This is a genomic window from Acinetobacter sp. Ac_5812 (assembly GCF_013072695.1).
Classification (GTDB): Bacteria; Pseudomonadota; Gammaproteobacteria; order Pseudomonadales; family Moraxellaceae; genus Acinetobacter.
Map to the genome: position 1 here is coordinate 56,783 of NZ_LXUK01000001.1, position 115,343 is coordinate 172,125.

A 115,343-nucleotide genomic window follows, 5' to 3' on the forward strand; every position below is an offset into this window, starting at 1 on the left:
ATGTTTTACTTCCGTTGGAAAAAATGGATCTAAACAGGAAAGGATTATTGCTATTTTTGAGTATAATCCTTTCAATCTCAACAGCTTTTGCATGTGCACCTCACTCCCCCAAAGATGTGTTTATCGCACGTGTTCAATCTATACAAAAGCAGTCTTCCGACTCCCAAAATCAATTTGAATTTCAGCATGTTCGCTTTGTATTTCAGCATTTTCTCACCAAGTTGTTTACGCCCAAACCTACCCGATGGCACAGTGATTTTCCAGCCAAAACGATAAAAACAAATGATTTAGTGATTGGTCTTGCCTACCCCGTAGATTCTGCTGCTCCCAATCATTATCGGATCAGCACTCTGGCATTATTAGGTTGTGAGAAAAATATCATAACGATCGATCATCCCATTGCCCCCTTTACCGCATGGGATAGGCAAGTTAAAAGCTGCAGTAAGGCTTCATCCAGCATCAAATTACTAGATGGTTTTTTAGAATATGATCAACGTTATTATTTAGCAAAGTTACATCAAAAATATCCAAGCTGTGAGGCGCTATTTTCTGCTTTTCCCAAAAGCTAGGCATAAAAAAGAGAGCTAAAAATAGCTCTCTTTTTCCACTTTGTCAGATCAATCAAATCAATTTCAAATCGTCTTGCAAATGGCAAGCTTGGATGATTTTCAACATCTTCTCAGACACATTTTTAATGTGCAGGCCTTTATTTTCAGGTGTTTGACGCAACCATTGCACCAACACCGCCAAAGATAAAGTATTGCCGTGTTCAAGCTGGGCTAAATCAACAACCAAAGGAAAATTCTGATGTTGCTGAATATGCTTTAAACCAGCCTGATAGATCTGTTCTGCATTTTCAAAATTAATTGTCTTCGACACAATTAATTGCTGATCAATATATTGAATCACCCGTCACCTACTTATTTTTTGCTAACAGCTGCATCTGCATCTGGTTTAAAGGTCGCAATCGCTTTATTGATGTCACCACCATTACGTTGAACCGTTGCCGCAAACTGATTACGGAATTGCAAACCAAGATCAATACCAGACACATTGATGTTACGTACTCTCCACTGGTCACCTTTGTCTGTTAACTGGAACGACACAGGGATTTTCTCGCCATTATGTAAGAAGTCTAAAGTGACCACAGGGTTTTTGCTGTTGGTCGATTTAAACGGACGCATGGTGTAGCTTTCGTTGGTATATTTCGCGAAAGCGCCGCCATAATTCTCAATAATGACCGCACGGAAATTCTGTTCAAACTGAGCACGCTGTGCAGCCGTGGTGTACTGATTATTTGCATAAGTACCCAACACAATACGGGTAAACGCTTGTGAGTCTACATATGGGTCAAGGTTTTGACGAATAATCGTTCTGACTAGAGCTGGATTATTCTGTAATTTTGCATTATCTGCTTTTAAACGAGTAATCAAGCCATCAGCTACGCGCTTAACAAAATCAGGTGGGGTCTCTGTTGGTGCCGCAAATGCTGCACTTGCAAGCATTGTTGATAATACGCTTGCTGTTAGAGTTTGTTTCAATAATGTGTTCACTTCAATCTCCTAACCTGAATTACTCAACGAAAGAGGGTTCTGCTTCAGTCGCCGCTGGCTTTGAAGCTGGACTTTCTGTTGCTGTTGAGCTCGATGTGGCTTTACCAGCACCACCAGTAATAAATTTACTGATTAAATCTTCTAAATCCATTGTACCTTGGGTATTTGAAACGACATCACCACGTTTTAAGTAGTTCACACCACCACCTGGGACAACTTTCAAATATTTCTCACCCAATAGACCATTGGTTGCAACCATAATATAAGCATCTTCATCAAGGCTGGTGATGGAGGTCATGTTAGCAATAAGTTGCTGTTCCATTTCTTTTTGTTTCGCAGCATCAGCTTGTTGATAATCAGCGCTATAGTGCAACTCTTCAAGTGCATTCTTTTGCACTTCTTTCAGTTGCTCTGGGCTAAAGCTGGTCAACTTACCATCAAGATCAAATTTTACAGTTGCCAAACGTGTCACTGGATCAAGTGTAATCGATTCAACACGGCCAATGGTTACACCACTCATGGTGACTTTCGCGCGTGCTTTTAAACCGTTTACGTTATCAAACTGCGCTGTCATGCTGTAGCTATCACGTAAATTAGTACCGACTAAACCACTGACTTTCATCGCAAGAAAAAATAGAGCGATACCGAAGATAATGACAAAAATACCTACGGCCAGCTCACTAGTACGTGATTTCATTAAATCCCTCCGAACATGACCGCAGTCAACACGAAATCAAAACCTAATACACAAAGTGAAGAATATACGACCGTTCTGGTCATTGCAGTCGCGATACCTTCTGGCGTCGGATCACAAGCATAACCTTGATATACCGCTACCCATGTACAAATTAAAGCAAATACAATGCTTTTGATGATAGTGCCGTTAAAAACGTCATGCCAGAATTGTACGCTGCTTTGCATACCGCCCCAGAATGAGCCTTCATCCGCACCCAAGAAATCAACACCCACCATTTTGCCGCCAATAATCCCAATGGTTGCAAAAATCACCGTGAGCATCGGCAAGCTGACAATCCCCGCCCATAAACGTGGTGAGACGATTTGTCTAAGTGGATCAACCCCGATCATTTCCATGCTGGCAAGTTGTTCACTTTGTTTCATGGAACCAATTTCAGCAGTTAATGCTGAACCAGCACGACCTGCGAACAGCAATGCGGCAACCACAGAAGCCAATTCACGTAACAGTGTCAATGAAATCGCAGTACCTAACATTGCCTCACTACCAAAGGTGACCAGAATGCTATACATCTGCAAACCCAGAACAGCACCAATAAACAAGCCAGAAACAGCGATAATCAGTAGGGACATGACCCCGACACGATACATTTGGTAAATAAAGCGCTGAAACCCACCTTTCGATGGCATGGAAAATAAAACTTGCAGAAGCATCAGTGCCGCAGCACCAATCCCCTTTATCCGCTCAATAACGAGTCTACCTAACCAGGCAATCGCATTCATGGACGAACCTCGTTATCTAAATATGCTTGGTGAGTAAATTGATATTCGACAGGCCCTTCAATCGAACCCGTTAAAAACTGGCGTACAAATGGCGATGCATGATTTTTTAATTGTTCAGGTGAACCTTCACCCTGAATTTTGCCTTCAGCAACCACATAAATATAATCAGCAATCGATAAGGTCTCTGCAACATCATGCGAGACGATAATCGTGGTTAAATCTAAAGCATCACGCAAAGAACGGATTAAACGGGTTAAAACGCCCATCACGATCGGATCTTGGCCTGCAAATGGCTCATCGTACATAATCAATTCAGGGTCTAACGCAATCGCACGTGCCAAAGCAACACGACGGTTCATTCCGCCTGAAAGCTCTGATGGCATTAACTGCTCAGCTCCACGCAAGCCCACTGATTCAAGTTTTAACGCAACTAACTCTGCAATAATATGTTCAGGTAATTTGGTATGTGCGCGGATGGGAAAAGCGACATTTTCATAAGTCGACATATCGGTAAACAATGCACCACTCTGGAATAGCATTCCCATACGTGCACGCGCAGCGAATAATTCTTGACGCGACATGGTCGCAATATCTTTACCGTCGAGCAGCACTTCACCATGATCAGGAAGTAATTGGCCACCAATCAAACGTAATAAAGTCGTCTTACCCGTACCAGACGGTCCCATAATTGCAGTAATTTGACCACGTCGAATTTTAAGACTGATATCGTCATAAATGACGCGTTCTCCTCGATTAAAGCTCAAGTTTTTAACTTCAATTAAGGCTTCGGTATCGAGAGGAGATTTGTTATTCATAATGGCATTCATTCCTGCACTTTTTATGCACGCATACTATACACTGAAACATTAAACGCTTGTTTTTATTTTGATAACCGATGGTACGAAGATTATTTAATTTATGTAGTTATTCTTCGAATCAGTTTGGCTGGTGGTATGTTGAGAATTGACATTAAAAGAATCAGAGTGACTGGTATCAAAAAGTGCATAGGCAAAGAACAAGCCATTACAAAGCATCAGAATGACGAATAGACACGGCAGTCCTTCACTACACATGAAAGACCACATTTGACTCAAAAGACTTTTATTTTGCTTAACCCTATTCATTTCTTATATAAAATTTGAATTAGTACACATTTTTAAGATTTTACATGACTAACACAAAATAAAAAAGCCAGTTTTTCAACTGGCTTCTTGTTTTCATCGGTTTTTAACGATTAAAAATCGTTTTTGCGACGACGGTCACCACCGAAAGTTTCTTCACGTGTACCGCGTGCTGGGCTATCTTCACCAAACTTACGTTTTGGACGATCTTCACCACCGAAGCTGCGCTTTGGACGATCTTCACCGCCGAAGCTACGTTTTGGACGGTCTTCACCACCGAAGCTACGCTTACGGTCACCAAAACCACCTTCACGTTGAGCAGGACGATCACCAAAATCACGTTTTGGACGGTCGCCGAAGCTACCTTCACGACGTGGTTTATAATCTACACGGTTGCCACGGTTGTCATCATTCGAATCAAAACGCGGTTTATCATTGAAACCACCTTCACGACGTGGGCGATCAGAGTTGAACTCGCGACGTGGACGGTCTTCACCACCAAAACTACGCTTTGGACGGTCTTCAAAACCACCTTCACGACGTGGACGATCAGAGTTGAACTCGCGACGTGGACGGTCTTCGAAACCACCTTCACGGCGTGGACGATCAGAGTTGAACTCGCGACGTGGACGGTCTTCGAAACCACCTTCACGACGTGGACGATCTGAATTGAATTCGCGACGTGGACGATCTTCACCACCAAATGATGGACGTTCACCACGAGGCTTGTCATCGAAGCTACGACGTGGACGATCATCACCACCTTCACGACGTTTGAAATTGCTTTCGCCTTCAAAACGACGACCACCGCCGAAACCGCCACGACCGCCATCACGGCCGCCACGACCACGACCACCGCCATCACGGCCACGACCACCACCATCACGACCTGAACGCGCAGGAGGTGGAGATGGCTCAAGACCTTCAATTTCAGATACATTTAAACGTGCATCTAAGTAATCTTCTAACGCACGGATTTTACCACGCTCACGGTAAGTCGCTAAAGTAACGGCTTGACCTGTACGGCCCGCACGACCTGTACGACCAATACGGTGTACATAGTCTTCGTTTTTCATCGGTAAACCGAAGTTAATTACGTGTGAAATTGTTGGTACGTCTAAACCACGCGCTGCAACGTCAGTCGCAACTAAGATTTTTGCACGACCTTCACGAATGCTACGTAAACGACGGTTACGAACGGTTTGTGGCATTGCTCCGTGCAACGCAACAACTGAGTGACCAGCTTCAGCTAATTCTTCAGCAAGCATATCTGTATCTTCTTGCGTGCTTGCGAATACAACAGCTTGATCTACTGATTCATCAGATAACCAATGCGTAAGTAATTTTTTCTTGTGTTCGAAACCATCAGTCCAATGCAATGTTTGCGTTACATCAGTATTGGTACTGTGACCCGTTTCAATTGCAATACGTTGTGGATCATTCATCATGCGTTCAGCAAGACGGATAATACGATCCGCAAATGTTGCAGAGAACATTAATGTTTGTTTACGGTTTGCAGCTAATTCACCAATTGCTTCTAGATCTTCAGAGAAACCTAGATCAAGCATACGGTCTGCTTCATCAACAATTAATGATTCAACTTTATCAAGTTTAATTTGACGACGGTTTACAAGATCAAGTAAACGACCAGGAGTCGCTACGACAACTTGTGCACCTTTAAGCTGTTGAATTTGCTTACCAAAAGGCATACCACCCATGATCGCAGCAATACGAACACCTTTCATGTGACGTACAAATGCAATTGCGTCTTGGCTAACTTGTTGAGCCAATTCACGCGTAGGAGAAATAACTAAAATTGTAGGCTGAGTGACTGCTTTCATACGGTCTTTAAAAGAAACAAATGCTTCTTCGCCCGCTAACGCATTTAACGTAGGTAATAAAAATGCGGCAGTTTTACCTGAACCAGTTTGGCTCGAAACTAATAAATCTTTCCCTTCTAATGCAGCGGGAATCGCTTGTTCTTGCACAGGAGTTGGCGTAGTAAAACCTAAACCTTCAAGCGCTTGTTGTAAGGTTTCGTGTAAAGAAAATTCGGCAAAAGTTTTGCTCATAGAGAGTTTCACCCTAATGGGTGCTCCATTTTAATAAATGCTAAAAAATAGACATCGGCAACAAGCGGCAAAGCGACTCAAGCTGAAAAATAGATGAAGTTCAGCGGCGATCCGAATAACGACGATGTGGACTTAACGCACGCTTGATTACTGCTTCAACCTGAAGAATCGCTAAGCGATTTGGGCGCAAGATGTGGTCCTCTCTACGGACAGCGTGCGCTAATAATGAATAGAACTGAATGTTCAGGTAATGAACTGGAATTTAAGTGCGTGGGCGGATTATAGCAGAATAATTTTAAAAGTCACCCTTTTTAATAGGTTTTTCTATTTCATCCCCTTTATTATTTGTATCTAGACGATAATGACGACCTCAAAACAACGCATTTAAAACAACTTTCACTTAAATATAAAGATAATTATCAGCAAGTTAAAACTTTATTATGTCTCCCCTTTTTTAATACTCTTATTGTATAGATAAACTGAGATTTATTAGATCATTGCTATACTTCATTAAAGGTATCCAGAATTTGTTTCACATTTGCAGCAACTTGATCAGGAATCTGATCCGTCAAGATCACTCGACACTTCAGACTCGAATAAAGCAGGAATCTCTGCCTAATCTTTAATTCTTCATTTGCTCGAACAGGATTCAAGTAAGCTCGATTGAGCTGCCTTGCTACGATTTCTTGAACACATGTTTCCAATACGAGTGAAGGTAGCATTAAAAAAGTAAAAACATGGCTCTCTACTTCATCTTTGATTTTTATATAGTCTTGGTGAGTATCATTGGGATAGGTCATAAATCCAGAGGAACATACAATGATCATTATTTTATTCAAATCGTATTTTATTTGAAGCTGCATAAAAAGCTGAATGTTACGCGCTGCATATTTTTTATAACCATATCGAATAATGTACTGTGTAATATCTCCTTCACTCTGCATAAAATATTCATCTAAATCATAATAATCAAAACCAAACTGCGCCGAGAGCAACTTGGCTGCAGTCGTTTTACCAGCACCCCCTGGACCAATAAAATAGATGAGCAATTGATTTTACCTTATTTCGAATAATGCATAAAAAAGCCCTCAATATTTGAGGGCTTTTCAAAATCTACAAATTATTTTGCAGCATCGCCCCAAGCAGGAACAACTGTTTGCATCAATGGTTTTAACATTTTAAGTGAACAAGCAATAACTTGCCCATTATCCAATGAATCATTACCACCACGAGCATCAACAATAACACCGCCCGCTTCTTTCACAATCAACTCACCTGCAGCGATATCCCATGGTTTTAAACCAAGTTCAAAGAAACCATCAAAACGGCCTGCAGCAACATAAGCCAAATCAAGTGCAGCTGAACCACCACGACGGATTTGTGCGCCAGATTTAGTCACTGCCAATAATGAAGCAAAATGCTGTTCTGCATAAGAAACGATTTCGCCATTACGTTTTGCACGGTATGGATGACCAACAGCAAGGAAAGTGTTTTCTAAGCTTTCTTTTACATTGACACGGATACGGCGCTGGTTCATCACTGCACCGCGACCGCGGCTTGCAGAGAATAATTCATCACGCACAGGATCATAGATCACACCGTGTTGAGTAACACCTTTATGTTGTACAGCAATAGAAATACAAAAATGTGGGAAACCATTAATAAAGTTTTGTGTGCCATCTAAAGGATCAATCACCCAGCACCAATCTGCATCGTGACCTTTACCTTCTTGCATACCAAACTCTTCGCCAAGGAAGCTGTGGTTTTTATAGCTTTTACGGAGGGTATCAATTGTAAGTTGTTCCAAGTAACGATCAACACGCGTTACTGGACCATCGATGCCTTTTTCTTCAACTTGCAAATCGAGTTTATGACGATTTTGATGTGCCTTTAAAAGCTCTTGACCAACTGTTTGAGCCGCACGCGCAGCCATAACCACCATAGGTTCCATTGAACACCCACTACAAATTTGAAGATTTTGACAAAGAATAATGCATAAAAGCCCCTATATTCTATCAAATATAAGCGCTTTTAGGGGAAAAATGTTGCTAAAAATTATTCTAACTTTTACATCAACTTAGTGATGAGAAAACCAAGCTTGCTCAATTGAAGCCAAGATTCCTTGAGTATCTAAACCACAATCATGCAGCATCTGTTGATGCGTAGCTTGATGTAAGAACGTATCTGGCAAGCCCAGATTCAAAATCGGCTTGAGAATACGCGCTTGGGCCAAAAATTCATTGACGGCACTGCCCGCGCCTGCCATCACCGCATGTTCTTCAACAGTCACAAAAAGTTCAGTCCGTGGTGCTAAATCACGCAGTATTTGTTCATCCAATGGCTTCACAAAGCGCATATTTACCACACGCACAGCAACCGCATGTTTTTGTGCAAACTGTTCAGCAGCATCGATAGAGGCTGCAACACGACTACCAAAGGCAAGGACACTAATCTGCTGTTCAGCATCCAAATTAAATTCAGCCACGATTTCAGCTTTACCAATTTCCATCGCTGTCATCTGCTGTTGAATCTCAACACCTGTACCCACCCCACGTGGATAACGCACTGCTGTTGGCCCTTTATAGAGATAAGCGGTATGTAGCATTTGACGACATTCATTTTCGTCTTTTGGTGCCATGATCACCATATTTGGTACGGTACGCATATAGGCATAATCATAGGCACCGGCATGAGTTGGGCCATCTTCACCCACCAAACCAGCTCGATCAATACCAAAGGTGACATCTAGATTTTGCAAGGCAACATCATGGATCAGCTGATCATAACCACGCTGCAAGAAAGTTGAATAAATCGCAACAACGGGTTTAAGACCTTCACATGCCATACCCGCAGCCAAAGTCACCGCATGCTGTTCTGCAATGGCCACATCAAAGAAACGCTCAGGATATTGCTGTGCAAATTGCACCATCCCAGAACCTTCACACATTGCTGGTGTAATTGCGAGTAAACGATCATCTTGAGCAGCTTCATCACATAACCATTGCCCAAATACATCTGAATATTTAGGTGGTGATTTTTTTACTGGCGCAGATGCTGTCGGTGCAATCTTGGTAATCGCATGATAGGTAATCGGATCTGCTTCCGCAGGCGCAAATCCTTTACCTTTTTTCGTATAAATATGAACCAGACGCGGGCCTTTACGCTTTTTCAGCGCATGGAAAACTTGTGCAAGCTGTTCTACATCATGACCATCAAATGGCCCAAAATAATCAAAACCAATCGCTTTAAATAAGTTATCAGCAGCATCTGTCGCAGATTGGTGTAAACGAGAGTTATAGGTCCACTTCGGGTGCGGTTGAACATAGGCTTCGCCTTGATCATTTACATTGACCAGTTGACCTGTTTCCCAGATTGCCGCCAAGTGTTTTGCAAAACCACCTGTACTGCACGAGATCGACATATCATTGTCATTTAAGATCACGATCAAATCGGCATCATGCGCAACCGCATCATTCATTGCTTCAAAAGCCATGCCCGCAGTCATTGCGCCATCGCCAACAATTGCAACAACATCGCACGGATCTTTCTGATAACGACGCGCCAAAGCCATGCCCAAACCAGCAGAAATTGCAGTAGATGAATGTCCAACCCCAAAGGTATCAAACTCAGATTCATCACGCGCTGGAAATGCAGCTAAACCATCTTTACTACGAATCGTGGTAATTCGATCACGACGACCAGTAAGTACTTTATGTGGATAAGCTTGATGGCCCACATCCCACACTAAACGGTCGTCTGGTGTGTTAAAACAATAATGCAGCGCAACGGTCAGTTCGACTACACCTAAATTTGCGCCAAAGTGTCCACCACTTTGCCCTGCCGCATACAAAATATATTGACGCAACTCATCCGCCACTTGTGCGAGTTGGCTTTGCTCGAGCTGACGTAATTGTTGCGGATGATCAATATCATCTAACAATGGCGTAACAGGGCGCTGAGTTGGAATTTCGGTATACAACATAATGTGGCAAAGCCTTTTTAAGCCTGGCAAGTCCGAAGCTGGGTTTTAAATGGGGGCAATCATACAATTAAATATGATCTACCTTCAATCAGCCACACGTGCGAATGATGTAGTGCTGAACATTCTCATGCAAATTTTAAAGAATGACCCGTAGATTATCCTGAATTATGTCACTGTTTATCAACCATTATTGTGTGCTTTGTATGAAAAAGAAAAAGTTATGTGAAAAATCAGGAATTCCAGTTCACGCAATCTTCATACATTAGGCTATACTCGAACTGTTTTTATTATCATAGTGAGCTCTCTGTGCCGATTGAATTTATTGCAACATCAAAGCTACCCACCGCTTTTGGTGACTTCAATATTTCCGTGTTTCAAGACCCTGCGACAGGTGAAGAACATGTGGCGCTATCTAAAGGTTTAGAAACGGCTCCAGATCAGCCTGTACTTGTCCGCATCCACTCTGAATGCTTAACAGGCGATGCTTTCGCTTCACTCAAATGTGATTGTGGACCGCAGCTACAAGCCACACAAAGCTTGATCAATGAAGCTGGTCAAGGCGTGATTCTTTATCTTCGTCAAGAAGGCCGTGGTATCGGTTTAACCAATAAAATTCGTGCTTATGCCTTGCAAGATCAAGGTCATGATACGGTTGATGCGAATCTGTTATTAAACTTGCCTGCCGATGCGCGTCGTTATGATATGTGTAGCATTATGTTGGATCACCTTCAGATTAAAGAGGTGAAACTACTGACCAATAACCCGCTTAAATTAAAAGCCTTGACTGATCTCGGCATCAATGTGGTTGAGCGTGTTCCATTAACGGTAGGTCGCAATCCTTTCAATGAACAATATTTAAAAACCAAACGTGAGCGTATGGATCATCTGTATAAAAAAGATGACTTCTAATTCATTTTTCAAAACGTTTAAAAATAAATCAGTTAAGGGATTTTTAGTGTAAAAAACAAAAATCCCTTACTTTTTTTATGGGTTTTATGTTTTGATATAGCTATCCCTAGATCACTTTACGAGGATCATCATGCAGCACCCAACTTCAGCTGATATTCAACGTGTTCGTGAGTTTTTACTCGATCTACAGGCACGAATTTGTGCAGGACTAGAGCAACAGGAACGTGCAGGCGGTGGTACCGCTGAGTTTATCATTGATGATTGGCAACGCGCCGAAGGTGGCGGTGGTCGCTCTCGTGTTTTGCAAAATGGTGAAGTGATTGAAAAAGGTGGGGTCATGTTCTCCCACATCAATATCAGCAAACTTCCTGCCTCTGCAACGGAACGTCATCCTCAAATCGCTGGGGCGAAAGCACAAGCACTAGGTGTATCACTGGTGATTCACCCGAAAAACCCAAATATTCCAACCTCCCATGCCAATGTTCGCTTGTTTGTCGCAGAGCCAGAAGGTCAAGATCCAGTGTGGTGGTTTGGGGGTGGCTTTGACTTAACTCCGTTTTATCCTGACGAGCAAGATGTTCTCAACTGGCATCAAACCGCTTATGACCTGTGCCAGCCTTTCGGCGATACGGTTTATGCCGAGCACAAACAATGGTGTGATGATTATTTCTACCTCAAACATCGTGATGAGCAGCGTGGTATCGGTGGTTTGTTCTTTGATGATTTAAATCAATGGGATTTCGAAACCTGCTTTAAATACATCCAAGCGGTAGGTAATGGCTATTTAGCAGCGATCTTGCCGATTTTTGAAAAGCATCGTGAGCAGCCGTATACCGAAGCGCAGCGTGAGTTCCAACTGTATCGTCGTGGTCGTTATGTCGAATATAATTTGGTCTATGACCGTGGTACCTTGTTTGGCTTACAAACTGGTGGGCGTATTGAATCGATCTTGGTGAGTCTGCCGAATCTTGCAGGTTGGTCATATCGTCCTGAATGGGATGCTGACTCGGCTGAAAAACGTCTCACCGATTATTATCTAAAACCAAGAGATTGGTTGGGTTTGCAGAAGTAAATTATATTACTCATCCCTAGCTCAGATGTTAGGGATGAGGTTTTTCAAGAGCCTTAAAATAAAAAAATTGCTGTATTTTGAATTGGCCGATGAATTAAATCTGATCTAAAGCTTTGCATTAGCTCTCGACTCAAAGGTTGTGGTCTATCCATTAAAGTCAAAAGTAATTGTAAAAATTGCCCATGCGTGAAAATCACTAAATTCTTTTCTGCATACTCTCGTTCTAATTGCCTTAATTTTTTATGAAATAGTTGCACCCGAGAATGCAAGTCAGCAAAAGACTCTGCATCATCAGCCTCACGATAATCATGATCCATCCTTTCCCAATAAGCATTTACCCATAACTTACGATCATCTAGATTCGTGTTGAAACACTTGCTTTCTGAGAGATAGCTAAATTCATGCAAATTCTCATCAATCTCTGCACTCAACTTGTATTTCTGCAAAATCGGTTCTGCAGTCTGGTACGTTCGCAGGTACTTAGAAACAATGACATGATCAATTTTTGGTAATAGCTCGCATAATTGTCTGGCTTGTTCTTTTCCATGATCGCTCAAACTAATCGATGCATGGGATAAAGCTCGCCCATTAATATTCGCTTCACTTTGTGCATGTCGAATTAAGAAAATACTCATAATGAGATTAATGTTTAGATAATGGTTTGGAAATATCAGAACATGTTCTGATGATCAAATCACGGTATTACCATGCCATAGATGTAAATCCATATTGCAGCATCTCCTTCAACTTTATAAACTTCAAACAACCTCACCATGTTGATCACTCATGACCAAACAATTTGCTGTTATTGGAAATCCGATTGAACAATCCCGCTCACCTGAGCTCCACCATGCATTCGCAGCAAAAACTGGGGTCGATCTACACTATAAAAAAATCCTTGCACCCTTAGATGGTTTTGAAAGTGTTGCCAAAGATTTCTTTGCACACAATGGCGTCGGTATGAATGTCACTGTACCGTTTAAAGAACAAGCCTTTGTTCTTTGCGACCAACTGACTGAACGCGCCAAGATCGCCAAAGCAGTGAATACGTTGTGGATGCAGGACGGCAAACTGTATGGCGATAATACCGATGGTCAAGGCCTAGTTGCAGCAATTCAGGCATTGGGCTGGGAACTAAAAGAGAGCCGTATTTTAATTTTAGGGGCCGGCGGTGCAACCCGTGGTGTGATCTACCCTTTGGTACAGGCAGGCGCAAAACAAATTGTTATTGCCAACCGCACCCTCGCACGAGCTGAGCAACTCGTTGATGATTTAAAAGATGCAGTCCCACAAGCAGAGCTGAAAAGCATTGGTTTAGATCAATTGACAGGTGAATTTGATCTTGTGATTAATGCAACCTCTGCAAGTTTAACTGGGGATACACTACAGCTGCCTGAAAGCTTAGTGTTCCATCATGCTTATGAAATGGCTTATGGCAAACCATCCAGCTTTCTAGATCAGGCCAAACAACGCCAAATCCCCTCTACTGATGGTTTCGGTATGTTAGTCGGTCAAGCGATTGAGGCATTTTCGATCTGGAACGGGGTAAAACCAGAACTCAAAGACTTTTTATAATCTTCAAAGCACAAAATAAAAAACCTGCACTTTGCAGGTTTTTTATTGGGGGATAAAGAAATTATTTAACGGTCAGCATCTTCTGATAAACCTCTTTGAAAATCTCATAATCAATAAATTCGTTATGCTCGATTTTTAAAGACTGAATCGACTTTTCAGATAATTTATTCTTACGGGCATCCACATACACTTGCCCTAAGATATTAGCAGTTTGTCCAAGTAAGACTTTTTCCTCACTTGAAGCACCATTCTCTTGTTCGAACTGGATTTGATATTGTTTGGCAAATAACTGCTGTGGCTGCTTATATTGCGCTTTTAGCTTTTTCCACGCTTGACGATCTGTATCACCACGCATCGCATCCAATACAATACGATTCACTGCTTGACCCAATTTGTCATCAAACTGATCTTCATTTTCAAGATGATGCTTCTTCTGTAAAGCTTCAATGCTTTGTAGCGCTTTCCCTTTTGGATTATAAACCTCTTCATTGGCATACCAGTATGCATATACAGTGGCAATTTCTTGCAGCTCTTGGCTTGAAGAACGCTGTACAATTTGTGGTGCGCTTTCGGTCAATTTCGCAATGAATACTGCTTTATAGGTTTGATCATAGGCATGCGTTGCATCATAGCGTTGTTCCGCAATTACTTTCAGTTGATCTTCCAAAGTCATAGTATATGGTTCTGCTGAACGTTCTTGAACCCCTGCTTGACCTAATTTCTCAGAGAAGCTATTCACTGCTTGTTCCAACATCGAGCCTTTACTTGCTTCTGACCAACTCTTCGCGCGTTTTAATTGTGCCTGATCAATTGGGGTGGCTTTGCCATAATTTGAAATCAACATATCGGCTTTGACACTAAAACGTGACTTCAATTCAGATAAACCATAGTTCAAATCATAGTCTAATTTAACCGCACGACCTTGGGCATCCAAACCGACATCCATAACAAATGGATTTCGTTTTTCAACTGGTGGCAAAGCTTTTTCAATATCCGCTTGGTGCTTGATCCAAAGTGCCTTAAATGCCTGATCATCAATAAATTGATTTTGATCATATGCCGTAAACTGCTTTTCGACCGATTGTAATTTAGTGATATAACTCAAGAAACCAGGTTCTGCTTTCTGCTCACCAAAGACATCAATGTCATACATACTTTGGCAATACTGTGCATCGCCATATGTGGTTTTTTGCGTATTTTGCAGGGCTGTACATTGCTCCTCAGTTAAACTGGCCTGTTCATCTTCAGCGACAGTGGCATCGACCGTACTATCCGCAGCAGCCTCAGCATAGGCTCTCTGCGCTGCTTGTGTTGCATCTTCCGCTGCATCTGCGCTCTCATCAGCATAATCTTCTTCGGCATCTTCAACACCAAAATGCTGATTCACCAACCGATACAGTTCTTGGCTGACCACAGTGGCATCATCAGCCGAATCTTTCTTATCCAACAATGAAGCGGCTTTTCCTGATTTACTTGCAGCATCAACTTCATTGGCAATCAGTTTCTCAAGATTCTCTTCTTTAATGTTGAGAACGCTTTGCATGAAATATTTTTCATTGACTTTGCTATACAAATTGGCTTGTAAAATCAGTTCTTCAATTGAGCTTTTTAACCGAATTTTCTCGACTACGCCTGCAGCTTGATCAGCCGAAGAGACGGACAAAGATTGGATATTTTTCTGATCTGCAAGGCGATAATAAACTGCACCAGAAGCTTTCACATATTCAGCAAATTTCTTGTAATCCACTTGCTTGAACATATCCTGATATTTAGAAAAGTCTAAATAGGCCAGATTGTTCTGACTGTCTTTATTGACCAAATACGGCATCAAAGCAAAATAGTTGATATAAAACTTATAATTATTCAGATCAACGACCATCGGTATTTTAGCTTGTACCAGCAAAGTTGGCTTTTCATAACGTGCCGTCAGGTTAAATGAACCCATTTTCTGACGATAATGCACCGAGCCATCATATTCAAACTGCATGTCATTTAAGACATTGGCCATGATTTGGGTAAACTTATCAACTTTGGTTTGTACTGAGCTTTTTTGCTCTTGTGCCAAGGCCACATACAACGCTTGTTTTTGTTTGGAGTTTAAATTGACCTTCTGATCACGTAAATATTGATCTACTTTTTGTTTCAATGCCGTATCTAGAACCGCATTTTCTGCTGTTGCATTGCTATGCTGTTGACTCGGTTCAACATGAATATTAAATTTTCCGCGGTAATCATAGCTCGGATATTCATACATCGCGTTGATACTATTGATGGCTTTCTGTTCCAGATTGGTCGAAGCCGTATTGGTTTTAATGACATGTTGTGAACATGCAGAAAGACTCAAACCCATTAAGCATAAAGTTAAATATTTTAGACGCATAGCTTTACCAAACACCTTTATATCATTATATTTTCAATTCTAAAATTGAGTAATTTTCACATTTCATATCCGTTTTGACACCAACAGAAATGTGGTTTTTCTAAGAACTAATCTTCAAGGAAATTCGCTTTTCTGACATTCTTTTCCCTAGTGATTATCAATGTATTTTTATCACCATTGTGAATAATCAAAGTATCGAAACAGATAATCCAAAATGATTCAAATACAGGATTAAGATTATGCCAGCTTATAAAGCCCCGCTCCGTGATATTCGTTTCTTAATGAACGAAATGTTAGATTATCCAGCACATTACCAAACTTTGACAAGTGGTCAAAATGCGGATGCTGAAACAGTTGATATGATTCTTGAAGGTGCAGCAGATTATTGCGAAAACGTACTTTCTCCGCTCAATCAATCAGGTGATGAAGAAGGTTGTACCTTTAACAACGGCGAAGTCACTACACCAAAAGGTTTTAAAGAAGCTTATGACCAATTCGTCATGGGTGGTTGGCAAGGTCTTTCTTATCCAGAAGAATTTGGTGGTCAAGGCTTACCAATGTCTTTAAATCTAATCAAATCTGAGATGATGGGGACGGCTAACTGGTCATTCACCATGTATCCAGGTTTAAGTACTGGCTGTATGAACACAATCATGCAGTTTGGTACAGATGAGCAAAAAAATACCTATATGCCTAAACTAGTTGAAGGGACTTGGTCAGGCACGATGTGTTTAACTGAACCACAATGTGGTACAGACTTAGGTCAAGTTAAGACTAAAGCAGAACCTGCTGCTGATGGCACATACAAAATCTCTGGTACTAAAATCTTCATCTCTGCAGGTGAGCACGATTTAACAGATAACATTATTCACATCGTACTTGCGCGTCTTCCTGATGCACCAGCAGGTACACGTGGTATTTCGCTATTCATCGTACCTAAGTTCATCCCGACTGAGGATGGTGGTGTAGGTGAACGTAATACTGTTTCTTGTGGTTCAATCGAACACAAGATGGGGATCAAAGCCTCTGCAACTGCAGTGCTTAACTTTGACAATGCCACTGGTTACCTCATCGGTGAAATCAACAAAGGTTTACATGCAATGTTTACCTTTATGAACACTGCCCGTATCGGTACAGCAGTTCAAGGTATTGCGCACGCTGAACTTTCATTCCAAGGTGCTTTACCATATGCAAAAGACCGTATGTCTATGCGTGCCCTTTCTGGTAAGAAAGAGCCTGAGCGTGTAGGTGATGCGATCATTCACCACGCTGACGTTCGCCGTATGTTATTGACGCAAAAAGCGATTGCTGAAGGCGGTCGTTCGATGATCTATCATGCTGCAAAACTTGCAGACAAAATGACAGATGCATTGGTCAATGGCGATCAAGCAGCGTATGAAGCTTATGATGACAAACTCGGTTTCTATACCCCAATTCTGAAAGGTTTCTTGACTGAACTTGGCTTAGAAGCTGCCAACCACGGTATGCAAGTATACGGCGGTCATGGCTATATCCGTGAATGGGGTATGGAACAAATCGCACGTGATGCGCGTATCTCAACCTTGTACGAAGGTACCACAGGTATTCAAGCACTTGACTTAATTGGCCGTAAAGTTTTATTAAGTTCAAAAGGTAAAGTGGTTCGTGACTATACTGCTGAAATCTTGAAGTTCTGTGCTGCACATGCACGTAACAAGTACCTTCGTCGTTTCGCTTGGGACTTAACTAAGCTTTGCGCACAATGGAATACCCTAACTGTCCGTATCATGCTTGCTGCACGCAAAGACCGTGACATCGTTTCTTCAGCTTCGGTTGATTTCTTGATGTTCTCTGGCTATGTGATGATGGCTTATTTCTGGGCACAACAAGCCGTGATTGCATCTGAGAAATTAGAAGCGGGTGACGGAATCGAAACACCTGAATTCTATAAAGCAAAAATCAAAGTTGCAGATTTCTACTTCGACCGTCTATTGCCACGTGCACAAGGTCATGCAGAATCTATGGTATCAACCTCTCGTACTTTGACTTCACTTGCACCTGAACACTTCAGCTTCGATTACTAATCGGAACTGCAATAAAAAAGAGCGCTAAATGCGCTCTTTTTTATTTTGAATACGGATTATTTAATCAACTTTCTTAAATACATAGGCGTGTTCTGGGAATGGATACTCTTTAAAGAACTTACGATTCCGCCCATTATCGCCATTCCAAATCTTATCCAGATCCATCACCAAGTCTTGATTCTGACTCACTTGATAATACAAGTTAACATCGGCAGCATCACAGCGAATCATAATTTCATTCAGCTCTTTATGCACATGCCATTGGACTTGCTTACAGGTCTGCTCAATCTTGGCAATATTACGTGACGGATCTGAGCCAAGGCGGCTAAAACTGGTATTGGTCCAGAACACAGAGCCATCATCCATTAAATTCAGAATATATTCCGCTTCTTTTTCATTATTGACACAGCCCGCAAATGCATCGCTACAAGGGATACGTGCATGATAACGACCCGCATACACCAAATCGGCTTCGGAAGGCTTACTCAAATTATGTTTACGGTCCGCAGAATACGGCAATGTTGCTTGACCAGCCACTTGGGTCAGCGATAGCCCTTGCGCGTCAGATGCAAGCTGTTCTTCTTGTTCATCTGCAAACACTTCGCTCGTTTCACCACTCGGTTGCGTCTGGGCTTGTTGCTTTACTGGTTCTGGATGATGGCTATCACAAGCACTCAAACCCAAAATCAATAGAAGTCCTACACTAACATGCTGTAAGAATAACCTGAACTGCATATCCTAAATCTCTAACATCAACATCGTTATCGCGTGCTTTTCATGAACGGGTCCTAAACTTCGGAAAATATAGGGATCATTTCAATGTTCGTCTATTCCCCAAAAGGGTAATAGCCAATGCGATAGGACTGAAATAGTAAATTGACAAAGCAGGATGCTTTAATTCGGTGCATTTTAGGCGATGCTGTCGGTTTTTCCATCAATGATTTACACAACTTAACTAATCTCCCATCTGTTTAAACTTTAAAAAGAGCAGTTCGCCCCTATTTCTTAATTAACAGCAGCTCAAACTGACACTATTTATTATTTTCACTGTTGTTTCATGAATTTAAGGAGACAAACTCGATGGCCAACTCTGGTTTATATCGCTCAAACCAACAAAGCATGATCGCTGGTGTAATGGGCGGTATTGCGGAACGATTTGGTTGGAACGCAAATTTATTACGTCTGATCTTTGTTGTGATCTCACTCATGAGTGCAGCCTTCCCAGGTATTTTGGTGTATCTGATTTTATGGCTGGTCATTCCGAAACAGCAGCAAGCGCGTGTTGATCACGTACAAAGTTATTCACAGCCTGTAAAAACAGTGTATGAAGACCAAGGCATAAAACGTTAATTTTCGGTTACCTTTTTGGTCGCTACGGTTGAAATTACCCCTAATCCAACCGTAGCTTTTTTTTAACTAAATTTAGATCTGTCGATTCAGCTGTTGTTGCAGAGCTGCAATCATATCTGCACGGCTGATAATCCCAATCAAGCGCTGTTCTTCAACCACGGGGATATAGTTAAACGACTTTTCTACAAAGTAAGGTACCAAATCCTGAATCGGCTGTGTGGGACTCACCGTCACGACTTTATGACTCATGATTTGTCGCACATAGTGCTGCCACGAATTACGCGGATCTGCTGCGCCCTTGAACCACTCTACCACTTCATATAAGGCCAAAGTCCCGACCAAATGCTCTTCCGCATTCACGACTGGCAAACTCATTAAATTCACCGCTTTAAACTTATCTAAGGCCTGATGAATATCATCATGCTCATGCAGTTTAATCACATCTCGGCTCATAATATCCTGACAAACGAATGAGTTAATCAAGCGCTCGTTGGCATGCGATTGTGCTTCTAAAATAATTTTTTCTAAATCGTACTGACTAATATCTAATAGCTCAGTGTGATGCTCTAAAGCATATTCAATATCTTTCGGTTGAATTGAGACTTTCTGAGTCGGTGTCGGGTCTTTAGAACGCTCATTTACATGTGCCGTAATCGGATAATGACGGCCAATCAGACGATTAAAAAACACTGCAAACACAAGCAATAAAATCGAATTCAGCAGGACTGGATACAAGATGAAATGAAAACCTAAGCGGTGTACAGCTTCACCTCCTAGAACTGCGGTAATCGCGACTGCTCCACTCGGTGGATGCAAGGAGTCTGTGGTCATCATCACAAAAATTGCCAATCCAACAGCAACACTAAAAGCACTGGTCAGATCAGGCAGATATTGTGTACAGGCGACGCCAATACATCCTGCCAGCGTATTACCCACAATCACATTCCAAGGTTGCGCCAACGGACTGTTGGGTACTGCAAATAGCAGCACCGAAGATGCCCCCATCGGCGCGATATACCACGCATTCATGCCACCTAGGACATACCAGCTAATCAAGGAGGAAATCGCCAAACCACATAAAGCCCCGAGACCAGAGAGCATCCTCTCTTTTAAAGGTAGGACTTTATAATTCGGTTTTAGAAAATTTAGCCAGTCTGATTGGGTCAAGCTCACAATGCACCTTGCTGGATTCGCGTGGTTTTACTCGATGCAGCAGTATACGCCTACTCCGACTTAAGGTGTATTTAAATTACAGTTTTAAATCATAACGAAAGTAGCTCAACCTAAATCTCATTAATTTAAATATTCTTTTAGCTGTTCCAATCGCTCTGCATATTTTTGCATCGGACAAAATTCATACATCGGTGAACCGATATAAGCACCTGCATTACGGCACTCTTGATCCACAAAATTTTTCCAGAGTTGCTGCGATTTCATAATGTCGTTATATCGTTCTGGTTGCTTATATTCCTTGCTCTGAATTTTAATTTGATCCAGTAATTGTACGATTTGCTTGGTGTAGCGTGCTTTTGTTCTGGTACTACAGATTTCCACCACTGCATTGTTGATGTTACCCAATTTTAGCTCTTGAATGGTTTCGTCAACACATTGGCTATAAGGATCTATGGTTTTATCCTGTGCTTTGGCAAAAGCATGAGCACTCAAACACGTCATTGCAAGCAATACAACTGTGAACATTAATTTAGTCATTGATCTGCTCTTTTGTTGTTCTCATATTTTTTAATCATAATCAAAAAATCACGCCCATACTGATTTTTATGCTCCTATCTTCTACGAATATTGGTCACAATGGCCTCCATTTTTCAAAAAACAGAAACAGCCTCAAACATATTTTTCATTCAGATAACGCCAATAGCGTTTCGGCAAATATTGCACATGTAATTTGATATTTTGACGTGCTTTAATATTGATACTATTAAAATAATCTTTCCAAAGCTGATCGTATAAAACTTCCTGCCCATCAAGCTGCAACTGGAAGCTTTGGCTGCCGCCATTTTGAATATTGCGATCGATTTCATTTGCATCCATACCCACCTCATGAACATCATGCAAATCATAGTAGAGTCCATATTTGCGTTGTTCATCATAAATCAGCCAGCGCTGATCCTGATAACGGCGTCTAAAATGCGGCTGAATCAAAGGCAGAACATTAAAATCGGGTCGGACCAAACTTAAAAACAGTCCATCTGTAGTCTTCTTAAAACGCACAAAAGCTTCCATCCGATGCTTTTCACGCCCTACTTTTTTGGTCCATTGCGAAATGGCCAGCACACTCGGATGTAAATAATCTTTTTCTATAGAATGCTGCTGTTGAAACACATAAATACAGTAATTAAAGAGATGCTGGTAGGCATCAAGTGACTCAGATAGAGAAGCAAAATAAATCTGCTTTAATGCTGCTTTAGACAGTTTTTGTTGTAAAGCAGACCATACCCGTTGGGCATGTGGCTCATGATTTGGCACATCAATCACATCTGAGAATAGTCCATGCTGTGTCTGATCTATTAAACTTAGCTGAACCTGAAACTCTTTAAACTGAAAGGCACGAAATACGCAGCTCAACAAGCCTGCCATTGAACCATCAAAATAATAGCTCAGTTGCTCGTTTGACATCACTAAAAACCTAAACTCAACTGAGGTGAAAGCGGCTTGATATATTTGGATGAGCCTTGGGTTAAAATCTGCTGACGGATAAAACCAGCAGAAAGTTCTTTCTGAAAGCGAGGACTGTCTTCACAACGAATAAAATATTGTGCACGTGAATAGGCCACACCCAACTGCTTTAATAAATCGACATGAATTTTGCCAAAACGACGCGACTGTACAATTTTCTTAGCTGATTTCACCCCGATACCCGGCACGCGTAAAATCATAAGGTAATCAGCTCGATTTAAATCCACCGGAAACTGTTCAGGATGCCGCAATGCCCAACTGAGTTTTGGGTCAACGTCCAAATCCAAATGTGGGAATCGTTCATTCACGATTTCATTAACCTGAAAGCCATAAAAACGCATCAACCAATCGCTCTGATACAGTCGATTTTCGCGTAGCAAAGGCGGTGCAGAACCCACCGCAGGTAGGTAATTATTCTCGGTATTAATCGGGATATAGCCTGAGAAATAGACTCGCTTTAATTTAAACTCTTTGTAATGCCGATCTGCCATAAACAGCACATCCTGATCGGTTTCCTGATGTGCGCCCACCACCATCTGTGTGGTCTGCCCTGCGGGGACATATTTCGGCACATGCTTGATAATTTGGCGTTCATCTTTAAGTTGAATCAAGCGATCACGAACCAGCCCCAAATCTTTTTGTACTTCTTGATGTGATTTTTCAGGTGCAAAGGCTTTTAAACCGACCTCGGTTGGCATTTCCAGATTAATACTCATCCGATCGGCATACAGACCCGCTTCATGAATCAATTCAGGGGAAGCACCTGGAATGGTTTTAAGATGAATATAGCCATTAAAGTTTTCTTCTAGGCGGAGTTTCTTCACCACTTGCAGCATACGTTCCATGGTATGGTCGGCTGACTTGAAAATACCAGAACTGAGAAATAGCCCTTCGATATAGTTACGGCGATAGAAATTAATGGTCAGGTCAACCACTTCCTGTACCGTAAATGCCGCCCGTTTGACATCATTGGAACGACGTGACACACAATAGGCACAATCAAAAATGCAGACATTGCTGAACAGGATTTTCAGCAAAGAAACACAGCGTCCATCTTCGGTATAGCTATGACAAATCCCTGCCCGACTGGCATCACCTAGACCTTTGTCTTTATTTTTACGGTCACTGCCACTAGAGGAACAGGACACATCATATTTGGCAGCGTCCGCTAAAATTTGCAGCTTTTCACGAATGCGATCAGACATTTCAAACGACCTGAAGAAAACAGAGAATATCGTTTAAAAATTAACATTTCAAAGTTGTGAAATTAAGCGCATGCGAGATGCAATACGTCATGAGCTGACGTATAGTTGTGGGCCGAGGATTTGTTATGATCAAAAATTAAGATAATTCAATGCAATAGCTTGATTAACCCTACAGCTTAAATATAAGCAATTGAAATAAATAAAGATTAAAATACCATGAACACCATACTTCAAAAACTTGCGCAACCATTCACTCAGAAACTGATTGTCAGTAAAGTACAAATTTGGCGCTGTTTGATCCAAACACCCTTCTATGCCTGTATTCCCATCTATCTTATATTGGTGGCTTTTTTTGCACCTGATCATTACTTTTCCATAGAAATATTCAAAGTATGCTATGAGATGTTCTTGCTTGTCCTGTACATTGCTTTGATCTATTTCATTCTGGTTTTTCTTCCAAGCTATTTTGTACAGCTGTTGCTACGAAAATACCAAGTGCTGTATTTCTTTTCGATTATAGCTTATGCCCTTTTATTTACTGTTATTGTCCCGAGCTTGATCATTATTTTAAACACAGCTCAAATCAATATCATCTCATTTAGATTTTTTCTGATTTTCTGTTGCTTCTCTCTCACCTTTGCCATCACCAACTGGATTTTATTACTGAGAAGCACCCATAAAGCTCAGACATTTTCAAAGCTGAAATTCCCCAACTAGCCTTTGCCACTCCTCTACAAAATCCTTATACTTAAGCACAATTTTTGTTTGATTCCAGTGGATGCACCATGAGTCGTGCTATATCGCATATTGATACCTTTCAGGGCTTAATTCTTGCCCTACAAAACTATTGGGCGGAGCAAGGCTGCGTCGTATTACAACCATATGATATGGAAATGGGCGCAGGTACTTTCCACACCGCAACCTTCTTACGTGCATTGGGGCCAGAAACTTGGAACGCGGCTTATGTTCAACCATCACGTCGTCCAAAAGACGGTCGTTATGGGGAGAATCCGAACCGTTTACAACACTACTATCAGTTCCAAGTGGTACTTAAACCAAACCCAGACAATATCCAGCAGCTTTATCTCGATTCATTAAAAGCAATCGGTATTGATACGCTCACACACGACATCCGTTTCGTCGAAGACAACTGGGAATCTCCAACACTTGGCGCATGGGGCTTAGGTTGGGAAGTTTGGTTGAATGGTATGGAAGTGACTCAGTTCACTTACTTCCAGCAAGTTGGTGGTATTGAATGCTATCCAGTCACAGGTGAAATCACTTACGGCCTAGAACGTCTGGCGATGTACCTGCAAGGTGTAGACTCGGTTTACGATCTGGTTTGGACCAAAGGTCAATTCGGTACCGTAACCTATGGTGATGTATTCCATCAAAACGAAGTTGAGCAATCAACCTATAACTTCGAATACGCACCAGTCGATAAAATGTTTGAATTGTTTGACTTCTATGAAGCAGAAGCCTCACGTTTAATCGAAGCTGAACTACCACTTCCTGCTTATGAGCAAGTCATCAAAGCCTCTCATTGCTTTAACTTGTTGGATGCACGTGGTGCGATTTCGGTGACTGAACGTCAACGTTATATTTTACGTGTTCGTACTTTGGCGCGTTCAATTGCACAAAGTTATGTGGCTGCCCGTGCCAAACTTGGTTTCCCGATGGCGGAACCACATTTGCGTGATGAAGTATTGGCTCAACTGAAAGCACAAGTTGAAGCAGAAGCAGCCCAAGCTGAAAAAGCGAAGGAGAATAAATAATGACTCAACATACAGTTTTATTCGAACTTGGCTGTGAAGAACTTCCACCCAAAAGCTTAAAGACTTTGCGTGATGCACTCAAAGTAGAAACTGAAAAAGGCTTAAAAGATGCAGGCTTAAACTTCGCTGCGATCGAAGCCTATGCTGCACCACGTCGTTTAGCATTGAAAATTGTTGATATTGATGCTGCTCAAGCAGATACGCAAAAACGTTTTGATGGTCCTGCTGTACAAGCGGCTTATGATGCTGAAGGTAATGCAACTAAAGCACTTGAAGGTTTTATGCGCGGTCAAGGCATTACGGTTGACCAGCTTTCAACTTTCCAAGCCGGTAAAGTTGAGAAAGTATGCTTCCTAAAAGATGTCAAAGGTCAAAGCCTTGATGTTTTATTACCGCAAATTTTACAGACAGCATTGGATAACTTACCTATCGCAAAACGTATGCGTTCAGCGGCAAGCCGTACTGAATTCGTACGTCCAGTAAAATGGGTGGTATTGCTGAAAGATGATCAAGTGGTTGAAGCAACCATTCAAGATCACAAAGCAAGTAATGTGACTTATGGTCATCGTTTCCATGCACCTGAAGCCGTGACTTTGGCACATGCAAATGACTACTTGGCAACGTTAGAACAAGCCTATGTGGTTGCGAACTTCGAAAAGCGTCAAGCGACGATTCAAGCACAAGTCAAAACTTTGGCAGATGAAGTCAATGCGACTGCCATTGTGCCAGCAGACTTGCTTGATGAAGTGACAAGTCTGGTTGAATGGCCTGTTGCTCTACGTGCAACTTTCGAAGAGCGTTATTTAGCCGTTCCTCAAGAAGCCTTGATTACCACTATGCAGGATAACCAAAAGTATTTCTGCTTAATCAATGCCGAAGGTAAATTACAGCCTTACTTCATTACCATTTCAAATATTGAGTCGAAAGATCCGATTCAAATTATTGAAGGGAATGAGAAAGTTGTACGTCCTCGTTTGTCTGATGCGGAATTCTTCTTCTTACAAGACCAAAAGCAACCGCTTGCATCTCGTAAAGAAAAATTAGCCAACATGGTATTCCAAGCACAATTGGGTACGCTGTGGGATAAATCAGAACGTATTGCGAAATTGGCTGTGGCCTTGTCTCCAATTACCGGTGCCAATGTTGCTGATGCTGAGAAAGCTGCGTTACTTGCGAAATGTGACTTAACCTCTGAACTGGTGGGTGAATTCCCAGAACTTCAAGGGATTGCAGGGACTTACTATGCACGCCTTGAAGGTGAAAATAATGAAGTTGCCGAAGCTTTAGGTGAGCAGTATTTACCGAAATTTGCTGGTGATGTATTACCGCAAACCAAGACAGGTACAACCATTGCACTTGCGGACCGTTTAGACACATTGGTCGGTATCTTCGGTATTGGTCAAGCACCAACAGGTTCTAAAGACCCATTTGCATTACGTCGTTCTGCAATCGGTATCTTGCGTTTAATCATCGAAAATGAACTTGATGTGACCATCGAAGAATTAGTGAATTTTGCCTTACAAGGTTATGGCGACATCATTAAAGATCACGATAAAACCCGTACGGATGCAGTTGCATTCCTTGAAGGTCGTTACCGTGCCAAATATGAAGACCAAGGCGTTGCGGTTGATGTGATTCAAGCAGTTCAAGCACTTGCTCCAAAATCTCCACTTGATTTTGACAAGCGTGTCACTGCGGTCAACCATTTCCGTACCTTACCAGAAGCAGCTGCCTTGGCCGCAGCCAATAAACGTGTTGCCAATATTCTTGCTAAAGAAGCGACTCCTGAAGGTGCTGTGGTTGAAGCCAATCTGGTAGAAGCTGCTGAAAAAGCACTTTATGCAGAATTGTCTGCCCTCACGCCTGTGGTTCAGCCTTTGCTTGCTGCGCGTAATTATACCGAAGCATTGTCTAAGCTTGCTGCGCTTCGTGCACCAATCGATGCCTTCTTTGAAGGTGTAATGGTGATGGCAGATGATGCTGAATTAAAAGCCAACCGTTTACGTTTACTCGCTCAATTACGTGATTTATTCACAGCAATTGCAGATGTAAGTGTATTGCAGGGTTAAAGCTGAAATTTGAAGCCATTCAAAAAACCTGCTAGTAATAGCAGGTTTTTTTATGAACATTGCTGATTAATAAAAATGACTCAATCTAAAAATTATTATCGTATCGATATCATCCTTGCAGCTATACATGTCGCTTTAGTCTTGATCGGTTGGGCAAGCTATACACGATTTCCATTCATTCGAACCAAACCCGATATGAGTGGCCTATTTTTTATGATCATTTCGATTTTGGGTGGAATGATTGCACTGATTATTTTGGCAGTTGTCTTACCTCGTTTAGATCAATCTATCAGTCAATTAGCACTCAAGAAATTTCTATTTGCCTTACTCTACTGGATCAGTAGCAGCATCATTTTTATTTTATTTGGCAATACGCTATTGCTCTTTAATCAGCCACTCCCTTGCATCTTAATTTTCTCATCTATCTTTTTAGGCTCAATCTATTTATCCGTCATACGATTCGCAAATATACGCAGACAAGATTACTTCATTCTTTTAGGCATTTTTGGCTTTTTATTTCTCTTCTTTTTCTGCATAAGTTTTAATTAAAGGTTACGTACCGTATCAATTTCATATCATCCCCACTCTTTTCTTCTACCTAGCGATAAGATATAAAATCTCGATTGCGACACTATCGCGGAAAGGACAGACAAGATGATGAATAAAGTACAACTATTATGTGTTACGACTGCACTGATTGCATCGTCTTCGCTCTGGGCAGCAGACACAACTAGCACCACAAGCAATGCTTCTAATGCTGTGCCTGAAAAAGCCATGCCCTATGGTGACAATCCAAGTCTAGGACGTATCCTGCTATATAAAACAGGTAAAGGCATGCAGAATTTAGGTGATTCAATCCAAGGTGCATCTGATAACACCTCACAAAAGATCAGTGAAAGATGGCAAGACACCAAGAAATATACGGAAGAACAATCTGAAGTTGTTCAAGCGCAAACTGAAAAAGCCAAGCAATACACAGCCAAGAAATGGCAAGACACTAAAGATGCAGTGGTTGGCACCAATGAAGGCAATGTCCCAATCGAACGAGCTGAACTCAGCCAGCCCTCAAAAAACTAAATCCCAAAGCCTCTACAACCTAGAGGCTTTTTTTATAATGGGTAATTGAATGAAATAATGCCTTATTTGTATCTGACGCAAAACAATTTACTTATATTGCTTCTGTTATAGTGATTTGAAAAATAGGCTTTAAATTTACAGTGTACGCTCAAAAGATTCATTGAACTTCACGGATTTTGCCGACAGACTCAATCGCATAAATTCATCGGACTGGAATTTTGCACATGACGCAACGCACTTTCAAAATAATTCTTCTTTCCTGCATCAGTGCAATCAGTTTTACTGCTTGCTCAGCACTTTCTACACAGAACAATGGCATACAAACATTACAGCAAGTGAAGAATATTGGTGCCACACCATCCACTGAAGGCAATATGGCCAAACTAAGCAAACAAGACCAACACTGCAACATCGAATTTACGGGATATTTTGATGGTGGTCAGGCGGTTGAACATTGGCGCTTCGACCAAAATGGTTTAATTTCAGCAAGCTCTACCACTCAACACTATCAAGATAAAACGCTTGCTCAGCCCACAACAGCAACCGCCTTTGATGTGCAAGATGCGACTGTTCAAGCCAATTTTCACAAACTACAAAGTAACTTTAGTACGGACAAGCTAGCACAGTGTCATTAAGTCGATAAAAAACGCGTTGCATCTATCTCTAGTTGCAACGCGTCATGGCTTTTTTAAACTATTTTTGGATCGATCTTTAAACTATAAAATCATCTTAATTCGAACTGAGTCCGCTGGTTGCAGACAGTAAATCAATACGTGGGAACACCAAACCAGTTCGCGTATCGGTAATTGGTTTACCTGTAACTCTTAAACGATTTACGGTTTGATCGATCGTCTCTGATGGGGTCACGCCATTGGCACGTAATAATGCAATTGCCCCAGCAACATGAGGCGCTGCCTGTGAAGTTCCACCTTGAGTTTCCCCACCCGCGGTAATCATTGCACCCGGTGCCAATAAAGTCACCAAAGAACCACCATTACTAAAGCATGTGATTTTATCCGCAGCTGTGGTCGGATCAGAGCATTTCAACGGATTACCCCAAGATACACCACCAATATTACTGTCATACACCGCACCTACTCGTACTGCACCTTTTACACAGGCTGGTGAAGAAATTCCATCTGCAAAGGCATCATTACCCGAAGCCACCACAGGTACAACCCCTGCTGCACGCGCATTGGCAAAGGCCGTACTATAGCTACTATTGCTACATTCAGAAGTATATTTCACCCCAGGTACACCCAAGCTTAAATTAATCGCCTTAATGTTATAGGTTTGCGCATTATTTACGGCCCAGTTAATGCCTGCCAGAATGTCGCTGTCATAGGCGGTACTTGCCCATTGCCCTTGTGATCTGACTTTTCTAAACACATCTATCCCAATAATTTTGGTTTTAGATGCGACTTTGGCAACAATCCCAGACACATTACTGCCATGCCCATCATCATCCAAACTATTGTCATCAGGTGCACTATCAAAGGCATAGACCACACGACAAGTTGAAGCTGGGGTATTGACTGCAGTACAGCCAAAGTCAGCATGTTTATAATTCACCCCAGTATCAATCACCACCACACTCGAACCCTCCCCAGTAAAGCCGTTTGTAACCGCTTGAGGTTGGTTAATTAGAGGTAGACTTTCCATTGTGGTCGGAACATTTTTACGGTTTGGATAAACACCTTTGACATTTGGATCATTCAAGACCTGTGCCAGCGTCTCCCGATTCTGAATACGATAGAGACCTAAAGGTAGGCCATTAAACTCACGCAAGGTTTGAAAACCTGCTGCGTTGCTAAATTTATTTTTGAATTGACTTTTACCCTCCGCAATCAGGCTACGTTTTTCTCGCCCTAAATTGGTGCTCGTTGCACTGCTATCATATTCAATCAGTAGATCATTTGAGTCATTGTCGACTAAGGCATCAATATTAATTTTGCCATTCAAGACTTTATTTAATGCTGCGGTACTGAGTCGTTGTTTGAGTTGGACAGCATCGAGTGCTGCGGCAGAGGTTGTAGTCGTATAAAAAGCACACAAGCTTAAAAGTAGTAAGGTTTTATTGTTCACTATTGATCTCCATCGTTCTTGGATAAAGAACGGTTCTTAATATCTGTTTTTCTTGGATAAAAGAAGCCCAGACGATTTAAAGTTTTTTAATTTCATTGGCTGGATCAGTGTCAGGATCAATCGGTTGTATCGAAGGATCGCTTTTCGTATCGTAAAATTGGGTATCTTTTTGAGTTGTCTCCAATTTTTTCAACATATGTGATGTGGTATGTTCAGTTGTGTTCACCTCCTGTTTAGTTAAAACGGTTGAAATATTCCCTGAATGATCAGGGCTGATCTGATAAATTGCGGTATCATCCGTTGAACTGGTTGGTTCGTCAGGTTCAAAGTAGAAAACCACCACACCCAGTGCAATCAATACAATTAAAAATGCTGCAATCTGTTTCATTTATATTCTCCAGCGCTTTATTTACTGGCCATTACTTGGTTTTCAATTCTTTTTCTATAAATAATGCGAATACAATTTAAGATTCACTTTATATTTCACATATATATTTAAATAAAATACGATCTGAATCGTGGGTTTATCAAAAAATATAGCGGCATCATGGTGTTTAATCTTGTGCTTCCTGGTGCAAAATTTCTACGCGCAGCAAACACGATGAAAAAAATGAAATGACTAAAAAAGTGCAATCACAATTTCACATAGTTATACCAAGCAATAAAAATGCCATTTTTTAATCTTTTTTAAAAGCGGTTTAAATCAATTTATATATTCTTAATTTTCATATTCATTTAGATAAAATATAACCAGAAGAGTAGCTATATTATTACCATTACTTTTCTCAAAATTGATTTACTACAATAATTTATATTAATTAAAAAACTATACTTTTCACGTGCTTGTCAGCATAAATAATCTCCACAATTTCTCTCCAGATTGTTTTTAAGCTGTAATCTGGTTGTAACGTTTTGATGAAATCCATAGATTTCTACTTTTTGCTGGCTATGATGCAATTGCGTTGATGAAGTACCCCAATACGGTACATCGCTTAAGGAAATCGCAATGAAAAAAATGATCAAAACAGCTATCGTGACAACCTCTATCCTTGCTTCTGCTTCAGTTTTTGCACAGAACGTAGGCGCAAATGCCAGTGGCTCAGCTCAAGTCAATGTACAATCAGGTGGCCTACTTAAAGGTGTCACAGGTGCAGTGAAAGGCACAGCACAAGGCGTCGGTCAAGTGGCTCAAGGTGTTGGTCATACTGCGCATAATGTCGGCCATGCTGCAGTAAATACTGGCGTTGCAGCAACTCAAAAAACTGTGAGCACAGCAACACAGGTGGGTTCACAAGTCGCAAATAAAACTGGTGAAGCTGTAAAAACTACAACCCATTATGCCGTAGACAAAGCTGTTGATGGTAAAGAACTGGCTGCGGACACCACAGCCAGTGTGAAACAACGAATTGCAGACAAGAAAGCAGCAACTCAATCTAAGTCTTTAAATTTAGGGGCTGAAACCAATGCTCAAGCACAAGTGAATGGCAAAACAACTGGTGTAAATGCAAAAACCGGCTTAAATGCCGATAAAAAGAGCCTGCAAACAGGTGCAAATGTTGGCGTTAAAGTATTAGGTGTAAATGCCAACGTGAATACCAATGCAAAAATTGGTGCCAACTAATTTAAATCTGATCTAAAAAAAGCCCTTTGAATATTCAAAGGGCTTTTTTATTGAAGTGCTGTCATTCAACATAATTGCAGTCTGGTTTGTTCATCTGCATTATTTTCGATGAAATGCGTCAAACCTTGAGCATCACAACATAGGCTCAGTTGTTTATAGCTCAGGCTATAAAAATCGGCATATTGTTTAAACACCAACGGCGATTGATCCAACGCAAAGGGTTCACCCTCTTTGACCAATTTGTGAATTCCACGATCATTCATGCTCAACAGATAATATTCATCATTCAATCTGAGCTTCACTAAACTATTGGCCGTCAAGTTTAATGGCAATAGATAGGTTGAATTAGCCGCAATGATCTCAGCGCTATAGCACTCTAATTTCAAGCTTGCCAAATTAAAGACCAAAAACTGATTCTGTACATTCACCACATTGGCAGCTTGGGTCTCAGTATGTTGCGCAAAATGCGGATGTACACCTAACTTATGCAAATTCTGTTCAGTGCCTTGTTTTAGATTAAACAGCTGCTGTACCAGTTTTTGTTTAAGTACCGCATCAAAATAACGCTCATCTAAAGCAATATCGTTCTGTTGCAGTATTTTTAATAAAGCTTGATGATGGCGTGGCAACAAAGCATCCAACACATGTCGATAATAGAACTTGCTTTGCTTTTTAACCTCTCGAACCCGCTGATAGAAATAAGTGATTTCAAATGGTTTAACCACAAAATCATTCAGCAACTGAGAACTTGCCAACACCGAAAGTGCTTCATGGCCTGTAAATGGCAAATGAATCACATGCATTTTAGGCAATAAAGGTTGGATCTTTAAGAAATGCTCTTTATCTTCTGCATAGTACGGATCGTAGACAATGATGTACTCACGCGATGAATCGACTTCATCTGCCTGAATTTGCATGTCTTGATGGATAGACGCATCAAAGAACTCAGCATAACGGCGATCTTGTACCACATCAGGGTCAATTGAATACTGCGGTACAAATGCCACAATCTTTTGCATATTCAATAAATTTGAATACTTGATTGCTGCATAGCCGCCCATTGAGCCGCCATAGCCGACAATGCCTTTAAATTGCTGCAAAATTGGTTGAATCTGCTGCTGCATCTGCAACATGCTACTTTTCGGAAACCATGATTTTTGCTTCGGCATAATGCCGATCACATTGTATTGATATTTTATTAAGGATTTTTCAGCATTAATAGACATGCCTTTAGCGCGACTAATCAAATCGCCAAACGAAATCACTAAAGTGTCACTTGAACCTTTTAAAAAAATAACGCGAATATGCTCATCTTCAAATATTATTTGCTTATCCATGCTCACACTGAAAAGTTGATCCTAGGTCTGTAGCAAAAAGTCACCAAATGATGGCTTTGCCAAACCATAATTGCGGAGTATCTTATTTTATAGAGATAAGACAGATTAAAAAGCGCAAAAAATGACACAATCCTTACATCCTGCTGCTCAAAAAGGCTTTAGTTTAGGGGCTGAACTGTACCAGCAAGTTCGCCCCAGTTACCCGCAAGAAATAGCGGTTTGGCTGCAAGATCGCCTCCAAATAGGTGAAAATTCCACTGTTGTTGACCTCGGTGCAGGGACTGGCAAATTCTTACCCTACCTGATTCAGACACAGGCAAAAGTGATTGCGGTTGAACCTGTCACGGAAATGTTACAGCAGCTTCAACAAGCTTATCCAACTGTCGATTGCCGACAGGCATTCAGTAGCGAATTACCATTCGCCGATGCATCAATTGATGCCATTCTCTGTGCTCAATCGTTCCATTGGTTTGCCAATATCGAAACCTTAACAGAAATACATCGTGTGCTCAGCCCAACAGGGCATCTTGGTTTGATCTGGAATCAGCGCGATACTGCTGTCGATTGGGTCAAAGCCTTGGCTGATGAAATTGCACCGTTGGAAGGTGATACTCCCCGTTATCATAGTGAATTATGGAAACAGGTCTTTGAAGGACAATCTTTATTTAAACTGGATGGATTAACAACCTTTCAACAGGCGCATCAGGGCACTGTCGAACAGGTGGTGAGTAAACGCTTGCTGTCTACTAGTTTTATTGCCGCAATGCCCTCAGCAGAGCAACAACAACTCAAAGCAAAGTTTGAACAAATTGTATTTGATTTTACAGGCTTAACTGCGCAAGATCAGATGAGTTTCCCCTATACGACTTTTGCCTACCATTTTCAGAAAATATCCAACTAATTCTTGAACGAGCTCTGCTATGCCTAATCTAAAAACCACATTTGCCCTTACTTGTGTACTCAGTTCAGCGCTGGTGCTCAGTGCGTGTAATAAGGACAAAGAGCCAACTGCAAAGCAACAACAGCAAAGCAGCGCAAGTAATGACGCGATTGGTCAACTCAATCAAACACCGATCAAGCAATTCCCTGCCACAGCAGATGATGGCCACGATATTGCGGTATTAGAAGACTATGATCATCGTTTTACCGACATGAGCGATAGTATGGAAATGGAATTGGCCAAGATGAAAGAAGCCAATAGCCTCACACCTGAATTCGAGCAGCAACGTCAAAAAGATAATGTGAACTCAGCGTTGAAGATGCTCAAAGAGCTAGAACTCAAAACTGAACAGGGCCGCTATATTCAAGGTTTGCTTTATGATTATTGGGAGCATCAAGCCCAAGTCTTGGAACAAGCCAATACCGCTCAAACGACAGATGCGAATCAGCAGGTCAATCAGCTGAATGAATATCTACACGCGCAAAGCCAGTTGCATCACTGGAGAAATGCGCAAACAGCTGAAAGCAAAATGCAAGCTGAGTAACTGCAATAAATAAAAAAAGGGGCTGATGCCCCTTTTTTTATTTCACATTCATTGTTAGATATTCTGCTTCTCAATCCAATGAATGGAACTCACACGAAATAACTCACATGCGCCATCACCCACTCCACCTGGGGTTAAAGAAGATTTCCACACCAAGTCCTTATCTCGAACTTCGACCAGCTCACCTTTGAGTTGGACCAAGTCACCGCGTTTTACTTGCTTGATTTGTTTAGCAATCTCTGGATTGGCAGGAATAATATGCATATTGGACACCAGTTTGATCGCTTGATCGGGTGGCACAGGCAGTGTATTCATTTTCCAATTCAAATAACGATCATATTGACGTACATCAATCGTTCTGGCGATTGCAGGATCAGTAAACGCACCCAAACTCACCGCATAGTCAATCGGAGAAAATTTGGCTTGCTCATCATCATGATAAACTTTTGAACCAAGAATACGGAAATTACCATCAAAAGGTTTTAATACCGAAATCGATTGATATTCCACAACAGGCGCTAAGCCATTGGCAATATTATATTCTGCCTGACCCGTTGATGCATGTGTTTGCCCAATTGCAGCCACCATGCATAAACTCATCCATAGACGTTTTTTCATGGCTCGATTATCCTCGAAAATATTAGAAAAGCCTTTCTCTTGATAGTATGCTGAGATGGTGAAAAAAAGTGCTTTTTTTGGTAACAATCAAACTCACTTTAGTCATATTTTTGTGCTGTTAGTGAAGTATCCTCTTTATTAAAACCAACGAATGGATCTCTATGATTTACCAATTTTACCAACGTCATATCTTTCCTCATTTGCTCAATCAGGTCATGCAAACCGCCAGCTTGATGGATCGACGTCGTGAATTACTGCTGCCGATTGAAGGTGAAGTACTCGAAATTGGTTTTGGTACAGGGCTCAATATTCCGTTTTATGGCAATGTTGATTCAGTGTACGCCTTAGAGCCCAATCCTGATATTTATCAATTGGCCATTGAACGGGTACAACATGCACCTTTCTTTATTAAGCATGTGCAATCCAGTGCAGAAAAACTCCCCTTTGCAGATGCCTCTTTAGATCATATTGTGTCGACGTGGACACTGTGTAGCATTGCTGATCTTGAACAGGCCTTAGCCGAAATACATCGGGTACTCAAACCAACAGGAACCTTCCATTTGGTTGAGCATGTCAAACATCCAAACTCGACAAAAATCCAATCTTTGCAAACGCTGCTGACGCCAATTCAAAAACGTATTGCCGATGGTTGTCATCTAAACCGAGACATTGAACGCCAGCTCTTACAAGCCAAATTTAAATTCATCGAAAAACAGTATTTTGATGCAGAAGGTATTCCTGCTGTCGCACAAACAATGCTGTTGGCGCGTGTACAAAAATTAGAAATACCTCATTGACCTTCAAAATCGATTCGTAAGGTTTCAAAACGAATACGCCCTTCTGTGACCGCTTGAGCAATCGCCTGCTGCCCTTTGCTTAAGCGTGCGCCACCACTTTTAATATCCAGTAAAATCACTTCAATATCTTCGGCTGTGCCATCGCCATCTCGAAAGTCGGTATAACCATCAAAAACCACGTAATCGACAGGATCACCTAAAAATTTAGCATCACTGGGTAAATAACGAAACTCAGGCAGAATCGGTGCAAACTGCTCCGCCATTTTACCTTTCAATACCGCACGGCTGGTATTGACACTACGCTTCTGCGCATCGAGTAAAGCTTGCTTATGTTCCAGCTCCAATTCAGCAATATATTTCTCATACTCCGCCTGAATCCGCCCATTACGAGTGCTGGATAAAATAATCGTGGTGATCACGACACCAATACAACCACCAATCAGCATCGCTAACCAAACCGACATAGTCACTTTCCTTTGCTTGAATGCAGCTATTTAACTGCAACATGAAACTTTTGTCATGTGTAACACACTTGACCGAAAAAGATGCTAAGGTATAAACGAATACGAGAGCCTAGTTAATAAATCTAATTTCATGAAAACCATATTAATCGCAAATCAAAAAGGTGGCTGTGGCAAGACCATGACAGCTATTACACTGGCTGCAGCACTATCTCAAAAAGGATATAAGGTTGCGCTGGCTGACGCTGACAACCAAAAATCGTCTTTGCAATGGCTCAAGCAACGTCCTGAAACCGTCACAGGCATTCAGAGTCTGGATTGGCGACATGAAAAATCGATTGGTGAAGCGCCAAAGAATTTAGATTATTTAATTATTGATGCGCCTGGTGCTCTTTCAGGGGAACATGCAGAGCAACTGGTCAGCGAAGCGCATGCGATTGTGACACCATTGCAACCATCGTTCTTTGATATCGACAGTACCCGTCGCTTCTTAAAACATTTACAAGACATTAAACGTATTCGTAAAGGTAAAGTACAAATCCTGTTGATTGCCAATCGCGTCAAACCGAACAGTGCCAGTTCCAAAGATATTCAAGACTTCTTTAGCAAGATTGAGCAAGATCCTGTGGCATGGATTTCTGAGCGTAGTGCCTACGGTACATTGGCAATGCAAGGGCTGAGTGTGTTCGATAAAACCCAGAAAAATTTTGTCAGTATCCAAAGCCAATGGCAGCCTGTTTTAAACCAGTTAGTCGATGATCCAAGCGAGTGGTTCTAAAGCTTTGCAAAGAAACGTAATCTTTTGATATCAAATCTTAAAATGGGGAAATGAAAATTTCCCTTGTCTGCTTTTTCAGTTAAGATGGTTTTATTCAATTTCTAGCACTAGAGAAATACTATCGTGCAACAATACGCTCCCATCTTACAACGCGTTTTGCTGTTTGGACTATTCTTTGTCCTGCTCTTTTTGGGATTTAGTATTCTCAAATACTTTATTGTCCCTGTCCTTTGGGCCGCAATTATTGCCTATATGACTTGGCCCGTATATCTATGGGTACAGCGTCGTTTCTTTGGTGAAAACCGACCTACACTGAATGCCACCCTGATGATTAGCTTGGTCATTATCGTGATTGGTGTGCCATTTATCTGTGCGATCTTTATGCTGCAACTTGAAGGTCGTAATTTATATTTTAATTTACAGCGACAACTGTTTTCAGGCCATGTTCAAGTCCCTGAATTTATCAAAAATCTACCGATTATAGGCAAAGACATCAGTCGTACTGTCAATGAACTGAGTAGTGATCCGAACAGCATTACCAAAAATATTGCCGAATGGATTCAAAGCCATCTGAGTTATGGCCGTTTTGTGTTGAGCGAGATTAGCCGTAACTTGGTCAAACTCACATTTGCACTGATGACTCTGTTCTTCTTCTACCGTGACGGACAAATGATTTTGGCACAAGTGAGTCGTGCCTTGGAAATGGTGATTGGTCCACGCGTGCATCATTATTTAGATACCATTTCAGAAACAACCCGTGCTGTCGTATACGGCGTTGGTTTAACTGCAGTTGCACAAGCTCTATTGGCCGGCCTTAGCTATTTTGTCGCTGGTGTTCCAAATCCAATGCTGTTGACTATGGTCACCTTTATCTTGGCGCTGATTCCTTTTGGAACACCTGTTTCATATCTTGGGGTAGGCCTGTGGTTATTTGCTCAAGGGCAAACCATGGAAGCCATTGGGGTTGTGGTTTGGGGTGTGGTGATTGTGAGTAGCTCGGATAACGTCATTCGTCCACTGGTGATCTCAGGCGCGACCCAGATTCCATTTATCTTGATCATGTTTGGGGTATTAGGCGGTATTGCCAGCTTTGGTCTGGTCGGCCTATTCATTGGCCCAGTGATTTTAGCCATCCTGTTAGCGATTTGGCGTGAATGGCTGCATGAAAATGTCGAAGAGCCTGTTGCAGCGTTAGAAGCTCCTCCCGAAACTAAATAGGTATATTTCGTTTAATTTTTTGTCATCAATTGATTAATGTGGCTTGCGAGATATCCCTGACTTTGTTTGAATCGTCAAATAAAGATAATTTATAAGGATATCTTCGCAATGACGTCAATGCTTCAAAAAATTTCTCTGCTCGGCTGTTTGAGTTTAAGTATCGCAGCCTGTTCTTCGGTTTCTCTAGATAACAATGCAGCTAAGATTCAAACCAAAGCCAGTAAAAGCGATCAAAAGCAATTGATCCAAGTCTATCAAGTCGATGCCAATGGCGTTGGTGCTTCCATCGGAACCGTTGCTTTCCAACAAACACCAAAAGGTTTATTAATCACCCCTGCACTTTGGAAACTTTCTCCTGGCGAACATGGTTTCCACATCCATGAGAACCCATCCTGTGAAGCTGCATTAAAAGATGGAAAAATGGGCGCAGCTTTGGCAGCAGGCAGTCATTTAAATCCTGAAAAAGTCGCGCATCATGGTACGCCTGAAACGGGCCACTTAGGTGATTTACCCGTATTGGTAGTGAATGAAAAAGGCTTTGCAACCACACCTGTGATTGCACCACGTTTAAAACTGTCAGATATTCAAAATCGTGCGATCATGATCCATGTCGGTGGAGACAATTATTCGGATACACCAAAACCATTAGGCGGTGGTGGTGACCGTATTGCCTGCGGTGTGATTAAGTAATTTCAATACTGTGGGTATCTTCCGAGTTATCCACAGTTGTTTTGCTTTTAGTCATTTTTTATGTGTTCTTTAATCGCATCATAACAAAATACAATTGAGCATGAATTTTGCATCTTATCTCTTATATGAAAAATCAAGTATTTGAAAGATCATGCAAATATTCATGTTCAAAAATAGTGCTGCTTGTTGGTTAACAATGCTTTCCTTTGGGAAATTTATTTGTATGATGAATCCAGAACATATTAAAGAATAAGAATCGTGAAAAATTTATCCCTCCTGTTCAATCGCTTTCGCTCCAACTCGATTCTGCTTTATTGCCTACAAATCATGATTGTGCTTTGCGGTACAACACTCGGTTTACATCATTTCGGATTTGGACAGTTAATTGTGCCTGTGACCTTAGGTGCGATTGCGACCGCACTGACCGACTTTGATGATCGTCTCAGTATCCGTTTACGTAACCTGATTTATGTCTGCGTGCTGTTCTTTACAGTCAGTACCATTTTAGAGTTTCTTGCCCCCTTTAAATTTTGGTTCATTGTCTATCTCAGCCTCTCCAGTGCTGCGCTGGTCATGATGGGTGCGCTTGGGCAACGCTATGCCACCATTTCCTTTGGCACAATTCTACTGTCGATCTATACCATGTTCGGTCTAGGTGAGTATCCAGCTTGGTATCAGCAACCGAGTTATTTTGTATTGGGTGCCTTGTGGTATGGACTGACTTCGATCTTATTTTTTGTGATTCGCCCAACCTTGCCTTTACAAGAAAAGATCTCAACTATTTTTCAGGAGCTTGCGGAATTACTTCAGGCCAAATCACGTTTATTCGACCCAGATAATATTGATAATGTCGAAACACTTCTATTCGAACTTTCTCAAAAAAATAGCCAAGTGGTCAGTAGCCTGAATCAAGCCAAAAACTCCTTACTAACACGCTTAAAAGCATCTCGGGTGAACAACACCAGTATTTATTGGCTGAACTTATATTATTTTGCCCAAGATATGCATGAACAAGTCACGTCCAGTTATCTGCATTATGAAAAAATTTATCAAAATTTTAGCCGCAGTGATTTAATTTTCCGTATTCAAAAAAATATGCAGCTACAAGCCTTGGCGTGTCATGATTTAAGCCAAGCAATCTTACATCATCAAAGCTATCAGCCCCGTGAATCTGCCCATAAGGCATTGGACAATCTAGAATCGTCGATGCGTGATTGGGTACAACAACATCCCCATAATCTTGAAGTTAAAAATCTAGAATTGATCCTCAATAATTTAAAAAGTGTGCATGAGCAGTTTGCTCAACTGCAACTCAATCAAAATATTGAACAGCCTTCACCGCAGCAACATCAGGATCATTTGAACTTACTCGATGATGATATTCAGGGGGTTCAGGATTTAATTTTAAAGATCAAACAGCAACTCAGTCCACAATCGGCGCTGTTCCGTCATGCGGTGCGTTTGGCTGTGATCTTTGCAGTGGGTTATGCCATTTCCTTATTGCCTTTTGCCCAAAATGGCTACTGGATTTTACTTACCAGTTTATTCGTTTGCCAAATCACCTACTTTGCCACCAAAAGTCGTCTCAAACTCAGAACCATCGGCACTTTACTCGGGGTGTTATTGGGGATTCCTATTCTTTATTTTGTACCCAGTATTGAGGGACAACTGGTCCTCACTGTGATTTGTGGGGTGTTATTTTTCTATTTAAGACAAAAAAAATATGCGCTTGCCACGGTCATGGCCACTTTGATGGTGTTATTGATTTTTAATTTAAAAGGTGCGGGTTTTAGTATTATTCTGCCACGCATTATTGACACTTTTATTGGTTGTGCCATTGCATGGCTTGCGGTCAATTTCATTTGGCCCGATTGGAATTTTCGCAATATCTCCAGCAATATCAAGAAAAATAATCAAACCACCTTTGATTATTTTCATGCGGTGGTACAGCAATATCATCAAGGGCGTGAACTCGATCTGGAATACCGAACCACTCGACGTGCCGCACATAATGCCCAGATCGAGCTGTCGAATATGATCTCAAGTCTGAGTACCGAACCTCAGCCCAATCAAGAACTCATTCAATATGCGTTTCGCTATTTGGTCTATAGCCATAGCCAACTCAGCTATGTCTCAGCCTTGGGACATCAACGTGAGAAAATCGAAGATCAGGCGTTATTGGAGTTACTAGATAAAATTGAGCATGTGCTCAAGCAAAGTCTGATCGAACAAGCTGCTATTCCGCAACAGCAAGTAGAATGCCTGCTCGAAGAGATTGAGATCCTCAATCAACAGCATCAGATCTCTGCAAAGCACCCGTTGCTGTTAAAACAAATGAGTCTGTTACTCGAGACCTTACCTGAGTTAGTCCTATTAAAAAATAAACTGCTCGCCTTAGAAATCAAGTGAGCAGTCGATGGGGATAATTAATTCAACCCGTCTTGCTGACGTGCCAGCATATGCTGTTTCAAGGCATGGCGTGGTGAACTAAACCAGAATAAAATCAAGACCAGACTGGCTAAAGCAAAGGCCCAAATATGGAAATGGGTATACAGTACCCGAACCAATTCAATCACGACAAAATAACTCACCATCATCAACATCGAGACTGCCGCTGCGACTGTTCCTTTAGACACTTCAGATGACATCAATGCAAAGCGGTACATCACCGAGAAGCTAATCCCCTCACCCAAGCTCACTAAAGTCATGCCAATCAAGAGACAAGGCACCAGATAAGTCTGCCAAATCACACCCAACACCAAGAAGACCGTTCCCAATAACATAATCGGCAAACCAAACAGAATGGTTTGACCGAGAGGGAAACGATCAATGATCTTGATCAGAATGATATTGCCGGCAATCAAGCCAAAAAACACAGGGAACTGTGCCAAGCCATATTGCACACTGCTCAATTTCAGCTCATCCACCAAAATGATTGGTGATAAGGCAATCCATAACATCAAAGGCATTCCCACCATTGGTAAAGCAATGCTTAAGCCCAAGAAACGGCGGTTGCTCAATACTTTTTTAAAGTCATCAAAGATATAGCTAAAAGGCTGCTTCGGTTGTTTACGGCTTTCTTGGGTCGCAGGCATAAATTTCTTTAAACCAAACCAACTCAAGAAAGATACCGCAGCAATGGCGACAAAGCCCCAATGCCATGACACATAATCAATCAGAAATGCACCCAATACAGGGCCCAGTAAAGGTGCCAATAAGGAGATATTCGCCATCAGTGCCATGACTTTGATCGCGTCGCGCTCTTCAAAGGTTTCTTGAATCGCAGCATAACCCACCGCAGAAATGACGCTCAGCCCCATACCCTGCAAGAAACGCAGTGTCAGGAACTGTTCAATATTATGGGTCAATAATATCAGCAAACAGCACAGCGTAAAAAATGCCACACCAGCCAAGAGCACTTTTTTACGCCCGAGACGGTCTGAAAGCGGTCCCAACAGCCAGGCAACACTGGCACCACCCAATAGATAGAATGACATTGACGAGGGTGCCCATGTCGCACTGACTGCAAATTGTTCTGTGATTGACAACATCGCAGGCTGAATCAAGTCATTACCGATGTAAACTGAAAATTCGAATAGCACTAAAGCTAAAGGAAACATGAGCGTTATACGGTTTAACGTCATGTTCTGATTATTCGTCATCATGTTTTATTCACAAAAATAACCAACTCGTGTGCGTCCCATTTTTCAGCAAGAAAAATAGGCCCATCACCACAAGATTTTATGGTCTAGATTTAAATTAAATTTTGATTCCATGCTGTGAGCCAGCATGTGATAAATGTGAAAACACCGTATTCACTAGGTGTATATAAGAAAAACAATTTATTTACGTGAGATTGGTAAACGTTTTACCATTTGGCTAAATTGCCACGCGCAACTGTAGCACTTTTTCAAAATGACCGCAATTTAAACAATCCATCACACCAATTCAGCAATGTGCATAACCGAAAAGTTATCCACAATTTTGCTGAACTTTTATCCACTGTTTAATAATGCACAAAATTATGGGCATAACTCAAATTGGAAAGTTTCGGTATTCTCTCCTCTAGCACATTGATAACTTTGCTTCTTATTGACGACTTTCCAAGTATTCTGGTCGCGTTTTAATTGATACTCAGTACGCACCGCAATCACAGAGTCATCCAACTGTGCTTGCTCCACTGTCACTTGTGCATCGGTTGGGTTTTCCGCACGATTGAATTGCTGATCTATTTTTAAATTACTGTCTTCATGAAACAGATTGGGTTGATCCGATAAAATCACATGCATCACTGTACTCTTTTGCACTTCTGCTTGCTGTTGCGAGGGTGCAATCGGCTGATTACATGCAGTGAGGAATAAAGCAGAACCTAACATCAGTGCCATTTTATGCATTTTGTACCTATCCAATCCATTTAGCTCATTTATGCTACTATGCAAAACTGAATGGCCACGCAACAAAATGTATGTGGCGTGCATTAAATTTGTTGTCATCATTCAAGATGATGATCATAACAAATGATTAAAAAAACACAGTTTATAACATCAAAATCACCTTAGTTTGGACATGCCGATATGTCAGATTTAGCAAAGAAATTAACGATTATTTTAATCCTTGGGAGCACCGCCTTAGGTTGCTCGAAAAAACAGGAAGACCCTGCCAGTGAAGCTGCAATGGCAACTGAAACTGCCGCTGCAGACAGTCAAGCAGTGCAAGACAATGCCGTTCAAAATCCAGAGCAATTAGTCAGCAATCAACAAAGTGCTTTGGAACAGAATCGTCAATTGGTCAAAAGCGCACAATTGCAATTTGAAGTGAAGGATGTGCTAAAAACCACATCAGCACTAGAGCAGCAGTTATTGCAATACAATGGTTATATCGAAGAGAAGCAGATTAATTATCAAGTCAGTGACCGCTCTGAACGTGATCGAATTGATGGCAGTGTCGACATCTATGAAAAGATTACCCCCACAGTGCAACTCACGGTTCGTATTCCCAATGCACAAGTCACCAACTTCTTAAATAATTTACTGCCACTCATGCTGAACTTTAATACCCAAAGCTATGAAGCCAAGCGTTATGAGTTAAAATTGCTCGAAGAAAAACTCAATACCGCCAATCAAAGTAACAGCGGATCCAATGCGGTGAACAATCAGCTACAGCAACTGACCAATTTAGAAGTCAAAGACCGTTTGGCTTATAGCACCATTCGACTGGAATTCTTCCAGCAATCACAAGTGCGTAAATCCCATGATCTGAATATCAATCGTATTGCCACCTTAGACAGTGATCCGCTCTTCAGTCGAATTTGGGAAGCGATTAAAGTGGGCTTATATGGCTTTAGAGAAACCATCATTTGGCTTGTGATGCTGTGGCCGCTGTATTTGGCAATTGCCATTTTATGGGGAGCCCGCCGTTGGTACAAGGCTAAAAAATCGAAAATCGAATAGTTTAATTATTGACTTTTGATCAAGAGTCTTTTGCTCATCAATAGATTTGTCTAATATAGCCTTATAACTCATTGAAGTCTGTCATATTATCTGTCGTGAGATTTTTTTTATGATACGATTCCAATGAGTTATCTATTATTGTTATGTGCAGAGGACTTTTAATATAAAAGTTGCACATTAATTGCATTGAGGCGATCTGTACTCATGTAGATTGCTAAATCACATTGGCCGATAGAGTTACCTCTTGATGCTCCCATTGAATGTATTCCAACTGCAACAGTACTTATAAACCATGGGCCTCCGCTATCCCCCCAGCACAGGCTAATCCAGGGCTACTACTTGGCGGTACTAAGGCAATCCAAGTATTTGAACATTGTATATTATTATTAGGGCCACATAATGGGTCTCCATTACTTTGAACTGGTTTATAAGCAACTGATGTTACGTCACCACAACTGAAACCAGTCGTGATGCCATAATGGCAATAGTTCTGTCCTACAGCGGTACTTGCTTGTGATCTTCTGCCTGTTAATGTGCGAGGGGTTGTAGATGATTCAGCATAGAATTTAGCTTCATTAGTACCATTTGTCGTATACCACTTTACATCCGTAGTACTTGTTAAGGATGAAGACTGTGGCGTTAAAGTATGTGATGCTCCATCAACACCTGTATAAGGTGCTGTTGTATTATTTTGGCCACAATGGCCAGCCGTTGCCACACCAGTAGTTGAACCTGATGTTTGTTTGACTACAAACCCAGTTGTACAGCCTTCTCCTGTAGTACTATTAATTATTGTACCGCTTCCTCGTACAGCTTCTCTTGACAAAGGGGCTCCAATATACATAAGCCGAATAGGTATATTTAATAGACTTTTTACTTGATTTAATTTTGTTAGATCATCGTTGCTTTTCAAAATTGTAAGAACAATTTCTCCTGTTTTCTCATCTACATAACTGCCTTGGAGATTTGGATAAATTTGCTTTATTTCATTTATATGATTATCTAATAAGTCATTGAGTTGTTGGTTTGTATATTGAGCGTTTTCTTCAAATTCAACTTTTAACTCAAGTGGAATATTTGACTGTTTTAGTTTAGAAAATTGTGGTTGAGGAATCGTAAGTGCTTTATTTCTCTCTTTAGAGTTGCCAACTAATTTTACCACTATTTTAGAGTATGGTTCGTGCTCGATATAAATTCCAGCCAACCTATCTTTATATTTTGCGCGCAACTCTTCTACTATTTTGGCTGAATAGTCTTCTGTTAAAAACCTTCTATAAGCTTTTTCTGGATCTATTTTAGTAAGCTGTGCATATTTAGCAGAATCTGATTTTAATGCGTATTCAAACTCTGAAGTTTTAGTTTTATCAGCCGCTATAGTACTAACTGAAGTAAAGGCTGTTAAAATACTTAAAATATAACACAAACTTTTCATCAACTTAATTCCTGATATTTAGATTTTAATTTTTTAAACAATTAATTTTAAGAACCTCTCTGACATATTAAAGAATAGAAAAACGTAATCACCTCGAATCAGGGCTAAGATATTTATTTAAGACAATGAAATAATTGTAATTTTTATGACTATTTAAATCCAATTTTAGTTCTATCAGATCTAATCATAAATTTTTTCATAAACAAGATATCGAATCGCTCACAAGTTGTGATGATCTTATCTCCTTAAGTAGGATTCAGGTTAATTAAGATCAATTTACTCTATGCCAAATTTTTAAATATTTAAATATTTAAATATTATTTTTCCTTTTTTATGGTAACTTTTTAATTTTTAAAAATTAATATTTTTGAAAAATTAATTTATGGCCTAATATATCAATATAATTAGATATATTTGTTAATTATAATAATCTGAGCCTATCAAAGCTATTTTATAAGATTACTTCTTTGGAGCCACTTATGTGAATAAAATTTAAATTCAAACATAAGGTGCGACAGATTTAATGATTGCGATTTTATGGGGCATTCGTCGTTGGTATAAAGCTAAAAAATCTAAAATCGAATAGTTCAATTATTGACTTTTGATCAATAGTCTTTTGCTCATTTATGCATTTTTACTCATGAATAGATTTTCTAAAATGCGTTCCAGTTTTTAGAGATTTATTTTTGAGTAATCGCATGAGCAATATTTTAATTATTAATGGTGCCAAACAATTTGCACATTCGAATGGTGAGTTGAACGACACCCTGACCGAGTTTTCTCAAGCACATCTAAGCACCTTAGGTCATCAGGTACAAGTGACTCGTACCGACAGTGACTATGATATTCAAGCCGAAATTGCCAAATATCTATGGGCAGATGTGGTGATTTACCAAATGCCAGGTTGGTGGATGGGCGCACCATGGACCATGAAAAAATACATCGATGATATCTTCACGATTGGCCATGGTTCACTGTATGCCAGCGATGGCCGTAGCCGTTCAGATGCATCGAAAAAGTATGGTTCAGGTGGCCTAATCCAAGGTAAAAAATATATGTTGTCTTTAACTTGGAATGCACCAATGGAAGCCTTTACCGATCCAGACCAGTTCTTCCACGGCGTTGGTGTGGATGGCGTTTATTTACCTTTCCATAAAGCCAATCAATTCTTGGGTATGGACTCACTGCCGACCTTTATTGTGAATGATGTCATTAAGGCGCCAAACGTACCAAGTTATATCGAAGCGTATAAAACCCATTTAGATCAGTTGTTTGCCACAAGCCATTAAGTGAGAAAATATCATGCTAACCATTATTGCTGAAATTTATACGCATGCAGGTGCGGAACATCGCCAAGCAGTTTTAGATGCTTTTCAAAAAATCATTCCAACGGTACTGGCAGAAGATGGTTGTCATGGCTATGAACCCTTGATTGATCATCTTCCTGCGATTGAGATGCAAGCAACTGATGAAAATATGATTGTCATCTTAGAGAAATGGCAAAGTACTGCTCATTTAGCAGCCCATATGCAAACTGCCCATATGCAGCAGCATTTTGAAGCTACTAAAGAGCATGTTGCGGATGTAAAAATCCGTATTCTAAACAGCAGCATCTAAACCCAAGACGATCAGTAAAGGAATGCTTACTGATCGTACTTTATTCATAATATCATTGGCATAGAGAAATCTCTTAAACAATAGTTCATAGTAGAATTTGCTCAAATGTCCAATATATTAAAAAGCTATCCTCCAGATGCAAGAGACAATTAGAAATAGAGTAACCCCAACCTAAACAAGATTGAGAAATGAGTTTTGGGATGTAGCCCCAAAGTTAAGAAAAATTGGGGGAAATAGAGAATTTACTTTAAAGTTGAGCAAGGAACATCAAATATTCTTTTATCTTGATGGGATAATAAACTTTCCCATTTTTGTTGTTTTTTACTAAGCCAACCATAGAATTCTGTATAAACATCCCCTTTTAAGTTCAATGCATCTTTATATTTATCTGAAAGTAAGAATTTTCCCATTACACATAGGGAATTAATTTGAGTGATCTCCATATCTTTTTCGAAGTCATCATTTTTACCAGAATCACGTAAAAGCCTTTCAAAAAACATTGCTTTTGATATTGAGGAATCATAAATACTTTTTGTTAAGTCAGACGGTTGTTGTTGTAATGCTTTTGCATAAACAATACTATCAAAACCAATTAAAATAGGAGGTAATGGTATTTGCAATACAAGTTGTTCTTTTGGAGGTGTTTTATTACTACAACCACTAGAAAGTAATAAAAGACATATGAGTATAATTTTTTTAGCAGCTAACATATTACCAGTTCCTTGAACCTGTATTAGTATCTGGATATCGACGATCACTAGCTAATAGTTTTAATGCTTGAGGATCATAATCTTGATTAAAAATTTGCTTAAATAACTGTCTATTAATCACTGTTCCATTGTAATTATTTCGAGCTAATTCAGTTGCATTTTTTACAAGTTCGGTAGGATTGAGTGTATCTATAGTTCCTTTCAAAGATACCAGATCTAAGACTGAAAATGATGTTTTAAATCTGATGGAGAAATTTTTTGATTCAAATTCAGCCATAAGAACTGCAATTTCTTTTAATGCATGCTTTTTTAGATAATATTGAAATTCCACATATTTTACTGTGTGAAATGATGGTCTATGCAATAAAGCGTTATTTATTTGGTTTAAATCGAATTCCATACCATATCGAACAGCTAATAAAAACTCTAATTTATTTCTTTTTTCGACTAATTCCCATGCCCATTGAGGCATCATAAAGTTATAAGGTTGAACAATTTTTCGATTAAATTGAAAAGTACAGAAAGGTTGAGGGACATTACATTATTCAACTTTTTGAGGCCAAGCTCCCATAGCTTCTGATGATGGATCTATTTGTTGAGCCATAATATTTACTCCCATTTATCCATTGGTTTAGAAAGGTCAAAAGTCTCAACTTTTACATCTGTAGCTGTGATTCCAGTGGTTGTAAGAGCTGTTTTCCCTTCTTCGTCAGTGTGACCATCTATTTGTTCGCCGGTGGAGAGGGTGATAGTGTAAAAAAATCAGCAATTGGCTCTTGGGTAACTTCATTCTTGAAATAAAAAGTGACGCTATTTTCTGTTTGTTCTGCCTTATTGGCGAAGCTATCAGTCATAACAGTTTTATTATTTATATTTGAACTTAAGCTACTTCCTTTACTATCCCCCACAACATGAGATTGTTTCGGCAAAATTTTAGCACCACAAGTAAGCTGATCACCGACATAAGCAACAGCTTTGCCATCAAGAATAATATGATCATGACTTTTAATAATCTTTGACCAACATTTACATTTAGGGCAAAAATGGCCATCACCTGCTACCAAAAATAAGTTACCCATTTGAGAGGTTCTCATTTGGGTTGCAGGAATGATACCACCATGATTTGTCATCGAGTTATGAATTGCAAAGCCTACAGCCATGATTGTCTCCTAAGAAATTTAGTCATGACAGAGAAAACCTTGAGGGATTTCTTGATCAGCATACAAACGATACTCAAATACAGATTGTAGACTTTCAATGATTTCATCACCATTTTCTAAACGGCTACCAACAAGTGCAATGTCATATCCTTCAATTGACCCTGCGTCGCCAGCACCCGAAATAATTTTAGAGGTTGTTCCATCCTCATAAATGGCTTCATCACCAACAACAGCAATAAGATGACCTTGTGCCTTAATTTTTTGGTTAATCGTCGCTCTGATTAATCCACCATTTTTTGTTTTAGAACCATCTGTCGCAGCAAAGAACTTTTTATGCTTCTTTTTATTCATAAACTCTTGTTCAGCAGCAATACGTTTGTGAATTTCCTCTACAGATAAATTGGACACTTCATCTTGGGATAATTTTTTTTTAGGATTCACTTCTACACCCTCATTCTTATTTAATTGAATAGTTAATATCAAATACATTATTTTTATTTATTTAGCTAACAAAAACTTATATAGACCTTTAATTGGCATATAATGTCAACAAATAGTGATAAATAAGTTTATATATTTATATTTCGTATTATAAAAATAAATTTTCATTATTAACTTTGATTTATGAACAATAAAAAAGCGCATCTTACGATACGCTTTTAACAGAACTTCTTTTATTTAATCAAGCATTAGAGATCAAATAATTTACCTGGGTTCATAATCCCATTCGGGTCAAACGCCAATTTCAATGCTTTCATATATTCAATTTCTTCAGGCGAACGCGAATATTCCAAATATGGCTTCTTAGTCATACCGACACCGTGCTCGGCAGAGATCGAACCATCATACTTTTTCACGGTCTCAAACACGTATTTATTCACCACCTGACACTTGGCAAAGAATTCATCTTTGGTCAGGTTTTCAGGTTTTAAAATATTGAGGTGCAAGTTACCGTCACCAATATGACCAAACCAGCAAATTTCAAAGTCTGGATAATTATCCGCAACAATCGCATCAATTTCTGCAATAAACGCAGGTACATGGGTAATTAATACAGAAATGTCATTTTTGTATGGAATAAACGGCGCAATCGACTCTGAAATATCTTCGCGTAAACGCCATAAGCTTTGCGCCTGTTCAAGGCTTTGGCTCATCACGCCATCAATCACCCAACCTTGTTCCATACAATGCTCAAAAATCTGCATTGCCTTGTCCATGATTGGTTCATACGGTGCTTCAAATTCCAATAACACATAGAACGGACATTGTGTTTCAAATGGACGTTGTACATGACCGCGATCCAATACTTTCTGCATTGCCAATTCACCAAAGAATTCAAAAGCAGTCAGGTCGATTGCATTTTGGAAAGCATGCAATACAGGCATGACTGCTTCAAAGTCAGGCGCACCCAATACCATCACTTGTAAGTTCTGTGGCTGACGCTCAAGCTTGATTTCAGCTTCTGTCACTAAACCTAACGTACCTTCACCACCGATAAATAAATGCTGTAACGAATAACCAGTCGCATTCTTAATCATGCCTTTGTTTAAACGCAGTACATCACCTTTACCTGTCACTACAGTTAAACCGAGTACCCAGTTACGGGTCATGCCGTATTTGATCACTTTAATGCCGCCGGCATTGGTACCGATGTTACCGCCAATCTGGCTTGAGCCTGCAGAAGCAAAATCGACTGGATAATACATACCCTGTTCTTCGGCATAATTCTGTAATTGCTCAGTCACCACGCCTGCTTGAACACGGACCATACGATCTGCGGGGAAGAATTCAAGAATCTGGTTCATCTTGTCAAAGCTAATTACGATCTCACCATTGGCAGCCACTGCACCCGCTGAAAGGCCAGTACGACCACCCGATGGGGTAATCGCCACATTAAACTGGTTGGCAAGTTTGACAATGGCCTGAACTTGTTCAGTGCTTGAAGGGAAAACGATGACTGATGGGTTCGGATCAAAATGTTTGGTATGATCTCGTCCCCAATTTTCCAAACTGTCGGCATCGGTTTTAATTCGGTTTTCACCCACAATTGCCGTTAATTGGGTCAATAACTCAGGTGTTAAAGCGACTGAAGCATTCATCGTTTACAGGCCTAGCAAGAAGTAAAGATAGAGCATTTGAATAACAACACAATATTTTTCAATATCTTAAAATGGTGTATTCAACATATAGAAACTCGGCAGAACAGCGCAAACCTGATGTTTTCAGATTTGACTATCAGATCTCTGCATTTTACATAGAAGCAGGCATGGGATAAAGCTTAGGATAAAGATACTGTAATAACAAAATGTGTATAACCAATAAAATTCAGCTTCAACTGAAAAATTATCAATAATTCTGCCGTGCTAATTTTAAACCAAATATTTATATCTCAAAGCTCTATGCTATAGTACTGCAACTAAATTTTGGCCTTTGTAGCGGAGCCGTAATGAGCCAACATCTATCACTACCTAAAGACAAAATCCGTTTCCTTCTGTTAGAAGGTGTGCATCAAAATGCCATCGATACCTTAAATGCAGCGGGTTATACCAACATCGATTATCACAAAACTGCGCTTGAAGGCGATGCTTTAAAAGAAGCAGTTAAAGATGCTCACTTCATTGGTATTCGTTCCCGTACGCAATTAACTGAAGAAATCTTTGAAGCTGCGAACAAACTGATCGCAGTCGGTTGCTTCTGTATTGGTACCAACCAAGTCGATTTAAAAGCGGCGATGTCTCGTGGTATCCCTGTATTCAACGCACCGTATTCAAATACACGTTCGGTTGCAGAATTGGTTCTTGCTGAAACAATTCTGTTGCTTCGTCGTGTACCTGAAAAATCGAAAGATACACATGCGGGCGGTTGGAATAAAGCTGCGGTGGGTTCATTTGAAACTCGTGGTAAGACGCTAGGTATCGTCGGTTACGGCTCGATCGGTTCACAACTTTCTGTATTGGCAGAAAGCTTAGGTATGAAAGTCATCTATTTTGATGCTGTGACTAAATTACCATTGGGTAATGCACGTCAAGTTGGCTCTTTAGATGAACTTTTAGCAACTGCGGATGTGGTAACGCTACACGTTCCAGATGTTCCATCTACGCGTAATTTCTTCAAGAAAGAACAATTCGCGAAAATGAAAAAAGGCTCAATCTTCTTGAACGCAGCACGTGGTACCTGTGTGGTGATCGAAGATTTAGCAGATGCGATCAAATCAGGTCACATCGCGGGTGCAGCGGTTGACGTATTCCCGAAAGAACCAAAAGCCAATGGTGAAGAGTTCCTATCTCCACTTCGCGGTTTAGACAACGTGATCTTAACCCCTCACGTGGGTGGTTCGACCATGGAAGCGCAAGCAAACATTGGTTTAGAAGTGGCTGAAAAATTCGTTGCTTATTCAGACAAAGGGATGACCCTTTCTGCGGTGAACTTCCCAGAAATCGCATTACCACTTTCTGATGGTCAGCACCGTTTGCTTCACATCCACAAAAACGTGCCAGGTGTGTTATCGAAAATCAACACCTTGTTCGCTGAACAAGGCATCAACATCTCTGGTCAGTCTTTAATGACCAAAGGTGATATCGGTTACTTGGTAATGGATGTTGACGCATCTGCATCTCAAGAAGCGCTTGATACCTTGAACCATGTTGAAGGTACCATCCGCGTTCGCGTATTGTTCTAAGTAATATTTAGAATAATGTCGAAAAAGCCACAGTTGATGCTGTGGCTTTTTTATGGGCGTTTGACTTATTATGTGAATATTATACCAACTGTTAAATAATAAAATGTCTAGCCCTGTACTGAAAACACCACTCCATGCTTTATTGCTATTAATGATTGCCATGTTGTGTGTACAAGGCAGTGGTTCTTTGGCCAAAATTCTGTTTCAAAGCTTTCCCGTATTAACCGTTTCCGCTATGCGCCTATTTTTTGGTGCGATCATATTGGCGGTGATTTTTAAGATCTGGACCATCAACTTCAAAGTAGTGCGCTGGAAAGCGATTCTCACTTATGGGGTGGCACTTGCAGGGATGAATGCGCTGTTCTATTTATCACTAGAACGCTTACCGCTAGGCCTTGCCGTTGCCTTTGAATTTATTGGGCCTTTAAGCGTCGCGCTGTATCATGCTCGGCAGAAATATGACTTCATCTGGGTTGGCTGTGCCATTCTGGGCTTAATGTTGCTGTTTCCTTTGCAACAGGCACAACAAGGTCTCGACATGCTTGGCGTATTCTTTGCCATCAGTGCAGGTGCGTGTTGGGCACTGTATATTATTGCAGGGCAAAAGCCTTCGGGCATCTCGGGCAACCATACCGTTTGCTTAGGCATGTCGATTGGTATGCTCTGTCTGCTGCCTTTCGCTCTCTTTTCAGGAGCAATCGACCGGGTGTTTGAACTGCCTAATTTATATTATTTTATCGGGCTAGCGATTTTAGCCAGTGCTCTACCATTTACCCTAGAAATGATTGCGCTACGCAGTTTAACCCCACTCAGTTTTGGAACCTTGATGAGCTTGGAACCCGCAGTTGCCGCTCTCTCAGGCTTTATTTTCCTTGGTGAAATGTTGCTTTGGAATCAATGGCTGGCACTGGGCACGATTATTATTGCCTCAATTGGCTGCACCTTTACCACGCAACAAGCGCGACAGCAAAAAGAGGCCAAATAAATGCTCTTGCCTCTGCATCAGAAAAACGCTCTCGCTTATCGTGGAGATCTTAGATGAAAAATCTCCAATTGGTTGCCGTGCTGTACATGGTGTTGTCCATGCTGTCTTATCAGATCAGCGCATCCTTTGCCAAGCAATTAATCGCCACGCTTGATCCACTCACCGTGACCATTTTAAGACTGTGTTTTGCGACCATTCTGGTGGCGATCATGTTCCGTTCATGGAAAATCATTGCCAAATTGAAGGAGCTAAAATGGCGAGATTTACTCTGTTATAGCGCAGCCTTGTGTTGTATGAATATTCTGTTCTACACCTCTTTGGGTAAGTTACCTCAAGGGATTGCGGTGGGCTTAGAGTTTATCGGTCCATTGGGTTTGGCCTTACTCTCGATTAAACAGCGCAGTGATTATATTTGGGTGGCATTTGCGATTTTAGGCATTGCTTTGATGGTACCGTGGCACGATGCTCAAGCACAGCATTTTTCCTATATCGGTGCGGCATGTGCGCTGGGCGCAGGATTCTTCTGGGCCTTGTATATATATTATGGACATCGTGTAGTACAGCAAAATATTGGCATGCATGCGCTAACTATTGCTATTGGTTTATCCGCACTGACGCTCCTACCCTTCGGGCTATGGAATAATGCGCCTGTACTGCTAGACACTCAATATTGGGGCAAAGCACTGGTGATTGCCCTAATGGCAACTGCGATTCCTTATGCTCTGGATTTAATGGCACTCAAACGTCTGACCAAGCTCAGCTATGGGACGCTTTCCAGCCTTGCACCTGCATTAGCGGCATTAGCAGGTTTGGTGCTGCTCCATGAGCGCATTAGCTTAATTCAATGGGTGGCTTTGGCCTGTATTATGGTGGCTTCGATTGGCGTTACCTTACGCGGTGGAAAAGCTTAGTTAGATCTAAGCCTCTATCCCGTAATAATTTGATAGCCCAAACGACAGATCAAAATACTCACCAGTATCAAGAATAAAATGCGGATAAAACCACTGCCATATTTTAAAGCCAAACGCACACCCAATAATGAACCCGCAATATTGGCAACGGCCATCATCAAGCCTAATGCAAATAGCACATGCCCTGTCGGAATAAAGAAACTGAGTGCTGCCAAATTGGTCATGAAATTGCCAATCTTTGACAATGCCGAAGCATGTAAAAAATCGACTTGCAAAAAGCGAATAAAAAAGAAAATAAAGAAACTGCCCGTACCTGGGCCAAAAATACCATCATAAAAACCAATCGCTAAGCTACCCATCGCAGCCAGTAGCAGTAACTTTGGCGTGATTTTTTGATCAACATGGACTTGCCCAAACTGCTTTTTAGCGAAGGTATAAATCGCAATCACAATCAGCATAATCAAGACAATCGGTCTTAAGATATGCGTCGGCACCAATGACACACAGGCCGCCCCAATAAAAGAGCTAATAAAGGCAAATAATGCAATCACACCGAGTAATGACCATTGCAATTTGACACGACGCACAAATGAAAATGCTGCCGAACCTGTGCCACAAATCGAGGCCAGTTTATTGGTTCCAAACAAGGTGGCAGGTGCAGTTTGTGGTAAAGCCCCCATCAGGGCAGGAATCTGAATCAAACCACCGCCACCGACAGCTGCGTCAATGGTTCCCGCACAAAAAGCAAAGAACACTAAAGTTAGAATCAGTTCCCATTCCATTGACGATACTCTTATAAATTTAACAAGCGTTTTGGTACTAAACGTTTTTTATCGGTGATCTCGGCCAAACCTAAGCAACGTTCCCCATCAAAAACCAGCACTTCAGCTGCAGCTTCATGATCGATATTACTTTCCTGACCGTTACCAAAATACTTTTCACGACCTTCAGGCAATTGCACCCGAGGAAAATGCTCAACAGGTGCATAGACTGACAGTAATAATGCATCCCGCTCCTCCAAAGAAAGGCTTTCGAGATATTCAATGGTATAACTTGGATTAATCTCAAAGTGACCTGTTTGAGTACGATGCAATTTGGTTAGATGCCCACCACAACCTAAAGCTTCGCCAATATCTTCGCCTAATACGCGAATATAAGTGCCTTTCGAACAAGTCACATCGAGTGTCAGACTATCTTCAGTAAAATCAACCAATGTTAAGTCATAGATGGTGACTGGGCGCGCTTCGCGCTCAATTTCGATCCCTTTACGCGCCAATTCATATAGTGGACGACCATCACGTTTCAAAGCTGAATACATCGGTGGCACTTGTTGAATATCACCACGGAATTGTGCCAGAACCTGTTCAATATGCTCTGCGGTTAATGTCGGTACTTCTCTCTGTTGGAGAATTTCACCTTCAACATCACCTGTCGCTGTGGTTTGCCCTAACTTGACTGTGGTTTGATAACGCTTGGTTGAATCCAATAAATAATGCGAAAACTTAGTCGCCTCACCTAAACAGATCGGCAATAAACCGGTTGCCAATGGATCGAGCGCACCTGTGTGGCCTGCTTTTTGCGCATTAAAAAGTCGACGTACTTTTTGCAGCGCAGAATTAGAACTTAAACCTAAAGGCTTATTTAATAGGAAAACACCGCTTAAATGGCGGTAAGAACTTTTTTTCATAAAAGAAAAATCAAAGCATAAAGGTCTATTTTAGCAAAACTCGGCCTAGGATTTAAAAAAGGATTGGCTTTTAGCCGCAAACAGACATAAAAAAATGCGCCAAAGGCGCATTTTTTTGCTTTACAACAAAGTTAAAATTAACCTTGTTTACGAGCTGGTAACTTTTCACGAATACGTGCAGCTTTACCAGACAACTCGCGTAGGTAGTAAAGTTTAGCACGACGAACGTCACCACGACGTTTCACTTCGATTTTAGCAACGATTGGAGAGTGAGTTTGGAAAACACGCTCAACACCAACACCGCTAGAGATTTTACGAACTGTGAAAGCAGAGTTCAAACCACGATTTTTCTTCGCGATTACAACACCTTCAAATGCTTGAAGACGTTCACGTTCACCCTCTTTTACTTTAACTTGAACGATAACTGTATCGCCCGGTGCAAAAGCAGGGATGTCTGATTTTAACTGTGCATTTTCAACAGCTTGAACTAAAGGATGTTTACCACTCATGTGGAATCTCCAATATGTGCGGGAGAGAAGAGGTCTCTGACACCGCTGGGAATAGAGGCTAAAGCGCATATCTCCCGTTTAACTTTCCCTTTAGGGCAAAATTGCCTTAAAGAGCCTATTTTTAACTTAAACCAAGTTTAAGTAAAACTCGAAGCAACGCTTCTCGTTGGGTACGAAGACAAACTGATACCAGTTTAATCTTTCGAATTTTTTAACCATTTAATTTGCTGTTTGCTCAACTCTACTTTTTCCACCAATTCTGGTCGACGGTCTAAAGTACGTTGATAACGCTGCAAAAAACGCCATTTCTCAATATTGGCATGATGTCCTGATTTAAGTACCTCAGGCACATCCAACCCTTCGAAACAGTCAGGCTTGGTATATTGTGGACAATCCAATAGACCATCCACAAAAGAATCTTGTATCGCAGATTGCTCGTCAGACATGACATTGGGCAATCGACGAATAATACTGTCGAGCAATACCATCGCAGGAAGTTCACCACCCGATAAGACATAATCCCCAATTGACCATTCTTGATCAACATAATGCTGGATTAAACGCTCATCGACCCCTTCATAACGACCACACAATACAATCAAACCATCATAGTCAACGAATTGCTGTACTGCCTGTTCATTTAAGGTTTTGCCTTGCGGTGACATATACACCACTGGCGCATGAACACAGCCCGCTTGCATTGCAAGTTGTTTAGCATGGGTAATTGCTTGTGCCAACGGCTCAGCCATCATCACCATACCCGGACCACCACCGAACGGACGTTCATCCACTCGTTTATAGTTGCCCTCAGCAAAATCTCGTGGGTTAATGCAAGTCACTTGCACGATGTCACGCTTTGCTGCACGCCCGCTAATCCCGTGCGCTGTAATCGCTTCAAACATTTCAGGAAACAATGTGATGACTGCAAAAAACACCGCAGACTCCTCTATTTTCCTGCTGCGCGACCGTCCCCGAAAGGATTAGTAGTCTACGCCCCAATTGACGTAAATACGACCAGCTTCAAGATCAACGCGTTGTACCACATCTTTATGCCAAGGAATCATTCGCTCTTCAGCGTCAATGCTATCAGGCGTCGCTTTGACAACCATGACATCATTAGCACCTGTTTCAAACAGTTCGTAGATTTGACCGAGATTGACTTCTTGTTCTTCATCATCAAGACCTAACACCGTTAGACCTTTCAGATCAGACCAGTAGTACTCGTCTACATCTGCTTTTGGAAGCTGAGATTTGGCAATCCAGATATTCGCACCAACCAGATTTTCTGCACCAGTACGATCATTCACGTCCTTTAATGCAACAACCAAGCCTTTGCCGTGTGGTTTCCAACGTTTTACATCAATAGTTTGCCAACCTGCCTTGGTTTCAATGTACCAAGGAAGGTAGTCAAACATATTGCTCATAGGTTCTGTATTAGAGTAAACCCAGAGCCACCCATTCAATCCATAAGCTGAACGTAACTGTCCAATCTGAATACGATCTTCTGGCACATTCTGTGTCGATGTCATGGGCTACCTACTACAATTATGCAGTAGTTGCAGCTTTTTTAGCTTGAGCAGCTAAAGAAGCAACGCGATCTGAAGGTTGAGCACCTTGTGCAACCCAGTGAGCAAAACGGTCAGCATCTAAACGAACTTTTTCAGCTTTACCTTGTGCAGTTGGGTTAAAGAAACCAATACGCTCGATGAAACGACCATCACGTGCATTGCGGCTATCAGTTACAATGATTTGATAGAATGGACGTTTTTTCGCACCACCGCGCGCTAAACGAATAACAACCATGAGAACAACCTTATAATTTTTACGGATTATCCCTGCGCCGACCATCGGCAACACTTCAAACCCCTTTCATAGAGGGCGATATTCTACGTTATATTTGCTTTGAAAGAAAGATTAAATTTGGGGTTATCCACAGCTCTGAATTTAATTTATAAAATCTACTGAGTTACCAGTCTTCTGTCTCATTACCACAGCTTGATGTCGTGATATTTGCAGCCGTTTTGGTTTTACATTTAAGGCCTGTACTTGTGAATAACAAGGAATAATTCCTCGGACTTTGACTCACGGCTTTTAATGACCACGCCTGAGTATTGACCGTTAATGTTAAGGTAAATTTTTGGTTAGCACTCGTTGCTGTCAAAGGTAGAAGCAACGTGGTGTTGGTTGCGCTAGGTACGGTGTAGTAAGCACCTTGATTCGTCGCGGTTCCTTTCAGCACAAAACCATCATAACTAAAATTGCGTGACCGATGTTTTTCCAAAAGCTCAGCAACTTTAAGCATTTCTTGTTGTGCTGTAGATAAGTCTGCACGGCGAATATAAGTGTCATAACTTGGAATTGCAATCGCAGCAATAATTGCCACGATTGCAACCGTAATCATCAATTCAATTAGGGTAAAACCTGTACAAGGTTTCCGCGTTGCACAAGAACGAGTACTCGATCGGAAGTCGTAAGAAACACTCGGTCTTACCACTTCCGAAGCGACACATCGACATAACTGCATTTTATTCATTACGTTCATACCAAGTGAGTGGCACCAATTGACGGCGCATTTGATTGACAGGCAAACCACTCAACGTATTGCTACTATTCCCCGAAATCAGTCCACGTGATTGCAAATTGTTTTTACTTGTCGAACCTGCCCCAACACTCAGTGCCACAATTCCATCGCCAGATTTACCCACCAATCCAACGCTTTCAGAAAGCTGCGCTTGTTCACATACCCCAAAAGGTAAACAATAACGGTACACCTCTGTTTTCCCACGCACCTGAACTGGACAGGTAGGCCTTACGCCGCGGTCATACACACTGGCATACAAATTCTTGTTCATTACAACCATTTCATCTGTAACTTTCTTCGCATTGGCAAAAGAAACGGCCCAGCCATTTGGCATCAATGCTTTTACTTCTGCAATATTCTTATCTTTAGCTTCGTCTTTACCTAATATGCCGCGTAGCGCTTTGTCTGTTGTTGTTAAATCAATATCTTTTGTTTCTAATTTATCTACTGCCAAGGAATATAAATTGGTTTTAATTACATCGCGATCAAACAGATTATAAATAGCCCCTGAGCTAGAATCACTGGCTGGTAAACTACGATTGCCTGAGGCAATGCTAATGACAGCTAATGGTTGTTCATAGCCATAGACAGTAAAGTTTGGTGCATCAAAGAATCGTGGGCTAAGACCAGCTGTTGCATGTAAATTTAGGATACGTGTCGCGCGTTGTGCAAAATCACCTGTTGTTGTATTGGCATTGATATCCACTCGCCAAACCTGCCCCCCTAAATCACCAAAATACAAATGATCAACTAAGCCATTGCCGTCACGATCAGCGACACTAATACGACTAACAACACTATAATCCATATTCGTTACCTTTAAGGCATTCTCTTTTGCAGTATCGTTTTTAGTTATTGCACTCGCACTTGCCCACCACAATAGATCACCATTATCAGCATCAAACATATAAACCCCCGCACCTTTTTTATTGGTTTGGTTATATGTTGGGCACTCATACCCCTTGTTACTATAAGCAGATAAACTCACACCTGTTTCCAAATCAGCACAAGTAACTGCCCCTGATGCATCATAGCCACCTCCTACAAACATCACTTGTTTACGTTGCCCTTTCCAATTGACATAAGCAATTGTAGGTTTAGACCAGCTTTGCCCCATATTCTCGATTGCGGAGAATGCTTGCCCTGCCGGATTTGCTGCAGAATAAACTTTGCCTGTATTTGGATCGATATGGAATTTAATTTCTGGCTTGTCTAGATCTGCAAGGTTAAGTGCATAATAACTACGCCCTCCCATACGCAAACCACCATATAAAGTTTGTTTTCCTGTTGCGATGACAATATCTTTATTCTTTGCTTGCTGAACAGTTGCATAAACTTTGCCATCACTGCCCATACCATAGGCATATTCAGTATAAGCAGTCCACGCACCGTCTATACCATACGGCATATCAGGCCAGAAACCTTTACGGTCTTTTACAAACGCTTTTCTTTGCTCAGCATTTTCCAGCATTTCATTTGGCACAAAAGCAAATTTCTCTTTCCCATCATCGGCATCCACGACATGTAACAACCCTTGAGTTGAACCAAAAGCAATGTAATCATCCCGATCAATTTTGTTCGTATCAAACTTAGCATATTGAGTCAGTTTTAATGGCGTAGAATGCAGTGACATCCCCATCTGCCAAAGTGGTTCACTTTGAGTAAGGCTATTTCCTGTTGCACTTTCAGGATTATCTAACTGATAGCCCAAGAGACTCATTAAATACCCCCCATAGCTATCTTTGGCAGAAGCATTTATTGCACAGCGTGCCGCACTCGAATCAGCCAAATAATCAGCTGTTACTTTTTTCAAGCTTGAACTTTCAGCAAAGGAACCATCCGTTTGACAATTTCGGTTAATCCATAACTTACGTGCTGACGTATCCGTCTTTGTTGCACGCAAAGTATTCAGTTGACCTAATGCCCCACCAGTAAATAATTTAGTGTTTTTATCTTGATCTTCTAATTCATTACTATTCCATTGATCTTTCCAATCCACCATACGGATAACATTATTTCCACTGGTCATATCTGTAACGGAATATTTTTTAAGATTTCCAAACCAATTTTGTTGATCCGCGGGTGCAAACATACTGTTATAAACATCATTGCTTAATTGATAGGGTGTTAATGGATCAGCAGGAATGGTTTGTAAGCCCATAAATGGCGCTGATTCCACATCAGCAATATGCTGATTAAAATTGACAATACTTTGTGCAATGCCTCCTGTACTTGCTTCTGTATACCAACCACCCTTGCCTTCTTTACCCCAATATGCAAGATTCCTCACATCTCCAAGTTCTGCATCGGTTGTAGGCTGAGTCGGCAAAATGATATCAACCACATTTAAAAGTGGTCTTAGATCAGCAATAATACTCAAGAGACTCAATGCAGCATTTAATAAACTTTTTACACTACTCAACAAGGTATTGACAATACTGCCACCTGTACCGACACCAATGACCGTGTCGCCACTGAGCCGTACATAATTAAACTCTTTACCTATCCCTGCTACACCTGTTTTGATCTCAACCTGTGTTCGATAAGCAGCATTGCTATCCAATAATGCTTTGGAATAATTCGCCAAGCATGCCCAGGTCGCTGTAGAGCTACCCAACTCCCAACCACTTGGCGGACTTGCCTTACAAAAATCATTAATATTGGTTGTTGCAGTTTTTCCAAGTGATTTTTGCATAATGCGCTGTACTCCCAACGCATCAGCTGGCACAAGTTTTGGTGCATTGCCTGTTAAAACAAAAATCCCTTGTGCTTGGCATTGTGAAGTTGTCACTCCACTTATTTTTTGTTTGATCGAAGTTGGATTATCATAATCACTACTATTTACCTTCATTGGAATAGTAGTAGCACGATAGTTATAGCCAGAATAACTCGCATCCGCAGCATAGTAATAACGAACCACGCTCTTATTGGTATTACCAGACAACCATCCAAGCAGTGCTCCCAGCAAATCACCTAGCAGCCCATTGCTTGGTGTTACTTGTTCAGTACGAATGTAACCCGTTGGAATGGGATATTCTATTAATATGTCATTTGGCCAACTAGTCTTTTTATCATATAAAGTACAATCATTATTTGTTTGTCGAGTTAAACATTTATATGCAACACTTGGCTTAGCAACGGGCACTTCAAACTCAGACAGAATCTCGCCTGTTGCTCTAGTATTATGTCCAAGTAAATAAGCCCCAGTTTCGGCATAGGCTGTGACCAACGGTGATTCTGGGTTATTTAATAAAGCAACAAGTGTTGCGGGAAGACTACCAATAAGCCCAAGTACATCTGTAACTAAACCAAGAATATTAAGCCCATCAAGTACATTTCCAAGAATGCCCACAACTTTATCCAACGTATTTCCCAATGGATCCGAACTTGGTGCCAAACCATCTATTGCAGCTTTAAGAGCTTTTCGCTGGTTACTATCATCGGCTACGACTGTACCACTTTCATCTTTATCTCCCTTTTTATAGCCTAGCTCTAGCGCAGGCACGACAATCATTCCTGCTTTTGGGTTTACCCCACTACTGTTTTTAGCAGGAGCAACCGTAAGTCCTATTGCTGTTTTAGGAGATAATGCCGTAACCCCATTCTTAGCATTACCATTTAAAACATCACGCACAGCCATTTTGATTCGGGATAAACGACTATAACAGCGATAACCTTCACCCAAATTAATATTCACGGAAAGGATTTTATTACTCCGAACAGGTTCACTTGCGTCAAGCTTAGAAAATGGCGTACAACTGGCACGCATATAATCTAATGAACTTTGCAAACCCAATAAGCTATTTTTTTGGGTTCCTGTGATGGTGTCGACCGTACCTAATAAGTCTAAAACTGCTTTTGGAAAAACCACATCACAATAGACTTCTGTTCCAGCTGGTGGCGTCAACTTAACATCCACAACAGGCAATGCCCCAACAACTGCAAATACCTTACTGCTGATACATAATGGATAGTCTTTTAATAAGTCCAATGCAGGAGATCCCATACTTTGGGAGGTATCTACCATTAACATAATGGTGCTATTTCCCCCACTACTCCCTTGTCGGTAGATCTCAACATCACTTGCATGAACCGAGGGTGAAACAATAAAGAAACATGACAATGCAGAACCGATCAATACAATCCATTTCATGTTGTTATTACTTACATTGATTGGTTTTTGTTGTTTCATCTTATTATTTTTCATGATCATTTCTCCCTTATGAACCTGACGGCTCAAAGTCAGATAAGAAGCGATATTCTGCAACTTGTGTGCTATATAAAATATTTTTCTCTTGTAGGCACTGAACCAATCCTGTTTCTTTTTTTTCAATCGCTTCTGGCGTTAGCTCAATACTTTTATTCAAACACCCTGTTTTCGTATCAAATAAATCACTATTAGGGTTTGAAAGTAGCCCTTCCATTACTGAGGTCACCTGTACACGCAAACGAATACTATTCTCTGTTTTTGCACCAATGACATCTGTGCCACGCGCTAAATCCGAGAAAGGTTGAGCCGTAGAGGCTGCTTTTTTAATATGAACCTGTGTCACCACTTGTGAGCGTCCGCCAGAAAACTTGGTTACATCACGTTTATCTTCGCTACTAAGTGCCTGACATGCTCCACCACCTGTTGCCATCAACTGACTATGTTTCGTCGCACCATCCCAATACAACCAACTTGCATTTGACAAGTTAAAAGGTTGGGTTCCCTTAAAACAGAAAACCAGTTCTTTATTCCAGTTATCCTCATTCTTAAAGAAACCGACAATCCCATTCGTAGAGGCCATATTCTGCTGAATATCCGGATTTTGAAAATACATCAATGCTGCATCAGCATTTTGTGCTAATAACGTTTGTATTTGATTATTACTCACTAATTTTAATGAGCTCACACTTTGTCGAATAGCTAGAGTCCCTATGATCGTGATCATCAATACAATCATCAGTACAACAATCAGTGTCGAGCCACGATGAACATATCTCATGTTCCAGCCCCCCCATTTGTACAGGTTGTGGTTTTACTGCTATCGCAACCCTCTGAGACCCACCCCATCGCATTTCTTAAAGAAATTGTTTGATCCACAGCCTGGCGTAAATAATTATCCTGAGAAGCAGGCGTGAGACTAACTTTGGTACCAAGGACTTGAAATGGCTCTTTATTTCTTTGGTTAATCACCGCTTGATTGCCTGTTTTATTATCCGAACGAACCAAGACACCAATTTGAATGGCATGCACATGCGGACGAACAGTCAAGGTGACACCATCAATATTTTTTTTAGCTGGCGTCAATGCCATATAGTTCTTTACATCTGTATAAGCTAGGGTACTATTGGTACTATTAAGGTCGCCATCCATATACCCCAAACGAATCTGGAAAAAATCCACATTAGGTAAAATGACCTGACTTGTACCCCAAGCCAGTTTTAAGCGGTCTGTTGTTGTTTTGGTGTCAAGCGTCGCTTGTGTATATTGTGCCGCTTGACACCGTAAAGATTGCCGCGGGTCCGTTGACGTTGAACCAACATAATAACGCTGTACCACGAAAGTCCCATTCGCAACATCCGCACCAGAACAATCAAGACCGCCTTGAGGTGCTTGATAACGAATCAGCAATTGATCATTGGTTAAACCCGTTACATTGGCATTCCCAAAACTAGTGACTTGGTTATTGGCAAAACAGTCTGCACAATTTAGATCAACTGCCCCGCCCACATTATTTGAAGTCAGTAAAATACCTGCATACGCAGTTTGGTCATTAATCGCTGGGACTGGGGAGCTTAAATTTGCTTTACGAATATCATCAACAATAAAGTTCAGCCCCAAACTGGCATTGTCTTGAATATGCGCCATTGCTTTTTGCAATTTATAACTGGTAATCCCTGTAATAAAAAGCTGAATAGCAGCTGCCACAATTAATAAACCCAAAGTGAGTGAGATCATTAATTCAATCAAAGTAAAGCCTGACTGGGCTTTAACATGTTTGGCGTAGAGAAGGCCTGTTTCCATTTTAATATGCCTCCAAGAACAAGCAGTGTGATCCAGAAACATAGACACCATCTTTAACACATACTGCAATGCCCTGATCACCTGCGAGATTGGTTTCATCCCAAGCCACATAGATACATTGTCGATTACTTCCTGTTGGACACTGATCGACAGCGAGGTTCATGCCATTATTTTTGGCATCAAGTGCCGCATTTTGTAAGTCTTGTAAAGCAATCTTTTCAGGTATATCCGCTACAATTGCAACCTCAGTTTTAGGGACTTCAACCGCTTTCACTTTATATTTCCCAGCACGGGCCGCTTGTGGATTCGCCCGCATACGTTCTGCAAGATCACGTGCAATCGTGAGTGCCAAGACCTGTTTATTCGCTTCAAAACTGGCATCAATTGCCCGCAACTGCAAAGCAGCAAAGCCCAATACACTGATTGCCAATAAAACCAGAGCAACTAATACTTCAACAAGCCCAACACCTTTCTGCTTTTGAATATTCATGTGCAAGCTCCTTCTTTAACTGTTGTATCTCCAATCACCCCGACCTGAATACAATAAGAAAGATTTTGTCGCTCTAAAATAAAATTCTTTTGTACAGCAAGGCTGCCATTTCGTCTAAAGCTAAGATTGGTCGAGGAGCTATTGGCACTGGTCACACCATGATCTAAACGTGCAATAAAGATTCGTTGTGTTTCTGCTTTTGGAATGGCAATGGCTGTAGCACAATCGTCGTTGGATAAAGAGGCTAAACAGACTCCTGTACTCTGTCGTAACAAAACAGCTTGACTACGAGCTTCTGAAATTTTCATCACCAGTTCACGGGCAGAAGACTCTAATTTTTGTCGGCTATACATGGTTGCAAATGAAGGAGCTGCCATGAGCGCAATGATTGCTAGAATAGCGATTGTGATAATGAGCTCAACCAACGTAAATCCTGAGATAGGAAACAGTCGAGTATTACTAGATTCTATCGCAAGACGAGAAGCTAGGCTTCGAGTACGAAGATGAACAAAGCTCTGCTTTGTCTGAGCGCAAGATGAAGAGCTACGCTCGAAGTTGCACGGATGAAGTTGGACAACACTCAACCCTATCCCAAGACGAGAAGCTATGCTTCGAGTAGAAGGGTCGGTAAAGCTATGCTCTGTCTGAGCGCGAGACTGTAAGTCATCATGTGCTTGTTGCATACAGTCCTCCATATGCACAAATCTTTTTGTTTTAACGGACATTTTTATTAATTTTTTATTAAGCATTGATTTTAAAAATTATTTTTATAAAACCCTTACAGGTCTTTAATTTTAAATCAGTAAAATCAAATCGTTATATTAATAAGATGAACGTTATTTTCGTGATTGTTTTCATGTTTAATATTAATTTCTATCGAAAATGCACCAAAATCTACCTTTAAGAGATAAAAGGTAGGTAATCACAGACAAATGATAAGTAGGTCACATTCATTAATTATTGTTGTTAAAAATATTAAATAGTTCACAAAATCAACTGCTATAAAAAAAGCAAACACTGAGGTTTGCTTTTTTTAGTGAGTTAGCAGCTAGGGTGTTAACGGCCATCCCAATTTGTTGTTGCTGATGGGGTACATGCAGAACCACTATTCTTATCACTTCCTTTGTTCCAGCACCTATGTCCTTGATTATTCAGAACCACATGGCCATCTCCAGTTTGCCCATTTACAGGTGTCGCTGTAAGCGTCCAACTTCCAGCTGTAACATTCGACAATGCTAAATTGTATAAAGTTGATCCCGATTGTGGGCTTAAACCATTGTGGTGTATAGTATCAAGTGTGATTGCCTTGTTTTCTAGCGTTATAAAAGTAGAATTTATTGCTTTATATCGCTGTAAACTAGCAGCAATCTCTAACATTTCACTTTCTACTGCTACTCGTTTCGCCTTAGAAACATATTGATGGTATGATGGATAAACAATGGCAACCAAAATACCAATAACGGCAATCACAATCATAACTTCAACAAGTGTGAATCCTATTTCTTTACCATGTTTCACTATTTACTCCACACGGATTTGCTGACTTCAAGTTCGTACTGGTTAATACTTTAGATTCTAATAATTTGTCTTTCGTTCTACAACGAGTACCGCCGCTTATGAACAAATAACTATAATTTTGATCTTGTAAAGCATTACATGTCGCACAATCCGCCCCATAATTTACTGAAGAATTAGCTTCTGCTAATATCACCCACCCTTGTCCTAATGCACTTATATCATCTAATGCAACCGTAGGTACGGTAGCGTCTCTCACAAAAATTGTATATTTTTTTTGTGAACCCGTAGTATTAATAGGTACAGTTGTTGATGCCACAGCAAAACCCCTATAATTTAAATTCCGAGCTTTGTGTTGTTCTAACAAAGTTACTAAACGCTGTATCTCATGCTCTGCTTGAGATGCAGCTCCACGGCGTGCGAATTGCTGATAGCTAGGTATAACTAAGGCAGCAAATATAGCAATAATGACCAATACCACTAATAACTCAATCAAGGTAAAACCTTTATTCTTCATAAAAGCCTCCTTAATTAACGCTCATACCAACGCTGAGAAACGAATTTGGTCTTACCTGTATATTTTTTCAAATTCTCATTCGTTGGTAAGTTTAATACGATACCTCGATCCCGATTAATACCACCAAAACTAATACCGACATTTCCTTTCCCTAAAAAAATATCATTTGGGCGGTTATCAGATCCTGTTGAACCATCAGGATTTTTCTTTTTACATTCACCATACGGCAAACAAAACTGTGTGGCGTTACTCTCACCTCGTACCCCACCATAACAATCTACATTTGTAATATCTTTAGAAGAATCAAAAATGCTCACATATAGATCACTATCAATGGCAACAGATTCATTTAAAATACGCTTTTTAGTTCCAACAGGATAATACCAACCACCATTGCTTAATGCTGTTTCCGTATTACCATTGGTATTTTTTACCAAGTTTTTACCAGCCTCGCCACTTGGTTTAACATCTTGGGTATATAATTCTTTTGTAGCCAAAACAGGTAAGTTGCGACGGGTCACATCTTTATCATAGATTACATATACGGCATCATCAGCATTATTTCCCGCAGACATTGGATAACTAAGATTTCCTGAGCCAATAGTAACAGCTGCAAACAAACCATTCGTTGAGTTATGGATAGTAAACGTAGGTGCATTATAAAAACGAGGTACTTTTGTTGCTCCTGACATATCCAATATACGGACAGCTCGGGTTGCAAATTTTTCACCACTGTCATCAGTAGCCACACCAGCTTTCGCAGATGCATTTAAATCAATACGCCAAACTTGCCCACCTAAATCACCAAAATACAGATGATCGACAAGCCCATCACTATTACGATCAACTGTTTTAATGTTCCCCACTACACTACGCTTCATGTCAGCCGCATACGTTCTTTCAGTATCTGTATTTGTTGAACCGGCATTGGCACTTGCCCACCATAACAAACTACCATCATTCGCATCAAACATATAAACCCCAGCGCCTTGATCAATATAGCTTGATGAAGGTGTATAGTCAGCTGAGCTCTCATAAATTGAGTCATAACCACCACCAACAAACATCACTAATTTCCGCTTACCTTGCCAATTTACCCATGCAATACTTGGTTTAGACCAGCTTTGTCCCATACAACCTAGGCCATTGGTGGCACTACATATACCTGTAGGATTTATACGAAATTTAAGCTTAGGTGTTCCGCTCGTTGATGTAACATTTGAAAGATCTAAAGAATAATAACTCTTACCTCCCATACGCAAACCACCATAAAGCCATTGTTTACCACCATTCGCACTGGCAACGCTGACAATGGGCTCATTAGTTTTTTCACCAGATTTTGTGGCATATTCTGTATAGGCGGTCCATTGCCCATCTATTCCATAACGTAGAGTTGCACTTGGGTCATCTTGTTGGCCAATAAAACTCTCTGCTTGTCTATCTATCATTTCACTTGGTACAAAGCTGAAAATTTCTTTACCAGCATCACTATCCGTTGCACTTTTACCAGCACGAACAACATGCAACACACCTTGAGTTGTACCAAAAGCAATTAAATCATCACGATTATCATAGCTAATCGTCTCTGTATCTTTATCGTATTTGGTTGTTCCTTTTTGTGTAATTAGGATCGGTTTAGAGTGCATCACAGCACCCATTTGACGAAGTGTCGCATTAGTATTATTTAGAAAATTGTTAAATGCCGTATTTGCTTCATCCGTAATCGATGCAGCAACATCGCTACTTACATCGTAACCAAATAACGCAGCAACATAACCACGCTTACTGTCCACATTAAAGTTATTATCGGGATTATTGATTTTTAAATCTGCAGTTTTGATCTGTATTAGATCACCATCCGTGATTGGTTGGGCGACATATGTTGTATTATCGACCGCCAAACTCAACTTCCGATCAGTAAAAATTTTTCTCTCAGTCGTTACCGGATCCGTACCTGTCGTTGTAGTTGAACCTAATAATAACCGGCTTAATGCTCCACCAACTCGAACACGTATCGTTTCTTCTTCATCTATTCCGTTGACTTGCTTAACTTTAGTAATCTCTCGCATGATGTTTTGATCTGCCCAATAATCATTTGGGTTATCCACGCTCTGGCCCTTTCCTGTACCAGAGGTGATCATAACATCTGCACCATCTTGATCTTTCAAGGTATTATTTAGAACTTGATATTTTTTTAAATTTCCAACCCAAGTGGTGACTTTTAAATCTGGACGTGGATCAAATTGTGGGAAATAGCCCCAAGGCTGAATATTTTGAGTATCCAAGTTATCCACTGGAATAGTCACCGAGCCAGTAGTGACTGGTGGGATATATTTTTGCAATTTTTTCAGAAATCTTTTTACACTTTCAACAACATCTGCTGAACTTTGTCCAGGATACCATCCTCCTTGCCCCACTTCCCCCCATTTTTTTGCATTCAAAATATCAGAATCTGTACTGGTATCATCGCCAAAATCTTTACCAAAACCCACAACTGCTGTTTTTATTAAAACTCCTGCTGGGTTTTTAGTTGTGTCTAATAAAGCTTTAGCATAATTTCCAATGCAATCCCAAGAATTAGTTTTATCATGTAAATAACTCGTGGAACAATTAAAGTCAGCTCCTTTTGTACCTAAAGTGCTTTTCATAAAAGTCGTATAATTACCAGAGTTATTCGAATAATTTGGTTCACCATCAGTTAAAAAGTAAATTCCTTGAGTATTACATTGTTTCGCACTCGTCACTCGACTTGGCGCCAAATATTTGTTTCCATCCTGAATTGCTGTTTTGCCAATTGAATCAGTAAAACCTGTACTTGTTAGATTTTTAGTTGTTGCCCCCATCATATAAGCAGCTGCTTCAGCATAAGCGAAAGCCGTAGGTGTATTATTATTCGCCTGTAGACTAATCACAGCATCAATCATTCTTTGTCGATGAGTACGATAAACGGTGCCGAGATATAGAGTTGTTCGGGTATAAGAAGCATCTCTTCGTTGTGCTGTTATACCTGTTTGCTTTACTGTTGCAGTGCGCTGAAGATTCCTAGTACAGTTTTGTGAATTAGTTGTACAACTTCCTGCGGATGGTGATTTGTCTAAATATGAAGTCTGATAATTATTTGTATTTTCAGCGTCCGTATTTACTGCCCCATATTGTATCGTTGTCTCGTTTGGTGGGCTAGCAGTTGCTCCCGTTGGAACTGTATTTGTAGTTCTTTCCCAAGTAGAACAGTTATTACTTGTATCCCATACTTTACATATTTCACGAACTGTTGTGATTGTTTGCTCACGGGAAATCCAACTACTATCCGTAGAACCCGACCACCCCGTATTTCCACTCGGGTTTACTGGGTCAGGTGTCCAATTTCCATTATCGATCCAATTTATTACAGTAGAAACATTACACCATTTTGACCCACCTGTCCTTGTGCCATCTGTAGTAGTACAATTTTGTGTTCTTGTTCCTTTTTGAGCTAAAGTCTGAGAAGTATCCTTTGTTCTTGTTCTTGTTCTTGTTCTATCGTCTATCCATTGGATAGTCTCTACGGTTCTATATAATTGTCCATTTCCAATATCAACATTGTCACTTAAAGGGCGTGCCTCTAGTTTAATTCGACCATTTATACCACCAAACTCAGATAATCCTACGGCCAAATTGTCAGGTAATCTTGTTGTATCAGTATCACCTTGTAATAGTTTTAACATTCCATCCTTTAAACGTGTAATACGATCAGGATATTTTATTGACCCACTATAATCACCCTTACACCACTGGCGGCGATAAGGGGTAACACCTGTTACAGCCGACTCTACAGCAAAATCTCGTCCAAAATCTGTAGCACCACTTGGTAAATCACACCCATAACCCGATTGACTATTAAAATAACGACTCATACTCCCTGATACATCCAACATAAACATTAAGGTAGTTTCAGATGTCTGCGGTGCCTTATATAACTCTACATCACTGGCCTGAGTTGAAACGGCCACGCTGGTTACGATGGTCATTGCAGCTGCTTGACAAGCAACGACTAATTTTTTTAGTTTCATAATTTTCATTGCATTATCCCCAATTAACTGCTTTTGGTGGCATAGCTCACCACTGCATAATCCATCACTTGCTGACTATAAGGCACACCAATTTTTTCAAAACAGTCTGTGATTGTTTCTGTATCAGAATCTTCAGTCGCCTTTTCATTGGTGTAATCTTTAAAACATTTATTAATTTCAGTTGTATTCGAAGACCATGAATTGCCACCTGTTGCCATACCTGGAATAATTGTTGTCACTACAACTCTTACAGGTTGAATATTATCAAGTTGAACCGTTGTAGTATCGGTACCAAGTGGATAAAACTTGAATGGAACATCACTATTCATACTACTTTTCTTAATCGCAACCTGTGAAATCATAACATCACGTCCACTACTAAAATCATTAGTGGTGTACTGGCAAAAACCAGTTATACCTAATTCATCATTCTTAATTTGCGTAATTTTTTTGGTATTATCACTCGGATCAGTCACTTCTTCCCATGACACAATACTGGCATTTTTTAAATCAAAGACATTTTTTTGTGTTTTCGGGCGATAACAAAAAACTAATTCTTTGGTTAGGAAATTATCAGACTTGACCATCCCCAACATTCCCAAAGAGCTTAAGTTTTTTTGCAAAATACTATTATTTTTATTGTCTTGTTCTATCGCAAAAAATACCGCATCGGCTGTTTGCTGCATTAAATTCCGTGCTTGACTATTTGTCGCAATGTTCAAACCGACAATACTTTGTTTAACAGCAAACGTACCTATAATTGTCATCAGTAATAAGATGAAGAGTACCGTTATCAGCGTTGCGCCTCGTTGGTCAAAAATACGCATTACAGACTCTCCATTAACCCATAACCATTACGTAATGCTACCGTTTGAGTAATCACCTCTCGGATATACCTTTTTGCTTTAGCATCATCTTTTAATGTAACTTTTTGATCTAGAATTTGAAATTTATCAGGAATTTCCTGATTACTAGGCACCGTCTCTACTCCACGCATTAATATACCTAGTTGTACTGACATGATTCTTGGACGAGAAGTACCATCTTTCACCAAAGTATTACTATCTCCCATATAGTCTTTCACTGACATATATTTGAACGTATCTGTAGTATTATCTTTGACTCCCAATAAAATATGGAAATGATCCACTCGACGCATAATCACTTCACCATTACCTCCATAACGGCTTATAGCAGTTGGTAGATCAGCTGTTTCCAATAAAGTTTCATACTGACCAGCATCACAGACCAACGCTAAATCATCTCCATCTTTTCTTAAGAAATAGCGTTGGATAATAAAGATACCTTTTTCAATCTCTTCTTTAGAAACTTTCCGCCCCTCACAGTCCATTGAACCTGGCACAATGGCTTTATATTGAATAACCAACTGGTCACTTTTGTATTCTTGAATATTACTTGCACCAGACCAACTTGCTTGACCAACACCCTGAGTGAGTAACGCAATTTTTGTGGTATTTTCATCAGTTAGATGAAAAGGTAAATTTGCAGATTGTGTTTTCTGATCATCAGCAGATAATGATGTATAACTTTTTAAACTTGTCAGTACAATTCCACTATATAAGTTACGATCATTAAGAATGGCTAGATTCGCATCTAAATTTGCCATACGAATATCTTTAGTAATGTAATTCAATCCAAAATTGCCATTATCTTGGAGCTCAGATAGCGTTTTCTGTAAATTATAATTAATAGAACCCGAAACAAATAATTGAAATCCCGCTGCAACAATAATTAGCCCAAGAGCCAATGCGACGATCAGTTCGATCAAAGTCATACCTAGTTGTTTGTTCATTTTAGTACGCCTCCAATACGATGCATTTTGTATCCGAGCCATAATTGCCATTGTGAGTACAGTCATTACTATCTGTACCATCTTGTGGATTCGTCTCATCCCAAGCCACATAAATGCAGTAACGATTCCGCTGTATCTCCGTATCTGCTGCACATTGATTCACACCAATCTTCATCCCTTTTTGATAAGCGTTATAAAGAGCTTGTTTTGCATCTTCAGCTGCAAATTTTTCACTATCACAAGCGGTGGCATTTGAAAAACATGCTGAATAGCTATAAGAGCTCAAATTCTCTTTACCACTAAAAGCTCTCACATACGCCTTATAAACTTCTTTCTTACCTTGCTCGTCAGTACCTTCAATCTCTTTAGTCAAACCATCTTGATTCGCCCGAATACGCTCAGCAATATCTTTGGCCAAACTCATCGCCTGAATACGCTTAGATGCTTCGATTGAGGAATCCAATGCTTTGACTTGTAATAGGGCAAAACCCAAAATGCCAATAGCCAGCAATAAAAGTGCTACAAGCACCTCAACCAACCCCATTCCCTGTTGATGATGTTCTGCTTGCATTTATGAACACTCCTGTCCTTGCTTAGACCCACTTTTTGTAGTCACTTTCCCTAAAGGAGTTATTTCTACATAATTCGTTGTCACCCCATTGGAAACAATAACCTGAATAGCCGAGAGCGTTAAATCTTCTCGTTGATTATGACCATCATCATCCGTAAAATTGCGAGAAAGTTGGGCACTTCCATCTGTTAGAAATACCAGTCTATCAATACCTTCGATTTCTTCTCCATTCCATGCATTACTTTCACAGTTAAACTGTAAGTATGATATTTGCTGATCGCCTGGAACAGACCAGTACAAAATTTGTGGGGTTGGACTTCCAGCTTCACCAAGATTTACAGTTACCCTATACCGATGTAAAACAGCATCATAACGAGCTTGAATTAATGTTTTTTCAAGGTCTTTAGTTGAATGTTCAATTTTCTGCCTTGCTCTTGCTTTTTGAAAATTAGGCATTGCAATGGACGCAACAATTACCAGTACCACCATCGTCACCAGCAATTCAATTAAGGTGAACCCCCGAGTTTTCCCCATTTCCCCAGCACCTAATGCTTAAAATTCACTACTCTATATTAAATTTTATTTTTACAGAACCAATACAAAGCAGATAAGCACCAAAAAAAAACGGATGGAGTGCAATCCATCCGTTTCCAGTTCACATTTTTCTAATAAAATTAGGCTTGTATCACTTGGATACGCAACTCTTTTGGTAGACTAAAGGTAATGTTTTCCTCACGTCCTTGTAGTTCTTTTGGTGGCGTCGCACCCCAATCTTGTAAGCGCTGAATCACTTGTTTAATTAAAATTTCTGGGGCTGATGCACCTGCAGTGACACCAATTTTGCTCTCTGCTTTAAACCAATCTTTTTCAAGTTGATCCGCATTATCGACCAAATACGCCGACTTACCCATACGCTCAGCCAACTCACGTAAACGATTCGAGTTTGACGAGTTTGGTGAACCGACCACTAGAACCACATCACATTGTTCAGCTAGATCACGCACTGCATCCTGACGATTTTGGGTGGCATAGCAAATATCATCTTTACGCGGGCCTTGAATTTTTGGAAATTTACTTCGAAGCGCATCAATCACTTTAGCTGTATCATCAATTGAGAGTGTAGTCTGAGTAACGAAAGCGACTTTTTCAGGATGTCTTACCATTAAAGCCTCAACATCCTGTTCATCTTCAACCAGATAAATCTCACCACCACGAGACTTATCGTATTGCCCCATGGTACCTTCCACTTCTGGGTGACCTTCATGTCCAATTAGAATGGCCTCAGTCCCTTCGCGTGCATATTTCGTCACTTCAATATGAACTTTAGTCACTAATGGGCAGGTCGCATCAAATACTTTTAAACCACGGCGATCAGCTTCTTGCTGTACTGCTTTCGATACGCCATGTGCACTAAAAATCACAATTGAATCATCAGGAACCTGATCCAATTCATCGACGAATACAGCACCTCGCTGACGTAAATCATCGACCACAAATTTGTTGTGCACCACTTCATGGCGTACATAAATAGGTGGGTTAAAACATTCCAGTGCTCGATTGACGATTGCTATAGCACGGTCAACTCCAGCACAAAAGCCTCGTGGATTGGCCAACACGATTTCCATAACATCCTCTCTCATGATCTGAATTTTTACACCAAACTATTTCGTTTAATGACACGCTACACTACAATAGCCAAGATATTTTATCATATTCAGGAAAAATATCATGTCGGGTCTATTGTTTGTCGTTTCTGCAGCCTCAGGAACAGGCAAAACATCTTTGGTCAAAGCCCTACTCGATCGAGTCAGCAACTTACACGTTTCTGTCTCTCATACTACACGCGGTCAACGCCCTGGTGAACTTGATGGTGTTCACTACCATTTTACCAATAAAGAAAGCTTTTTAGCACAAGTTAATGACGGCGGCTTCATCGAATATGCAGAAGTATTCGGAAATTATTATGGTACCTCACAAGCTAAGGTCAAAGAACAACTGCTACAAGGTCATGATGTTTTACTCGAAATTGACTGGCAAGGTGCTGAACAGGTTCGTCGACTTTTTCCTGAATCGAAACAAATCTTTATTCTCCCTCCAACACAATATGATTTAAGGCAACGTCTTTCAAATCGTGGCACAGATTCTGTTGATGTCATTGAACATCGTTTAAGTTGTGCAGTTGAAGATATGCGTCATTTTGCCAGTTTTGACTATGTCATTATTAATGATGATTTCAATAAAGCGGTACATGATTTAGAAGCAATTATCGCTGCAAATCGTTTGGTTACTTTGCAACAAAGTGTGCGTCATCAACAATTAATCGAAAACTTGCTTACCCTTGATCGTGAATAACTTGAGTCTGGGCTAAAAGCCTTTTATACTACTCAGTCTTTTCAAATGTAATGTTCAAACGAGACAACTTATGGCACGTGTAACCGTTGAAGATTGTTTAGACCATGTAGATAACCGCTTCGAGTTAGTACTGGTGGCGAGTAAACGTGCACGTCAATTAGCACGTCAAGGTATGGAACCCACTGTAGAATGGGACAATGATAAGCCAACAGTCGTTGCGCTGCGTGAAATTGCAATTGGTCATGTGACTAAAGAAATTTTAAAACAACGCGATCAAGACTACCAAACATCAAACCTTGATATGGTATTGTCTACAAATTCACTAAACTTAGAAGGTTTTACTTTCTAAATCGAATTTGTTATGCGTAAAGCCCATTGTGAAGACTCTGGGCTTTTTTCTTTCTTGCAAAATTCAATACATATTGATAAAAGCAATATCCGTCATTGAAAAAAATTACGAGTTTTTATAATGAACAAATTGACAAGTTTCTCAATTTGCTTTTCATTAGAAGATAAGCGTAATGTTTGTGAACACTTGCGATCAATGTAAGTTTTCAATGGGATCAAATCCGGTTTACGACATTCAATTCGCATTGAATAGGTGAACCATCAACGTAATATATCTTTATATCGTTGAAGTATCAGCAGACATAGCATTTCTGAATTTAGGTTATAAAAGGTGTTATATGCCAGGCGAAGAGGTCAGCCAAGCCAAGCAGCAGCTCAGAGCAATTATTGAGGCCTATCTTAAAGATAGTGACGTTCAACGAGTACTTGCGGCCTGCGATTTTGCTGATTTAGCCCATAGTGGTATCACCCGTAAAAGTGGTGAGCCATATGTGTTGCACCCAATTGCAGTAAGTTGCATTTTGGCGCATATGCGTCTTGATGCCGATACGCTGATGGCGGCCTTACTGCATGACGTGATTGAAGACACTGAATTTACCAAAGACGAAATTGGACAAAAATATGGCTCAGTGGTCGCCGAATTGGTCGATGGTGTCACCAAACTCAGCCATTCCAGCGATAAAGAATATAATAAAGCCGCCTCCTTCCGAAAAATCTTGCAAGCAACGCTACAAGACCCTCGTGTCATTATTATTAAATTAGCCGATCGCTATCACAACATGACCACCTTAGGTGCATTGCGTCCAGATAAGCGTGCGCGTATTGCACAAGAAACACTGGATATTTTTGTACCTATGGCGCGTCTGGTCGGTATGAATGAGATGGCAGATAACCTAGAACATCTCTGTTATCAAAATCTTGATTTAGACATGTTTAATGATGTGCAAACCGCGCTTTTGGAAACCAAGCCAAAACGCTGTGAATACCAAGCGGTTTGGGAACAAAAACTTACTGAGCTGTTAAAATCGTACGATCTTAAAGGTCGAATTAAAAAGAAAAACAACAATATCGAATTGCTACGCCATTTTATTAAAAATGAAATTGACTTAAATGAACTCAGCCATAGCCATGCTTTTGAAATTATTTTGCAAAGTATCGCAGACTGTGACCGTCTGGTTGACGCACTGAAAGACAACTTCCAGGTTTTACAATATCACGACCACATTCGCCGCCCTTTACCCGGTGGTAATCAGTCGTTAATGATCCAGCTCAAAGGTGAAAAAACCACGCTTTCATTGACCATCCAAACTGAGCTAATGCGTAAGGCAGCCCGTTTTGGTGTAGTGCTTGGCGAAAATGCACCGCAAGCCTGCCGTTCTGCCATTCAAGCTTCGATGCAGAATCTGAATACCCTAATTGATAGTGGCTGTGCCAAAACCACCTTTAGTGATTTGCTTGATTACTTACACCAAGAAAAAATTTGGGTCTATACCCCACATGGACAATTGCACGAATTACCGCAAGGCGCCACTGTGGTTGATTTTGCCTATTCAGCCAGCTTGTTCTTAGGTAACCATGCAGTAGGTGCCAAAGTCGATGGTGAAATTCGTCCATTATCCACCCCACTGCATAGCGGTCAAGTGGTTGAGATCATTACCGATGTTTTAGCAACTCCAAATCCAGACTGGCTCAGCTTCATTAACACGCAGAAAGCACGTCGCGCGCTGCAGAACATGCTTAGAGAGCAGGATATTGATGAACAGCGCTTAGTCGGACAGCAGGCCTTAAATCGCGCCTTAAAATTGTTCCAGCGTTCAATTGATGATCTATCGCCAACTGATTGGACCAATGTGCTGGAGTGGCGTCATTTAAGTAGTAAAGATACTCTATTCGAACAGATTGCGGTGGGTGATCTATTACCACAACTGGTTGCAAATCATTTATTTGCTCAGGATTATCATTCACAGCATCATGAAGCCTCTGATCGTTTGATTTTAGGTACAGAGGGCGTTGATGTAAAATATGCACATTGCTGCAATCCAGTCTTGGGTGACCCAATCCAAGGACACCTCTCCCGACGGGGTTTAATCGTGCATCGCTCACGATGTCGCAATTTATTACATGAACAGCACCTGCATCCAGAAAATATCATGCCATTGCATTGGCAATCCGAAGAAATTGATGATGTCCGTTTCAGTGCTTATTTATGTATTCACATGGCGATGAACGATGAACAGATCTCTGATTTAATCTATCAATGCCGTAAAGCCAAAACGGGGGTAGAAATGGTTCACTCACAAGACCAAAAAACCTATGTCAACATCGTGGTCAGCAACCGAAATCAAATCGCCCAAATTATCCGAGATTTACGCATGAACTTTGGCTTCCCTCGTATTGAACGCCTAAATATGCCCATCGTACAGCCTGAAGTCGAAAAATTGGCAACCACCAATTAAATACAAGTACAGCTGTAAAATGAATATTTAAAGCATGTTATCAACATAAAAGTTCTAATAATATATCCATGCAACTGCGACTACACAGTACTCAAGACTTTCGTGCCTGAATTTTTGTGTTAAAGTCGCATGGTTTAAGGTAGAAAAAACAACCTAGGAGAGCTAAATGTCACGCCAAGTTATTCATACTGAACACGCCCCTGCTGCTATCGGAACATATTCTCAAGCAATTCTTGTTGGCAATACACTCTACCTTTCTGGTCAGATTGGTTTAGATCCGTACAGTATGGAACTTGTAGAAGGCATCGAAGCTCAAATCCGTCGCGTATTTGATAACCTTAAAGCCGTTTGTACAGCGGCTGGTGGCAGTTTAGCTGATATTGCCAAACTCAATATCTTTTTAACTGACTTGTCACACTTCCAATTGGTGAACCAAATTATGGGCGAATACTTTGCACAGCCCTACCCTGCACGTGCAGCGCTTGGTGTTGCCAGCTTACCCAAAGGTGCTTTGGTGGAAATGGATGGGATTGTGATCATTTCATAAGCACTTTTTTAAATTTATATTTATCAAAAAGTTATAAATCATTAAAAATATCGCCGATCAGGCGGTATTTTTTTATTCAAATTCCCAATAAGAATATACTCATTGTTAGAATGAAATTCATTGACAAACGATAATAATTATCAATAATATCAATTATCGCATTTATATTTGTGGCTCACTCCCATGTATGTTTGTTTATGTCGTGGAATTACCGATCAGGATATCAAAGAAGCCGTTGCAAATGGCGCTGAGAGCTATCGTGAAATCCGTGACCTACTCGATCTAGGAACATGTTGTGGTCGTTGTGCTCCTGAAGCCCGCGCTATTATCAGCGATGAACTTGCTGAAATCGCCGCACGTATTTCTATAGCTGCCTAATTTATCTTCAAAATTATTGCTCCGATTCATTTCTTGTTTTACGACTCCACCGCTTCCTGTAGAACCTAAAAAGTTCCTCATTTAAGCGGTTTTTTTATAAAAATCATAACCATATCAGGATGTTTTTGATTGTGATTTTCATTTGCCGTTCTATAAATTACTCGCCAGACGATTCTTTGTTGATTAAAATACAATAAATTGCCTTAGCAACTAGGGCATCACTTGGTGTTTTTGGAGTAAGTGCAATGAAAGGCAATCGCGAAGTTATCAATCAGCTGAATCAGGTGCTGTACCATCATTTAACTGCGATCAACCAATATTTCTTACATTCTCGTATGTTTAATGACTGGGGAATTGAGCAACTAGGTTCAGCCGAATATAAAGAATCTATTCGTCAAATGAAACATGCTGATAAAGTGATTGAGCGTATTTTATTTTTAGAAGGCTTACCGAATCTACAGCATTTAGGCAAGCTCTATATCGGTCAACATACTGAAGAAGTTCTGAACTGCGATATCCGTAAGGTCAAAGAAAATATTGAGGCAATCAAACAAACTGTTGAACTTGCTGAAGCAGAACAAGATTATGTGACCCGTGATTTAGTCCAAGAAATTTTAGAGAAAGAAGAAGAATATTGGGATTGGCTCGACACCCAACTTGATCTGGTTGAGAATGTAGGTATTGAAAACTATATTCAAAGCCAAATCTAACTCTTCTCTTCAACCCCAACTATTTATTGGGTTGAATCAAAAAATAAAGCCCTAATCAGGGCTTTATTTTTATTTCGCTTGCTTATTTATTTCAACCACTTCTGGCAGGCTAAGTGTTTGTCCATACAGCTGCTGTAAAATAAAGAGCTGCTGTTCTGCTTCTTCAAACTTGTGATTATAAACCAGTACCTGTGCATACTTTTTCAGGTTATAAGGGGTTGCTTTATTTTTGACTAAAGCATCAATCCACTCCAATTCCGTACCAGACATTTGAGTTTGAGGTTTTAGATTGATCCAATCAAGTCGCTGCTGAAATTGCGTCAATAACAGAATTTTAGAACTTCCCAATATCTCTACTGTCGGTTGCTGCTTTTTAAAAATTAAACGACTGTTTTCCTGAAATAGCTTGTAATCACGCCAAATCAATAACAGCAGTACGATACCAATCAGCCAAATAAAGCGAATGACATTTTTATTTAACGTCACTGCTTTTAGCTGAGGTGTTTGTGCTTGAACTAGACCCAATAAAAAGCCCATGGGCAATAGGAAATACGCATAACGTTGCGGAAACTCCAACATGGCATGAATCAAAATTGCCGCAACCATCAGAATCGCAACCACTGAAGTGATATCTTTGGCATTTCGGTCTAACCAGAAGAACCAGATTGCCATATAACCAATAATCAATAATCCAAGTGGTAAACCATTCCAGACCAAGATATCCAACAAAACATTGTGTGCACTGATCACCCACTCATGCGAAGGATGTAAATTAAAAATACTGATTTGCGCAACACTGGTCTGATTCCAGCCATAGCCTAACCATGGCTGCTCTTTTAGTGCCAAAAGCATCTGCGTCCAGATATCAAAACGTAAATAGCCTGAGCTAGCCCGTTCAGCCAAACTAGTTGTTTGGATGACTTCTGAGTTTGAGAACGTTTCAATGACATTTGTGAGCAATGGCAAGCCCCACGCTGCAATCACAAAAAAACCGATACACCAAATCCAAAGCTGAATAAAGCTGAAGCGTGGTTGCTGCTTGTATTGCTTATACATCCAATAGAATAGAATAAATAAACAGACTACCCATGAAGTTCGAGACTGGGTTAAAGCAATGGTAAATAGGATCAATAGACTAGATGGCACTAACCAACATGCAGCCACGACTCTTTTTTCATACAGATATAAAGCCCCCATTAAGCCCATGATCAGGAATGTTGCTAAATGATTCGGTTGGCCAAAGTTTGCATAAGGGCGATCCCCTTTTAACTGCATCACCCCATTAATAACGCCACCTAAACCACACCATTGCACAATTGCCATAACACTACAGACAATCGCAATACCAAATAGCAGCTTAGAGGTCTCTTGCATCAGCGCTTCACGCTTTTCTGCTTCTAAAGAAAGGTTATAGCCAAGCACAATCATCAGCCAAAAAGCGAATACATATAGAGAGCTTAATAGTGCCGAGCTAAAGTCATTAACCAACCCAAAGCTCCATTGCAGCAATGGAACAGCTATAATCGGTGCGATCCAGAGTTGTACTCTTGGAATAGTAATTTTTTTATTGAGAAAAACAGCAAGTAAGACTAAGCCAGCTAAAAAGCTAGCAAGCTCACCTGAAAAAGTCACCCAAGGATAAGTATGAAATGGGGAGAGCCAAGCAAAGCTGATCAGAACGCTGGCAAGAAAAAAGCATAAAAATTGCATACTTTATACATAAGAAAAAAACTTAGTGAATTATATCGCTAAGCCTTAAGTTACAAATTAAATATAAGATAAAAACTACAATTTACTTCCAAGGACGTAGGTCTACAATTTTAACCACTTCACTTTTTTCTTTATTAATGAGAACCGTCATATCAACTGCATTCGCTTTTAAAGGGACAAAAGCCGTAGCTTCAGGATATTTTGCCAAAGTGTTTTTTACCAATGTTTTCTCATTAAATTGGTTTAACAAGGCTAAACTTTGTGAATGTTGTTGAATTTGTTTTTTTACTGTATTTAATGCTACATAGCGTTCTGGTCTTCGTGCTATTGAAATTCCACCCAGAACATCAGCTAGCATATCATCACCACGAGTTTGTTTATCTTTAGCAAACTCAACCCCCACAAATTGTGGTTTCAGCCAAGGAATATGCTGATATTCGGGTAAGGCATGATGGATATTCTCTAAAAAAAGTTCATTCTTTTTTATAAGCTGAAACTGATCCACATAATAGGCAATCCAAATTGGGCGTGCTTTTTCAATCGTATAAACCCCATATCCTAATGCACTCAACTGTAATAATATGATGACACTTAAATCCATTTTTAAGGTTTTTTTATTTTCTTTATAGACTAATAATCCTAAAAATGGCCCAATGATTACATCAATAAATAGCAGCATTAGTAGAATATTAGTTACACCAACTGCTTGGGCAATTGGATCAGGGTACCAAATAAAAAAAATGATTCCAATCACATTCAATGCAATGAAAAAAGAAATTAATAAATGACCAATAAAAAATCTTATACGTTTCGACATCCAATTTCCTTTTTCGATTTACATTGTTTCTATAACGCTTGCAACTCATATAAGCAAGGCATTTTACTACTATCTACATCCAGCTGGTTTATATTTATCACTCACGCCCAAAGATGTGTCACACTTCCACTTCCCATTTTTATCACGACTAAAATAAACAAATTGCCCTTTTAAAGCAGGACTAACTTGCCTTAACTTACACACTAGTGCTTGATCAGCTACATTATGAACATCAGGGGGATTAACGAGATAAGTACATATGTGTGAATACGCGCTAGAAAAAAACATATTTGTTACAGTAAAATCACTGGATGCTGAGCCACCGTGTATAATTAGCTCATATTGAGGTTGTGCACCTCTTAATTCAGCAATTGCAATTGCAATTTGAGACCGTGCAATATGATTCTGATATTGAGGAATTACTATAGCAGAAATAATACCAACAATTGCTACAACAATGATAACTTCGATTAATGTAAAACCCTTATTCATTACTTCACCCCTTTTTTCTTATTCATTCAATAAACGTGCCAATAAAAAATAATGATAAAAATCAAAGTGATGAAATAAAATAATTATTGAGATTTGTTTTTATGTGACCTTTTTAGTCAGTTTGAAATATTTTTTATTATCTCTTAAATAATTAATGTTTTATAAATAAATTAAATATCTTGGATATAATAGGAATAAAAAAAGTGCATCTGTATAAGATGCACTTTTTATCAAAACTAAATATATTTAGTTAATTGTACCAATAGAGCAAGCTTTATTTTCAAACTTTTTATCAACATCACTTACACAAGACCATGTACCATTTGAATCACGGAATAATTGAACATTTTTAGTATTAATACCAGGATTTCCAGTAGTAAATGTTAAAGTTATTGCACCTGAACCATTAGTTAAATCTTTAAGAACAATTTTACCAAATGATGGATTTACAATTCCTAAATCTTCAGCGCGTTCACCACGAACCGCTGCTTGAGCATCTCCGGCACCTGGAGCTGATTCAGGAACTGCTGCTTTTGGTGCAGTTGTGCCATCTGGGAATTCACCATATTCCATCACGTATTCCTCCAAACCAGTCTTATTGGCCGAAACCGTTTGTACTGCCGCTGCAATATTTGAACGACCTACATAGTTTTGATATTGCGGAATCGCAATCGCAGCCAAGATACCAATGATCGCCACAACGATCATCAATTCGATAAGAGTAAAACCCTTTTGCATTGATTTCATAACATTTCTCCAATGGATATTTTTTTATAAGCTTTTTTCAGCTATTTAGTAATTAGCATGTTTTATGCCAGTCCTTAGCTTAGCTAATTTTAACCTAAAAAAACAGGGACTTAAAAAAAATTCATGCTGGATAAAATGAGAGCAATTCAGACATTTTAAGAAAAAAAATGACAAATAACGTCAGCTTTACTGCTTAATTATTCATTTTTTTAGCTAATGAATTTGATTACTTTCTACTTGTATGTAAATTGAGCGACTCAATTCACAGAAAATTTATTGATATTTTTTTTACCGCTTATCAGAAGATATTTGGAACAATCCACCGATAATAGATTTAATGTACAGAACATTCTGCACATTAATAGATTTTAAACAAAACAACAAGCTCTATTTTTGGATAGCAAGATCACGTTTTAATTTAGAATAATCGGTTCATTCGGCAATTCATTTTGCTCATTGAGGTCTGTTTTCACATAATACTGGTCTAGTATCTGTCCAATCTCCGCGACCCCATTATTCACGGCCAGTAGATATTGCTTTTGAGCCAACAACAGTACGATGCTTTGACAGATCCTATTCCAAGTTTCAGTCGGTGTAGCATTTTTTAAACCGCGATCAATCACAATCTCGACTTTACGCTCACATAGATTGAGATAGAGCAATACACCACTATTCAGTTCGGTATCCCAAACTCCAAGCTCGGCAAACAATTGCTGAGCGCGTAAACGAGTATTTTGATGATAGGCTTGTGAACAAGGGATATGTCCTTCAATCACCACCTGAATCTCTCCGACATGGCCCTTTTCCGCTTGCTGGACGGCCTTGGCAATCTCGGCTCGATCTTGCTTACTAAAATAACGATGTGCTGATGAAACATAGAGGAAATGCTTAAACCAACGCTTCAAACTCGGTTGCACATGCTCATCCAGTTTAGGCTGAGTAATAATCTGTGTTGTATCTGTCTTGGTTACCATGAGCCTGATGCTCCTCCCCCGCCAAAGCTACCGCCGCCGCCACTATAACCACCGCCACTGCCGCCGCCAAAACCACCTCCGCCGCCACCGCGACCACCACCTGATAGAAAGGCTTGGAAAATCAGTTGCGCCAACGAGGTGATTAATAAAAAGAAAATCCCGACACCAAGCAATAAACTCATCATTAGACCCGCACCGTTGACCAAACCAGCAACGGTTGCAGCCACAGCTGCAGTGGAAGCACTTAAACGATTACCGACAATAAATGAACCGACGACACCTGCTACCAGAATGAATAACGCCATGGTGAGGGTGTTGTCTTTAGCCTGCTGTGCTTGGATTGCTTGTTCATGCCGATCTTTCAACTCTTGGGCGGCTTGCTGTGCAATCTCTGGGTCTAAATTGACGATACGACTGATTTCATCTAATCCCGTAGAAATCCCTTGTGCGTATTGCCCCTGTTTAAAGTAGGGTGTGATTTGATTGCGGATAATTCGGCTCAATACCACATCAGGCAGTACGCCCTCCAGGCCATAACCCGTCAAGATCTGGATATTACGGTCATTGACTGCAATTGCCATCAATAAACCATTATCGCGTTTGGCTGAGCCAAGCTGCCATTTTTCACCCGTTCTCAAAGCAAAATCAAAAATTGCTTCCTGCCCAGTGGTCGGTACAATAATCACCCCGATTTGTGCTTTACCTTGCTGATACAGACTGAGAATTTTCTGATTGAGCTGCTGCATTTCAGCATCACTCAATACTTTGGCCTGATCAATCACGGGTTGATTTAAAGTTGGCAAACCACGAATCGATTCGCCCTCTGCCATGTCATTCGCCACTTCTGGCAATGCAGGAGTTTCAGCATTTGGCGTGGCTGGTGTAGTCGTCGTTTTATTCTTTTGCTGCTCTTGGATAATTTTACCCGCAACAAGCACATCACTTTGATCGGTTGCGGTCGCGACTTCAGCCCAAACCGCATGTTGGAAAAACAGTGTCGCAAAAATAATGGTTAAAACAGCTAAGATTCGCTGCTTTAAGCTCTGCTTAAACACGTTCAACATACGGTAACTCCTCACAGTTCAAAACAATTTCAGATATTAATTAAATGAAACTGTTGGCGCTTGCTGTGCAGACTGTTCCGCTTTAAAGTTTTCTTTGGTTTTCATGCCAATGACTTTAGCAGTCAACGCTTGAGGGAATTGGCGTACATAGCCGTTGTAATCTTGAACCGTGGTAATATAACGATTACGCGCAACCGCGATACGGTTTTCAGTACCTTCAAGTTGTGCTTGTAAATCACGGAATTGCTCATTGGCTTTTAAGTCAGGATAACTTTCTGAAACCGCAATCAAACGCGATAATGCACCCGTCAATTGGCTTTGTGCCTGTTGGTATTTCTCAAATAGCGCTGGATCTTCCAACACTTCTTTATCGACTTTTAATCCCGCAACATTAGAACGTGCCTGAGTAACTTCAACCAAAACCTGCTCTTCATGTTTGGCATAGCCTTTCACCACATTGACTAAATTCGGTACCAAATCGGCACGGCGTTGGTATTGGTTTTGAACTTCAGACCAAGAAGCTGTCACTGCCTCGTCTTTGACTTGCAAAGTGTTATAACCACAACCGGTAAATAACAATGTGCTTGCCAATACCGTTGCCAGTGCGGTTTGTTTGATGATTTTCATAAAAATTTATCCTCAAGTTTTTCTTTATATTTTTGCGATAATTCATTGTAATGAGATTTTTTGTCGGCTGTGTAACATTTATTAAAGTTGCTTTATCTGAATTTAAATAAAAAAGGCATTACTCAAGAATCTTGATGTAATGCCATGCTAAGCAACTTTGATGGTATTGGATGATGATTAACTATAAATTTTAGAAGCGGTTTCCTCTTGGAAGCTTGCCATACCATATTCATCTGCCATGCGTGCTTTCCAGTAATTTACCAATGCGGTGTAATCATGTTTGGCTGGATGAAAATCAGCTTGATAGTAAGATAAATACTCAGGAATCAACTGTAATAGCATTTTACTGAGTAAATACATGCCAAACAGATTGCCACCCAATTTCGGTAAGCTCTTCCATTTATCCTGCCAGATCAACCGCGTGGTTGCATAAAACGTCAGGCTAGCAAAGCCAGTCGTTACACTGCGCATCAGTAAGCGGCGGATACGATCATCGCCATAGACTTCTTGGTAGACATCAAATGCCACCGAACGATGCTCGATTTCTTCAATTGCATGCCAAACCCAAAGCTTCATCGCATCATCATCTAGCGTACTGAGAATTTCTGGGTGTTTTAAAATATAACCGCCTAACATCGCTGTGAAATGTTCAAAAGCGCAAGTTAAGGCCAGTTGTAATTTCGGGTGAATATTTCGCAACATATCATCCCGTTTCGCCAACCACGCCTGAAAACGATCGAGATTATAATCCTCACGTCGCCAAGCATCGTTAAACTCTGTATGTGCTTTGGAGTGCATCGCCTCTTGCCCAATAAATGCCGCAATCTGCGCCTGTAGCTGAGGGTCTTGTACTTTATCTCGAACATTGCGGACACTATTCACAAAATACTGTTCTCCAATTGGAAATGTTGAAGACAGTGCTGTTAATAGATGTGACATGACTGGAGAATTAGCAAAATAATGACGTTTGATTTTTTTCGGATTAAATTGCAAACGTCGTACTGTAATTCCCAATGCTTTAGGACGATTTAAATAATTTTTTTCCACATTCACATTTGCAAGAGCCATCTCGATTGCCTGCATCATTTCCCGGACTGGGTTTGAGTATTGCGCTGAGAAAATGGCAATGACAGGGCAAAAAAGCTTATAAAGTTTGCCAAAACTACCAAAATGATGATTGGTCTATAACGATGATGTAGATGCCACACATTCTGATTGTCTAATTTTTCTCAAGCTCCATATGGCTGCAAGAAACAGTCCACCCATGATTGCCACGACCATATGAAATGCCAATAACTGCGCCTGAGCCATCGAATAATGCAAGCTTACAACACTCCATTGAATGATAAATGCAGTTAATGTGCCTAATACCGCAATCCCAAAAGTCAGTCCAAGTTGTCTGAGCATATTTAAAATTGCAGCGGCAAAGCTGGCATCTGCCTGTGATACTGCATGCAAGCTCAAGGTACTCGAACTCGGCACGATCAATCCAATGCCTGCACCCATCATGCCACTTAAGCCAATAAACAGCAGATATGAAGAATTACTCTGAAAACTGACCATCGCGATCAATGCAACGCCTGAGATCAGCAACCCGATCCGAAGCAATGACAATGCGCCATAACTTTGCTGCAAGCGTCCAAAGCAGATGGAAACCAGCGCCTGCATCAGAAATTGTGGGGCAATCAGCCAACCGGCTTGCGCTGCACTTAAATGAACCTGTTCCTGATAAAACAAGGCAAACACAAATAAGGAGCTATAGCCTGCAAATCCCAATAGAAATGAAATCAGATTAAAGCGCAAAAAAATGCGATTATGGAATAAATGACGTGGCACCAGAGGGTGCGAGACTTTATTTTGATGTCGAATAAAAATTAGAGCAAAGGCAATGGAGATAAGAAAACTAAAACTGATCAGATAGCCGATATGGGCTTGCTGTACCATGATAATGCTATAGGTCAGCGTTGCAATTGCAATCACGCTATAAATCAGCCCTAAATAGTCAAAACTTACTTTTTGCTGGCTTGAATCTGCTTCAATCCCTTTCCAACCTAAAAACAAGGCCAATAATCCAACGGGTAGATTTAACCAAAAAATACTCTGCCAGCCTAGATAATGCACCATGAGGCCACCCATGAGTGGCCCAACAATTAAGGCAAAAGCACTGAATGAACTCCAGTTGCCAATTTCTCGTGCCTTGCGATTGGCTTGGGTAAAATGATGTACGATGATTGCAAGGGTTAAAGGAATCAGCATCGCCCCCGCAATACCTTGAATTACTCGCCCAACAAGCAATAAACTAAAATCTGGCGCAGCGGCACAGATTACAGAGCCAAAAATAAAGATCACGACACCCGTCAACCACAGACGTTTGCGTCCTAACCACTGACTTAACGCTCCCACCGCCAACATTAAACTCGACATACTCAGTGCATAGCTATCAATCACCCACTGTAAATCAGCAAGATGACTATTAAACTGAGTTTGAATTGCGGTTAAAGCCAAATTCACACTGCTCAAATCCACCAAGCAAAGAAAAGTACTGGTATACAGTGCAGCAATTAACAACCTGTCATTGAGTTTCGATGTCATTATTTTATCCACTCACCATAACAAAAATGAGAATTATTATCATTAATAGCATAGCAATTTATTGAACACTTGTTAAAGTTTTTATTTACTTTGGCCACAACAATTAGATTACAGATCATCAACCCGATAAAAAAGCCCAAGCATGAGGCTTGGGCTTTTTAACAACTTAAATAAAGAATAAGAGCTTACACGCCAAGGTAGTCCAAAATGCCTTCAGCAGCTTGACGACCTTCCCAAATTGCAGTCACCACCAAGTCAGAACCACGGACCATGTCACCACCCGCAAAGATTTTTGGATTCGAGGTCTGGAACTTGAACTCTTGTTGTTCAGCCGCGACCACACGACCTGAACCGTCCAATCCGACATTGGCAGTACTAAACCAATCTGCTGGGCTTGGACGGAAACCGAATGCAAGTAACACCGCATCTGCTGGTAACACTTCTTCAGAACCCGGAATTGGTTCAGGGCTACGACGACCACGACTATCTGGTGCACCCATTTGTGTAGTTACAACCTTAACGCCAGTCACTTTGCCATTTTCACCAACAATTTCAATTGGTTGTCGGTTGAACAGGAATTTTACACCCTCTTCATAAGCATTCTTCACTTCACGTGCAGAACCTGGCATGTTGCTTTCATCACGACGATATGCACAGGTCACATCATGTGCACCTTGACGTAATGAAGTACGGTTACAGTCCATCGCGGTATCACCACCACCTAGAACGATCACCTTTTTACCATCGACACTGATGTATTCGCTTGGATCTTTTTCCCAACCTTGGCAACGGTTCACGTTGGCAATCAAGAAATCTAAGGCATCGTAAACACCGTCAAGATCTTCACCAGGGAAACCACCTTTCATATAGGTATAAGTGCCCATGCCCATAAACACGGCATCGTATTCCGCAAGCAATTGCTCAATGGTCACATCCACACCAATTTCAGTATTTAAACGGAATTCAATGCCCATCCCCGTGAAAATCTCACGACGACGTTTCATCACATCTTTTTCCATTTTAAATTCTGGAATACCAAAAGTCAGTAGACCACCAATTTCAGGACGTTTGTCAAATACAACTGGTTTAACCCCACCACGTGCAAGAATATCTGCACAGCCTAAACCTGCAGGACCTGCACCGATGATCGCCACTTTCTTATTGGTCCATTTGACCCCAGACATGTCTGGACGCCAGCCCAAAGCGAAAGCAGTATCATTGATATATTTTTCCGCATTACCAATCGTGACTGCACCAAAACCATCGTTTAAAGTACATGCCCCTTCACAAAGTCGGTCTTGTGGGCAAACACGACCACAGACTTCTGGCAAGGTATTGGTTTGATGGCACAGTTCAGCGGCTTGGAAAATCTGACCTTCTGCAATCAGCTTTAGCCAGTTTGGAATGTAGTTATGAACTGGACATTTCCACTCACAATACGGGTTACCACAGCCTAAACAACGGTGGGTCTGATTCGCAGCCACTTCCGCAGTAAAAGGTTTATAAATTTCCACAAACTCTGCCTTGCGGACAGTAATATCTTTTTTCTCTGGATCTTGGCGTGCTACATCCAGAAATTGAAAGTCATTATTCAGGCGCTCTGCCATGTCTCTCTCCGTGGGTAGGCGCAGCGATGTCCCTCATCTCTGCACCTGCCTATGTCTATGCAGTCGTGGAATTATTGTGGATCAGCTTGGGTTGTTTTCAAAAGCGTTTGCAAATTAGCAGCTTTTGGTTTTACCAGCCAGAACTTACGACTATAGAAGTCGAACTCATTACGGATCTTGTAGGCCCAAGCACTACCCGTCTCTTGGATATGTTCGTCAAGAATACGCAGTAGATTTTCTTTGTGGTCTTCCATCGCTTCTGTAGAAATACGATTGAGATCAATAAGTTCGTGGTTATAGTAGTCAACAAAGTCATTATCAAGGTCAAGTACATAAGCAAAACCACCGGTCATGCCTGCACCGAAGTTATGACCCACTTTACCCAATACGGTCACCACACCACCTGTCATATATTCACAACAGTGGTCGCCCGCACCTTCAATCACGGCAAATGCGCCCGAGTTACGAACCGCAAAACGCTCGCCCGCAGTTCCCGCCGCAAAGACTTTACCACCAGTCGCACCATATAAACAGGTGTTACCAATGATCGCAGTATTTTGCGTTTGGAATGGTGAACCTTTTGGTGGGAAGATCGATACTCGACCACCCGCCATACCTTTACCGACATAGTCGTTGGCATCACCTTCAAGTTTGATATGCAAACCACCTGCGTTCCAAACCCCAAGCGACTGACCTGCTGTACCGACAAGGTTCATCACCACTGGGCTGTTTTCCATACCCAAGTTGCCATAACGGCGTGCAATTTCTCCTGAGATACGTGCACCAATCGAACGGTCACAGTTACCTACTGTGAAGTTGAATGAGCCGCCAGCACCTGCTTCAATTGCTGGTAACATCTCTGCCACCATTTTCTCCGCCAATACGCCTTTATCGAATGGTGCATTGCCTTGAACTTGGCAATATTGCGCCTTGCCTTCAGCAGCAGGATGCGAAGTTAATAACGCACTAAGGTCAAGATGTGCGTGCTTGTCTGTTTCACCTGGTAAAACTTCAAGTAAATCAACACGGCCAATCAAGTCTTTTAATGATGCAACACCAAGTGCAGCTAACCATTCACGCGTCTCTTCAGCAATAAACTTGAAGAAGTTGATCAGCATTTCTGGCTCGCCAATATAATGCTCTTGACGTAAATGATCTTGTTGCGTTGCAACACCAGTCGCACAGTTATTCAAATGGCAAATACGCAGGTATTTACAGCCTAAAGCAATCATCGGTGTCGAACCAAAACCAAAGCTTTCAGCACCTAAAATTGCCGCTTTCACCACGTCTAAACCTGTTTTCAAACCGCCATCGGTTTGAACACGGACTTTACCACGCAAATCATTTACACGAAGGGCCTGATGCGCTTCACTTAAACCGAGTTCCCATGGTGAACCCGCATGGTGAATCGATGACAGTGGAGATGCTGCTGTACCACCGTCATAACCAGAAATGGTAATGAAGTCGGCATAGGCTTTTGCAACACCTGCCGCAATCGTTCCAACACCCGGCTCTGATACCAATTTTACCGATACCATCGCTTGCGGGTTGACTTGTTTTAAGTCAAAGATCAATTGCGATAAATCTTCAATCGAATAAATATCATGGTGCGGTGGTGGTGAAATCAAAGTCACACCTGGTACTGAGTAACGTAAACGTGCAATTAAGCCATTCACTTTACCGCCTGGTAACTGACCACCTTCACCTGGTTTTGCACCCTGTGCAACTTTAATCTGCAACACTTCAGCAGAAGTTAAATATGCAGGAGTTACACCAAAACGACCTGATGCAATCTGTTTGATTTTCGAGTTACGGATTGTGCCATAACGCGCAGGATCTTCACCGCCCTCACCTGAGTTTGAACGACCACCAATGGTATTCATGGCAATTGCAATTGCTTCATGCGCTTCTGGTGATAATGCACCTAAAGACATGCCCGCAGAGTCAAAGCGTGGAAGAATATCTTCAATCGTTTCAACTTGATCTAAGGCAATCGAATTTGTTGTTTTTAACTTAAATAAGTCACGGATCGTTGCGACAGGACGGTTGTTGACCAGTTCTGCATATTCTTTAAAGTCAACGTATTGACCAGAACGAACCGCTTTATGCAAAGAGTTGATCACGTCAGGGTTGAACGCGTGATACTCTTTACCAAATACGAATTTAAGCAAACCACCTTGATCAATCGGCTTACGATGCTGCCAAGCTGTGGTTGCTAGTTTTTTCTGATCTTTCTCTAGGTCTGCAAATGTTGCACCTTGAATACGGCTTGGTACGCCAAGGAAACATTTATCCACCACTTCAGATGATAGACCAACCGCCTCGAATAATTGACCACCGCGATAAGAGGCAACTGTTGAGATACCCATTTTAGAAAGGACTTTAAGTAAGCCTTTTTCCATCCCTTTACGGAAGTTCGCTTGCGCCTGAATTGGATCACCCAATAACTCGCCTTTTGCAACCAAATCATTGATCACATCATAAGCCAGATATGGATAAACTGCTGTCGCACCAAAGCCAAGCAATACTGCAAATTGATGTGGATCACGTGCAAAACCAGTTTCAACTAAAATGTTCGCATCGGTACGCAAACCCGTTTTAATTAAATGATGGTGAACCGCACCTGTTGCCAATGCTGCGTTTGCAGGTAAGAAACCTTCACGGAAGTTTTTATCCGTTAATACGATTAAGGTTTTACCATCACGTACGGCCTGTGCTGATTCTTCACAGATACGTGCAATTGCTGCTTGTAACCCTTCAGCTTCGACATAGTTCAGATCAATATCGACAACACCATAACCCTCGCGTTCTTTTTCAACATCACGAAGCTGCTGCATTTTTGAATTAGACAATACAGGGCTTGAAATGATGATACGGTCTGCATGCTCTGGACCTTGCTCGAACACATTTTGTTCGCGACCCAAACAAGTTTCCAATGACATCACGATCGATTCACGTAATGGATCGATTGGCGGGTTGGTCACTTGTGCAAACTGCTGACGGAAATAGTCAGAAACATGGCGAACTTGACGAGACAATACCGCCATTGGCGTATCATCACCCATTGAACCGACTGCTTCTTGGCCGCTTTCTGCGATTGGACGTAACAATTGGTCGCGCTCTTCAAATGTCACCATAAACATTTTTTGAGCTGCTTTTAATGCATCACCCGTTAAACCTTGGTCAAGCAATTGCTCTTCAAGCTGTGGATTGGCTTGTAAACGAATCGCATGATCACGTAACCATTCACGATATGGACGCATATTTTTAAGGTGATTGCTGACATCTTTAGTCTCAAGCACTTTGCCTGTTAAGGTATCAATCACCAAGATTTGACCAGGGCCGACACGGCCTTTAGATACGACATCTTCTGGCTCATAACCCCATACACCAATCTCAGATGCAAGGGTAATGTAATCATTTTTGGTGATCACCCAACGCGCTGGACGTAGGCCATTACGGTCTAACATACAAATTGCATGACGACCATCTTGAATCACCAGACCTGCAGGACCATCCCAAGCTTCCATGTGCTTCGAGTTGAACTCATAGAATGCACGTAAATCAGCATCTAAAGTCTCGACGTTTTGCCATGCTGGTGGAACCAACATACGGAGTGCACGGAACAGATCCATACCACCACCAACCAAGATTTCAAGCATGTTATCTAAGCTTGAAGAATCCGAGCCAGTACGGTTCACAATTGGATTTAACTCAGTTAAACCTGGTAGTAATGGGTTTTCAAATTTTGGTGTACGTGCCAAAGCCCAGTTACGGTTTGCGGTAATGGTATTAATTTCACCATTGTGTGCAAGGTAACGGAAAGGCTGGGCCAACGGCCAACGTGGTAAGGTATTGGTCGAGAAACGTTGGTGGAATACCACAATATGTGATTTTAAACGTTCATCCGCCAAGTCAGTATAGAAGTCAGCAATTGCCGCTGGCATCATCAACCCTTTATAGGTGATAACAGTCGTTGCCAACGTCGTCACATAGAAAAGTGGATCATTTTGTAATTGTTGTTCTGCACGACGACGAGCCAAGAAGAGCTTACGGTTAAACTCAACTTCAGTTAAACCCATCGGGCAGTTCACTAGAATTTGTTCAAATGCAGGTAAGGATTGTAGTGCAATCTCACCCAAAGCATCATTATTGGTAGGTACAACACGCCATGCTGCAACAGTTAAACCTTCAGCAGCAATTTCTTTATTCAAAATATTTTTGGCATTTTGCGCTAAAGCAGGATCGATGTTTAGGAATACCGTACCAGCAGCAAAAATCTCAGTCAGATTACTACCTAATTTCTGTGCTTCTTCACGGAAAAATTGTTTCGGCATCGCCAATAACAATCCGCAACCATCTCCTGTCTTACCATCCGCGGCAATACCACCACGGTGCGTCATGCAACTTAAACTGTGAATCGCAGTTTCGACCAGATGATGGCTTGAGTCACCCTTCATATGGGCAATCAGACCAAAACCACAGTTATCCTTAAACTCATCAGGCTGATATAAACCTTGAGCGGGAGCTACAGTATTAGGCGATGGCATGTGCATAGCGTACCCTTCTTTCAACATGGCTCTTTCGAGCAACAAACAATCAATTCATTTTCTGCGATATTGCCGATTAACTCATACAAAGTTCAATGCTTCGCGAAAACATTTTTCATGGCGAATTTGCAATATACGTCTTTCCTTTACGAGATTGCACCCTATAAAGTGTTTTCAGTTATTACACCTTCACCTAGCTTTGTAAAGCACAAAAACTTTCCATTTCACCCAATTAATGAACTGTTTAGCACAAAACAGGGCAATGAGCAGACAAATTAGCACCACAAAAAAGCAAAAAACATGCCATATATGCATGTTTTTACTAAATCATTAAAAAAGTTAAAATAACATCAAGATAAGAAGAAGGATGCACTCATTTTTGCGCATAAAAATGCACCAAAAAACCACATGATGCTATAAAAAGAACCACTAATGCACAATTATAGTGCAATATTAATTAAAAGGATCACTCACTTCACGCTTTGAAGCATCTGAATTTTCTTTTATTTTTTCAGCAGTTGCAGGTGGTTTTGGTGCAGATTGGGTCTGTTTTACATTGACTACATTACCCTGCGCATCACGCTGTGTAACTGTAGTCTTCACCGTCGATGGTTCTGTGCTACGTACAGCCGTTGTACTCTGAGATGCACCGCTTCCCATCAGTAAACTCTCATCTACTCTAGGTAATGCCGCTGGTCTTAACTGAACTGCATAAAGTTGATTGGTTGCTGACTTCATTTCGTCAGCACCTAGATCATTCACTAAGGCTGTATAACTTGAGAATTGATGCGCCGTTGGCTGAACAGATTCAGGTAGTGCTAGATTTAATTGTGCAAATTGGCGACTTGCATCTTCAGCATTCGTAAATACACCATAGCCGAGAACATATTGCTCAACCTGATCTTCACCACTCAAACGGAAATATATAAATTTTCTGCGATCTTCGCGGTTCAGTAGAAAATTTTTGACAATCGCTTCATCTGAACTACGGAAAATTTCCATGGTCCATCGCTGCTGATTTTCTTTGATAAATTTAGTGCCACGAAATTCTGGTGCATGATCATTGGAAACCACGACACGTGTGGTTAAATCCAAAGGCTTAACTTCATCCGAAAGAGCGCCTAAATGCGCTGTCGCAGCAACCTTTTCTGGCTGAATTTGGACTTGGGTTTCGGTTTGGGATGGCTGCTGTTCTTTGACCAACACTTGACTATCGGTAATACCCCAAAATATCAATGCAGCTATTAAACAAGCTATGGCAAAAACCAGCCAGCTATATTGTTGAATATTTTGCCAAATTGATCGTGATACAGCCATGCTTTTCCCAAATGATTAATTATGCAGATTGATTTGCAAGAATAGATTGTTTCATCAGCTCAACATCAAAATCTTTGGTAATCACCGCTTGCCCTAATTTCTTCAATAAAACCAAGCGCAATTGACCATTTAAGACTTTTTTATCGTGCGACATATAAGCCAAGAATTCATCTAATGGAATTTTCGGACATGATATCGGTAAATTAGCACGTTGAATGATATTTTTTGTACGTTGCAGATCTTCCGCAGAGATCCAACCTAAACGTTGCGACAAATCTGCAGCCATGATCATGCCGGTTGCTACCGCCTCACCATGTAACCATGTGCCATAACCTAGATAGGATTCAATTGCATGACCAAAAGTATGCCCAAGATTGAGCAACGCACGCTCGCCCTGTTCTTTTTCATCATTGGCCACGATACGTGCTTTATGCGCACATGAACGAAAAACTGCTTCAGCCAATAAATTTGCATCACGCCCAACTAAGGCATCTATGTTTTGCTCTAACCAAACAAGGAAATCGACATCACCCAATAAGGCATATTTAATCACTTCAGCCAAACCCGCAGAGAGTTCACGGTCAGGTAAGGTATCTAGTTGCGCCATATCTGCAAGCACTACTTGTGGTTGCTGGAAAGCACCCAACATATTTTTACCTAAAGGATGGTTAATTCCCGTCTTACCCCCAACACTAGAATCCACTTGTGATAATAACGTGGTAGGCACCTGCACAAAATTCACACCGCGTTGGAAGCAAGCCGATGCAAAACCCGCCATATCCCCAATCACACCACCACCTAAGGCTAATACCGTACAATCACGGTTAAATCCTGCTTCGAGCAGGGCATCAAAAATGAAGTTTAGATGCTGGATATCTTTATATTTTTCACCATCGGGCAAAATGCATTGCGCCACTTGTTTATCCAACTGAGTTAACGCATTCACATAATGTTCGAGATATAACGGTGCAACAGTGGTATTGGACACTAACATCACTTGTCGGCCGTGTAGATACGGTTCGAGTAAGCTTTTAGGGTCTAAATGACTGCCAATAAAGATTGGATAACGACGATCACCTAACTCAACATGTAACGTTTGCATAAACTTAAACCAACCAGAGACTACTTAACTTGTTTAGATAAAATAACGTGCAAAATACGTTGTGCTAAATCCCGTGCTGCACCTTGATTTGTTTCAATTATATAATGTGCGACCTCACGATATAAAGGATCGCGAATCGTCAATAGATCACGTAATTTTTGCTCTGGGTTTTCGACTTGTAATAATGGGCGATTTTTATCGCGATAGGTTCGCTGTAGCTGTAGCTCTACAGGAGTATAAAGATAAACAACGATACCGCGTTGTTTTAAAAATTCACGATTCTTCGCTTGAGTAACAACTCCTCCACCGGTCGCCAACACCAATAAGGAACGAGAAGTGAGATCATTTAAAACATTGGTTTCACGCAAACGAAATCCAGCTTCCCCTTCTTTTTCAAAAATCCATGGAATGGTCGCGCCTGTTTTACGTTCGATCTCATGATCACTATCAATAAAATCTCGGCCTAACAATTCTGCTAAATGTCGGCCAACTGTTGTTTTCCCTGCCCCCATCGGCCCTACCAAATAAACATTTGGTAGGGTTTCAAACGCTTTGCTTGGCAACGCGCCACCTATATTCATTGCAATTATTGAAAATATATTAATGATTTCTGGTCAAAGTGTCATTAACAATTCTCGGCGTCACAAAAATAAGCAGTTCACGTTTATTATCTGTTTTGCGCTCTCTACGGAATAATTTACCTAAATAAGGAATATCCCCCAAGAAAGGTACCTTTGTCTGTGAATTAATATTCTCTTGTTCGAAAATACCACCAAGCACGACTGTTTCACCATTATCGACCAGTACATTGGTATCAATTGAATTTTTATTAATTGTCAATTGTCCTGTTGGTGTTGGGTTACTTGGTGAATCCTTAGTAATATTCAACTTCATCATAACTTTACCCTCAGGCGTAATACTTGGGGTAACATCTAGACTTAAGGTTGCATCAATAAACTCAGTTTTCGGCACTGCATTCGCGCCTCCCCCCGAAGAAGATGCGTATGGAATTTTAGTCCCCGATTCAATTTTTGCAGGCTGTTTGTCCGCAGTCATGACTTTTGGCGTTGAAATTACTTCACCATAACCATCTGCTTGAACAGCCGATAGCTCTAGATCCAGCATAAAGTCAGACAAACTAATCAAACCAAAAGCAATACGGCTTGCCCCAGGCGTCACTGCACCTAAATCCACATTGAGATTATCTGGGCGCTCAATCTCATATTTCCAGCCGCCAGTCTCACTATTCTTTTTCGGATCTCGTAAATTCCAGAGTGTTTTATCACTACCACCGACTAACAGGTCATTATTATTAGTAATCCCCTGTGACAATATCCCCCATTTCACCCCCATTTCTCGGGTAAAATCGGTACTGGCACTAACAATACGTGCTTCAATCATGACTTGTTTTACTGATACATCAAGTAAATCCACCATTTTACGAATCTGGTCAATTTTCTGGGAAGTGTCATTTACGATTAAGGTATTGGTTCGAGGGTCAACCGAAACGGTACCACGAGGACTTAACAACCCTCCAGACAATGTATCATTTCCGCTTAAACCTGAACTATTATTACCATTATTATTTTTTCCTTGAGTTATTAGTTTTTCAATTTCAGCTGCTTTCGCATAGCTTAATGTAATGTACTCTGTTTGTAGAGGAGCTAATTTTACACTCTGCGCCATCGCTTTGGCTTCTTCTTCTTCGGCTTTAATTAGTTCAGAAACAGGTGCAATCCAGATCACATTACCATTGCGACGCTTATCCAGACTTTTTGTTTTTAGCACAATATCAAGTGCTTGATCCCAAGGCACATCTTTAAGACGTAAGGTGATATTACCTTGGACTGTATCAGCTGCCACCATATTAATGCCAGTGAAATCCGCCAACAACTGCAATACACGGCGCACTTCAATATCTTGAAAATCTAAAGAGATTTTATTCCCAGTATAGGTTTGTGTCTTGGCTTTGGTTGGAGAGTTATCTATAGGACGTTTCAGACTAATCGTGAGCTTATTCTCTGCCTGATACGCCATATATTCATAGCTACCCGCAGATTGAATGGTAATCACACCATTGCCTTTATCATTATAGGCATCAATACTGGCAACTGGCGTTGCGAAATCATTGGTATTTAAACGGCGAGCTAAATGTGTCGGAATTTTATTCCCTGCTGTACGCACGACAATTTTACTACCTTGTTGTTGCACATCCACAGGGGTGTTATTACCCAGCAAATCAATCACAACCAAGCCTTCACCTTGGTTGCCTCTTTGGAAACCAATATTGGAAACGCCTTGCTGTACCTGACGTGCAGCGGCAGCAGGTGTATTTATCGCAGCAGGTTTGGCTGAGTTAATTTTAAGAACAAAGGTATTGCCTTCAACTCGCGTGGTAAATGCACCCGCATCTTTTAGATTCACAATCACACGTGAGCGCTGATCATCCGATGCAACCTCAATCGAACTCGCTTCAGCAGTTGATACTGGAATCGAGTTTTGCTTTAGACCCTGTTGTGACTTATCAAAGTCCAAAATCAAACGAGCAGGTTGTTCAAGTTGATAAGCTTGTGGTTGTGGTGGGAGGCCATTAAACATCACACGAATTTCCGTGCCCTGATCACCCAAACTTATTGGTATAATATTGGTCATACTCACTTGCGCTGATGCCACTTGCATCACCGCAATCGCAATCGCACCCATAGAAAATTGACGGAATGCATGATTCATGGTCTTCGCTTCCCCAAATAAAGAATTTTTAAACTGTTTTTTCATTTTTATTCCCTTAATCTTACGGTGCTGGTCCAATTAAAACGAGTGTACGTGGTCTCTCGACATAGCCTTCTCGACCGTCAGGTACAATCTCCACCAAATCGATTTGGGTTGGGCTAATTTTAATAATACGCCCTTGATTCATCCCCAAATAACTTCCGACTTGCACACGTTCAATTTGACCATCTGGTGTCTGAATCAAGGCAATAGTATTGCTGGTTTTACCCCGCATACTCCCCTTCATATTCAACGATTCCAGCGCATAACTCTCTAAAGGCTGTGGCTGGCGATTAAAATTCGGATAAACCCGTTTACCCGCCATAATCTTCAATTCAGCAGCCAATGAGCTTGGCATAAATGGGCTTTTAAGCTGATGAGCTGAATAGTTAAACAATGGTACAGGGGTAAAAATTGGTGCAGGTTCAATTGGCAAAGGTGGTTGATTACGAATATCCGCCATCTTCTGATTCACCGCATCAATACGCGAATCACATCCCACTAAACTCGCCCCAATTAATAAACACAGTAATAATTTATAATTATTCACGACTATTTCCCTCCTTGTGCAGGTGGAGTAGTTGCTGTTTTAGCTTTACCAACAGTATTCTTTGTTTGCTCATCCGCTCCAACATAACGATATGTTTTTGCTTTAACGGTATAATTGACAACAGGAATGTCAGATTTTTTCTGTGTATTTTCTTTTGCTTCTACCGTAAAATCATGCAAGGTCACGATACGCGGCAAAGCGGCAATGCCTGTCACAAAAGCACCAAAAGCATGATAATCACCTGTGGCATCAATACTGATTGGCTGTTCAATAAAGAATTCTTGCTTAACTTCACTCTCAAGACGAATATTTTTAAATTTCAGCCCTGAATTCACACCAGTTAAGTTAATATCCTCAACCAAGCTTGGAATTTCCGTCTCTTTAGGCAGTTGCTCTAACTGTTGGTTAAAGTTAGCTTCCATTTCTTGCAATTGCGCTTGATATTGTTGCAAATTACGTAATTTTGAATCTTTTTCTTTAAACTCATTGAGCAAACTTTGTTCTTGAGCTTCGGCGTTTGAAATCGATTCAAGCTGAGACTTAATCACCACAAAATAACCCAATGCTGCAACCGCCAAGAAAACAAAAATCCAGCAGGTAATTTTGACCGATAATGGCCAACTGCCATAGTTATTCATATCCAGCGTATTAAATTGCTGGAAGAATTGGTCTACCGTCATTTTCTTTTTCTTCACAGCAACGGTGTCTTGATTTAAATCATCCGATTTATCTAACTTCATTTTGTCACCCCTACTGCCCCTGATGCTGCAACGTCTGACGTTGGCGCCGCCTCAGCAGTTGTCCCGATTTCACCTAAATCTACAGTGACAACAAAGCTTCCATAATTTTCCTCAACACGAGGCACCAAAGAACTTGCTGTTTTGTCTTTATTTTTGTTTTCATCCACGGCAAGGAAGGAATTCATAAAGGCATTGCGATACCAAGGAGAAGCTTCTAGATTACGTAGAAGTTCAGCCACCGTATTTGGACTTTCAGCTTTTCCTTCAATCGTGAATTTATCCCCTGTACGACTAAACTTGGTTAAATACATGGTTGGAGGAGTCACTCGTACCAATTCATCGACCAAACGTACAGTCACAGGACGTTGCCCTTGTAAACCTTGAATCAGTTTCATGCGTTCAATAATCGCATTACGTCGTTCTTGTAGGCCATCCAATGCTTTTAATTGGGTATCTAAATTCTGGTTGGTACTCACAATCAGTTGGTTGGCTTGTTCTTGATCATTTAGTTTATGATCAAAATATATCCACCCCGAAAAAACGGATGCAACCCCTAATGCAGCAACCCCAACACAAAATGCGACAAACTGTTTCTTTCTTTGTTCTCTTAGCTCATCACGCCAAGGGAGTAAGTTAATCTTTGCCATTAATCAAAACTCCTCAATGCCAAACCACATGCAACCATCAACGAGGAAGCATCGTTTTCAATTTTTTTAATATCAATTTGGGGAGAAAAACCCATTTGTAGAAATGGGTTGGCAATGGTGACACGATAACCGAGTTTTTGTTGTAATAGCTTAGCTAGACCTGGAATATTGGCATTCCCACCAGCCAATAAAATATGATCAATTTCATTGAATTGAGAAGATGAAAAGAAAAATTGGAGTGAACGCGCAGCTTGTTGTACGACAGCGTCCAAGAAAGGTTCTAGGACTTCAGTATCATAATCATCGGGCAAGGTTCTTTCTTTTTTAGCACGACCAGCTTCTTCAAAAGACAGTCCATAGCGACTCTGAACATCTTGGGTCAATTGGCGACCACCAAACACTTGCTCACGTGTATAGATGATCTTGCCTTTTTGCATAACAGATAAGGTCGTCATGGTATGACCAATATCCAAAATCCCCACCGTATTTGCGCCCATTGGTAGCGTATCTGCAAACACACTGAACGCACGCTCCATCGCATAGCTTTCAACTTCTGCAATTTTTGCAGTTAAACCCGCCAGCTCAAGCACTTCTACACGCGTGTCTACATTCTCGGTGCGCGTTGCAACCAAGAGCACATTTACCCGGTTTGGATTGGCCAAACGATCAGGTAAAACTTCAAAATCTAGGCTCACTTCATCTAATGGGAACGGAATGTATTGCTCAGCATCCATACGAATTTGAACTTCTCGTTCTTCATCCGTCATGTCAGCATCCATCTCGATGATCTTATTAATGACCATCGATGTCGGTACTGCAATCGCAACATTCATAGTGTGAGGATTTGCAAGGTTGACCACTCTCTCAAGCGCATCCCCTACCGCCTCTGGATTCAGTATGCTTTTTTCAACCACGCTGCTTTCAGGCAATGGCATCACAGCATAACTTTCAACCCAATATCTACCGTTCTTTACAGAGAGCTCCAATAATTTAACAGTTGTCGAACTAATATCGACACCCGTTAACCCCTTATTTGGTTTACGATATAACCTGAGCACAGTACTTTCCTATTTATTTTTTTATCCCCAAAAATACAACACACTAATTTGTTTTGGTCTTTAATTGATACGGATACAATAACTCATCTAACAATCCGCATGTCTAAAGGATATACTGACCACAATTAGTTTGCCATTCGCTCTTATTAAAACTTACTTATTATGAAAAAGCTATCCAGTTCTGGTATTGTTCGCCCATTTTTTTTGATCATTATTATTATCTTAGTCTCACTTCCAATGGGATTTTATGGCATGTATCTCTATCTCGCACCTTCACTGCCAGATATGAGTTCACTTAAAAAAGCGCCTTTACTAAAACCATTGCAAGTTTACACGGCAGATAATCAGTTAATTGCAGAATATGGCGGAAAATTATCCATTCCAGTTAAGTATGAGCAAATTCCGCCAACCTTTATTCATGCTTTTTTAGCAGCGGAAGATTCATCCTTTTTTGAACATAATGGTATTAGTTTTAAAGGGCTTGGGCGAGCACTTACTGAATCTGTTACAGGGTCTGATGTCCAAACTGGGGGCTCAACCATTACCATGCAGGTGGCAAAGAACTATTATTTAAGCCCAGATCGAACACTTCGACGCAAACTAACTGAAGTGTTTTTGGCACGAAAAATTGAGCAAAACTTAACAAAACAAGAAATTCTAGCGGCTTATGTGAATAAAATTTTCTTAGGTAAAAATGCCTATGGTATTGCTGCTGCGGCACGTGTCTATTACAACAAAAATATTGGCGAGCTGACCACAGCACAAATGGCAATGATTGCAGGTCTACCTAAGGCACCTTCAAAATATAATCCAGTGGTTAATCCTGAGCGTGCACTTGAACGTCGCAACTGGATTTTAGGACGTATGTTACAACTGGGCTATATCAACCAGAATCAATACCAACAAGCTGTTGCAGAACCCATCAACTTAAATATGATTGATCGTTCGGTCAGCAACGTATTCCCCTATGTCGGTGAAATGGTTCGTTCAGAACTGGTTGAACATTTTGGTGAACAAGCGGTTGACTCAGGTTATAAGGTATACACAACGGTTGACAGTAACCGCCAACGTTATGCCGAACAATCCATTCAAGATGGTTTAGAGGCTTATGATCGTCGTCATGGCTGGCGTGGTCCCGAAGCACATGACAAACCACTGAAACAATTTATTGCTTATGCAAACACTTATCCTGCCCAAGTGGTAAAGGTCAATAACAATTCTTTTGATGCCTTGATGCAAGATGGCTCAACAGTAACGGTCAACTGGTCTGGGATGTCATGGGTTCGCCCGTACCGCAATGCCAATAGCGTCGGTGGAGCACCTTCGAACGCCTCACAAATTGTCAAAGTCAAAGATATTATTCGTCTACGTCCAAATGAAGGCAAAACGGTTTGGTCTTTGGTTCAAGTTCCAAAAGTCCAAGGACAGCTTATTGCAATTAATCCCAATGATGGCGCAATTGAAGCCGTTGTGGGTGGCTATAACTTTTATCAATCTAAATTTAACCGTGCTGTACAAGGTTGGAGACAACCAGGTTCTACCATTAAACCATTTGTCTATGCCCTGGCTTTAGAACGTGGTATGACCCCGTATAGCATGGTCAATGACAGCCCAATTACAATTGGCAAATGGTCTCCAAGAAACTCTGATGGTCGCTATCTGGGTATGATTCCTTTACGCCGTGCACTTTATTTATCCCGTAATACGGTTTCAGTGCGTTTATTACAAAACGTGGGGATTGAACGTACCCGTCAACTGTTTATGGATTTTGGTTTACAAGAAGATCAGATTCCACGTAACTATACCATTGCCTTAGGTACACCGCAGGTACTGCCAATTCAAATGGCAACAGGTTATGCAACTTTTGCCAATGGTGGTTATCGTATTCAACCGCACTTCATTACACGTATCGAAGATGCGGCGGGTAAAGTGATTTATGAAGCAAAGCCTGAGTACGCGTGTATTCCATGTATCAGCAATCCAAATACGAATACCGAACAGCAAACAGTGAAAGCGGATGAATCCAAAGACAAGGTGACAGAAGTTAGTAACCAAACTTTAGATGAAGTCTCTGCAGCCTCTGAAGCACAAATAATGCCTGCTGATGCGGCACAAACAGCAAAAGCCAATAGTGATTATCGTCAAGCGCAACGTATTTTAAAATCAAGTTCAGCCTATGATATGGCCAACATCTTACGGGATGTAATCCAACATGGTACTGGTCGAGCTGCACTTAAAATTGGTCGTGATGATCTCGGTGGTAAAACAGGAACAACCAATGACGCTAAAGATGCTTGGTTCGCAGGATTTAATGGTAACTTAGTTGCAATTGCTTGGGTCGGTTTTGACCAACCACGTACACTGGGTCGTCGTGAATATGGTGGCGTTGCTGCACTTCCAATCTGGACCAACTTTATGGGCAAATCTTTAAAAGATACGCCATCAGCTTGGGTGCGTTTGGATAAAGAAGCGAAAGATCCAATCTCTCGTGATAAGTTACAAATCCAGCAAAGCGAAGATAAAAAAGAGTATCGCGCCTCTCCACCGTTGGCGCGCCCACTTTATCGCCCTGCACCACCTGCACCAGTTCGCTCAACACAAAATGATTTCTCAGACCTGCCTGGAACAACCCCAGTGACTGACGAGCAGCCTATTGTCCCAGCGAAAAAGCAACCGCCAGCAATGGGTTCAAATTCACAGAACCCACCACCAAAAGAAAAGGATGGGATTGAGCATTTGATCAATCAAATCCAGTAAATAAAAAAGAAGCCATCACATTGATGGCTTCTTTCTTTTTTGGAATAAATAAATCTGAAAGGCTGCAGTCACAGCAAATAGCTGCGCTTGCTCAAGTACTTTTCGTCGTTCAGGGTTTGCTTTATAAGCATAAGGTGTCATCGCAATTAAATTCTTTAACGCTTGCTGATCCAACTGCAGCGGTGCTTCAACAATCTGTGTCTGTTTTAACTCAAACTGGGCATCTAGCTGTTCTACAAATTTTTGCGGTTCATGCAAATTCACTTGCTCAAATAATGCCTCACGTAAATCATAAAGATGTTTAGGTGCAGGTGTTGCCACAATTAAATAACCATCATCACGCAAGACTCTGACGATTTCATCTTGTGGAATCGGACTAAATAGACTAGTACAAATATCAATGGAATGATTTTGCACAGGCAAGGTTGCACCTGTTCCAACCACCCATATCACCTCTGCATTTAACTTTGCTGCGCGCTGCACGGCTGTTTTGGCAATATCCACACCGATACACTGCTGGGTATGTGCTTGCATGGCGCTAGTGTAATAGCCTTCACCACAACCAATATCTAAAATGGCTTGAGGTTTAAGTTGCTGTAGCATTTTAACCACAGCCTGTTGCAAGGGTTGATAAAAACCTGCTTGCAAAAATTCACGACGTGCCAGCACTGACTCAGGGGTATCCCCTGGACTTTTACTATGCTTATGCTGCACCACGTGTAAATTAACATAGCCCTGTTTGGCTACATCATAGTGATGTCCTTTTTCGCAACGCCAAGAATTCTCAACCAAATTCAAGGATTGGCGACAAACAGGACACATCAACAAACTCATCTATTTTCTCCAAACATAAAAAAAGCTGGTCAATACCAGCTTCTTTCTTGAATCTTGGTTTAACGTAATTTTAAGGTCATTAAGCCTAACACGACGAGGAAAATGGTAATAATCCAGAAACGAATCACAACCTGAGTCTCTTTCCAGCCTTGCTTTTCGTAATGATGATGCAAAGGTGCCATCAGGAACACACGCTTATTCCGCATCCGTAATGAGCCGATTTGCAAGAATACAGAAATCGCCTCCATCACAAACACACCACCCATAATGGCAAATACAATTTCCTGACGAACCATCACCGCAATCGTACCAAGCATCGCACCAAGCGCCAAAGCACCCACATCTCCCATGAAGACTTGGGCCGGATGTGCATTGTACCAAAGGAAGGCCAAACCAGCACCAACCATGGCAGAACAGATCACCACCAGTTCAGAGGTATATTTTACATAAGGAATATGCAAATAATTAGCAAACCGAATATCACCAGATAAATAAGCAAATACGCCTAAACCCGCTGCGACCATCACAATTGGCATAATCGCCAAACCATCCAAACCATCGGTCAAGTTGACCGCGTTGGATGCGCCATTAATCACCAGATAAGTAAACGCAATAAAGGCTAAACCTAACGGCACAGCTGAAAGTGGAATAGAAAGATTCTTAAAGAATGGAATCAACAAATCCAACATGTTGGCTGTATGTTCTATGCTGTCCTGTTGTTTTGCAATCACATACAGTGCAATACCAGCTCCCAGAGAAGCAACTGAGGTCCAGAAGAATTTTTTGCGTGCAGGTAAACCCGCATTGTCCTTATAACGGACTTTAATCCAGTCATCCGCCCAACCAACAGCACCAAACACCACCATGACACCGAGCACAATCCAAACATATGGATTAGATAAATCAGCCCAAAGTAAGGTACTAATCCCAATGGAGAGTAAAATAAGAATCCCGCCCATGGTTGGGGTTCCCATTTTTTTAGCATGGTTTTCAGGCGCAAAAGAACTCACAGCCTGACCATATTTTAATGCTTGTAATTTACGAATCATCACTGGGCCTAAAACCAGTCCGATCGTCAAGGCCGTCAGTAAGCTCAACAAAGAGCGTAATGTTAAATAACGAACAACTTGAAACGAACTGTTATAGTCCGCTAATTGCTCAAATAACCATAACAACATTTAAATTTTCTCCATCAAGTCAGCCATCAACGTTTCCATATGGGTATAACGAGACCCTTTGAACAGGAAACTCATGGACTGGGGTTGATGTGTTTGGACTAAATTAATTAAAAATGGTAATGCTTCTGCTTGTGTTGCAAAGGCATGTAGCTTTTCTGAATGAGATGAACCTTGTTGCGCTGCTTCAGCAAATTCACCAACCACAACCAAGTGATCAAGTGGCACAGTTGCCAAGTCACGGCCTAGATCGTGATGTTCCTGCCAACTGCTGTCGCCTAACTCACCAATATCTCCCATCACCATGACTTTTAAGCCTTGCTGTTGTAGCAAAACCTGTGCCGCTGCACGCATCGAAGTCGGATTGGCATTATAGGTATCATCAATAAACAAATGATGTTGATGTTGAATAAAGTTCAAACGACCTTTGGCACCTTGTGCTTGCTCTAAGCCTTGCACAATATCATCCAATGCAATACCCAGTGCTAAAGCAAATGCTGTGGCTGCTGCTGCATTCTGTACATTGTGCGCACCCGCAAATGGTAAATTCACTGCACGCACACCTTGTGGTGTATGCAAGTTAAACTGTGCTGATTGAGGATGCAATTGCACATCTGTCGCAAAAACATCACCACCCTCACCAAAACTCAGCATTGAATGTGTTTGCGCATTCTCACGAATCGTTTCAGAAAAATCATCTTGTGCAGGAACGATTGCAGTACCTTGAGGCAAAATATGCGCATAGATTTCTGATTTAGCGCGGCATATACCTTCGCGCCCACCAAATTCACCCAAGTGTGCGGTGCCAATATTCAAAATGCCCGCCACATGCGGCTGCACCAGATTCGAAGTGTAATCAATTTCACCCTGATGACTCGCCCCTAACTCCATCACAGCATATTGATGCTCAGGACGCAATTCCAATAACATCATCGGTACACCGAGATCATTATTTAAATTGCCACGGGTAATTAAGGTCGGCGCCAAGCGAGATAAAATACTGCCCAACATTTCTTTGGTGGTGGTTTTACCACTACTACCTGTTAAAGCAATCACTTTCAACTGCGGGTTGTGTTGGCGACGATAAGCACCCAACTGCCCCAGAGCCAAACGCGTATCCTTGACGACCAACTGTGCAATATCCGCATCGACAGGATGATCAACAATCGCAATTTGGCACCCTTGTGCTGCTACTTGTGCGACAAAATTATGCGCATCAAAGCGTTCACCTTTTAAAGCAAGAAATGCATCGCCCGCCTCAGCATGACGTGAATCAGTTAAAATACGTTTAACTTCACCTAGCGGAAGCTTGTGTTTATGCCACTGCCCTTGTGTGGCTTGTTGTAATTGTTCTGCGGTCCAAGGTTGTAATGGAACAGTACTGGTCGTTGAAGTATGCATACGCTTTATTTACCTTTTAACCTTATTGCGCAGGATAGGCTGAATCGACAGGATGTGGCTGTGCATCAATCGCAGACTGCACCTCAACCACATCATCAAACCAATGACGAACCCCTTCGATTTCCTGATAGTTTTCATGTCCTTTGCCCGCGATCACCACAATATCACCTGCTTGGGCTTGTGCCACCACACATTTAATCGCTTCACGACGATCATGAATTTCATGCATCTCATGTTCTGCGAAATTGATGCTTTGCTTCATATCCGCAAAAATCTGTTCAGGATTTTCAGTCCGTGGATTATCCGAAGTAAGTACAACGGGATTGGCATGATCAAGTGCAGCTTGGGTCATCAGTGGACGTTTACCACGGTCACGATCTCCGCCACAACCGAATACCGCCCATAACCGGCCCGTGACATGACGTTTCAATGTAGTCAGTACTTGAATCAAGGCATCAGGTGTATGTGCATAATCGACAACAAACAAACGCTCAGCATCTTGAATCACCTGCATTCGGCCAGGTGCACCTTGGAGCTGCGGTACGAACTGAACTAAATCAGCCAAGGCAAAGCCTGCATACTCTGCTGCAATCAGACTTGCCAATAAATTTTCGACATTAAACTGTCCAAGCAATGGACTTTGTACTGGATAAGCACCTGTTGGGCTGATCAGCGTGAAACTTGCGCCACTTAAACGATATTGCAAATCTGCAATATGATAATCAGCCGTGGTTTGGGTTAAAGAATAAGTGAGAATCTTTGGCTGCGATGGATTTGCTTGAGCTGCATTCAACATCAAATGTGCATGTGCATCATCCAGATTAATGACGACAGCTTTTAAAGTCGTGAATTTGAATAATAAGGCTTTGGCCTCAGCATAAGCGTCCAAAGTACCGTGATAATCTAAATGATCGCGACTTAAATTACTGTACACCGCAATTTCAAGCTCACAACCATTAAGACGCCCTTGCTCCAAACCATGTGAACTGGCTTCCAGTGCAACAAAACTCGCGCCTTGTTTGGCATAGTCATGTAACGCATGTTGCAGTTGCAGTGCATCCAAAGTGGTATGCGTGGATGGGGTTAAGTTTGGCAGAATACCGTTGCCTGTCGTCCCCATTACTGCACAGCCTTTGCCTTGTGAGCTAATCAGCTCCGCAATCAGGCGTGAAATCGTGGTTTTTCCATTGGTTCCCGTCACCGCAATACCACGTAAGGGCTGAACAGGATCGGCTGCTTGTAAATATTGCTGTTGCCATTCACCCATCTGATAGCGGACATCAGCACAAACCCATTCGTTTGCGAGACCCAATTTAGTCTCACTGATCACAGCCAATGCGCCTGCATCCAAAGCATTTTGCGCAAACTGGCGTGTTTTTTCAGGTTGACTATAACTATTTAAAGCAATAAAAATTTGACCAGCAGCAACCTTGCGACTATCCAAAGAAAAACCCTGAAAAGGTTGGGTATACCAAGCCGCATCTATGCTGATCGGGTGTATCTGTTGAAAACGAATCGACATAATTTACCTACGGATTGGATTTTATAGAAGTATCAAGTGGCTTATCTAAAGGCACATTCAAAAGGCGTAAAGACTCTTGCATGATGCGCGCAAATACAGGCGCAGCAACCAAACCACCGTAATAACGACCTTGTGGGTTTTCAACCACGACAATCATGGCCAAACGCGGATCACTGATCGGCGCAACACCTGCAAATAAAGCACGATACTCGCTGTTTGAGTAACCTTTACGGTCTGCACGTAGTTTATGCGCTGTCCCTGTCTTCCCCCCAACACGATAGCCAGGAATTACCGCTTGTTTCGCAGTACCACCAGGCATCGTCACTTGTTCAAGCATAGTGAGGACTTGATCGGCAATTTTAGGACTCAATACCTGTGTACCTTCTGGTTCTTTGTCTAATTTACGCAAGCTTAATGGCATTTGCACGCCATGATTTGCCAACATGGCATAACCTTGTGCCACCTGCAAAATTGTTGCGTTTAGACCATAACCATAGGCCATGGTTCCCAACTGAGACGGATTAAGCTTATCACCCGAATAAAGCAAACCAGAACTTTCGCCCGGAAATTTCACCGCTGAACGATGACCAAAACCAGCACGTCTAAAGAATGAAGGAACCGTATCTTTTGGTAAAGACAAGGCGATTTTTGCCGAGCCTACGTTTGAGGATTTAATAATCACGCCTGAAACGGTTAAAGCACCATAATTATGTGTATCACGAATGGTATGCCAACCTAAACGCATTGATCCTGGTGAAGTATTTACAATGGTATTCGGCGTGTATTTACCGCTTTCCAAAGCAGCTGCCACAGTAAATGGCTTCATGGTTGAACCTGGTTCAAACATATCAATCGCGCCACGGTTACGCATCGCATCTTTATTGCTGAGACCATTCTTATCGTTCGGGTTATAAGATGGCCAACTGGTCATCGCCAAAATTTCACCCGTTTTAACATCGACTGCAATCGCAGTTGCTGAGCGTGCATTGTTGGCAACACCAGCAGCAGTCAGTTCACGGTACATAATATATTGCAAACGTGAATCGATACTCAGGGTGACATTTTCACCCGACTCGACTTCTTTAATCACTTCTGAAACTTTGAGACGATTACCCTTTTTATCGCGGATAATTTTCTGTTCGCCATCCATGCCTGACAACTGTTTATTCAGTTGCATTTCCAAACCTTCAATCCCCACTCCTTCACTATTGGTCAAACCAATAATCTGTGCATTCGGCTGCGGTTGTGGGTAGTAGCGTTTATAACTTTTCTCTGCATAAACGCCTTGGAAATTACGCTTGGTAATCAAGTCAGCTTGCTGTGGTGGAATTTCTTTTTGCAAAACTAAATAACGTGAACGTGGACGTGCCTGCATTTGTTTCTTTAAATCTGCACGATCTACACCCACCGCATCTGCCAGTTCATCTAAGTTTAAGTTTTTATCAGGCAATTGACGTTTTAATTTACGATTATTCGGGTCTTTTTTGAGTTCAGCTGTAATCTCGTCAAATTGTTGTTTGGTTTCCCAATAATCTCTTGGGTCCATCACAATTTTCATGATCGGCGTACTAATCGCCAAAGGTACACCGTGACGATCACTAATCACACCACGCATCGCCTCTAAACGCTCAGTCCTTAAAATATTGGCATTGGCCTTATTTTGCAAAAAGTCTTTATTGACCACTTGCACATAAAACGCACGGGCAATCAACACCACAAAACAAAGCAGCACCGTTCCCCAAAGCAGATAAAATCGCCACATATCCAAAGCAAGGGTCGGTCTTTCAGAAATAGACTGCTGTTTTTTTCGTATTGGTTTAGTTCGCTTATCTGCCATACAGCATGCCTTATTTATCTTGCTTTGAAGTCATAGGTAAAGAAATCACGACCGTCTGCGTTGCTGGCGGTGAGAACATACGGAGTTGTGTGACTGCGCGAGAACCAATCTGTGCGGTTGCACCAAAGGTTTGCTGTTCAATCAATAAACGCCCCCATTCAGCGTTTAAATCATCTCTTTCACGCATATATGCACTCAAGTCACGATAATCATGGCGGTATTCAAATACTTGGAACACCACCATCATCGCACTTGTAAACACCAATGCAACGAGTACAGCATATACAACAACCTTTTTCAGTCCTTTTCTGCTGCTTGGTCTAACGTCGTCATCATTCTTGTTGTTCATTCTCAGCCTTTTTGCTCTAAACGCTCAGCCACACGTAGCCATGCACTACGCGAACGAGGATTTGCTTTTACTTCTGCTTCACTCGCACGAATACGAGAAACTTTCTTTAAACGTCGAGTATCAACCTGTGCTTGAGGCATGCCCCAGCCCGTGTCTTCAGCCAAAC

At 41.0% G+C, this 115,343-nt stretch carries 108 protein-coding genes and 1 pseudogene (2 of these 109 running past the window's edge); 33 read left to right on the forward strand and 76 right to left on the reverse strand.

Translation table 11 applies throughout. From position 1 onward, the window contains the following. Positions 1-33: the 3' end of a magnesium and cobalt transport protein CorA gene (locus tag A7P55_RS00340; protein ID WP_004657647.1), read on the forward strand. It extends 981 nt beyond the left edge of the window; the window shows 33 of its 1,014 coding nt (coding positions 982-1,014); its start codon lies beyond the left edge, outside the window; the stop codon is at positions 31-33. After that, positions 24-569: a hypothetical protein gene (locus tag A7P55_RS00345; protein WP_171550668.1), complete on the forward strand. Its 546-nt coding sequence runs from the start codon at positions 24-26 to the stop codon at positions 567-569. Before A7P55_RS00340 ends, A7P55_RS00345 begins: the two co-directional genes overlap by 10 nt. Before the next feature lie 52 nt (positions 570-621). Here the strand turns inward: A7P55_RS00345 and A7P55_RS00350 are convergent, their stop codons facing one another. The 9 genes from A7P55_RS00350 to dxs all read right to left on the reverse strand — a co-directional run bounded on the left by A7P55_RS00350 (position 622) and on the right by dxs (position 10,204). Continuing rightward, on the reverse strand, positions 622-909 hold the full coding sequence (locus A7P55_RS00350) for an STAS domain-containing protein (RefSeq protein ID WP_171550669.1): 288 nt from the start codon (positions 907-909) through the stop codon (positions 622-624). Between the two features lie 11 nt (positions 910-920). Continuing rightward, the gene (locus A7P55_RS00355) at positions 921-1,553 is read right to left on the reverse strand and encodes an ABC transporter substrate-binding protein (RefSeq protein ID WP_354667315.1); all 633 of its coding nucleotides are present in this window, start codon (positions 1,551-1,553) and stop codon (positions 921-923) included. 19 nt (positions 1,554-1,572) lie between these two features. Then, on the reverse strand, positions 1,573-2,250 hold the full coding sequence (locus A7P55_RS00360) for an outer membrane lipid asymmetry maintenance protein MlaD (RefSeq protein WP_016162220.1): 678 nt from the start codon (positions 2,248-2,250) through the stop codon (positions 1,573-1,575). Continuing rightward, positions 2,250-3,029: a lipid asymmetry maintenance ABC transporter permease subunit MlaE gene (gene mlaE / locus A7P55_RS00365; RefSeq protein ID WP_005201238.1), complete on the reverse strand. Its 780-nt coding sequence runs from the start codon at positions 3,027-3,029 to the stop codon at positions 2,250-2,252. The genes A7P55_RS00360 and mlaE overlap by 1 nt, the downstream gene beginning before the upstream one ends. Continuing rightward, the gene (locus A7P55_RS00370) at positions 3,026-3,844 is read right to left on the reverse strand and encodes an ABC transporter ATP-binding protein (RefSeq protein ID WP_004804074.1); all 819 of its coding nucleotides are present in this window, start codon (positions 3,842-3,844) and stop codon (positions 3,026-3,028) included. Before A7P55_RS00370 ends, mlaE begins: the two co-directional genes overlap by 4 nt. Before the next feature lie 419 nt (positions 3,845-4,263). Beyond that, the gene (locus A7P55_RS00375; RefSeq protein WP_171550670.1) at positions 4,264-6,222 is read right to left on the reverse strand and encodes a DEAD/DEAH box helicase; all 1,959 of its coding nucleotides are present in this window, start codon (positions 6,220-6,222) and stop codon (positions 4,264-4,266) included. A 500-nt stretch (positions 6,223-6,722) separates the two neighbouring features. After that, entirely contained in the window at positions 6,723-7,271 is a 549-nt protein-coding gene (locus A7P55_RS00380) for a shikimate kinase (RefSeq protein ID WP_171550671.1), read from the reverse strand. 71 nt (positions 7,272-7,342) lie between these two features. Beyond that, a complete protein-coding gene (locus tag A7P55_RS00385) occupies positions 7,343-8,173 on the reverse strand; it encodes an inositol monophosphatase family protein (protein ID WP_005201241.1) in 831 nt (276 codons plus the stop codon). Between the two features lie 126 nt (positions 8,174-8,299). Beyond that, positions 8,300-10,204, reverse strand: a complete 1,905-nt coding sequence (gene dxs, locus A7P55_RS00390) for a 1-deoxy-D-xylulose-5-phosphate synthase (protein ID WP_171550672.1) — start codon at positions 10,202-10,204, stop codon at positions 8,300-8,302. Between the two features lie 306 nt (positions 10,205-10,510). Here dxs and ribA point away from each other — a divergent pair, with 306 nt between their 5' ends. Together ribA and hemF are read left to right on the forward strand one after the other, a co-directional pair. Next, the gene (gene ribA / locus A7P55_RS00395) at positions 10,511-11,113 is read left to right on the forward strand and encodes a GTP cyclohydrolase II (protein ID WP_004804065.1); all 603 of its coding nucleotides are present in this window, start codon (positions 10,511-10,513) and stop codon (positions 11,111-11,113) included. 130 nt (positions 11,114-11,243) lie between these two features. Continuing rightward, positions 11,244-12,185: an oxygen-dependent coproporphyrinogen oxidase gene (gene hemF, locus A7P55_RS00400; protein WP_171550673.1), complete on the forward strand. Its 942-nt coding sequence runs from the start codon at positions 11,244-11,246 to the stop codon at positions 12,183-12,185. A 53-nt stretch (positions 12,186-12,238) separates the two neighbouring features. Here the strand turns inward: hemF and A7P55_RS00405 are convergent, their stop codons facing one another. Continuing rightward, positions 12,239-12,820, reverse strand: coding sequence for a histidine phosphatase family protein (locus A7P55_RS00405; protein WP_171550674.1), 582 nt, complete (start codon positions 12,818-12,820; stop codon positions 12,239-12,241). Positions 12,821-12,971: 151 nt separating this feature from the next. Here A7P55_RS00405 and aroE point away from each other — a divergent pair, with 151 nt between their 5' ends. Then, positions 12,972-13,760: a shikimate dehydrogenase gene (gene aroE / locus A7P55_RS00410; protein ID WP_171550675.1), complete on the forward strand. Its 789-nt coding sequence runs from the start codon at positions 12,972-12,974 to the stop codon at positions 13,758-13,760. 61 nt (positions 13,761-13,821) lie between these two features. On the opposite strand, the gene A7P55_RS00415 is transcribed toward aroE, so the two are convergent. After that, on the reverse strand, positions 13,822-16,140 hold the full coding sequence (locus A7P55_RS00415; RefSeq protein WP_171550676.1) for a hypothetical protein: 2,319 nt from the start codon (positions 16,138-16,140) through the stop codon (positions 13,822-13,824). Between the two features lie 239 nt (positions 16,141-16,379). Between A7P55_RS00415 and A7P55_RS00420 the strand changes: the two genes are divergently transcribed. Continuing rightward, entirely contained in the window at positions 16,380-18,203 is a 1,824-nt protein-coding gene (locus A7P55_RS00420) for an acyl-CoA dehydrogenase C-terminal domain-containing protein (protein ID WP_171550677.1), read from the forward strand. A gap of 60 nt (positions 18,204-18,263) precedes the next feature. Here the strand turns inward: A7P55_RS00420 and A7P55_RS00425 are convergent, their stop codons facing one another. Further along, a complete protein-coding gene (locus A7P55_RS00425; RefSeq protein WP_171550678.1) occupies positions 18,264-18,938 on the reverse strand; it encodes a hypothetical protein in 675 nt (224 codons plus the stop codon). Positions 18,939-19,283: 345 nt separating this feature from the next. On the opposite strand from A7P55_RS00425, the gene A7P55_RS00430 reads away from it, so the two are divergent. Further along, a complete protein-coding gene (locus A7P55_RS00430; RefSeq protein WP_171550679.1) occupies positions 19,284-19,553 on the forward strand; it encodes a PspC domain-containing protein in 270 nt (89 codons plus the stop codon). Positions 19,554-19,625: 72 nt separating this feature from the next. Here the strand turns inward: A7P55_RS00430 and A7P55_RS00435 are convergent, their stop codons facing one another. The 4 genes from A7P55_RS00435 to A7P55_RS00450 all read right to left on the reverse strand — a co-directional run bounded on the left by A7P55_RS00435 (position 19,626) and on the right by A7P55_RS00450 (position 23,452). After that, the gene (locus A7P55_RS00435) at positions 19,626-20,726 is read right to left on the reverse strand and encodes an HPP family protein (RefSeq protein ID WP_171550680.1); all 1,101 of its coding nucleotides are present in this window, start codon (positions 20,724-20,726) and stop codon (positions 19,626-19,628) included. A gap of 120 nt (positions 20,727-20,846) precedes the next feature. After that, entirely contained in the window at positions 20,847-21,263 is a 417-nt protein-coding gene (locus A7P55_RS00440) for a lysozyme inhibitor LprI family protein (RefSeq protein ID WP_171550681.1), read from the reverse strand. Between the two features lie 132 nt (positions 21,264-21,395). Continuing rightward, positions 21,396-22,187, reverse strand: a complete 792-nt coding sequence (locus A7P55_RS00445; protein WP_171550682.1) for a TIGR03915 family putative DNA repair protein — start codon at positions 22,185-22,187, stop codon at positions 21,396-21,398. Positions 22,188-22,189: 2 nt separating this feature from the next. Further along, the gene (locus A7P55_RS00450) at positions 22,190-23,452 is read right to left on the reverse strand and encodes a putative DNA modification/repair radical SAM protein (protein WP_171550683.1); all 1,263 of its coding nucleotides are present in this window, start codon (positions 23,450-23,452) and stop codon (positions 22,190-22,192) included. 785 nt (positions 23,453-24,237) lie between these two features. Here A7P55_RS00450 and glyQ point away from each other — a divergent pair. From glyQ to A7P55_RS00475, 5 genes are all read left to right on the forward strand, one after another. Continuing rightward, complete coding sequence (glyQ, locus tag A7P55_RS00455; protein ID WP_004775941.1) at positions 24,238-25,227, forward strand: glycine--tRNA ligase subunit alpha; 990 nt, start codon at positions 24,238-24,240, stop codon at positions 25,225-25,227. Beyond that, a complete protein-coding gene (glyS, locus tag A7P55_RS00460; protein ID WP_171550684.1) occupies positions 25,227-27,296 on the forward strand; it encodes a glycine--tRNA ligase subunit beta in 2,070 nt (689 codons plus the stop codon). Before glyQ ends, glyS begins: the two co-directional genes overlap by 1 nt. A 75-nt stretch (positions 27,297-27,371) precedes the next feature. Then, entirely contained in the window at positions 27,372-27,845 is a 474-nt protein-coding gene (locus tag A7P55_RS00465; protein ID WP_171550685.1) for a hypothetical protein, read from the forward strand. A 105-nt stretch (positions 27,846-27,950) separates the two neighbouring features. Continuing rightward, on the forward strand, positions 27,951-28,373 hold the full coding sequence (locus A7P55_RS00470) for a hypothetical protein (RefSeq protein ID WP_171550686.1): 423 nt from the start codon (positions 27,951-27,953) through the stop codon (positions 28,371-28,373). 224 nt (positions 28,374-28,597) lie between these two features. Then, on the forward strand, positions 28,598-29,008 hold the full coding sequence (locus A7P55_RS00475; RefSeq protein WP_171550687.1) for a hypothetical protein: 411 nt from the start codon (positions 28,598-28,600) through the stop codon (positions 29,006-29,008). A gap of 94 nt (positions 29,009-29,102) precedes the next feature. Here A7P55_RS00475 and A7P55_RS00480 read toward each other — a convergent pair whose 3' ends face one another. Both A7P55_RS00480 and A7P55_RS00485 read right to left on the reverse strand, forming a co-directional pair. Then, entirely contained in the window at positions 29,103-30,458 is a 1,356-nt protein-coding gene (locus A7P55_RS00480; RefSeq protein WP_171550688.1) for a S8 family serine peptidase, read from the reverse strand. A gap of 76 nt (positions 30,459-30,534) precedes the next feature. After that, on the reverse strand, positions 30,535-30,846 hold the full coding sequence (locus A7P55_RS00485; RefSeq protein WP_171550689.1) for a hypothetical protein: 312 nt from the start codon (positions 30,844-30,846) through the stop codon (positions 30,535-30,537). 618 nt (positions 30,847-31,464) lie between these two features. Here A7P55_RS00485 and A7P55_RS00490 point away from each other — a divergent pair. Further along, a complete protein-coding gene (locus tag A7P55_RS00490; protein WP_171550690.1) occupies positions 31,465-32,079 on the forward strand; it encodes a hypothetical protein in 615 nt (204 codons plus the stop codon). Positions 32,080-32,144: 65 nt separating this feature from the next. Here the strand turns inward: A7P55_RS00490 and A7P55_RS00495 are convergent, their stop codons facing one another. Further along, positions 32,145-33,416, reverse strand: coding sequence for a hypothetical protein (locus A7P55_RS00495; RefSeq protein ID WP_171550691.1), 1,272 nt, complete (start codon positions 33,414-33,416; stop codon positions 32,145-32,147). 121 nt (positions 33,417-33,537) lie between these two features. Here A7P55_RS00495 and A7P55_RS00500 point away from each other — a divergent pair, with 121 nt between their 5' ends. Together A7P55_RS00500 and A7P55_RS00505 are read left to right on the forward strand one after the other, a co-directional pair. Next, the gene (locus A7P55_RS00500) at positions 33,538-34,317 is read left to right on the forward strand and encodes a class I SAM-dependent methyltransferase (RefSeq protein WP_171550692.1); all 780 of its coding nucleotides are present in this window, start codon (positions 33,538-33,540) and stop codon (positions 34,315-34,317) included. 19 nt (positions 34,318-34,336) lie between these two features. Continuing rightward, positions 34,337-34,900: a hypothetical protein gene (locus A7P55_RS00505; RefSeq protein ID WP_016542782.1), complete on the forward strand. Its 564-nt coding sequence runs from the start codon at positions 34,337-34,339 to the stop codon at positions 34,898-34,900. A 54-nt stretch (positions 34,901-34,954) separates the two neighbouring features. Here the strand turns inward: A7P55_RS00505 and A7P55_RS00510 are convergent, their stop codons facing one another. Continuing rightward, positions 34,955-35,518: a hypothetical protein gene (locus A7P55_RS00510; RefSeq protein ID WP_023271237.1), complete on the reverse strand. Its 564-nt coding sequence runs from the start codon at positions 35,516-35,518 to the stop codon at positions 34,955-34,957. A 161-nt stretch (positions 35,519-35,679) separates the two neighbouring features. On the opposite strand from A7P55_RS00510, the gene A7P55_RS00515 reads away from it, so the two are divergent. Next, entirely contained in the window at positions 35,680-36,315 is a 636-nt protein-coding gene (locus tag A7P55_RS00515; RefSeq protein WP_171550693.1) for a class I SAM-dependent methyltransferase, read from the forward strand. On the opposite strand, the gene A7P55_RS00520 is transcribed toward A7P55_RS00515, so the two are convergent. Further along, the gene (locus A7P55_RS00520; RefSeq protein ID WP_171550694.1) at positions 36,309-36,779 is read right to left on the reverse strand and encodes a Holliday junction resolvase-like protein; all 471 of its coding nucleotides are present in this window, start codon (positions 36,777-36,779) and stop codon (positions 36,309-36,311) included. The genes A7P55_RS00515 and A7P55_RS00520 overlap by 7 nt on opposite strands. 130 nt (positions 36,780-36,909) lie before the next feature. Between A7P55_RS00520 and A7P55_RS00525 the strand changes: the two genes are divergently transcribed. The 4 genes from A7P55_RS00525 to yccS all read left to right on the forward strand — a co-directional run bounded on the left by A7P55_RS00525 (position 36,910) and on the right by yccS (position 41,871). After that, complete coding sequence (locus A7P55_RS00525; protein ID WP_004657565.1) at positions 36,910-37,554, forward strand: ParA family protein; 645 nt, start codon at positions 36,910-36,912, stop codon at positions 37,552-37,554. A gap of 123 nt (positions 37,555-37,677) precedes the next feature. Further along, entirely contained in the window at positions 37,678-38,772 is a 1,095-nt protein-coding gene (locus A7P55_RS00530; RefSeq protein WP_171550695.1) for an AI-2E family transporter, read from the forward strand. 108 nt (positions 38,773-38,880) lie between these two features. After that, positions 38,881-39,462: a superoxide dismutase family protein gene (gene sodC / locus A7P55_RS00535; protein ID WP_171550696.1), complete on the forward strand. Its 582-nt coding sequence runs from the start codon at positions 38,881-38,883 to the stop codon at positions 39,460-39,462. Positions 39,463-39,720: 258 nt separating this feature from the next. Then, entirely contained in the window at positions 39,721-41,871 is a 2,151-nt protein-coding gene (gene yccS, locus A7P55_RS00540; protein WP_171550697.1) for a YccS family putative transporter, read from the forward strand. 17 nt (positions 41,872-41,888) lie between these two features. Here the strand turns inward: yccS and A7P55_RS00545 are convergent, their stop codons facing one another. Further along, positions 41,889-43,106: an MFS transporter gene (locus tag A7P55_RS00545; RefSeq protein WP_171550960.1), complete on the reverse strand. Its 1,218-nt coding sequence runs from the start codon at positions 43,104-43,106 to the stop codon at positions 41,889-41,891. 378 nt (positions 43,107-43,484) lie between these two features. Then, a complete protein-coding gene (locus A7P55_RS00550) occupies positions 43,485-43,856 on the reverse strand; it encodes a hypothetical protein (RefSeq protein ID WP_171550698.1) in 372 nt (123 codons plus the stop codon). Positions 43,857-44,036: 180 nt separating this feature from the next. Between A7P55_RS00550 and A7P55_RS00555 the strand changes: the two genes are divergently transcribed. Next, positions 44,037-44,912, forward strand: coding sequence for a DUF4349 domain-containing protein (locus tag A7P55_RS00555; protein ID WP_171550699.1), 876 nt, complete (start codon positions 44,037-44,039; stop codon positions 44,910-44,912). A gap of 158 nt (positions 44,913-45,070) precedes the next feature. On the opposite strand, the gene A7P55_RS22840 is transcribed toward A7P55_RS00555, so the two are convergent. Together A7P55_RS22840 and A7P55_RS00565 are read right to left on the reverse strand one after the other, a co-directional pair. After that, the gene (locus A7P55_RS22840) at positions 45,071-45,238 is read right to left on the reverse strand and encodes a trypsin-like serine protease (protein WP_171550961.1); all 168 of its coding nucleotides are present in this window, start codon (positions 45,236-45,238) and stop codon (positions 45,071-45,073) included. Further along, positions 45,196-46,344: a S1 family peptidase gene (locus A7P55_RS00565; protein ID WP_252727800.1), complete on the reverse strand. Its 1,149-nt coding sequence runs from the start codon at positions 46,342-46,344 to the stop codon at positions 45,196-45,198. The genes A7P55_RS22840 and A7P55_RS00565 overlap by 43 nt, the downstream gene beginning before the upstream one ends. Positions 46,345-47,042: 698 nt before the next feature. On the opposite strand from A7P55_RS00565, the gene A7P55_RS00570 reads away from it, so the two are divergent. Together A7P55_RS00570 and A7P55_RS00575 are read left to right on the forward strand one after the other, a co-directional pair. After that, the gene (locus A7P55_RS00570; protein ID WP_171550700.1) at positions 47,043-47,633 is read left to right on the forward strand and encodes an NAD(P)H-dependent oxidoreductase; all 591 of its coding nucleotides are present in this window, start codon (positions 47,043-47,045) and stop codon (positions 47,631-47,633) included. A 13-nt stretch (positions 47,634-47,646) separates the two neighbouring features. Further along, on the forward strand, positions 47,647-47,961 hold the full coding sequence (locus A7P55_RS00575) for a putative quinol monooxygenase (RefSeq protein ID WP_171550701.1): 315 nt from the start codon (positions 47,647-47,649) through the stop codon (positions 47,959-47,961). A gap of 242 nt (positions 47,962-48,203) precedes the next feature. Here A7P55_RS00575 and A7P55_RS00580 read toward each other — a convergent pair whose 3' ends face one another. The 5 genes and pseudogenes from A7P55_RS00580 to A7P55_RS00600 form a co-directional block, all read right to left on the reverse strand. Next, positions 48,204-48,671, reverse strand: coding sequence for a hypothetical protein (locus A7P55_RS00580; protein ID WP_171550702.1), 468 nt, complete (start codon positions 48,669-48,671; stop codon positions 48,204-48,206). A gap of 1 nt (position 48,672) precedes the next feature. After that, a complete protein-coding gene (locus tag A7P55_RS00585) occupies positions 48,673-49,143 on the reverse strand; it encodes a hypothetical protein (protein WP_252727801.1) in 471 nt (156 codons plus the stop codon). Between the two features lie 137 nt (positions 49,144-49,280). Beyond that, positions 49,281-49,831 (reverse strand): annotated as a pseudogene (locus A7P55_RS00590) (PAAR domain-containing protein). 18 nt (positions 49,832-49,849) lie between these two features. Continuing rightward, positions 49,850-50,272, reverse strand: coding sequence for a PAAR domain-containing protein (locus A7P55_RS00595; RefSeq protein WP_171550704.1), 423 nt, complete (start codon positions 50,270-50,272; stop codon positions 49,850-49,852). Between the two features lie 248 nt (positions 50,273-50,520). Further along, positions 50,521-51,930 (reverse strand): FAD-binding oxidoreductase, encoded by a 1,410-nt coding sequence (locus tag A7P55_RS00600; RefSeq protein ID WP_171550705.1) that lies wholly within the window; start codon positions 51,928-51,930, stop codon positions 50,521-50,523. 347 nt (positions 51,931-52,277) lie between these two features. Between A7P55_RS00600 and serA the strand changes: the two genes are divergently transcribed. From serA to A7P55_RS00615, 3 genes are all read left to right on the forward strand, one after another. Further along, positions 52,278-53,510, forward strand: a complete 1,233-nt coding sequence (serA, locus tag A7P55_RS00605) for a phosphoglycerate dehydrogenase (protein WP_004803998.1) — start codon at positions 52,278-52,280, stop codon at positions 53,508-53,510. A gap of 103 nt (positions 53,511-53,613) precedes the next feature. Further along, positions 53,614-54,495, forward strand: a complete 882-nt coding sequence (locus A7P55_RS00610; RefSeq protein ID WP_016162262.1) for an EamA family transporter — start codon at positions 53,614-53,616, stop codon at positions 54,493-54,495. 53 nt (positions 54,496-54,548) lie between these two features. Then, positions 54,549-55,406: an EamA family transporter gene (locus A7P55_RS00615; RefSeq protein ID WP_171550706.1), complete on the forward strand. Its 858-nt coding sequence runs from the start codon at positions 54,549-54,551 to the stop codon at positions 55,404-55,406. A gap of 14 nt (positions 55,407-55,420) precedes the next feature. Here the strand turns inward: A7P55_RS00615 and A7P55_RS00620 are convergent, their stop codons facing one another. The 20 genes from A7P55_RS00620 to ispH form a co-directional block, all read right to left on the reverse strand. Further along, entirely contained in the window at positions 55,421-56,188 is a 768-nt protein-coding gene (locus A7P55_RS00620; RefSeq protein WP_023271220.1) for a TSUP family transporter, read from the reverse strand. A gap of 11 nt (positions 56,189-56,199) precedes the next feature. Further along, on the reverse strand, positions 56,200-57,093 hold the full coding sequence (gene truB / locus A7P55_RS00625) for a tRNA pseudouridine(55) synthase TruB (RefSeq protein ID WP_171550707.1): 894 nt from the start codon (positions 57,091-57,093) through the stop codon (positions 56,200-56,202). 137 nt (positions 57,094-57,230) lie between these two features. Next, positions 57,231-57,602, reverse strand: a complete 372-nt coding sequence (rplS, locus tag A7P55_RS00630) for a 50S ribosomal protein L19 (protein WP_004803988.1) — start codon at positions 57,600-57,602, stop codon at positions 57,231-57,233. Positions 57,603-57,796: 194 nt separating this feature from the next. Beyond that, positions 57,797-58,537, reverse strand: coding sequence for a tRNA (guanosine(37)-N1)-methyltransferase TrmD (gene trmD, locus A7P55_RS00635; protein ID WP_171550708.1), 741 nt, complete (start codon positions 58,535-58,537; stop codon positions 57,797-57,799). Positions 58,538-58,582: 45 nt separating this feature from the next. Beyond that, on the reverse strand, positions 58,583-59,131 hold the full coding sequence (rimM, locus tag A7P55_RS00640; RefSeq protein WP_004803983.1) for a ribosome maturation factor RimM: 549 nt from the start codon (positions 59,129-59,131) through the stop codon (positions 58,583-58,585). Between the two features lie 16 nt (positions 59,132-59,147). Next, a complete protein-coding gene (gene rpsP, locus A7P55_RS00645) occupies positions 59,148-59,405 on the reverse strand; it encodes a 30S ribosomal protein S16 (RefSeq protein WP_004660208.1) in 258 nt (85 codons plus the stop codon). A 163-nt stretch (positions 59,406-59,568) separates the two neighbouring features. Continuing rightward, on the reverse strand, positions 59,569-60,144 hold the full coding sequence (locus tag A7P55_RS00650) for a type IV pilin protein (protein WP_171550709.1): 576 nt from the start codon (positions 60,142-60,144) through the stop codon (positions 59,569-59,571). After that, on the reverse strand, positions 60,128-64,390 hold the full coding sequence (locus A7P55_RS00655) for a hypothetical protein (protein WP_171550710.1): 4,263 nt from the start codon (positions 64,388-64,390) through the stop codon (positions 60,128-60,130). Before A7P55_RS00655 ends, A7P55_RS00650 begins: the two co-directional genes overlap by 17 nt. 13 nt (positions 64,391-64,403) lie before the next feature. Further along, positions 64,404-65,171 (reverse strand): pilus assembly PilX N-terminal domain-containing protein, encoded by a 768-nt coding sequence (locus A7P55_RS00660; RefSeq protein WP_171550711.1) that lies wholly within the window; start codon positions 65,169-65,171, stop codon positions 64,404-64,406. Continuing rightward, on the reverse strand, positions 65,168-66,193 hold the full coding sequence (locus A7P55_RS00665; protein WP_171550712.1) for a PilW family protein: 1,026 nt from the start codon (positions 66,191-66,193) through the stop codon (positions 65,168-65,170). The genes A7P55_RS00660 and A7P55_RS00665 overlap by 4 nt, the downstream gene beginning before the upstream one ends. 1 nt (position 66,194) lies before the next feature. Next, the gene (gene pilV / locus A7P55_RS00670) at positions 66,195-66,683 is read right to left on the reverse strand and encodes a type IV pilus modification protein PilV (protein WP_171550713.1); all 489 of its coding nucleotides are present in this window, start codon (positions 66,681-66,683) and stop codon (positions 66,195-66,197) included. Beyond that, positions 66,680-67,366 (reverse strand): GspH/FimT family pseudopilin, encoded by a 687-nt coding sequence (locus tag A7P55_RS00675; protein ID WP_171550714.1) that lies wholly within the window; start codon positions 67,364-67,366, stop codon positions 66,680-66,682. The genes pilV (A7P55_RS00670) and A7P55_RS00675 overlap by 4 nt, the downstream gene beginning before the upstream one ends. Before the next feature lie 373 nt (positions 67,367-67,739). Beyond that, a complete protein-coding gene (locus A7P55_RS00680; protein WP_171550715.1) occupies positions 67,740-68,201 on the reverse strand; it encodes a type IV pilin protein in 462 nt (153 codons plus the stop codon). Further along, positions 68,188-68,715, reverse strand: a complete 528-nt coding sequence (locus tag A7P55_RS00685; protein WP_171550716.1) for a prepilin-type N-terminal cleavage/methylation domain-containing protein — start codon at positions 68,713-68,715, stop codon at positions 68,188-68,190. Before A7P55_RS00685 ends, A7P55_RS00680 begins: the two co-directional genes overlap by 14 nt. A 14-nt stretch (positions 68,716-68,729) precedes the next feature. Beyond that, positions 68,730-72,773 carry a PilC/PilY family type IV pilus protein gene (locus A7P55_RS00690; protein ID WP_171550717.1) on the reverse strand — a complete coding sequence of 1,348 codons (4,044 nt, stop codon included), beginning with the start codon at positions 72,771-72,773 and terminating at the stop codon, positions 68,730-68,732. Positions 72,774-72,787: 14 nt separating this feature from the next. Further along, complete coding sequence (locus tag A7P55_RS00695) at positions 72,788-73,591, reverse strand: pilus assembly protein (RefSeq protein WP_171550718.1); 804 nt, start codon at positions 73,589-73,591, stop codon at positions 72,788-72,790. After that, a complete protein-coding gene (locus A7P55_RS00700) occupies positions 73,591-74,577 on the reverse strand; it encodes a PilW family protein (RefSeq protein ID WP_171550719.1) in 987 nt (328 codons plus the stop codon). The genes A7P55_RS00695 and A7P55_RS00700 overlap by 1 nt, the downstream gene beginning before the upstream one ends. A 1-nt stretch (position 74,578) precedes the next feature. Further along, a complete protein-coding gene (pilV, locus tag A7P55_RS00705; protein WP_171550720.1) occupies positions 74,579-75,148 on the reverse strand; it encodes a type IV pilus modification protein PilV in 570 nt (189 codons plus the stop codon). Beyond that, the gene (locus A7P55_RS00710; protein WP_171550721.1) at positions 75,149-75,682 is read right to left on the reverse strand and encodes a prepilin-type N-terminal cleavage/methylation domain-containing protein; all 534 of its coding nucleotides are present in this window, start codon (positions 75,680-75,682) and stop codon (positions 75,149-75,151) included. It abuts the gene before it with no gap. 140 nt (positions 75,683-75,822) lie between these two features. Then, positions 75,823-76,773, reverse strand: coding sequence for a 4-hydroxy-3-methylbut-2-enyl diphosphate reductase (gene ispH, locus A7P55_RS00715; protein ID WP_171549979.1), 951 nt, complete (start codon positions 76,771-76,773; stop codon positions 75,823-75,825). A gap of 103 nt (positions 76,774-76,876) precedes the next feature. On the opposite strand from ispH, the gene gmk reads away from it, so the two are divergent. The 6 genes from gmk to bfr all read left to right on the forward strand — a co-directional run bounded on the left by gmk (position 76,877) and on the right by bfr (position 81,939). Further along, positions 76,877-77,500: a guanylate kinase gene (gene gmk, locus A7P55_RS00720; RefSeq protein WP_171550722.1), complete on the forward strand. Its 624-nt coding sequence runs from the start codon at positions 76,877-76,879 to the stop codon at positions 77,498-77,500. A 70-nt stretch (positions 77,501-77,570) separates the two neighbouring features. Beyond that, on the forward strand, positions 77,571-77,849 hold the full coding sequence (rpoZ, locus tag A7P55_RS00725; protein WP_004803954.1) for a DNA-directed RNA polymerase subunit omega: 279 nt from the start codon (positions 77,571-77,573) through the stop codon (positions 77,847-77,849). 337 nt (positions 77,850-78,186) lie between these two features. Further along, positions 78,187-80,304 (forward strand): HD domain-containing protein, encoded by a 2,118-nt coding sequence (locus tag A7P55_RS00730; RefSeq protein WP_171550723.1) that lies wholly within the window; start codon positions 78,187-78,189, stop codon positions 80,302-80,304. Positions 80,305-80,470: 166 nt separating this feature from the next. After that, complete coding sequence (locus A7P55_RS00735; RefSeq protein ID WP_171550724.1) at positions 80,471-80,851, forward strand: RidA family protein; 381 nt, start codon at positions 80,471-80,473, stop codon at positions 80,849-80,851. A 183-nt stretch (positions 80,852-81,034) separates the two neighbouring features. Continuing rightward, complete coding sequence (locus A7P55_RS00740; protein ID WP_171550725.1) at positions 81,035-81,229, forward strand: bacterioferritin-associated ferredoxin; 195 nt, start codon at positions 81,035-81,037, stop codon at positions 81,227-81,229. Between the two features lie 245 nt (positions 81,230-81,474). Then, positions 81,475-81,939, forward strand: coding sequence for a bacterioferritin (gene bfr, locus A7P55_RS00745; protein ID WP_004803950.1), 465 nt, complete (start codon positions 81,475-81,477; stop codon positions 81,937-81,939). Between the two features lie 69 nt (positions 81,940-82,008). Here the strand turns inward: bfr and A7P55_RS00750 are convergent, their stop codons facing one another. The 19 genes from A7P55_RS00750 to A7P55_RS00840 all read right to left on the reverse strand — a co-directional run bounded on the left by A7P55_RS00750 (position 82,009) and on the right by A7P55_RS00840 (position 105,302). Next, positions 82,009-83,649, reverse strand: a complete 1,641-nt coding sequence (locus A7P55_RS00750) for an O-antigen ligase family protein (RefSeq protein ID WP_171550726.1) — start codon at positions 83,647-83,649, stop codon at positions 82,009-82,011. Between the two features lie 82 nt (positions 83,650-83,731). Then, positions 83,732-84,466 carry a TfpX/TfpZ family type IV pilin accessory protein gene (tfpZ, locus tag A7P55_RS00755; protein ID WP_171550727.1) on the reverse strand — a complete coding sequence of 245 codons (735 nt, stop codon included), beginning with the start codon at positions 84,464-84,466 and terminating at the stop codon, positions 83,732-83,734. Between the two features lie 69 nt (positions 84,467-84,535). Next, complete coding sequence (locus A7P55_RS22780) at positions 84,536-84,958, reverse strand: pilin (RefSeq protein ID WP_171550728.1); 423 nt, start codon at positions 84,956-84,958, stop codon at positions 84,536-84,538. Between the two features lie 246 nt (positions 84,959-85,204). After that, positions 85,205-85,705 (reverse strand): pilin, encoded by a 501-nt coding sequence (locus A7P55_RS00765; RefSeq protein ID WP_171550729.1) that lies wholly within the window; start codon positions 85,703-85,705, stop codon positions 85,205-85,207. A gap of 413 nt (positions 85,706-86,118) precedes the next feature. Further along, positions 86,119-86,679 carry a TPM domain-containing protein gene (locus tag A7P55_RS00770; RefSeq protein WP_171550730.1) on the reverse strand — a complete coding sequence of 187 codons (561 nt, stop codon included), beginning with the start codon at positions 86,677-86,679 and terminating at the stop codon, positions 86,119-86,121. Further along, positions 86,673-87,743, reverse strand: a complete 1,071-nt coding sequence (locus A7P55_RS00775; RefSeq protein ID WP_171550731.1) for a TPM domain-containing protein — start codon at positions 87,741-87,743, stop codon at positions 86,673-86,675. Before A7P55_RS00775 ends, A7P55_RS00770 begins: the two co-directional genes overlap by 7 nt. A 36-nt stretch (positions 87,744-87,779) precedes the next feature. Beyond that, the gene (locus A7P55_RS00780) at positions 87,780-88,370 is read right to left on the reverse strand and encodes a LemA family protein (RefSeq protein WP_016162297.1); all 591 of its coding nucleotides are present in this window, start codon (positions 88,368-88,370) and stop codon (positions 87,780-87,782) included. Positions 88,371-88,547: 177 nt separating this feature from the next. Further along, positions 88,548-89,438 carry a metal-dependent hydrolase gene (locus tag A7P55_RS00785; protein WP_032865077.1) on the reverse strand — a complete coding sequence of 297 codons (891 nt, stop codon included), beginning with the start codon at positions 89,436-89,438 and terminating at the stop codon, positions 88,548-88,550. Positions 89,439-89,552: 114 nt separating this feature from the next. Beyond that, positions 89,553-90,962 (reverse strand): MFS transporter, encoded by a 1,410-nt coding sequence (locus tag A7P55_RS00790; protein WP_171550732.1) that lies wholly within the window; start codon positions 90,960-90,962, stop codon positions 89,553-89,555. Positions 90,963-91,147: 185 nt separating this feature from the next. After that, entirely contained in the window at positions 91,148-92,569 is a 1,422-nt protein-coding gene (locus tag A7P55_RS00795) for a glutamate synthase subunit beta (protein WP_171550733.1), read from the reverse strand. Positions 92,570-92,640: 71 nt separating this feature from the next. Continuing rightward, entirely contained in the window at positions 92,641-97,119 is a 4,479-nt protein-coding gene (gene gltB, locus A7P55_RS00800; protein ID WP_171550734.1) for a glutamate synthase large subunit, read from the reverse strand. 453 nt (positions 97,120-97,572) lie between these two features. Then, entirely contained in the window at positions 97,573-98,436 is an 864-nt protein-coding gene (locus A7P55_RS00805) for a hypothetical protein (protein ID WP_171550735.1), read from the reverse strand. 19 nt (positions 98,437-98,455) lie between these two features. Continuing rightward, the gene (aroB, locus tag A7P55_RS00810; protein WP_171550736.1) at positions 98,456-99,538 is read right to left on the reverse strand and encodes a 3-dehydroquinate synthase; all 1,083 of its coding nucleotides are present in this window, start codon (positions 99,536-99,538) and stop codon (positions 98,456-98,458) included. A 20-nt stretch (positions 99,539-99,558) separates the two neighbouring features. After that, complete coding sequence (gene aroK / locus A7P55_RS00815) at positions 99,559-100,119, reverse strand: shikimate kinase AroK (protein ID WP_216077927.1); 561 nt, start codon at positions 100,117-100,119, stop codon at positions 99,559-99,561. A gap of 19 nt (positions 100,120-100,138) precedes the next feature. Then, positions 100,139-102,268 carry a type IV pilus secretin PilQ family protein gene (locus A7P55_RS00820; RefSeq protein WP_171550963.1) on the reverse strand — a complete coding sequence of 710 codons (2,130 nt, stop codon included), beginning with the start codon at positions 102,266-102,268 and terminating at the stop codon, positions 100,139-100,141. 61 nt (positions 102,269-102,329) lie between these two features. After that, positions 102,330-102,857 (reverse strand): pilus assembly protein PilP, encoded by a 528-nt coding sequence (locus A7P55_RS00825; protein ID WP_171550737.1) that lies wholly within the window; start codon positions 102,855-102,857, stop codon positions 102,330-102,332. Between the two features lie 2 nt (positions 102,858-102,859). Next, positions 102,860-103,597, reverse strand: coding sequence for a type 4a pilus biogenesis protein PilO (locus tag A7P55_RS00830; RefSeq protein ID WP_171550738.1), 738 nt, complete (start codon positions 103,595-103,597; stop codon positions 102,860-102,862). Beyond that, positions 103,594-104,244 carry a PilN domain-containing protein gene (locus tag A7P55_RS00835; RefSeq protein WP_171550739.1) on the reverse strand — a complete coding sequence of 217 codons (651 nt, stop codon included), beginning with the start codon at positions 104,242-104,244 and terminating at the stop codon, positions 103,594-103,596. Before A7P55_RS00835 ends, A7P55_RS00830 begins: the two co-directional genes overlap by 4 nt. Then, on the reverse strand, positions 104,244-105,302 hold the full coding sequence (locus A7P55_RS00840; protein WP_004803903.1) for a pilus assembly protein PilM: 1,059 nt from the start codon (positions 105,300-105,302) through the stop codon (positions 104,244-104,246). The genes A7P55_RS00835 and A7P55_RS00840 overlap by 1 nt, the downstream gene beginning before the upstream one ends. 162 nt (positions 105,303-105,464) lie before the next feature. Between A7P55_RS00840 and ponA the strand changes: the two genes are divergently transcribed. After that, positions 105,465-108,059: a penicillin-binding protein PBP1a gene (gene ponA / locus A7P55_RS00845; RefSeq protein WP_171550740.1), complete on the forward strand. Its 2,595-nt coding sequence runs from the start codon at positions 105,465-105,467 to the stop codon at positions 108,057-108,059. A 15-nt stretch (positions 108,060-108,074) separates the two neighbouring features. Here ponA and A7P55_RS00850 read toward each other — a convergent pair whose 3' ends face one another. The 7 genes in view from A7P55_RS00850 to rsmH are tightly spaced (at most 59 nt apart) and all read right to left on the reverse strand, a layout consistent with a single transcriptional unit that may run on beyond the window. Further along, positions 108,075-108,893: a putative RNA methyltransferase gene (locus A7P55_RS00850; RefSeq protein ID WP_171550741.1), complete on the reverse strand. Its 819-nt coding sequence runs from the start codon at positions 108,891-108,893 to the stop codon at positions 108,075-108,077. 59 nt (positions 108,894-108,952) lie between these two features. After that, a complete protein-coding gene (mraY, locus tag A7P55_RS00855) occupies positions 108,953-110,071 on the reverse strand; it encodes a phospho-N-acetylmuramoyl-pentapeptide-transferase (protein ID WP_004803897.1) in 1,119 nt (372 codons plus the stop codon). Further along, positions 110,072-111,469 carry a UDP-N-acetylmuramoyl-tripeptide--D-alanyl-D-alanine ligase gene (gene murF, locus A7P55_RS00860; RefSeq protein ID WP_171550742.1) on the reverse strand — a complete coding sequence of 466 codons (1,398 nt, stop codon included), beginning with the start codon at positions 111,467-111,469 and terminating at the stop codon, positions 110,072-110,074. It abuts the gene before it with no gap. Positions 111,470-111,491: 22 nt separating this feature from the next. Then, positions 111,492-112,991 carry a UDP-N-acetylmuramoyl-L-alanyl-D-glutamate--2,6-diaminopimelate ligase gene (locus A7P55_RS00865; protein WP_171550743.1) on the reverse strand — a complete coding sequence of 500 codons (1,500 nt, stop codon included), beginning with the start codon at positions 112,989-112,991 and terminating at the stop codon, positions 111,492-111,494. Positions 112,992-112,998: 7 nt separating this feature from the next. After that, entirely contained in the window at positions 112,999-114,828 is a 1,830-nt protein-coding gene (gene ftsI, locus A7P55_RS00870) for a penicillin-binding protein PBP3 (protein WP_171550744.1), read from the reverse strand. Between the two features lie 10 nt (positions 114,829-114,838). Then, positions 114,839-115,177, reverse strand: coding sequence for a cell division protein FtsL (locus A7P55_RS00875; protein WP_005297388.1), 339 nt, complete (start codon positions 115,175-115,177; stop codon positions 114,839-114,841). A 2-nt stretch (positions 115,178-115,179) separates the two neighbouring features. Then, positions 115,180-115,343 carry the end of a 16S rRNA (cytosine(1402)-N(4))-methyltransferase RsmH gene (gene rsmH, locus A7P55_RS00880; protein ID WP_171550745.1) on the reverse strand. It continues 757 nt past the right edge of the window, so only the last 164 of its 921 coding nucleotides appear in the window; its start codon lies off the right edge, out of view; the stop codon is at positions 115,180-115,182.

Coding starts and splice junctions, on each gene's coding strand:
- pilV (WP_171550720.1), bottom strand. CDS start 75,148: ATGCAAGCAGAACATCATCAACAGGGAATGGGGTTGGTTGAGGTGCTT.
- A7P55_RS00695 (WP_171550718.1), bottom strand. CDS start 73,591: ATGCGTATTTTTGACCAACGAGGCGCAACGCTGATAACGGTACTCTTC.
- murF (WP_171550742.1), bottom strand. CDS start 111,469: ATGCATACTTCAACGACCAGTACTGTTCCATTACAACCTTGGACCGCA.
- A7P55_RS00550 (WP_171550698.1), bottom strand. CDS start 43,856: ATGCATAAAATGGCACTGATGTTAGGTTCTGCTTTATTCCTCACTGCA.
- A7P55_RS00385 (WP_005201241.1), bottom strand. CDS start 8,173: ATGGAACCTATGGTGGTTATGGCTGCGCGTGCGGCTCAAACAGTTGGT.
- A7P55_RS00850 (WP_171550741.1), bottom strand. CDS start 108,893: ATGAGTTTGTTGATGTGTCCTGTTTGTCGCCAATCCTTGAATTTGGTT.
- A7P55_RS00505 (WP_016542782.1), top strand. CDS start 34,337: ATGCCTAATCTAAAAACCACATTTGCCCTTACTTGTGTACTCAGTTCA.
- dxs (WP_171550672.1), bottom strand. CDS start 10,204: ATGTTGTATACCGAAATTCCAACTCAGCGCCCTGTTACGCCATTGTTA.
- glyQ (WP_004775941.1), top strand. CDS start 24,238: ATGAGTCGTGCTATATCGCATATTGATACCTTTCAGGGCTTAATTCTT.
- rpsP (WP_004660208.1), bottom strand. CDS start 59,405: ATGGTTGTTATTCGTTTAGCGCGCGGTGGTGCGAAAAAACGTCCATTC.
- A7P55_RS00415 (WP_171550676.1), bottom strand. CDS start 16,140: ATGCGTCTAAAATATTTAACTTTATGCTTAATGGGTTTGAGTCTTTCT.
- A7P55_RS22780 (WP_171550728.1), bottom strand. CDS start 84,958: ATGAATAAGGGTTTTACATTAATCGAAGTTATCATTGTTGTAGCAATT.
- A7P55_RS00525 (WP_004657565.1), top strand. CDS start 36,910: ATGAAAACCATATTAATCGCAAATCAAAAAGGTGGCTGTGGCAAGACC.
- A7P55_RS00665 (WP_171550712.1), bottom strand. CDS start 66,193: ATGGAAACAGGCCTTCTCTACGCCAAACATGTTAAAGCCCAGTCAGGC.
- A7P55_RS00575 (WP_171550701.1), top strand. CDS start 47,647: ATGCTAACCATTATTGCTGAAATTTATACGCATGCAGGTGCGGAACAT.
- A7P55_RS00775 (WP_171550731.1), bottom strand. CDS start 87,743: ATGTTGAACGTGTTTAAGCAGAGCTTAAAGCAGCGAATCTTAGCTGTT.
- A7P55_RS00750 (WP_171550726.1), bottom strand. CDS start 83,649: ATGCAATTTTTATGCTTTTTTCTTGCCAGCGTTCTGATCAGCTTTGCT.
- A7P55_RS00875 (WP_005297388.1), bottom strand. CDS start 115,177: ATGAACAACAAGAATGATGACGACGTTAGACCAAGCAGCAGAAAAGGA.
- A7P55_RS00615 (WP_171550706.1), top strand. CDS start 54,549: ATGAAAAATCTCCAATTGGTTGCCGTGCTGTACATGGTGTTGTCCATG.
- A7P55_RS00730 (WP_171550723.1), top strand. CDS start 78,187: ATGCCAGGCGAAGAGGTCAGCCAAGCCAAGCAGCAGCTCAGAGCAATT.
- A7P55_RS00620 (WP_023271220.1), bottom strand. CDS start 56,188: ATGGAATGGGAACTGATTCTAACTTTAGTGTTCTTTGCTTTTTGTGCG.
- rpoZ (WP_004803954.1), top strand. CDS start 77,571: ATGGCACGTGTAACCGTTGAAGATTGTTTAGACCATGTAGATAACCGC.
- rimM (WP_004803983.1), bottom strand. CDS start 59,131: ATGACATCGACACAGAATGTGCCAGAAGATCGTATTCAGATTGGACAG.
- tfpZ (WP_171550727.1), bottom strand. CDS start 84,466: ATGTCGAAACGTATAAGATTTTTTATTGGTCATTTATTAATTTCTTTT.
- A7P55_RS00820 (WP_171550963.1), bottom strand. CDS start 102,268: ATGAATCATGCATTCCGTCAATTTTCTATGGGTGCGATTGCGATTGCG.
- A7P55_RS00425 (WP_171550678.1), bottom strand. CDS start 18,938: ATGCAGTTCAGGTTATTCTTACAGCATGTTAGTGTAGGACTTCTATTG.
- A7P55_RS00555 (WP_171550699.1), top strand. CDS start 44,037: ATGTCAGATTTAGCAAAGAAATTAACGATTATTTTAATCCTTGGGAGC.
- A7P55_RS00580 (WP_171550702.1), bottom strand. CDS start 48,671: ATGTTAGCTGCTAAAAAAATTATACTCATATGTCTTTTATTACTTTCT.
- A7P55_RS00510 (WP_023271237.1), bottom strand. CDS start 35,518: ATGAAAAAACGTCTATGGATGAGTTTATGCATGGTGGCTGCAATTGGG.
- A7P55_RS00710 (WP_171550721.1), bottom strand. CDS start 75,682: ATGGGGAAAACTCGGGGGTTCACCTTAATTGAATTGCTGGTGACGATG.
- ftsI (WP_171550744.1), bottom strand. CDS start 114,828: ATGGCAGATAAGCGAACTAAACCAATACGAAAAAAACAGCAGTCTATT.
- A7P55_RS00500 (WP_171550692.1), top strand. CDS start 33,538: ATGACACAATCCTTACATCCTGCTGCTCAAAAAGGCTTTAGTTTAGGG.
- A7P55_RS00735 (WP_171550724.1), top strand. CDS start 80,471: ATGTCACGCCAAGTTATTCATACTGAACACGCCCCTGCTGCTATCGGA.
- A7P55_RS00765 (WP_171550729.1), bottom strand. CDS start 85,705: ATGAAATCAATGCAAAAGGGTTTTACTCTTATCGAATTGATGATCGTT.
- A7P55_RS00445 (WP_171550682.1), bottom strand. CDS start 22,187: ATGTCAAACGAGCAACTGAGCTATTATTTTGATGGTTCAATGGCAGGC.
- ponA (WP_171550740.1), top strand. CDS start 105,465: ATGAAAAAGCTATCCAGTTCTGGTATTGTTCGCCCATTTTTTTTGATC.
- A7P55_RS00465 (WP_171550685.1), top strand. CDS start 27,372: ATGACTCAATCTAAAAATTATTATCGTATCGATATCATCCTTGCAGCT.
- A7P55_RS00600 (WP_171550705.1), bottom strand. CDS start 51,930: ATGAATGCTTCAGTCGCTTTAACACCTGAGTTATTGACCCAATTAACG.
- A7P55_RS00700 (WP_171550719.1), bottom strand. CDS start 74,577: ATGAACAAACAACTAGGTATGACTTTGATCGAACTGATCGTCGCATTG.
- A7P55_RS00650 (WP_171550709.1), bottom strand. CDS start 60,144: ATGAACGTAATGAATAAAATGCAGTTATGTCGATGTGTCGCTTCGGAA.
- aroE (WP_171550675.1), top strand. CDS start 12,972: ATGACCAAACAATTTGCTGTTATTGGAAATCCGATTGAACAATCCCGC.
- mraY (WP_004803897.1), bottom strand. CDS start 110,071: ATGTTGTTATGGTTATTTGAGCAATTAGCGGACTATAACAGTTCGTTT.
- A7P55_RS00520 (WP_171550694.1), bottom strand. CDS start 36,779: ATGTCGGTTTGGTTAGCGATGCTGATTGGTGGTTGTATTGGTGTCGTG.
- aroB (WP_171550736.1), bottom strand. CDS start 99,538: ATGCAAACGTTACATGTTGAGTTAGGTGATCGTCGTTATCCAATCTTT.
- A7P55_RS00375 (WP_171550670.1), bottom strand. CDS start 6,222: ATGAGCAAAACTTTTGCCGAATTTTCTTTACACGAAACCTTACAACAA.
- A7P55_RS00805 (WP_171550735.1), bottom strand. CDS start 98,436: ATGGCTGTATCACGATCAATTTGGCAAAATATTCAACAATATAGCTGG.
- A7P55_RS00515 (WP_171550693.1), top strand. CDS start 35,680: ATGATTTACCAATTTTACCAACGTCATATCTTTCCTCATTTGCTCAAT.
- A7P55_RS00360 (WP_016162220.1), bottom strand. CDS start 2,250: ATGAAATCACGTACTAGTGAGCTGGCCGTAGGTATTTTTGTCATTATC.
- A7P55_RS00490 (WP_171550690.1), top strand. CDS start 31,465: ATGAAAAAAATGATCAAAACAGCTATCGTGACAACCTCTATCCTTGCT.
- A7P55_RS00660 (WP_171550711.1), bottom strand. CDS start 65,171: ATGAGATATGTTCATCGTGGCTCGACACTGATTGTTGTACTGATGATT.
- A7P55_RS00440 (WP_171550681.1), bottom strand. CDS start 21,263: ATGACTAAATTAATGTTCACAGTTGTATTGCTTGCAATGACGTGTTTG.
- A7P55_RS00610 (WP_016162262.1), top strand. CDS start 53,614: ATGTCTAGCCCTGTACTGAAAACACCACTCCATGCTTTATTGCTATTA.
- aroK (WP_216077927.1), bottom strand. CDS start 100,119: ATGAATATAGGTGGCGCGTTGCCAAGCAAAGCGTTTGAAACCCTACCA.
- A7P55_RS00450 (WP_171550683.1), bottom strand. CDS start 23,452: ATGTCTGATCGCATTCGTGAAAAGCTGCAAATTTTAGCGGACGCTGCC.
- A7P55_RS00470 (WP_171550686.1), top strand. CDS start 27,951: ATGATGAATAAAGTACAACTATTATGTGTTACGACTGCACTGATTGCA.
- ispH (WP_171549979.1), bottom strand. CDS start 76,773: ATGGAAATCGTGTTGGCCAATCCACGAGGCTTTTGTGCTGGAGTTGAC.
- A7P55_RS00345 (WP_171550668.1), top strand. CDS start 24: ATGGATCTAAACAGGAAAGGATTATTGCTATTTTTGAGTATAATCCTT.
- hemF (WP_171550673.1), top strand. CDS start 11,244: ATGCAGCACCCAACTTCAGCTGATATTCAACGTGTTCGTGAGTTTTTA.
- A7P55_RS00420 (WP_171550677.1), top strand. CDS start 16,380: ATGCCAGCTTATAAAGCCCCGCTCCGTGATATTCGTTTCTTAATGAAC.
- bfr (WP_004803950.1), top strand. CDS start 81,475: ATGAAAGGCAATCGCGAAGTTATCAATCAGCTGAATCAGGTGCTGTAC.
- A7P55_RS00790 (WP_171550732.1), bottom strand. CDS start 90,962: ATGACATCGAAACTCAATGACAGGTTGTTAATTGCTGCACTGTATACC.
- A7P55_RS00475 (WP_171550687.1), top strand. CDS start 28,598: ATGACGCAACGCACTTTCAAAATAATTCTTCTTTCCTGCATCAGTGCA.
- A7P55_RS00585 (WP_252727801.1), bottom strand. CDS start 49,143: ATGCCTCAATGGGCATGGGAATTAGTCGAAAAAAGAAATAAATTAGAG.
- A7P55_RS00495 (WP_171550691.1), bottom strand. CDS start 33,416: ATGGATAAGCAAATAATATTTGAAGATGAGCATATTCGCGTTATTTTT.
- A7P55_RS00835 (WP_171550739.1), bottom strand. CDS start 104,244: ATGGCAAAGATTAACTTACTCCCTTGGCGTGATGAGCTAAGAGAACAA.
- A7P55_RS00785 (WP_032865077.1), bottom strand. CDS start 89,438: ATGGCTCTTGCAAATGTGAATGTGGAAAAAAATTATTTAAATCGTCCT.
- A7P55_RS00405 (WP_171550674.1), bottom strand. CDS start 12,820: ATGAGTATTTTCTTAATTCGACATGCACAAAGTGAAGCGAATATTAAT.
- A7P55_RS00570 (WP_171550700.1), top strand. CDS start 47,043: ATGAGCAATATTTTAATTATTAATGGTGCCAAACAATTTGCACATTCG.
- A7P55_RS00795 (WP_171550733.1), bottom strand. CDS start 92,569: ATGGCAGAGCGCCTGAATAATGACTTTCAATTTCTGGATGTAGCACGC.
- serA (WP_004803998.1), top strand. CDS start 52,278: ATGAGCCAACATCTATCACTACCTAAAGACAAAATCCGTTTCCTTCTG.
- A7P55_RS00740 (WP_171550725.1), top strand. CDS start 81,035: ATGTATGTTTGTTTATGTCGTGGAATTACCGATCAGGATATCAAAGAA.
- truB (WP_171550707.1), bottom strand. CDS start 57,093: ATGAAAAAAAGTTCTTACCGCCATTTAAGCGGTGTTTTCCTATTAAAT.
- A7P55_RS00565 (WP_252727800.1), bottom strand. CDS start 46,344: ATGAAAAGTTTGTGTTATATTTTAAGTATTTTAACAGCCTTTACTTCA.
- A7P55_RS00370 (WP_004804074.1), bottom strand. CDS start 3,844: ATGAATAACAAATCTCCTCTCGATACCGAAGCCTTAATTGAAGTTAAA.
- A7P55_RS00685 (WP_171550716.1), bottom strand. CDS start 68,715: ATGAAGAATAAAGGTTTTACCTTGATTGAGTTATTAGTGGTATTGGTC.
- A7P55_RS00690 (WP_171550717.1), bottom strand. CDS start 72,773: ATGAAAATTATGAAACTAAAAAAATTAGTCGTTGCTTGTCAAGCAGCT.
- A7P55_RS00485 (WP_171550689.1), bottom strand. CDS start 30,846: ATGAAACAGATTGCAGCATTTTTAATTGTATTGATTGCACTGGGTGTG.
- sodC (WP_171550696.1), top strand. CDS start 38,881: ATGACGTCAATGCTTCAAAAAATTTCTCTGCTCGGCTGTTTGAGTTTA.
- A7P55_RS00865 (WP_171550743.1), bottom strand. CDS start 112,991: ATGTCGATTCGTTTTCAACAGATACACCCGATCAGCATAGATGCGGCT.
- A7P55_RS00655 (WP_171550710.1), bottom strand. CDS start 64,390: ATGAAAAATAATAAGATGAAACAACAAAAACCAATCAATGTAAGTAAT.
- A7P55_RS00545 (WP_171550960.1), bottom strand. CDS start 43,106: ATGACGTTAAACCGTATAACGCTCATGTTTCCTTTAGCTTTAGTGCTA.
- A7P55_RS00770 (WP_171550730.1), bottom strand. CDS start 86,679: ATGGTAACCAAGACAGATACAACACAGATTATTACTCAGCCTAAACTG.
- gltB (WP_171550734.1), bottom strand. CDS start 97,119: ATGCCATCGCCTAATACTGTAGCTCCCGCTCAAGGTTTATATCAGCCT.
- mlaE (WP_005201238.1), bottom strand. CDS start 3,029: ATGAATGCGATTGCCTGGTTAGGTAGACTCGTTATTGAGCGGATAAAG.
- rplS (WP_004803988.1), bottom strand. CDS start 57,602: ATGAGTGGTAAACATCCTTTAGTTCAAGCTGTTGAAAATGCACAGTTA.
- A7P55_RS00830 (WP_171550738.1), bottom strand. CDS start 103,597: ATGAAGTTAGATAAATCGGATGATTTAAATCAAGACACCGTTGCTGTG.
- gmk (WP_171550722.1), top strand. CDS start 76,877: ATGTCGGGTCTATTGTTTGTCGTTTCTGCAGCCTCAGGAACAGGCAAA.
- glyS (WP_171550684.1), top strand. CDS start 25,227: ATGACTCAACATACAGTTTTATTCGAACTTGGCTGTGAAGAACTTCCA.
- pilV (WP_171550713.1), bottom strand. CDS start 66,683: ATGAATATTCAAAAGCAGAAAGGTGTTGGGCTTGTTGAAGTATTAGTT.
- A7P55_RS00430 (WP_171550679.1), top strand. CDS start 19,284: ATGGCCAACTCTGGTTTATATCGCTCAAACCAACAAAGCATGATCGCT.
- A7P55_RS00780 (WP_016162297.1), bottom strand. CDS start 88,370: ATGAAAATCATCAAACAAACCGCACTGGCAACGGTATTGGCAAGCACA.
- A7P55_RS00675 (WP_171550714.1), bottom strand. CDS start 67,366: ATGCAACAAGCACATGATGACTTACAGTCTCGCGCTCAGACAGAGCAT.